Source organism: Bradyrhizobium sp. BR13661 (assembly GCF_029892425.1).
Classification (GTDB): Bacteria; Pseudomonadota; Alphaproteobacteria; order Rhizobiales; family Xanthobacteraceae; genus Bradyrhizobium.
In genome coordinates, this window is the sequence record NZ_JARXWB010000021.1 from 57,672 (window position 1) to 142,767 (window position 85,096).

Annotated in this window: 72 protein-coding genes and 4 pseudogenes (1 of these 76 running past the window's edge); 28 read left to right on the forward strand and 48 right to left on the reverse strand. The window is 63.6% G+C overall.

The window, feature by feature from the left end; translation table 11 throughout:
* Positions 1-289, reverse strand: partial view of an RbsD/FucU domain-containing protein gene (locus M2427_RS28630; RefSeq protein ID WP_280710226.1) — the 5' portion only. The gene continues 155 nt to the left of window position 1, outside the view; only the first 289 of its 444 coding nucleotides appear in the window; its start codon is at positions 287-289; its stop codon lies beyond the left edge, outside the window.
* Positions 290-490: 201 nt separating this feature from the next.
* On the opposite strand from M2427_RS28630, the gene M2427_RS28635 reads away from it, so the two are divergent.
* A complete protein-coding gene (locus M2427_RS28635) occupies positions 491-2,353 on the forward strand; it encodes a caspase family protein (RefSeq protein WP_280710227.1) in 1,863 nt (620 codons plus the stop codon).
* A 77-nt stretch (positions 2,354-2,430) separates the two neighbouring features.
* On the opposite strand, the gene M2427_RS28640 is transcribed toward M2427_RS28635, so the two are convergent.
* The 4 genes from M2427_RS28640 to thiD all read right to left on the reverse strand — a co-directional run bounded on the left by M2427_RS28640 (position 2,431) and on the right by thiD (position 6,354).
* The gene (locus M2427_RS28640; protein ID WP_280710228.1) at positions 2,431-3,414 is read right to left on the reverse strand and encodes a threonine/serine dehydratase; all 984 of its coding nucleotides are present in this window, start codon (positions 3,412-3,414) and stop codon (positions 2,431-2,433) included.
* A gap of 65 nt (positions 3,415-3,479) precedes the next feature.
* Positions 3,480-4,523 (reverse strand): glycosyltransferase family 1 protein, encoded by a 1,044-nt coding sequence (locus M2427_RS28645; protein WP_280710229.1) that lies wholly within the window; start codon positions 4,521-4,523, stop codon positions 3,480-3,482.
* Entirely contained in the window at positions 4,523-5,335 is an 813-nt protein-coding gene (locus tag M2427_RS28650) for a UDP-2,3-diacylglucosamine diphosphatase (RefSeq protein WP_280710230.1), read from the reverse strand. Before M2427_RS28650 ends, M2427_RS28645 begins: the two co-directional genes overlap by 1 nt.
* 218 nt (positions 5,336-5,553) lie before the next feature.
* Complete coding sequence (gene thiD / locus M2427_RS28655; protein ID WP_280710231.1) at positions 5,554-6,354, reverse strand: bifunctional hydroxymethylpyrimidine kinase/phosphomethylpyrimidine kinase; 801 nt, start codon at positions 6,352-6,354, stop codon at positions 5,554-5,556.
* 272 nt (positions 6,355-6,626) lie between these two features.
* On the opposite strand from thiD, the gene M2427_RS28660 reads away from it, so the two are divergent.
* On the forward strand, positions 6,627-8,609 hold the full coding sequence (locus M2427_RS28660) for a PAS domain S-box protein (RefSeq protein WP_280710232.1): 1,983 nt from the start codon (positions 6,627-6,629) through the stop codon (positions 8,607-8,609).
* A gap of 231 nt (positions 8,610-8,840) precedes the next feature.
* Positions 8,841-9,086, forward strand: a complete 246-nt coding sequence (locus tag M2427_RS28665; RefSeq protein WP_280710233.1) for an Lrp/AsnC family transcriptional regulator — start codon at positions 8,841-8,843, stop codon at positions 9,084-9,086.
* Between the two features lie 10 nt (positions 9,087-9,096).
* On the opposite strand, the gene M2427_RS28670 is transcribed toward M2427_RS28665, so the two are convergent.
* Positions 9,097-10,023 carry a cytochrome c gene (locus M2427_RS28670; RefSeq protein WP_280710234.1) on the reverse strand — a complete coding sequence of 309 codons (927 nt, stop codon included), beginning with the start codon at positions 10,021-10,023 and terminating at the stop codon, positions 9,097-9,099.
* 153 nt (positions 10,024-10,176) lie between these two features.
* Here M2427_RS28670 and M2427_RS28675 point away from each other — a divergent pair, with 153 nt between their 5' ends.
* Positions 10,177-10,596: a CHRD domain-containing protein gene (locus M2427_RS28675; protein WP_280710235.1), complete on the forward strand. Its 420-nt coding sequence runs from the start codon at positions 10,177-10,179 to the stop codon at positions 10,594-10,596.
* 91 nt (positions 10,597-10,687) lie between these two features.
* On the opposite strand, the gene M2427_RS28680 is transcribed toward M2427_RS28675, so the two are convergent.
* From M2427_RS28680 to M2427_RS28705, 6 genes are all read right to left on the reverse strand, one after another.
* Positions 10,688-11,971: a cystathionine gamma-synthase family protein gene (locus M2427_RS28680; RefSeq protein ID WP_280710236.1), complete on the reverse strand. Its 1,284-nt coding sequence runs from the start codon at positions 11,969-11,971 to the stop codon at positions 10,688-10,690.
* 211 nt (positions 11,972-12,182) lie between these two features.
* Complete coding sequence (locus M2427_RS28685; RefSeq protein WP_280710237.1) at positions 12,183-12,632, reverse strand: cytochrome c; 450 nt, start codon at positions 12,630-12,632, stop codon at positions 12,183-12,185.
* 97 nt (positions 12,633-12,729) lie between these two features.
* Positions 12,730-15,039, reverse strand: a complete 2,310-nt coding sequence (locus tag M2427_RS28690) for a xanthine dehydrogenase family protein molybdopterin-binding subunit (protein WP_280710238.1) — start codon at positions 15,037-15,039, stop codon at positions 12,730-12,732.
* A 146-nt stretch (positions 15,040-15,185) separates the two neighbouring features.
* Complete coding sequence (locus M2427_RS28695) at positions 15,186-15,569, reverse strand: DUF1127 domain-containing protein (RefSeq protein WP_280710239.1); 384 nt, start codon at positions 15,567-15,569, stop codon at positions 15,186-15,188.
* A gap of 446 nt (positions 15,570-16,015) precedes the next feature.
* On the reverse strand, positions 16,016-16,441 hold the full coding sequence (locus tag M2427_RS28700; RefSeq protein WP_280710240.1) for a GFA family protein: 426 nt from the start codon (positions 16,439-16,441) through the stop codon (positions 16,016-16,018).
* 48 nt (positions 16,442-16,489) lie between these two features.
* A complete protein-coding gene (locus M2427_RS28705; protein ID WP_280710241.1) occupies positions 16,490-17,002 on the reverse strand; it encodes an SRPBCC family protein in 513 nt (170 codons plus the stop codon).
* Between the two features lie 243 nt (positions 17,003-17,245).
* Between M2427_RS28705 and M2427_RS28710 the strand changes: the two genes are divergently transcribed.
* Complete coding sequence (locus M2427_RS28710) at positions 17,246-17,944, forward strand: helix-turn-helix domain-containing protein (RefSeq protein ID WP_280710242.1); 699 nt, start codon at positions 17,246-17,248, stop codon at positions 17,942-17,944.
* A 21-nt stretch (positions 17,945-17,965) separates the two neighbouring features.
* On the opposite strand, the gene murJ is transcribed toward M2427_RS28710, so the two are convergent.
* The 5 genes from murJ to M2427_RS28735 all read right to left on the reverse strand — a co-directional run bounded on the left by murJ (position 17,966) and on the right by M2427_RS28735 (position 24,581).
* On the reverse strand, positions 17,966-19,492 hold the full coding sequence (murJ, locus tag M2427_RS28715) for a murein biosynthesis integral membrane protein MurJ (protein WP_280710243.1): 1,527 nt from the start codon (positions 19,490-19,492) through the stop codon (positions 17,966-17,968).
* A gap of 288 nt (positions 19,493-19,780) precedes the next feature.
* Positions 19,781-20,932, reverse strand: coding sequence for a DegT/DnrJ/EryC1/StrS family aminotransferase (locus M2427_RS28720; RefSeq protein WP_280710244.1), 1,152 nt, complete (start codon positions 20,930-20,932; stop codon positions 19,781-19,783).
* Between the two features lie 52 nt (positions 20,933-20,984).
* Positions 20,985-21,989 carry a Gfo/Idh/MocA family oxidoreductase gene (locus tag M2427_RS28725; RefSeq protein ID WP_280710245.1) on the reverse strand — a complete coding sequence of 335 codons (1,005 nt, stop codon included), beginning with the start codon at positions 21,987-21,989 and terminating at the stop codon, positions 20,985-20,987.
* A gap of 182 nt (positions 21,990-22,171) precedes the next feature.
* The gene (locus M2427_RS28730) at positions 22,172-23,584 is read right to left on the reverse strand and encodes a mannose-1-phosphate guanylyltransferase/mannose-6-phosphate isomerase (protein ID WP_280710246.1); all 1,413 of its coding nucleotides are present in this window, start codon (positions 23,582-23,584) and stop codon (positions 22,172-22,174) included.
* Positions 23,585-23,591: 7 nt separating this feature from the next.
* Positions 23,592-24,581 (reverse strand): SDR family NAD(P)-dependent oxidoreductase, encoded by a 990-nt coding sequence (locus M2427_RS28735; protein ID WP_280710247.1) that lies wholly within the window; start codon positions 24,579-24,581, stop codon positions 23,592-23,594.
* Positions 24,582-24,805: 224 nt separating this feature from the next.
* Here M2427_RS28735 and M2427_RS28740 point away from each other — a divergent pair, with 224 nt between their 5' ends.
* Positions 24,806-25,765: a lysylphosphatidylglycerol synthase transmembrane domain-containing protein gene (locus M2427_RS28740; RefSeq protein WP_280710248.1), complete on the forward strand. Its 960-nt coding sequence runs from the start codon at positions 24,806-24,808 to the stop codon at positions 25,763-25,765.
* A gap of 35 nt (positions 25,766-25,800) precedes the next feature.
* Positions 25,801-26,781 carry a glycosyltransferase family 4 protein gene (locus M2427_RS28745; RefSeq protein ID WP_280710295.1) on the forward strand — a complete coding sequence of 327 codons (981 nt, stop codon included), beginning with the start codon at positions 25,801-25,803 and terminating at the stop codon, positions 26,779-26,781.
* On the opposite strand, the gene M2427_RS28750 is transcribed toward M2427_RS28745, so the two are convergent.
* The 6 genes from M2427_RS28750 to rfaD form a co-directional block, all read right to left on the reverse strand.
* Positions 26,769-27,716 (reverse strand): NAD-dependent epimerase/dehydratase family protein, encoded by a 948-nt coding sequence (locus M2427_RS28750; protein WP_280710249.1) that lies wholly within the window; start codon positions 27,714-27,716, stop codon positions 26,769-26,771. The genes M2427_RS28745 and M2427_RS28750 overlap by 13 nt on opposite strands.
* Complete coding sequence (locus M2427_RS28755) at positions 27,713-28,957, reverse strand: glycosyltransferase family 4 protein (protein ID WP_280710250.1); 1,245 nt, start codon at positions 28,955-28,957, stop codon at positions 27,713-27,715. The genes M2427_RS28750 and M2427_RS28755 overlap by 4 nt, the downstream gene beginning before the upstream one ends.
* A gap of 2 nt (positions 28,958-28,959) precedes the next feature.
* The gene (locus M2427_RS28760; RefSeq protein WP_280710251.1) at positions 28,960-30,870 is read right to left on the reverse strand and encodes an SDR family NAD(P)-dependent oxidoreductase; all 1,911 of its coding nucleotides are present in this window, start codon (positions 30,868-30,870) and stop codon (positions 28,960-28,962) included.
* A 129-nt stretch (positions 30,871-30,999) separates the two neighbouring features.
* A complete protein-coding gene (locus M2427_RS28765) occupies positions 31,000-32,286 on the reverse strand; it encodes an O-antigen ligase family protein (RefSeq protein WP_280710252.1) in 1,287 nt (428 codons plus the stop codon).
* On the reverse strand, positions 32,283-33,767 hold the full coding sequence (gene rfaE1 / locus M2427_RS28770) for a D-glycero-beta-D-manno-heptose-7-phosphate kinase (RefSeq protein ID WP_280710296.1): 1,485 nt from the start codon (positions 33,765-33,767) through the stop codon (positions 32,283-32,285). The genes M2427_RS28765 and rfaE1 overlap by 4 nt, the downstream gene beginning before the upstream one ends.
* A 12-nt stretch (positions 33,768-33,779) precedes the next feature.
* Complete coding sequence (rfaD, locus tag M2427_RS28775; RefSeq protein WP_280710253.1) at positions 33,780-34,760, reverse strand: ADP-glyceromanno-heptose 6-epimerase; 981 nt, start codon at positions 34,758-34,760, stop codon at positions 33,780-33,782.
* A gap of 172 nt (positions 34,761-34,932) precedes the next feature.
* On the opposite strand from rfaD, the gene waaF reads away from it, so the two are divergent.
* Together waaF and M2427_RS28785 are read left to right on the forward strand one after the other, a co-directional pair.
* On the forward strand, positions 34,933-35,994 hold the full coding sequence (waaF, locus tag M2427_RS28780) for a lipopolysaccharide heptosyltransferase II (RefSeq protein ID WP_280710254.1): 1,062 nt from the start codon (positions 34,933-34,935) through the stop codon (positions 35,992-35,994).
* A gap of 524 nt (positions 35,995-36,518) precedes the next feature.
* A complete protein-coding gene (locus M2427_RS28785; protein WP_280710255.1) occupies positions 36,519-37,958 on the forward strand; it encodes a DUF1254 domain-containing protein in 1,440 nt (479 codons plus the stop codon).
* A gap of 266 nt (positions 37,959-38,224) precedes the next feature.
* Here M2427_RS28785 and M2427_RS28790 read toward each other — a convergent pair whose 3' ends face one another.
* A complete protein-coding gene (locus M2427_RS28790; protein WP_280710256.1) occupies positions 38,225-39,262 on the reverse strand; it encodes a glycosyltransferase family 4 protein in 1,038 nt (345 codons plus the stop codon).
* A 126-nt stretch (positions 39,263-39,388) separates the two neighbouring features.
* Between M2427_RS28790 and galE the strand changes: the two genes are divergently transcribed.
* The 3 genes from galE to M2427_RS28805 all read left to right on the forward strand — a co-directional run bounded on the left by galE (position 39,389) and on the right by M2427_RS28805 (position 43,061).
* The gene (galE, locus tag M2427_RS28795) at positions 39,389-40,402 is read left to right on the forward strand and encodes a UDP-glucose 4-epimerase GalE (RefSeq protein WP_280710257.1); all 1,014 of its coding nucleotides are present in this window, start codon (positions 39,389-39,391) and stop codon (positions 40,400-40,402) included.
* Between the two features lie 119 nt (positions 40,403-40,521).
* Complete coding sequence (locus M2427_RS28800; protein WP_280710258.1) at positions 40,522-42,324, forward strand: ABC transporter ATP-binding protein; 1,803 nt, start codon at positions 40,522-40,524, stop codon at positions 42,322-42,324.
* Positions 42,325-42,359: 35 nt separating this feature from the next.
* Positions 42,360-43,061 (forward strand): fumarylacetoacetate hydrolase family protein, encoded by a 702-nt coding sequence (locus tag M2427_RS28805; RefSeq protein ID WP_280710259.1) that lies wholly within the window; start codon positions 42,360-42,362, stop codon positions 43,059-43,061.
* Between the two features lie 66 nt (positions 43,062-43,127).
* Here the strand turns inward: M2427_RS28805 and M2427_RS28810 are convergent, their stop codons facing one another.
* The 4 genes from M2427_RS28810 to M2427_RS28825 all read right to left on the reverse strand — a co-directional run bounded on the left by M2427_RS28810 (position 43,128) and on the right by M2427_RS28825 (position 46,018).
* Positions 43,128-43,586, reverse strand: a complete 459-nt coding sequence (locus M2427_RS28810; RefSeq protein ID WP_280710260.1) for a nuclear transport factor 2 family protein — start codon at positions 43,584-43,586, stop codon at positions 43,128-43,130.
* Positions 43,587-43,711: 125 nt separating this feature from the next.
* On the reverse strand, positions 43,712-44,641 hold the full coding sequence (locus tag M2427_RS28815; RefSeq protein ID WP_280710261.1) for an aspartyl/asparaginyl beta-hydroxylase domain-containing protein: 930 nt from the start codon (positions 44,639-44,641) through the stop codon (positions 43,712-43,714).
* Positions 44,642-44,786: 145 nt separating this feature from the next.
* Positions 44,787-44,942, reverse strand: a complete 156-nt coding sequence (locus tag M2427_RS28820) for a hypothetical protein (RefSeq protein WP_173896977.1) — start codon at positions 44,940-44,942, stop codon at positions 44,787-44,789.
* Between the two features lie 152 nt (positions 44,943-45,094).
* A complete protein-coding gene (locus M2427_RS28825; protein WP_280710262.1) occupies positions 45,095-46,018 on the reverse strand; it encodes a LysR family transcriptional regulator in 924 nt (307 codons plus the stop codon).
* Positions 46,019-46,221: 203 nt separating this feature from the next.
* Here M2427_RS28825 and M2427_RS28830 point away from each other — a divergent pair, with 203 nt between their 5' ends.
* Together M2427_RS28830 and M2427_RS28835 are read left to right on the forward strand one after the other, a co-directional pair.
* Complete coding sequence (locus M2427_RS28830; RefSeq protein WP_280710263.1) at positions 46,222-46,932, forward strand: SDR family oxidoreductase; 711 nt, start codon at positions 46,222-46,224, stop codon at positions 46,930-46,932.
* Between the two features lie 37 nt (positions 46,933-46,969).
* Entirely contained in the window at positions 46,970-48,199 is a 1,230-nt protein-coding gene (locus M2427_RS28835) for a YbfB/YjiJ family MFS transporter (RefSeq protein ID WP_280710264.1), read from the forward strand.
* Between the two features lie 14 nt (positions 48,200-48,213).
* Here M2427_RS28835 and M2427_RS28840 read toward each other — a convergent pair whose 3' ends face one another.
* The 4 genes from M2427_RS28840 to M2427_RS28855 all read right to left on the reverse strand — a co-directional run bounded on the left by M2427_RS28840 (position 48,214) and on the right by M2427_RS28855 (position 53,998).
* Complete coding sequence (locus M2427_RS28840) at positions 48,214-49,674, reverse strand: NAD(P)/FAD-dependent oxidoreductase (RefSeq protein WP_280710265.1); 1,461 nt, start codon at positions 49,672-49,674, stop codon at positions 48,214-48,216.
* Positions 49,675-49,845: 171 nt separating this feature from the next.
* On the reverse strand, positions 49,846-51,267 hold the full coding sequence (gene ahcY / locus M2427_RS28845; RefSeq protein WP_280710266.1) for an adenosylhomocysteinase: 1,422 nt from the start codon (positions 51,265-51,267) through the stop codon (positions 49,846-49,848).
* A gap of 117 nt (positions 51,268-51,384) precedes the next feature.
* Positions 51,385-52,581, reverse strand: coding sequence for a methionine adenosyltransferase (gene metK, locus M2427_RS28850; protein WP_280710267.1), 1,197 nt, complete (start codon positions 52,579-52,581; stop codon positions 51,385-51,387).
* Between the two features lie 61 nt (positions 52,582-52,642).
* Positions 52,643-53,998, reverse strand: a complete 1,356-nt coding sequence (locus M2427_RS28855) for a hypothetical protein (RefSeq protein WP_280710268.1) — start codon at positions 53,996-53,998, stop codon at positions 52,643-52,645.
* A gap of 166 nt (positions 53,999-54,164) precedes the next feature.
* Between M2427_RS28855 and M2427_RS28860 the strand changes: the two genes are divergently transcribed.
* The 3 genes from M2427_RS28860 (at position 54,165) to M2427_RS28870 (ending at position 57,687) form a co-directional block, all read left to right on the forward strand.
* Positions 54,165-55,883 carry a caspase family protein gene (locus M2427_RS28860; protein ID WP_280710269.1) on the forward strand — a complete coding sequence of 573 codons (1,719 nt, stop codon included), beginning with the start codon at positions 54,165-54,167 and terminating at the stop codon, positions 55,881-55,883.
* A 152-nt stretch (positions 55,884-56,035) separates the two neighbouring features.
* Positions 56,036-56,965 carry a DUF2167 domain-containing protein gene (locus tag M2427_RS28865; protein WP_280710270.1) on the forward strand — a complete coding sequence of 310 codons (930 nt, stop codon included), beginning with the start codon at positions 56,036-56,038 and terminating at the stop codon, positions 56,963-56,965.
* A complete protein-coding gene (locus tag M2427_RS28870; RefSeq protein ID WP_280710271.1) occupies positions 56,962-57,687 on the forward strand; it encodes a site-2 protease family protein in 726 nt (241 codons plus the stop codon). Before M2427_RS28865 ends, M2427_RS28870 begins: the two co-directional genes overlap by 4 nt.
* Before the next feature lie 96 nt (positions 57,688-57,783).
* On the opposite strand, the gene M2427_RS28875 is transcribed toward M2427_RS28870, so the two are convergent.
* The 6 genes from M2427_RS28875 to M2427_RS28900 form a co-directional block, all read right to left on the reverse strand.
* Entirely contained in the window at positions 57,784-58,902 is a 1,119-nt protein-coding gene (locus M2427_RS28875) for a cobalamin-independent methionine synthase II family protein (protein ID WP_280710272.1), read from the reverse strand.
* A gap of 22 nt (positions 58,903-58,924) precedes the next feature.
* A complete protein-coding gene (locus tag M2427_RS28880; RefSeq protein WP_280710273.1) occupies positions 58,925-59,641 on the reverse strand; it encodes an ABC transporter ATP-binding protein in 717 nt (238 codons plus the stop codon).
* Complete coding sequence (locus M2427_RS28885) at positions 59,634-60,389, reverse strand: ABC transporter ATP-binding protein (RefSeq protein WP_280710274.1); 756 nt, start codon at positions 60,387-60,389, stop codon at positions 59,634-59,636. Before M2427_RS28885 ends, M2427_RS28880 begins: the two co-directional genes overlap by 8 nt.
* Complete coding sequence (locus M2427_RS28890) at positions 60,386-61,414, reverse strand: branched-chain amino acid ABC transporter permease (RefSeq protein ID WP_280710275.1); 1,029 nt, start codon at positions 61,412-61,414, stop codon at positions 60,386-60,388. The genes M2427_RS28885 and M2427_RS28890 overlap by 4 nt, the downstream gene beginning before the upstream one ends.
* 8 nt (positions 61,415-61,422) lie before the next feature.
* Entirely contained in the window at positions 61,423-62,292 is an 870-nt protein-coding gene (locus M2427_RS28895; protein WP_280710276.1) for a branched-chain amino acid ABC transporter permease, read from the reverse strand.
* 159 nt (positions 62,293-62,451) lie between these two features.
* Positions 62,452-63,636 (reverse strand): ABC transporter substrate-binding protein, encoded by a 1,185-nt coding sequence (locus tag M2427_RS28900; RefSeq protein WP_280710277.1) that lies wholly within the window; start codon positions 63,634-63,636, stop codon positions 62,452-62,454.
* Positions 63,637-64,166: 530 nt separating this feature from the next.
* Here M2427_RS28900 and M2427_RS28905 point away from each other — a divergent pair.
* Entirely contained in the window at positions 64,167-64,451 is a 285-nt protein-coding gene (locus M2427_RS28905) for a hypothetical protein (RefSeq protein WP_280710278.1), read from the forward strand.
* A 45-nt stretch (positions 64,452-64,496) separates the two neighbouring features.
* Here the strand turns inward: M2427_RS28905 and purU are convergent, their stop codons facing one another.
* Positions 64,497-65,360: a formyltetrahydrofolate deformylase gene (gene purU, locus M2427_RS28910; protein WP_128958365.1), complete on the reverse strand. Its 864-nt coding sequence runs from the start codon at positions 65,358-65,360 to the stop codon at positions 64,497-64,499.
* A 157-nt stretch (positions 65,361-65,517) separates the two neighbouring features.
* On the opposite strand from purU, the gene M2427_RS28915 reads away from it, so the two are divergent.
* Complete coding sequence (locus M2427_RS28915) at positions 65,518-66,360, forward strand: uroporphyrinogen-III synthase (protein ID WP_280710279.1); 843 nt, start codon at positions 65,518-65,520, stop codon at positions 66,358-66,360.
* A 123-nt stretch (positions 66,361-66,483) separates the two neighbouring features.
* Complete coding sequence (locus M2427_RS28920; protein ID WP_280710280.1) at positions 66,484-67,746, forward strand: MFS transporter; 1,263 nt, start codon at positions 66,484-66,486, stop codon at positions 67,744-67,746.
* On the opposite strand, the gene M2427_RS28925 is transcribed toward M2427_RS28920, so the two are convergent.
* Positions 67,743-68,417, reverse strand: coding sequence for a Crp/Fnr family transcriptional regulator (locus M2427_RS28925; RefSeq protein ID WP_280710281.1), 675 nt, complete (start codon positions 68,415-68,417; stop codon positions 67,743-67,745). The genes M2427_RS28920 and M2427_RS28925 overlap by 4 nt on opposite strands.
* 336 nt (positions 68,418-68,753) lie before the next feature.
* Here M2427_RS28925 and M2427_RS28930 point away from each other — a divergent pair, with 336 nt between their 5' ends.
* From M2427_RS28930 to M2427_RS28955, 6 genes are all read left to right on the forward strand, one after another.
* On the forward strand, positions 68,754-69,575 hold the full coding sequence (locus M2427_RS28930; RefSeq protein ID WP_280710282.1) for an ABC transporter ATP-binding protein: 822 nt from the start codon (positions 68,754-68,756) through the stop codon (positions 69,573-69,575).
* A complete protein-coding gene (locus M2427_RS28935; RefSeq protein ID WP_280710283.1) occupies positions 69,572-71,503 on the forward strand; it encodes a long-chain fatty acid--CoA ligase in 1,932 nt (643 codons plus the stop codon). The genes M2427_RS28930 and M2427_RS28935 overlap by 4 nt, the downstream gene beginning before the upstream one ends.
* A 301-nt stretch (positions 71,504-71,804) precedes the next feature.
* A complete protein-coding gene (locus M2427_RS28940) occupies positions 71,805-72,698 on the forward strand; it encodes a branched-chain amino acid ABC transporter permease (RefSeq protein WP_280710284.1) in 894 nt (297 codons plus the stop codon).
* Positions 72,699-72,701: 3 nt separating this feature from the next.
* Positions 72,702-73,775 (forward strand): branched-chain amino acid ABC transporter permease, encoded by a 1,074-nt coding sequence (locus M2427_RS28945; RefSeq protein WP_280710285.1) that lies wholly within the window; start codon positions 72,702-72,704, stop codon positions 73,773-73,775.
* Positions 73,776-73,816: 41 nt separating this feature from the next.
* The gene (locus M2427_RS28950; RefSeq protein ID WP_280710286.1) at positions 73,817-75,100 is read left to right on the forward strand and encodes an ABC transporter substrate-binding protein; all 1,284 of its coding nucleotides are present in this window, start codon (positions 73,817-73,819) and stop codon (positions 75,098-75,100) included.
* A 125-nt stretch (positions 75,101-75,225) separates the two neighbouring features.
* Positions 75,226-76,065: an ABC transporter ATP-binding protein gene (locus M2427_RS28955; RefSeq protein ID WP_280710287.1), complete on the forward strand. Its 840-nt coding sequence runs from the start codon at positions 75,226-75,228 to the stop codon at positions 76,063-76,065.
* On the opposite strand, the gene M2427_RS28960 is transcribed toward M2427_RS28955, so the two are convergent.
* A complete protein-coding gene (locus M2427_RS28960; protein WP_280710288.1) occupies positions 76,062-77,216 on the reverse strand; it encodes an AGE family epimerase/isomerase in 1,155 nt (384 codons plus the stop codon). The genes M2427_RS28955 and M2427_RS28960 overlap by 4 nt on opposite strands.
* 86 nt (positions 77,217-77,302) lie before the next feature.
* Here M2427_RS28960 and M2427_RS28965 point away from each other — a divergent pair, with 86 nt between their 5' ends.
* A complete protein-coding gene (locus M2427_RS28965; RefSeq protein ID WP_280710289.1) occupies positions 77,303-78,526 on the forward strand; it encodes an AMP-binding protein in 1,224 nt (407 codons plus the stop codon).
* A gap of 64 nt (positions 78,527-78,590) precedes the next feature.
* Here the strand turns inward: M2427_RS28965 and M2427_RS28970 are convergent, their stop codons facing one another.
* The 4 genes and pseudogenes from M2427_RS28970 to M2427_RS28985 all read right to left on the reverse strand — a co-directional run.
* Positions 78,591-79,004, reverse strand: a complete 414-nt coding sequence (locus tag M2427_RS28970; RefSeq protein ID WP_280710290.1) for a hypothetical protein — start codon at positions 79,002-79,004, stop codon at positions 78,591-78,593.
* The gene (locus M2427_RS28975; protein WP_280710291.1) at positions 78,994-79,842 is read right to left on the reverse strand and encodes a hypothetical protein; all 849 of its coding nucleotides are present in this window, start codon (positions 79,840-79,842) and stop codon (positions 78,994-78,996) included. Before M2427_RS28975 ends, M2427_RS28970 begins: the two co-directional genes overlap by 11 nt.
* A 1,783-nt stretch (positions 79,843-81,625) precedes the next feature.
* Positions 81,626-81,898, reverse strand: a pseudogene (locus tag M2427_RS28980) (transposase); the annotation flags it as partial.
* A 210-nt stretch (positions 81,899-82,108) separates the two neighbouring features.
* A pseudogene (locus tag M2427_RS28985) lies at positions 82,109-82,358 on the reverse strand (IS3 family transposase); the annotation flags it as partial.
* Positions 82,359-82,545: 187 nt separating this feature from the next.
* Between M2427_RS28985 and M2427_RS28990 the strand changes: the two are divergent.
* Positions 82,546-83,043, forward strand: coding sequence for a hypothetical protein (locus tag M2427_RS28990; protein ID WP_280710292.1), 498 nt, complete (start codon positions 82,546-82,548; stop codon positions 83,041-83,043).
* Between the two features lie 234 nt (positions 83,044-83,277).
* Here M2427_RS28990 and M2427_RS42150 read toward each other — a convergent pair whose 3' ends face one another.
* From M2427_RS42150 to M2427_RS42155, 3 genes and pseudogenes are all read right to left on the reverse strand, one after another.
* Entirely contained in the window at positions 83,278-83,388 is a 111-nt protein-coding gene (locus M2427_RS42150) for a transposase domain-containing protein (RefSeq protein ID WP_348521955.1), read from the reverse strand.
* 9 nt (positions 83,389-83,397) lie between these two features.
* Positions 83,398-84,571, reverse strand: a pseudogene (locus M2427_RS28995) (IS66 family transposase); the annotation flags it as partial.
* Positions 84,552-84,872 (reverse strand): annotated as a pseudogene (locus M2427_RS42155) (IS66 family transposase); the annotation flags it as partial. The pseudogenes M2427_RS42155 and M2427_RS28995, both read right to left, overlap by 20 nt.
* Positions 84,873-85,096: the final 224 nt, after the last annotated feature.

The following is an 85,096-nucleotide window of genomic DNA, read 5'->3' on the forward strand; positions in this document are numbered from 1 at the left end:
CCAGCACCGCGCGCTGGATATCCGGCACGCGGTCGGGATCGTCGACCGGCATCATCACGCGCACGGGATCGGGATCGAAATCGTCGAGCGGATAGAGCGTCATGATGGCCCGCACCGCGGTCTCCATGGTCATCCCCGGCAGCTGGATCAGGCGCTGCGAGGATGTCGTCCGGGCGATGTGGGTCGCGGGGAAATTGGCGTCGACGACGACGAGGTCATCGCCATGGCCCATCGAGGCGAGCAGCCAGAGCAGATCGGGCGTCAGGATCGGATCGATCGATTTCAGCATGTGACGACTGTCCTCCCAAGGGCGTGTCTTTGGCCGGCAAAGCCGGCGTGGTCGATTATCGGTTCCGCACTATAGCAGGTCCCGCGTGATCTGGATCACGCAGCGCGCCACGGTGATCCCGATCACGGACCTTGGGCTCGAACGCGATCAAGTTTCCTCGCCACCAATCTCGCATCGAGATGAGTGCCAAAGGAGCACGCCATGTTCCGCCTGAAATCCGCCCTGATGACTGCCGGCCTGCTGGGAAGCCTGTTCGGCTTCGCCTGCGGCCCTGTTTCCGCGCAAGTTGCCCCTGTCGAACCCGCCCCGACCGCGCTGCTAGGCCCGGAGCAGCGGGTTGCGCTGGTAATCGGCAATTCGAACTACCAGAACGCACCACAGCTTGCGAACCCCGACAATGACGCCCAGTCGATGGCGCAGTTTCTCAACTCCGCCGGCTTCGAGGTGATCTCGGCCACCGACCTCGGCCAGAATGAAATGCTGCGCGTGGTGCAGGACTTCTCCGCCAAGGTGTCCGAACGCGGCCCGAACACGGTGGCGATGGTCTATTACGCCGGTCACGGCGTGCAGCTCGCCGGCGAGAACTATCTCGTTCCCGTCGATGCAAAGGTCACAGACCAGACCGAGCTGGTCAACGACTCGGTGCGCCTGGTCGACGTGATGTCGACGCTCGAGACGATCCCGAGCCGGATGCGCATCGTCATCCTCGATGCCTGCCGCAACAACCCGTTTCCGAACGTGAACGACGCCGGCCGTGGCCTGGCCATCGTCGATGCGCCGAACGGCTCGATCGTCGGCTATTCGACCGCGCCGGGCGCCGAAGCGCTCGACGGCAGTGGCGGCCACAGCCCTTACACCCAGGCGTTCCTGAACGTGGCGCGTGAGCCCAACGTGCCGATCGAGCAGTTGTTCAAGCGCGTGCGGCTCGCGGTGAACCAGACCACCAGCGGCGCCCAGATTCCGTGGGAGAGCTCGTCCCTGACATCGGACTTCACCTTCTTCGGCGACACGGTGGTGGCCGCCAACCGCGCACCGGTGCATGCACCGGTGGTGCAGATGGCCTCCAACCTGCCGAGCCGCTCGACCCGCCAGGCCTATGACTACGTCGTGTCCGAGGGACGGCCGGAGTACTATCAGGAGTTCATCGCGATGTACCCGCACGATCCGCTGTGCGATCACATCCGCTGGCTGCTTGCAAATCTCCTGATGTCGCAGGCCTGGCACCAGGCGGTCCTGTTGAACACGCCAATCGGCTATCAGAACTTCTACAGCAGCTACGGCAACAGCCCCTATGCGCAAATCGCGCTGAAGCTCGAGGCGCATCCGAAGCAGATCCCCTTGATGCAGCCGACCAAGTTCCTGGCCCCGCAGAACATTGCCCCGACCTTGAAAATCGGCAATTTCGGCCAGCCCAAATACATGCCGCTGATCCATGAGGGCAACGGTGGCTCGCAGATGAACGCCAACCTGCCGGTCGGGCAGAAGCCGGTCGACGGCAACGTCATCGGCAAGCTCGGCAATGGCGGCAAGATCGTCAACCTGCCGGCGCCGACCAACACGACCACGAACAACGGCGGCATCGGCAAGATCGTGACGCTGCCGGTGACCACCACAACGCAGAATAACGGCACCAGCAATACCGGAACGCCCGGCAAGGTCGTCACCCTGCCCACGCCGACCAACACGACGACGAACAACGGCGGCATCGGCAAGATCACGACGCTGCCGGTCACCACCACCACGCAGAATAACGGCACCAACAATACCGGAACGCCTGGCAAGATCGTGAGCATGCCGGTGAACATCGGCAAGGGCGTCGACGTCAAGACGACCGACGTGAAGACGACGAATGTTCAGATCCAGAACCAGCCGATCCGCATCAACAACGGCAACACCGGCATCGTGAAGCTCAACAACAATCCGGTGAGCAATGTGCAGGTGCAGAACAACCGCCCGCAGTTCAACTCGTTCAGCAATGGCGGCGGCAACAACTTCCGCCAGTCAATGAACCAATCGCCGATGATGGGTGGCGGCGGTGGTGGTCACCACGGCTTCGGGCACTGATCGCAACCGATCACGCAACGACAAAGGGGGCAGAGCGGAAACGCTCTGCCCCTTCATCGTGTCGGACACTCAAGAAATCAGGCCACCAGCTCGGCGAACAGGTCCGCATCGACGTTGCCGCCGGAGAGCACGATGACGACGTTCTTGCCGGCAACATCCAGACGACCGGCGAGCAGCGCGGCAAGGCCCACCGCGCCGCCGGGCTCGACCACGAGCTTCAGCTCGCGATAGGCAAAGGCGACGGCGGCGCCGACTTCCTTGTCCGAGGCCGTCACGCCGCGCGCCAAGAGCTTGCTGTTGATCGCAAAGGTCATCTCGCCGGGGATCAAGGCCATCAGCGCATCGCAGATGGTGCGGCCCGCAGGCCCATGCGGCTCGCGATGGCCCGCGCTGAGCGAAATGCCGTGATCGTCGAACGCCTCAGGTTCGGCCACCACGATCTGCGCTTGCGGATAGCGCGCCTTCACCGCGGTCGCGACACCCGCGATCAGGCCGCCGCCGGAGGCCGGGGCCACCACGATATCAGGTGAGAGGCCGAGCGTTGCCATATCCTCCGCGATCTCGCGGCCGGCGGTGCCCTGGCCTGCGATCACGAAGGGATCGTCATAGGGCCGAACCAGCGTCGCGCCGCGCTTCTCGGCGATGCCGCGCGAGATCGCCTCACGGTCGTCGTTGTAGCGGTCATACAGCACGACCTCGGCGCCGTAGGATTTGGTGCGTTCGCGCTTCGACAGCGGCGCGTCCGCCGGCATCACGATGGTCGCCTGCATGTCAAGGATCTTGGCCGCCGCAGCCACGCCCTGGGCGTGATTGCCGGAGGAGAACGCGACGACGCCGCCCGCGCGCTTGTCTTGCGGAATCGAGAACACCTTGTTGAAGGCGCCGCGAAACTTGAAGGAGCCGGTGCGCTGGAGCATCTCCGGCTTCAGGAACACCTTTGCGCCGACGCGCTCGTTGAGCACGGGGAAAGACAACAGCGGGGTGCGGACGGCGTAGGGCGCGAGCACGCGCGCTGCGGCGTCGATATCGGCGGGGCCGACCGGAAGGGGCTGTTCGGACATGGCGCGATGTTATCGCGGCCGGCGAGTTGCAAGCAAGACACCTCCGCGCGAGGATTTTCTTCTCTTCAGGCGACGAAGCGCGGCTGTTCCGCCCCGTTCCGGCCCGGCAGCACCGCGCCGACCGCACGGATGCTGTCGATAAACGCCCGCGCCGAGGCCTCCCAGGTGTAAGCGGCAGCGAATTCGACGCAGTCCTGCCGGGAAACGCCGAGCGCGGCGAAGCAGGCATTGCGCAGATCATGATCCAGCACGCCGACCGGCGCATCGCCGATGACGTCGCGCGGCCCCTTCACCGGGAAGGCCGCAACCGGCAGGCCGCTTGCCAGCGCCTCGAGCAGAACGAGGCCGAACGTGTCGGTTTTGCTCGGAAACACGAAGACGTCGGCCGCCGCATAGATGTCGGCAAGTTCCTCGCCGTGCTTCTCCCCTAAGAAAATCGCGTCGGGGTAGGCCTCCTCCAGCGCATTACGCGCGGGCCCGTCACCGACGACCACCTTGGTGCCGGGCAGATCGAGATCGAGGAACGCTTCGAGATTCTTCTCCACCGCGACCCGACCGACCGAGAGGAACACCGGTGCCGGCAGGCAGAGATCGACGGCGCGGGGGTGGAACAGATGCGTATCGACGCCGCGCGGCCACAGCACGACATTGTCGAAACCGCGCTCGCCAAGCTCGCAGGCGAGCGCCGGCGTCGCCGCCATCACGGCCCGGCTCGGGCTGTGGAAACGCCGCAGCGCCCGCCAGATCAGCGAGCCCGGAACCGGCATCCGGGCGCGGACATATTCGGGAAAACGGGTGTGGAAGCTGGTCGTGAACGGCAGCTTGCGCTGTCGGCAATAGCGGCGGACCATCAGGCCGATCGGGCCTTCGGTCGCGATATGGATGCTGTCGGGCCGGGCTTCCTCGATCAGTTCTGCGATGCGCGCCGGGCGCGGCATCGCCAGCCGCACGTCGCGATAGCTCGGCATCGCGAAGGTGCGGAATGATTGCGGCGTCAGGAACGTGAATTCGACGCCGAGCCCCTTGGCGGCGTCGGCGAGTTTGGTCAGCGTCCGAACCACACCGTTGACTTGCGGGTGCCAGGCGTCGGTCGCGACCAGGATGCGCATCAAGCCGCCCTTGCTGCCACCTGCGGCACTTGTGCCGGTTTCTTCAGATGATCCGCCCAGGTGATGATCTCGAAATGGCCGTCATCGTGCTCGACCAGCGCGGTGCAGCTTTCGACCCAGTCGCCGCAATTCATGTAGCGGATACCGTTCTCGTCGCGGATCACGGCGTAGTGGATGTGGCCGCAGATCACACCGTCGGCATCATGACGCCGGGCTTCGGCGGCGAGCGCCTGCTCGAACGCGCCGATATAATTGACGGCGTTCTTGACCTTCTGCTTGGCCCATTGCGACAGCGACCAATAGGGCACCTTGAACATGCGGCGGAAGAAGTTGACGAAGCGATTCATCTGGATCGCGAAGTCGTAGGCCTTGTCGCCGAGATGGGCGAGCCAGCGCGCGTTCTGCACCACGAGGTCGAAGATGTCGCCGTGGATGATGAGAAAACGCTTGCCGTCCACGCCGGTGTGGATCGTGTTCTCGACCACGTCGATACCGCCGAAATGCGTGCCGTAATAGTTGCGCAGGAACTCGTCGTGGTTGCCGGGCACGTAGATGATCTTGGCGCCCTTGCGCGCCTTGCGCAGCAGCTTCTGGACCAGATCGTTATGCGATTGCGGCCAGTGCCAGCTCGATTTCAGCGCCCAGCCATCGACGATGTCGCCGACGAGATAGATCGTGTCGGCATCGTGATAGCGCAGGAAGTCCAGCAAAAGGTCGGCTTGAGAGCCGCGGGCTCCGAGATGAACGTCGGAGATGAACAACGTGCGAAAGCGCCGCTCCGGGCTCTCGTCACTCACATCGTAACTTCCCATGCGCCAGCCTGTAACTGTGTCCCGTGACAGGGGGATGACCGATTGAACCTTTGAGGCACCCTCAGATACGAATCGAACCTTGCCTCGCCCTCCCCGCGAATATCAGTCACATGCGACAATCAGGCGACATGATCAGGCAATGATGGCCCGCAAGACCCCGGAACCACGGCCATATTGGTTAATACCGGGACCAACCAGCGCCCGGCAGGACGCCTGTGTCAGTAAAACCTGTGGAAATGATGGATCGGCCCGTGGCCGTGACCGACGCTGAAGCGGTCGGCAGCAGCGATCGCCGCGCTGATCCAGCTCTTGGCGCTGCGTACGGCCGTCTCGAGATCCTCGCCTTTGGCGAGGCCCGCGGCCACGGCTGACGACAGCGAGCAGCCGGTCCCATGGGTGTTGCGGGTCGCGACGCGCGGCGCGGCCAGCGCGATCGTGGTGCTCGGGCTGACGAGATAGTCGGTGCTCTCCGCACCCTCGCCGTGCCCCCCCTTGATCAGGACGGCGCGGCAGCCGAACTCGAGCAGACGACGCCCCTGGCTTTCGATCTCGGTCTCGCTTCGCGCGATCGGCTCGTCAAGCAGCGCCGCCGCCTCGGGCAGATTGGGCGTGATCACGGAAGCGAGCGGCATCAGTTTCGTGCGCAACGCCACGACGGCCTCTGCGGCGAGCAGGCGGTCGCCAGAGGTTGCGACCATCACGGGATCGAGCACGACATGGCGAGGCTTCCAGCGCGACAGCGCTGAAGCGATCGCATCGATGCTCGCAACCTGCGCCACCATGCCGATCTTCACCGCGCCGACATCGAGATCGGAGAACGCCGCATCGATCTGCGCGGTGACGAAATCGGCCGGCACCGCGTGAATGCCGGTGACGCCTCTGGTGTTCTGTGCGGTCAGCGCCGTGATCGCTGACGCGCCGTAGACGCCGAACGCAGCAAAAGTCTTCAGGTCGGCCTGAATGCCTGCGCCGCCGCTCGAATCCGAGCCGGCAATGGTAAGCGCCACGGGCGTGGTCATCGCAGGATACGCTTGCTTGACGAAAACACGGCCATGATCTGTCCTGACATGGTTTGTCCTAGCGCGCCGGCGCAACGCCAGCAAGCCGGCGAATCAGGCAGAAACAAAGCCGCCCAGCCTTGTCGTCCCGGAAGCGTGCACATCCCGGAGAATATGACCTGGGCATCACCCGGCCTTGGCGCGCCTCACCAAATCAGTGAAACGTGTGGTGGGTTCGTCCAGCGACGCCACGTTGCAGGTTTCCCCGGCCTGCAGCCTCTCGGGAAGAAATCATGTGGGCCTATTTTGAACGCATCCTCGATTCCTCGATGTTCTCACCGCACGGCATCTGCCTGCTGTGGGAGCCCGAGCTGATCTGGCTCCACGTCGTCTCCGACGCCAGCATCGCGGCCGCCTATTTCTCGATCCCGTTTGCGCTCACGATCCTCGTCACCAGGCGGCGTGACCTCCAGTTCGGCTGGGTGTTCTGGGCGTTCGCGATCTTCATCATGGCCTGCGGCCTGACACATGTGCTGTCGATCTACACCCTCTGGGTCCCGATCTATGGCATCGAAGGCCTGGTCAAGGCCGCAACTGCGGTAGCGTCGATCTTCACGGCAGTCGCGCTCTGGCCGCTGCTGCCGAAGATCCTGGCCATCCCCTCTCCGTTCGAGCTGCAAAAGGTCCAGGCCGCGCTCGAGGAAGAAGAGATCAAGACCCGGGACGCGACGCAACTGCTCAAACAGGTGGGCGAGGCGCAGCGCGCGATGCGCGAGAGCGTGGCGCGTCTGACCGCGGTGGTCGAGACCGCCGTCGACGGCGTCATCCTGTTCGACGCGCAGAACCGCATCCTGCTGTTCAATCCGGCCTGCGAGCGGTTGTTCGGCTACCAGGCGAGAGAGGTGATGAACCGGAACGTCAGGGTGCTGATTCCCGACGAGGCCGGCGCCGCGTCCAGTGGCGACACGAGGGATTTCGCGACCGGTGGCGAGACGATCGGCCTGCGCAAGGACGGGTCGACCTTTCCGATGGACCTGTCGGTCGGCCAGGCGATGCAGGACGGCGAGCTGATCTTCGTCGGCATCATTCACGATCTGACCGCGCGCAAATTGACCGAGCAGCAGCTCCAGCAGGCGCAGAAGATGGAAACGGTCGGTCAGCTCTCCGGCGGCATCGCGCATGACTTCAACAACCTCCTCACCGTCATCATCGGCAACGCCGAACATCTCAGCGAGCAGCTCAAGGCGCGGCCCGACCTGCGCCAGTTCGCCGACGACATCTGCCAGTCAGGCGAACGCGGCGCGGAGCTGACACAGCGGCTGCTCGCCTTCAGCCGCCGCCAGCTGCTCCAGCCGCGGACGATCGATTGCCGCGAGCTGATCGAATCCATGCTCAAGCTGTTCAAGCGCACGTTGCGCGAGAACATCGAGATCAAGACGATATTCGGTCCCGGCACCATCAAGGCCTTTGCGGACCGCGCCCAGCTCGAATCCGCGGTGCTGAACCTTGCGCTCAACGCGCAGGACGCGATGCCATCGGGCGGGCATCTGACACTGAGCACGGAGCTCGCCGCAGTCGACGAGGACTATCGCGCCCTGCACCCGGAGGTCGCATCCGGCAGCTATGCCCTGATCTCGGTCACTGATGACGGTGAAGGCATGACGCCTGACGTCATCGAGCGTGCGTTCGAGCCATTCTTCACCACCAAGGAAGTCGGCAAGGGCTCCGGCCTCGGGCTGAGCATGGTCTATGGTTTCGCCAAGCAATCCGACGGCCATGTCTCGATCTATAGCGAGCAGGGTCTGGGAACGACGGTCCGGATCTATCTGCCGCGTGTCGGCGCCGGACAGTCCGCGGCCGAGGCGCCCGAGAACGACGAAGCCGCACCGCGCGGCCATGAGACGATCCTGATCGCGGAGGACGATCCGTTCGTGCGATCCTCGGTGATCCTCCGGGTGGAGGCGCTCGGCTATCGCGTCGTCGCCGCCGTGAACGGCAAGGAGGCCTTGCAACGGCTGCGCGCCGACCCTGCCATCGACATGCTGTTCACCGATATCGTCATGCCCGGCGGGATGAGCGGCTGGGACCTCGCCGACCAGGCCCGGCGTATTCGCCCCGGTTTGCCGGTGCTGTTTACCTCGGGCTATGCGCTGGAGACCCTGGTCGAGCAGGGCCGCGCGCAGGCTGAGGCCGTGGTCCTGACCAAGCCCTATCGCAAGGCCGAGCTCGCCCAGCGGCTCAGGGACGCATTTGCGGCAGCAGCGATGGCCTCGTAGAGCGCCTCTATTGGAGGCTGCCGCACCTGTCCGGCCTGCATGGTTCGAGACGCCCGCTTAGGCGGGCTCCTCACCATGAGGGTTTGATATCTCACCGCGAACCGTGACCTCATCCTGAGGAGCGCGCCCTTGCGCGCGTCTCGAAGGATGGCCGCAGGCCGTATGCCCGCTTGCTAAATCGGGCCGGTTTTGGCCTATTAGCCGGCAAGCAATGCCTTCGGAGTGACTGCAATGGTACCTTTCTTCGTCCAGATCAAATGCAAGCTTGGCCAGTCCTATACGGTCGCCAACGCGCTTGCCGAAGCCGAGATCGCCTCCGAGATCTACTCCACCGCGGGCCACTACGATTTGCTGGTGAAGTTCTACGTCGACAAGGACACCGATATCGGCCACTTCATCAACGAGAAGGTGCAGGTGCTGCCCGGCATCCAGGACACGCTCACCATCATCACCTTCAAGGCCTTCGGTACGGGCTAGCTGGACGCGTTCAACCGCCACTTTCCTTGCGCTTGGGCGGCGTCGGACCGTCGACCGGCGGCAGCGATTTCAGATAGGCGGCCATCGCGGCGCGATCCTCCGGTCTCAGCTGCGCGAGATTCTTGATCACCGGCCGCATCGAGCCCGACGCGCTGTCGCCCTCGGGCATGTCGCCGGTCTCGAGGAAGTCGGCGATCTCCTTCTCGCTCCAGTCACCGATGCCCTTCTGCGTGATGTTCGGCACCCAGCCCTCGCCTTCGGGATTGGGTCCGCCGGCAAAGCGCTGCGCGCTGATGACGCCGCCGAGAAAATTGCGCGGGCTGTGGCATTCGGCGCAATGGCCGAAACCGTTCACGAGATAGGCGCCGCGGTTCCACTCTGCCGAATGCATCGCGGCCGGCACGAACGGCCTCACATCCACGAACAGCAATTTCCAGATGCCGACATTGCGTCGGATGTTGAAGGGAAACGGCAGATCATGATCGCGCACGCGGCCCGCGACCTGCGGCAATGTCTTCAGATAGGCAAAGAGATCGCGAACGTCATCGACTTTCGCAATGTGATAGGACGTGTACGGAAACGCCGGGAAGTAGTGCGTGCCCTCAGGCGAGATGCCGCGCATCACCGCGTTGACGAAATCGGCCTCGCTCCAACGGCCGATGCCATCGGTCGGATCAGGTGAAATGTTCGGCGCATAGAACGTGCCGAACGGCGAGCCGAGCGCGAGGCCGCCACCGAGCCTCAAGCGATCCGGCTGGTTGGGCACGGCATGGCAGGACGAGCAGCCGCCGGCGTTGAACAGCTCCTGCCCGTTGGCAAGATCGGGCGCACGCGTCGACGCCGGCAGCGCCAGGGCGGTCGGCGCGGTCAGCCACCAATAGACGGCAAAGGCTGCGACAATGGCAACCAAGAAGACGGAAATTGTTCGTCGCAGCATGAAGGATCCCATCGCGCTCGAGCGTATTTACGGATCATCCCGCCGCAGCTCCAGCCACGAATTATTTAGATGGTTTGATTGGCATCCGGGAATAAACTCGGAACCGCACTGTTTGCAAGTTGACAGCAATCAGGCGTCAACAGGGAGAGACCCATGAACAAAGCGCTTTTCGTCACGCTGGCACTCGGAGCCGCCGTCGCGTTCGCAGGCTCGGCCAGCGCGGAGAAACTGAAGGCGACGCTGGACGCCAAGTCCGAAGTCCCCGCCAATGCCAGCACCGCCACCGGCACCGCCGATCTCGACTATGACGCCGCGACCAAGAAGCTCTCGTGGAAGGTGAGCTATTCCGGCCTCTCCGGCCCCGCCACTGCCGCCCATTTCCACGGCCCTGCCGAGGTCGGCAAGAACGCGGGCGTCGCGGTCCCGATTCCGGGCATCGCCAACAGCCCGGCCGAAGGCTCGGCCACGCTGACCGACGCGCAGGCCTCCGATCTCCTCGCCGGCAAGCTCTACGTCAACATTCACACCGCAGCCAACCCGGGCGGCGAAATCCGCGGCCAGGTGACCAAGTAAAGTGACGAAGTAAATTCAGATCAGATGATCGATGGCCGGGCGCAAAGCGTCCGGCCTTTTCGATTCTGAAGCGGCAGCGATCCCCGTGCGGTCAAGCCGCACTCAAGGCCTGCTCGAGGTCCGCAATCAAATCGTGCGGATTCTCGATGCCGATCGACAGCCTGATCGTGCAATCGAGCACGCCGATCTTGCGGCGGATGTCGGCGGGAACGCCGGAATGGGTCATCGTCGCCGGCAGGCTCGCCAGCGATTCCGTTCCGCCGAGGCTGACCGCGAGCTTGAAGATCTGCAACGCATTGAGGAATTTCTCCGCCGACGCCTGACCGCCGACGATGTCAAACGAGAACGTCGACCCCGCGCCGAGACATTGCCGCGCAAACACGCGCCCCGCGGGCGAGGTCTCCGCGTGATGGCCGAGATAATGAACCTTGGCCACCTTGGCATGGTCACGCAGGAAATCCGCCACGAGCCGCGCGTTGCTGTTTGCCTTCTCCATGCGCAGGCTGAGCGTTTCGAGCGAGCGGTTGATCATCCAGCAGGAATGCGGATCGAGCTGGGTGCCGATGGCACCGCGCAGCGCTTTCACGCCCTTCATGACCGTCTTGGTGCCGAGCGCGGCGCCCGCGATCAAATCGGAATGGCCGCCGACATATTTGGTGAGAGAGTAAAGCGAGATGTCTGCGCCATGCTCGATCGGCCGCTGAAACACCGGACCGAGCAGCGTGTTGTCGCAGGCGATGATCGGCGTGTGGCCCTGGGCCTTGCCGATGGTATCGGCAACGCGGCGCATCAGCGCGACGTCGACGAGGCCGTTGGTCGGGTTGGCCGGCGTCTCGATCAGGATCATCGAAACCCGGCCCTTGCGCATCGCCTCTTCGGCGGCCTGGTTGACCGCCACCTCATCGATGCCGTCGGCAAAGCCGACTGCGCCGATCGAGAAGCGCGACAGCGTGTTCGTCAATAGCGTCTCCGTCCCGCCATAGAGCGGCTGCGAGTGCAGGATAACGTCGCCCGGGCGGACGAAGGCGAGAATCGTCGTCGAGATCGCCGCCATGCCCGACGAGAACAGCGTACAGCTCTCGGTGCGCTCGTAGATCGCGAGCCGGTCCTCGACGATCTCGCTGTTGGGATGGTTGAAGCGCGAATAGACGAGCCCTGCGCCCATGCCTTCCGGCGGCTCGCGCCGGCCGGAGACGTAGTCGAAAAAATCCTCCCCGTCCTCGGCCGTCCTGAACACGAAGGTCGAGGTCAGAAACACCGGCGGCTTGATGGCGCCTTCCGACAGCTGCGGATCGTAGCCATAGGTCAGCATCAACGTTTCCGGATGCAGCATATGGTTGCCGATATGGGTTTTCGACGGGAACGGTTTGACCATGGCCTGCCTCGCTGTTGCCTGAGATCGCCGCCGCACGTCGGAACTCCGGACAGCATCAGGCATCAACGCCGCGGCGATGCGCGCAAGCATAGTCCTTCTGACGCCGATCCGTCAGGGTAAGCGAACAGAATTTGGTGATGTGATCAGAAAGGCATCAGTCCTGTCGCCCGGATGGAACGAAAGCGCCATCCGGGCTACGGGCTGCCTCGCCTTACTTCAGCTTCAGCCGGTACGTCTCGTGGCAATCGTTGCAACGATCATTCATCGCGGTGTAGGCGGCCTTGAGGCTTGCCACGTCGGTGATCTTGCCCTTGACGTCGGCGATCGCCTTCTGCACTGGCGGGATCTTGGAATCGAAATCGGCCTTCTGCTGCCAGACCTTGGGGGACGAGCCGTAGGTCGCGTTCACCACGTCCTGCTTGGGATTGGTCTCAAAGGTCTTTGCGATCTTGGCGACGTCGGCCTCGAGACTGGCGATTGCCGTGTCGACCGCCTTCTGATCGTAGGGAATGTCGGCCTTCGTCATCTTGAGGATCACGCCATACATGCTCTTGGCCTGCGAGCGCATCAGATTGTCCTGCTGGACGGCGACCTCCTGCTGCGCCATCACGGCGCCCGCACCCAGAAGAAGGGTGCCCGCAACAATCAACGTACGTTTCATGGGCTTGTTACTCCGGCTCGCAAGTCGGTTTGGGGGAAGACCATTGAGGATAGAACCCGGCCGCGGGCAATTAATTCCCGCGGGCCGAATGGCCGCTTTACAGGCTGTGGCGGCGATGGTGCTCGCTGATCGCGATCCACACCCGCTCCGGCGTCGCCGGCATGTCGATGTGGTCGATCTTGTATTCGCGCCAGAGCCCGTCGACGATGGCGTTGACGACGGCCGGACAGGAGCCGATCGCACCGGCCTCGCCCGCGCCTTTCACGCCCATCGGATTGGTGGTGCAGGGAATGTTGTTGGTCTCGAACACGAAGGACGGGCCGTCGGCCGCGCGCGGCAGCGCGTAGTCCATGAAGGTCGCGGTGATGAGCTGGCCATCGCCGGCGCCATAGACCACCTGTTCCATCAGGGCCTGGCCGATGCCCTGCATAGCGCCGCCATGCACCTGGCCCGCCAGCAGCAGCGGATTGAGCGTCTTGCCGAAATCGTCGACGATCACGTAGTTCACGATCTTGATGATGCCGGTGGCCGGATCGATCTCGACCTCCGCGACATGGGTGCCATTGGGATAGGTGCCGTCGGCGCTTGCGAAGGTCGCGCTGGCGTTCAGCTTCGACGGATCGGCGCTCGCGCGCTTGGCCAGATCGGAGAACGAGATCGACCGGTCGGTACCGGCGATGCGCACGATGCCATCGGTGATCTCGAGGTCGCCGGCGCCGGCTTCCAGCGCCTGCGCCGCGATCGCCTTCAGCTTCTCGCCAAGTTCGCGCGTGGCGCGTTCGACGCTGACGCCGCCTGAGGGAATCGAGGCCGAGCCGCCGGTGCCGAGGCCCGTGGCGATCATCGCGGTGTCGCCCTGGTGGACGTGCACACGCTCCGGCGCGACGCCGAACTGCTCGGCGACGATCTGCGCATAGGCGGTCTGGTGGCCCTGCCCGCTCGACTGCGTGCCGATCAGGACGGTGATGTCGCCATTGGGATCCATCCGCACATTGGCGGTCTCCTCGCCCATGGTACCGCAGACCTCGACATAGCTCGCCAGCCCAATGCCGCGGATGAGGCCGTGCTTCTTGGCCGCCTTGGCGCGCTTTGGAAACTCCTTCCAGTCGGCGATCTCCATCGCGCGCTTGAGATGCGCGGCGAAGTCGCCGGAATCGTAGACCTTGCCGGTCGCGGTCTTGTAGGGCAGCGCCTTCGGCTGGATGAAATTCTTGCGGCGGATCGCATCCGGCGTCATGCCGAGTTTTCGCGCGCTGGCATCGACGAGACGCTCGATCACATAGGCGGCCTCGGGCCGGCCTGCGCCGCGATAGGCATCGACAGGCACGCTGTTGGTGAAGATGGTGCGCACGCGGCAGTGGAAGGCCTGGATATCGTAAAGGCCCGGCAGCATGCCGGCGCCACCATGCGGGATATAGGGCCCGAAGGTCGACAGATACGCGCCCATGTCGCCCATCAGGTCGCAATCCATCGCCAGGAACTTGCCGTCTTCAGTCAGCGCCATCTTGGCCGTGGTGACGTTGTCGCGGCCCTGCGCGTCGCCCATGAAATGCTCGGAGCGATCGGCCGACCATTTGACGGCTTTCTTCAGCTTGCGCGCTGCAACTGCCATCAACGCGTATTCACGATACGGGAACAGCTTGGTCCCGAAACCGCCGCCGACGTCGGGGCAGATCACCCGCATCTTGTCGGTCGGGATGTTGAGCACGTTCTGGCAGAGGATGTCGCGCAGGCGGTGGCTGCCCTGGCTGCCGACCGTCAGCGTCAAATGATCATTCTTCGCGTCGTATTCGCAGACCGCCGCGCGCGTCTCCATGAAGCTCGCGACCACGCGCGGATTGACGATGGAGATTTCCGCGACCGCATGCGCCTTGGCGAAGGCCGTTTCCGTGGCTTTCTTGTCGCCGATCGAGACGTCGAACAGCACATTGCCCGGCTTGTCCGGCCAGACCTGCGGAGCGCCCTTCTTGACGGCGTTGACGACGCCGGTCACGGAAGGCAGCGGGCTCCATTTGACGTCAATGGCCTCGATCGCGTCGCGGGCCTGATCGATGGTCTCGGCGACGACGAAGGCGACGGCATCGCCAACATGTCGCACCTCGTCCTTGGCGAGGATCGGGTAAGGCGGGCCGGTGAAGGGATCGGTCTCGAAATTGAACAGGCACGGCAGATTGCCGAGATCCCCGACCTCGGCGGCGGTCAGAATCAGCGCGACGCCAGGAAGGGCGCGGGCGCGGCCGGCATCGATGGTGAATTTGGCGTGCGCATGCGGCGAGCGAAGCATCAGGCAGCGCAGCGCGGCCTGCGGCGCATAATCGTCGGTATAGCGGCCCTTGCCGCGGATCAGCGCGTCGTCCTCCTTGCGCAGCACGCTTTGGCCGACGCCGAACTTGATGGGGGCTGCCATTTTGTTGTCCCGTCCTATGGTTGTTTTGTCGGCATATTGCCGTGGAAAAAGGGGCAGTGCAAACGGGATTAGCGCCCGAAAACAAGCGGCCCAACCGTCCGTCGCCGTGTTCCCGGAGCGCAAGGTCCGGTTCTGCACTTGCTCATCTACATCCCGCCACGGATCCACAGGTCGCGCGTGCTGTCTCGCAGCTTGTCGATCGCCCGCTTCGGCGTGAGGTAGTCGATCTCGGCGCGGGTCAGGCCGATATCGATCAGCTCCCTCTCGCTCAGGTCCTCCAAGGAGGTCAGCGAGCTCCGGCGCCGCTGCTGAAGCGCTCGCCAAGCCCGCTTGAGCAGGCCGATGACGCCTCGCGTCGGCGCGGCTGGAGGTCCGCTGGCCTCCTTGTCCAGCGCTGCAGCGGACGCCTTGAGGCGCTCCGCCAAAGCCTGGTCGATCGCATCCTTCGCCTGCACGATCGAGAGGTTGATGCCGCGCCTTGCGGCATCGGCCTCAATCCCGGGTGAGATGTCCGTCAGTTGTGGTGGCATCGTACGCTCCTGCTGTTGTGCCGGCAGGGAGCGTGGCCAAACAAAAGGCCCCGTCCGATGCCGGCGGGGCCTGGTGGAAGAGATGTCGTCGTCGAATTGCTAGCGCACGACTCCTTCCACGGCCCAGCCGAAGCGGGTCATGTGGTTGAAGTTGACTTTGCGCGAGCATTTAATCATGCGAGCCGAATAGCACGGGAATCGTACAAAATCAAGGGATGCATGGGAGCCAAGCACTCCTTTCAGGCGAGTAGCGGCAGGTGTTCGTGAGCACGCAAAATGGCGTTGCAGGGACCGACCGAGGCAAGTCTCTTTTCCGCGGCCGCACGCCGCGGAAGAGAGATCGCCGGCCGACGAGACGGCCGCTCTCCTATGAAGGAGTTCAGCCGAGGTCATGAAGGATTCCGGCCATGGACAAGATCAGCGCGATCAACGTCCAGACCAGAGGGTTATTCAGGAACGGCGACACCTGAGCCTCCGAACTCGGCGGGAAAATCCTTCAGTTTCGGCAGGCCGTCCCTGATCGGCAACACCGTCTCGGAATAATTGACGTGCACGCCCGGCGCGAACTTCAGCGTGGGCAATGTGGCGGCGTACACGTCGACGAGCCCAAGCGGCGGATGGTCGCACATGAGATGCCCTCCGCAGCGCTTGCAGGATTGCCGATGGCTCAGCTCCGATTGTGCGTAGGTGGCGACGAACTCGGCACCCTTGGTCACGCGCACGTTCTGCGGCTTCCACAATGTAAATGCGTTCACCGGGGCGGCCGACCAGGAGCGGCACGACGCGCAATGGCAATATCCCATTGCCTCCGGTGCTCCCTCCGCTTCGATTTCGACCGCGCCGCAAAAGCACTTGCCGCTGTAAATCGTCATGATGTCGATCTCCTTGATCTGATCTGTTGAACGTCTGAAGCTTCAGCCCTATCTCGCGAACCTTGCCTGGATTTCGGCCAGACCCGCTTCATAGACGCCGAGCAATGCATCGCTGGCGGCCTTCTCCTGCCCTTGTTCGGGCGTATAGGAACCGTTCCAGGTCACGGTGGAAGATCCGTTGGCTTTGGCGGTCACCTTGATCGTTGCGGTGTAGTTCGAGACGGGAAGAGGGCTCGTCAGAAACTTGTAGGAGTAGCTGTAGTCGGCTTCATTCCGAGCGACCTGCGTCTCGACGAAAGCGGCCTTCCCGTCCTTCGTGACGAGAATGCGCGTCGATGGCGCCTTGCCGTCCTCGATGCACTGACCCACCGGGGGCAGCCAATCCTTGATCGCGCAGAACGGCCCGATCAGCGACCAGACGTCCCGGGCGGACGCCTTGACGTCAACGCTACGGGTGATCGTGGCTGCAATGGCGGATGCCGTGCCCGATTGGAGCAACACGGTGCCGAACAACGCAGCGCTCGCCACGGAGAGCCTGGGCGTGCAGAAAATCCTTATCATCGCAATTACCTTGTCATTGTGAGTTGATGCCATGAGGCTCTCGGCCGAATTGTCGCGACGGTCCTCTAAGCCCGGTGGAGCGGTCCAAGTCCGTTACTGACAAGTCCGCATTGCCGAGAGGTAGCAGGGGCCCTCTGCGCGCCACTAGTTCACGAACTGAATCGATGCCGGTACAGATTTTGAACTGGAAGCCGGAGCGAATTCGGCAGTACGTTTCGCAAATGGTCCACAAGGAGAGAGAACATGGCTGCTGGCAGCTACAAGCAGTTCTGTCCCGTCGCAATGGCCGCCGAGGTTCTGTGTACACGCTGGACTGTGGTGCTGCTGCGAGAGCTGATGGCCGGCTCGACGCGCTTCAACGATCTGCGACGTGGTGTCCCCCGGATGTCGCCCGCGCTGCTATCGCAGCGGCTCAAGGATCTCGAGTCTGCGGGGATTGTCGCGCGGGAAGCATTGGTTTCGGAGCCTGGCGTCCATGAATATCGGCTGACGCCGGCCGGACGTGAACTCACGCCCATCGTCGAAGGATTTGGAATCTGGGGCCAACGCCGGATCAAGGCCGACCTGTCGCTCCAGCACCTCGACGTTCAATTGCTGATGTGGGATATGCGGCGAAATCTGAATCCGACGCCGATGCCGAGGCGGCGAAACATCATCCAGTTCGTCTACCCCGAGCTTTCGGCGACCCAACGACACTGGTGGCTGATCGTCGATCCCGAGGAAGGCGTCGATCTGTGCTCGGTCGATCCCGGATTTGACGTCGACCTCTATATTTCCGTCGATCTGCGCAGCATGACTGCGATCTGGATGGGGCTCGACACGGTCCGGGCGGCCGTGGGCAGCCGTCGGATGATTCTGACCGGCGACCGGCAAATCGCATCCTCGATGCAAACCTGGCTTGGTCTCAGCCCGTTTGCCAAGGAGAGAAAACTGGCGAGCTGAAGACCGACCGTTCGCTCGCGTCTAGCCGCGCACCAGTGACACCAGCCAGCTGCGCCCGAACAGAACGAGGATCGCGAGCCCATAGACCATCGTGCCCCCGACCGCCAGCAGCACCAGCACCACTTCATCGTGGAAATGCATCGCGCCCAGCGCAGAGCCACCGACACGCGCGATCAGCCGGAAGGCGGCCGCGAGTATGATGCCGGTCAGCAGGAATTTGCCGAGCGACGTCAGCCAGGCCCGGTCGAACACGAGAAAGCCGCGCCGCACGGCGAAGAACAGCACCAGCAAGAGATTGGTCCAGACGCCGGCGGCGGTCGCCAGCGCAAGGCCGATCTGGGCGAGCGATCCCATCAAGGCGACCTTCAGGGCGACGTTGACCGCGATGCCCGTCAGTGAAGCGCGGACCGGTGTCGCGGTATCCTTGCGGGCATAGAAGGTGGCGACCGCGCTGCGGATCAGCACGAACGGAATGAGGCCGATGGCGTAGGCCGCGAGCGTCGCACCCGCGGCCGCGGCATCGGACTTGGAGAACGCGCCGCGCGCGAACAGCGCGCGCATGATCTCGTCGGGCACGGTGAGGAAGGCCGCGACGAACGGTATCGAGAACACCAGCGTGAAATCGAAGGCCCGCCGCTGTGCGGTCATCGCACCGTCATGGTCGTTGGCCGTGATCCGTTTCGACATCTCCGGCAACAGCACCGTGCCGATGGCGATGCCGATCACGCCGATCGGCAATTGATTGAGGCGGTCGGCGTAATACAGCGCCGAGAGCGCGCCCGCCGGCAGGAAGGTCGCGATGATGGTGTCGGCGAACAGCGCGACCTGCGTGCCCATCGAGCCCAGCGTCGCCGGCCCGAGCGCTTTGAAAAAGCCGCGGACGTCTTCGTCGAGCTTGAGCGGCGCAAAGCGCGGCAGGCCGCCGTGGAAGGCGAGATCGCCGGCGAGCAGGAAATATTGCAGGAAGCCGGAGATCAGCACGCCCCAGGCAGCGGCGTGGCCCGCAGTCGGAAACCAGACGGCAACCGCCAGCGTCATCATCATCGCGACGTTGAGGAAGATCGACGCGGCCGCAGCGCTGGCAAAGCGCTGCATTACGTTGAGCATGCCGCCATAGAGCGTCACCAGCGTGATCAGCAGGAGATAAGGAAAGGTGATCCGGGTCAGCTCGATCGCGAGCTTGCGCTGCTCGGCATCCTCGGAAAAGCCCGGCGCCAGAATGCTCATGGCCTGCGGCATGAACAGCCAGGCGACGATCAACAGCACCACCTGCGAGGCCAGCAACAGCGTGAAGATGCGGTCGGCGAACAGGTGTGCTGCCGCCTCCCCTTTCTCGCCATGGACGTGCGCATAGGCCGGCACCCAGGCGGCGTTGAAGGCGCCTTCGGCGAAGATCGCACGAAAATGGTTGGGCAGCCGTAGCGCCACGAAAAAGGCGTCGGCCACCGGGCCGGCGCCGAGGATCGCCGCGAGCATGATGTCGCGGGCAAATCCCGTCAGCCGCGACAGCAGCGTGTAACCACCAACCGTGAAGATGCGTCCGAGCATGCGTCTGTTTTAGAGCATGGCGCGATTAGGTCTAGGTGCTAGCAGTGTGGAAGGTTTGCAACTTTTCTGCAGGAAATGCACAAACGGGGCGCGTTAGAGACGCCGGCAGTATCCACAGCGTCATGGCCGGGCATAGCCGTCCGAAGGACGGCGTCGCTTCCGCTTGCCTATGTCCCGGCCATCCACGCCTTGTCATGCACTCGAAGAACGTGGATGCCCGGGCCTTCGCCGCGCCGAAGCGGCTTCGGCCGCGCAGGCGGGACAAGCCCGGGCATGACGACGGGCGCGTCAACCCGCGATCGCGCCGCGGACGGCGGCGATGATTCGTTCCTGATCGGCTTCGGTCAGATAGGCGTGCATCGGCAGGCTGATGACGTCCTGCGACAGGCTCTCGCAACCCGGCAGGCCGCCCTCAGCGACCGGATACAGCTTGTAGGCGGACTGCTGATGCATCGACTTGCCGTAATAGACCGCAGTCGGCACGCCCTGGGCCTTCAGCGCGGCGGCGAAGCCGTCGCGATCGGTGCCTTCAGGCAGGCGGATGGTGTACTGCGCCCAGACCGAGGTATTGCCGGGGCTGAGACGCGGCACGGTGACCACGTTGGACAGGCCCCTCGCATAGCGGTCGGCGACCTTGTTGCGGGCGGCGATCTCGTCGTCGAAGATCTTCAGCTTCTCGATCAGGATCGCGGCCTGCATGGTATCGAGCCGGCCGGTGAGGCCAAGTCGGACGTTGTCGTATTTGTCGACGCCCTGCCCGTGCACGCGGATGCTGCGCAGCGTCGCCGCGAGGTCGTCGTCATCAGTCAGGATTGCGCCGCCGTCGCCGAAGCAGCCCAGCGGCTTTGCCGGGAAGAAGCTGGTCGTGGTGGCGAGCCCGAAGGTGCCGAGCTTGCGCCCCTTGTAGCTCGCGCCAAAACCTTGCGCGGCGTCATCGATCACGAACATGCCTTCAGCCCCGGCGATCTCGGCGATGGCATCGTGGTCGGCAGGCTGTCCGAACAGATCGACCGGAATGACCGCGACAGGCCTCAAACCGGCCTTGCGCGCAGCCGCAATACCGCGCCTGAGCGACTCCGGGCTCATGTTGAAGGTCGTCTCATCGACGTCGACATAAACAGGCGTCGCGCCGGTCCGTGCCGCCGGCGACGCGGTCGCAATGAAGGTGAAGGAGGGACACAGCACCGCATCGCCGGGCCCGACGTTCTTCGCCATCAGCACCATCAGAAGCGCGTCGGTGCCGTTGGAGCAGGCCACCACGTGCTTGGCGCCGCAATAGGCCGCAAGCTGCTTCTCGAGTTCGAAGACCTCAGGGCCGTTGACGAACTGGCAGTGGTCCATCACGCGCTTGACGGCGGCGTCGAGCGAGGCGCCGAGCCGGGCGCGCTGCGAAGCGACGTCGATGAAGGGAATGGGTTCGGAACGCAGATGCTGGTTCATGACGCCTTGTCGATTGTCTTGCGGGTTTTGAGCGGCCGACATGGAAAGGGTTTTAGCCGGCGACGCGGCGCGGGCCCTTGCGGGCGGGCGAGGTGGCGGCGGGCCGCGACGGCGTCTCGAGGCACTGCGTTGCGATCTCGAGGCTGGCGACGCCTTCGTCGCCGGTGACCGCCGGCGTCTCGCCGTTGCGCACGGCCTTGAGGAAGGCGATCAACTCGGCGCGCAGCGGCTCGTCATGGCCGACCGGCAGATGCCGCATCGAATAGCTGCCGTCCGGCTTGAAGCCGAAGCATTCGGTGACCTGGCGCGTCAGCAGATCGCCCATCACGTATTTGCCGCGCGTCGCGACCGTGACGCTGCGCGCCTTGAACGGCGTCAGCCAGTTCGTGTTGATGTGCGCGAGCACGCCGTTGGCGGTGCGGAACTGCAGCAGCGCGATGTCCTCGCGCTCGGCGACCGCGCTCGACAGCTGCGGCTGCACCTCGACGATGTCGGATTCGGTGAACCAGCGGATCAGGTCGATGTCGTGCACGGCAAGATCGATGACGACGCCGACATTGGACATGCGCGGCGGGAACGGGCCGACGCGCGTGATCGCGATGGAGAGAATGTCCTCACCCGCGATCGCCTGCTTGACGGCGGCGACCGCCGGATTGAAGCGCTCGACATGGCCGACCATCAGCGTGACGCCGGCCTTTTGCGCGGCGGCGACGATCTCGCGGCCCTCTTCGACCGTGGACGCAATCGGCTTCTCGACCAGCACATGAGTGTTCCTGGCGATGCAGGCGAGCGAGACCTCGTGATGCAGATGGGTCGGCGCCGCGATGGTGACGGCATCGACGCCCTCGGCGAGGAGCTGGTCGAGCGTCTCGAAGCTCGCGCAATTGGCAAGCTCCATCGCGCGCATCCGATGCGCCGGCGAAGGATCGACCACGCCGACCAGGCTGACGCCGGGCAGACCGCTCAGCACGCGCGCATGGTTGCTGCCCATCACGCCCGCTCCGATGACGCCGACGCGCAGGCCGGCCTTGGCCGGTTGTGATCCCTTGGAACTCATCTGAGCAAACCCCGATTCAACGCAAATCCCCGGGCCGCTTCTAGCACGGGTGCCACAGATGTGGCGAATGCCGGCCCAACAGCCCGGACACGATTTGATTCAAAAAATTACACGTTCTCCGGGCCTTAAGGCGCCCAAGGCGGGCTTTTCAGGCCCGGATCCCGTGATTCGGAGCTTGCTGGTTACGACCTTTGATAGTCGTCTTCAATCCGGATGATGTCGTCTTCCCCGAGATAGGAGCCGGTCTGGACCTCGATCAGTTCCAGCATGATCTTGCCGGGATTCTCCATCCGGTGGACCGCGCCCATCGGGATGTAGATGGACTCGTTCTCGTGCACCGTCTTCACGGTCTCGTTCACGGTGACGCGGGCCGCACCCCGGACCACGATCCAGTGCTCGGCGCGGTGGTGATGCTTCTGCAGCGACAGACGCCCGCCCGGCTTCACGACGATGCGCTTGACCTGGTGGCGCTCGCCATTGTCGACCGACTGGTAGCTGCCCCAGGGCCGGTGCACCTTGAGATGCTCTTCGGTGACCTTCGGCGCGACGGCTTTCAGCTTGGTCACGAGACGCTTCAGGCCGTTGGCATCCTTCTGCCGCGAGACCAGCACCGCATCCGCCGTCGCGACTACGACGAGATCATCGACGCCTTCGAGCGCGACCAGCGCGGAATCGGTGGTGACGTTGCAGTTGCGTGAATCCTCGAACACGGCGGTGCCATGCGCGGCGTTGCCTTGCGCGTCCTTCTCCGACAATTCCCACACCGCGTGCCAGGATCCGACGTCGGACCAGCCGCACGACACCGGCACCACGGCGGCGCGCGAGGTCTTTTCCATCACGGCATAGTCGATCGAGATCGCCTTGGCCGCGCCGAAAGCCTTCGGCTCCAACGTCACGAAGCCGAGATCGCGGCCGGCATTGGCAACCGCTGAGGACACCGCATCCACGCTCGCCGCATCGACCTTGCGGTATTCGTCGAGCAGCAGCGCTGCCGGGAACATGAAGTTGCCGCTGTTCCAGAGATAACCGGAACTGACGTAATCGGCGGCCTTCACCGCATCCGGCTTTTCGACGAAGCGCGCAACCGCGTGCACTTCGCCCGTGATCACTTCACCCGGGCTGATATAGCCGTATTCGGTCGCGGGCCGCTCCGGCTTGACGCCGAAGGTGACGATGCGCCCGGTGCTCGCGGCCGCGAGGCCCTCGCGGCAGGCCGCGACGAAGGCGGCGTTGTCCTGCACGACGTGGTCGGCGGCAAGCGCCAGCACGATCGCTTCACTGGTGCGCGTTTGCGCGAACACGGCTCCGGCGGCGATCGCGGGGCCGGAATCGCGGCGCATCGGCTCGAGGAGCACGTCGGCCTCGATGCCGATCTCGGCGAGCTGCTCCAGCACCATGAAGCGATAGGAGGCGTTGGTGATGACAACAGGGCGATCGAACAGCGCGGCGTCGGAGACGCGCAGCAATGTGTCCTGGAAGGTCGAGCGCGCGCCGAACAGCGGCAGGAACTGTTTTGGGCGCACCTCGCGCGAGGCCGGCCACAGCCGCGTGCCGGCACCGCCACACATGACCAGGGGGATAATGCGTTTGTCCATCGCCATTTCAAACCTTGTAGTAGTCCCGATACCAGGTGACAAAATTGTGGACTCCGTGCTCGATCGGCGTTGACGGTGCAAAGCCGGTGTCGCGCATCAGATCCTCGACATCCGCGAACGTTTCCACCACGTCTCCGGGCTGCATCGGCAGCGATTCCTTGACCGCCGTCCGACCCAGCTCCCGCTCCAGAAGTCCAACGAGATGCATCAGCTCTTCAGGGCGGTGGTTTCCGACATTGTAGAGCCGAGACGGCGCATTTGCGGCAGCCGGATTATCCGCAGGCACAAGATCGATCAGCTTGGATACTACACGTGTGACGTCGTCAACATAGGTGAAGTCGCGGCGCATCCTGCCATGGTTAAAGAGCCGGATCGGCTTGCCCGCCATGATGGCGTTTACGAAGAGAAACATGGCCATATCGGGCCGTCCCCACGGGCCGTAGATGGTAAAGAAACGCAAGCCCGTGACCGGCAGCCGGTACAGATGGCTGTAGGACTGCGCCATCACCTCGTTCGCCTTCTTGGTCGCGGCATAGAAGCTCACGGGATGATCGGTCCGGTCCTGCACGGAAAATGGCAGTTTGGTGTTGGCGCCATAAACGGATGATGACGAGGCGTAGACGAGATGACGACAACCGTTGTTCCGGCAGCCCTCGAGCACGTTGAGGAAGCCTTGCAGGTTGGACTCGACGTAGCTCTGCGGGTGGTCGATCGAATAACGCACACCGGCCTGGGCTGCGAGATGCACGACCTCGGCAAAGCGATGCCGCGCAAACAGCGCCGCCATCGTCTCGCGATCGGCGAGGTCCGCCCGCACGAAGGAGAAGCGTTCCTCCTTCTCGAGCAGCGCGAGGCGCGCCTGTTTCAGCGCCGGATCGTAATAGCTGTTGAGACTGTCGAGGCCGACCACGGCCCGCCCCTCGGCCAGCAGCTGCCGGGCCACGTGAAAGCCGATGAAACCGGCGGCGCCCGTCACCAAAATCGTCCGATCCGTCATCGTGTTCCCAAGCGATCCCAGAGGCCTGCCCGCGGCGCCTCTTTAGCCGGTATCGAGGGGGCGCAACAGCCCTCAGACCGACATAACGTCTCTCGCAAGCGCTCGCATAAGTGCTCTGATCAGGGCTATTGCAAGATCGGCGCCAAGACCATACCAAAGCGGCCAAATTCGGCGCCTGGCGTCGGGTGACCTCAACCTTCGCCAACCCTGTTCATGCGGGCGAGATGCGCCGAATCCTGCTTTCGACGGCAAAAATCCTGATCTCCGCGGCGCTGCTGTATCTGGCGTTGCGCAAGGTCGACCTGACCGAGCTGTTGTCGCGCTTCACCGCGTCAAGCCTGTTCTGGATCGGCATGGCGATTTCAGCGACATTCCTGCAGATATTCGTCGGAGTGCTGCGCTGGCGCGAGGTCAGCGCCGCATGCGGCGCGCCGCTCGAGCTCGGCCGCGCCATGCGCTACAACGTGATCGGCTCCTTCTTCAACCAGACCCTGCCGTCCGCGATCGGCGGCGATGCGGTCCGGCTGTGGCTGGTGGCGCGCGCCGGCGCCGGATGGCGCGCTGCGACCTATTCGATCTTCGTCGATCGCGCGATCGGCCTCGTCGCCCTCGCAATCCTCATCGTCGCGAGCCTGCCCTGGAGCTACCGGCTCATCACCGATCCGAACGGCCGCTCGGCGCTGCTCTTCGTCGACTTCGCGGCGCTTGCGGGCGGCATCGGCTTTCTGATCTTCGGCGCGCTGAAATGGCGCTGGCTGAAGACGTGGTGGGCCACCCACCACATCCACGCCTGTGCCGTCATCGCCAACCGCGTCGTCTTCAACCGCACCCGCGGGCCGATCGTCGCGCTCCTGTCGCTGCTGGTCCACGTGCTCGCGGTCGTCATCGCCTGGTGCGTGGTGCAGTCGATCGCTGCCCCGGTCAGCTTCGCCCAGGTCTTCCTGCTGGTGCCGCCGGTGATGCTGATCACCTTGATGCCGATCTCGATCGCCGGCTGGGGCGTCCGCGAGGCCAGCATGAGTCTGGCCTTCGGCTTCGCGGGGCTTGCCGCCAACGAAGGCGTCAATGTCTCGCTGCTGTTCGGCGCAGTCTCCTTCATCGTCGGCGCGTTCGGCGGCCTGGTCTGGATCCTGAGCGCCGAGAAAGCCGCGCAGGGCTCGGCCCAGCTCGGGGTTCCGGAGTGACGACGTTCTTCGCGCCGCAGGGAGGGACGACCGGACTGGTGCTGCTCGCGCTCGCGCCGGCTGTGCTGGCTGCGCTGATCTCCGCCTGCACCACCTGGCTGAGCATGCCGCTGCTACAGCGTTACGCGCTGGCTCGTCCGAACGCGCGTTCGTCGCACAAAGTCCCGACACCGCAGGGCGCGGGCATCGCGGTTGTCGCAGCCACCCTGCTCGTGGCTGGGGCTCTCGCCTGGATCCCGCTGCCCGTGATCGGCTCGGCCCTGCTGCTGGCCGCGGTCGGGCTCGTCGACGACATCAGGCCTCTGCCTGTCGTGCTCCGGCTCCTGTTGCAGGCGGGAGCTGTTGCCGCCGTCGTCTTCACGACACCGGAAACGCTACGGATCGTTCCAGTCCTGCCGCTTGTCGTTGAACGAATCCTCATTCTCCTCGGCGCCGTCTGGTTCGTGAACCTCGTCAATTTCATGGACGGGCTCGACCTGATGACGGTGGCGGAGGTGGTGCCTGTGACGGCCGCGCTCGGGCTGCTCGGCTGGTCTGGCGACCTCTCGCTGTCCGCCGCGCTGCTCGCCACCGCCCTGTGCGGCGCCATGCTCGGCTTTGCGCCCTTCAACAAGCCGGTCGCAAAAGTCTTCCTGGGCGATGTCGGCAGCCTGCCGATCGGGCTTCTGGTCGGCTGGTGCCTGCTCGAGCTTGCCTGGCACGGGCAACCCGCCGCCGCGCTGCTGCTGCCGGCCTATTACCTCGCGGATGCCACCATCACGCTGTTCCGCCGCATCGCGCGCCGCGAGCAATTCTGGTCGCCGCATCGTTCGCACTTCTACCAGCGTGCCACCGACAACGGCTTCACAGTGTCCCGTGTCACCGGCGACGTGTTTGCGCTCAACCTCGCACTGGCGGCACTTGCGCTCCTCACGGTCCGCGCCGGCTCGGTGACGATCACGCTGATCGCGCTGCTGGCGGCCGCGATGGCGGTCGCTTTCGTGCTGCTGCGGTTCTCGCGCCCTCAGGCGTCCTGAGCCGACAGCGCCAGGCGAAGTCCCTCGTCGAGCGACACCTCCGGCTGCCATCCCGTCGCGATCGCCTTGGACACGTCGAGCTCGAGCGAGCCGATCAGGCTGTCATGCGTATCCTGCCGGCCCAGCACGACGAGCAGTGAGCCCAACAATTTCGGCGGCATCCCGAACAGACGCGGGCTCTTGCCGGACGCCTTGGCCAGACGCTCGATGAATTCCGGCGTCGAGATCTGCTCCCTGTCAGCCACCAGAAATATCTCGAAATTGCTCGCGGGGTCGGGCTCGGCAAGCCTGAACCGGATGAAGGACGAGAGGTTCTGCACCGCCAGGAAGGCGCGATGATTGCGGATCGCGGCAAAGGGCAGCGGCAATCCCAAATTCACCGCGCGCGTCAGCAGCGCGAAATTACCCTTGGCGCCCGCGCCATAGACCAGCGGCGGCCTGATCACCGAGATCTTCATGTCGCTGTCGCGCGCCAGCGTCCGCAAGCCTGCCTCGGCCGCGGCCTTGGACATGCCGTAAAGGCTGCGCGGCGTCAGGACATCGCCCTCGCTGAACGGAGCCCGGCCCTGGTTGCTCCGGCCATGGACGAGAACCGTGCTGACGAAGATGAACCGGCGCACGCCGGCCCTGGCCGCAGAGCGCGCCAGATGCAGCGTCCCGGTGATGTTGACGTTGCGGTAGAGCTGGACCGCATGCTCCTCGTGCTTGTGATGCACGCGCGCGGCGAGATGGACGACCGCGTCGACGCCCTCCAGCGCGGCTGTCCAATCGGTATCGGGGCCGATCGATTTGATCACGACCTCGTCGTCCAAGCCCTCCGGGCTGCGGACCGCACGGCGGACCGACCATCCTTCGCGCGCCAGCGCGGGCGCGACGTGGCGGCCGACGAAGCCGCTCGCTCCCGTCACCAGCACGACCGGTTTCCGTGTGCTCATCGTTGCTCCGAAAGAACAGGGTTGCGCAACAACTCGTCGATCACACCGGCATAGGCGTTCATCGCAACATTGCGATCGAATCTCGCGGCCGCCTTCACCGCCCGCGCCGCCATGGCGCCGTCAAGGGAATGCGATGCGGTGCGGATCGCGTCTGCGAGCTGATCGGCACGGCCCGGCGTCACCACCCAGCCGAGCCCGTTCTCGACCACCGTCAGGGCGGCCTCGGCCTCGGGCTCCGAGACCAGCACGACGGGGCGGCCGACGGCCAGCAGATTATAGAAGCGGCTTGGAACCGACACCCCCGCCACGTCCTTCCGGTACGGGATGACCCAGAGGTCGGCCGCGGCCAGGAATGCCTCGAGCTCGGCATCCTGGACCCGCGCCACGAAGCGGACGTTGGGCAGGTTGGCCTCGTTCTGCAATTGCTTCAGCCGCTCGAAGCCGATGCCCCAGCCGGAGAGCAGGAAACGAATGTCCGGCTCGTCCTTGAGCAGGCGCGCCGCCTCGAACACGATGTCAGGATCATGGGTGAAGCCGAGATTGCCTGACAGCCCGACGATGAAGCGGGCCTCCATTGTCTTGCGGAATGGATTGTCCGATGTCAGCGGCCGTGCCGCGGGCACGAGCGTCGCCCAGTTCGGGATGAAGCGGATCTTGTTCCGCGTCATGCCGGCATAGGCGAGCAGCGGCGCTTCCGCATCGCGGCCGATGGTGATGACGGCATTGAGCGCACGGAACATCAGGCTGTTGGCGGCGCGCATCACGCCTGCCACGACCGAACGCGGCTTCAACAGGCCGGCCATCACCAGCACGTCGGGAAAGAGGTCGTGCAGGATCAGCGCCGAGCGCGCGCCCTTGAGCCATGCGGCAGCCGCGACAGTGTAGGGCAGCATGAATGGCGCGGTGACGGTGAGCACGACGTCGCCGTGCCGCAAGCACCGCAGCAGCGCGATGAAGATGCGCAGCGCAAACAGCAGCTCCGACAAGCCGCGACGGACCAGCGCCGCCTTTCCCGCCATCCGGTTCTTGACGGCGACGACGCGCGGCTTGCCCGGACCGGTCTGCGATTCCGGCAGCGCGCCCGGCGAGCCGGACAGCACGACGACCTCGTGCTCCCTAGCGAGGCGACAGGCGATCTCGGCCATGATCGCCGCGGTCGTGCTCGGATCCGGCGGATAATGCTGGCTCGCGACGACGATCTTGCCCGCGATCTTGCCTTCGATCTTGTCTAGAGGCTGCATGGTCAGGCCGCGGTCGACCCGAATTCGGGGACCGCATCCTTCAGGATCGTCCTGATGGTCGCCCGGTCGTCGCGTGCGATCGCCTGGTCGAGCGCCGTGATCCATTTGCGCAGCGTCTGCATCGGCGGCTCGTTCGGCTGTGCGGCCATGATGCCGGCGACTCCGATCTCGCGGGTCGGCTCTTCCGATGCGAACAGGATTTCGTGCAGACGCTCTCCCGGCCGCATGCCGGTGAATACGATCTCGATATCGTAGCCGGGCTGCAGGCCGGAGAGACGGATCATCCGCTCGGCGAGATCGACGATCTTCACCGGCTGACCCATGTTGAGGACGTAAACCGAAACGTCGGCCCGCGCCGCGCCGAGCGCGTGCGTTGCCGCCGTGATGACGAGGTCGCAGGCCTCGCGGATGGTCATGAAATAACGGACCATGTCGGGATGCGTCACCGTCACCGGGCCGCCGGCCTCGATCTGGGCCTTGAATTTCGGCACCACCGAGCCGTTCGAAGCCAGCACATTGCCGAACCGGACCGAGATCAGCCGCATCGGCCGCTTCGCGCCGCTACCTGCGGCAAGATCATGGTCGAGCGCCTGGCAGTACATCTCGGCGAAGCGCTTGGTCAGGCCCAGCATCGACACCGGCTCGATCGCCTTGTCGGTCGAGATCATCACCATGGCTTCGGCGCCGGCGGCAAGCGCAGCGTCGGCCACGTTGATCGAGCCGAAGATATTGGTCTTGACGCCCTCGCTCCAGTCGCGCTCGAGGATCGGCACGTGCTTGAGCGCAGCCGCGTGGAACACGATGTCAGGCTTGAACTCGGCCATCAGGCGCATGACGCGCTCGCGGTCGCGGATGTCGGCGATCCGTCCCTCGATCGCAGCATGCGCTCCGTGTGCGGCGAGCGTCTCGGTGACCGCGTAGAGCGCCGGCTCGGAATTCTCCAGGATCAACAGGCGCGCGGCGCCGAAGGCGACGACACGCTCGCAGATCTCCGAGCCGATCGAACCGCCGCCGCCGGTGACGATCACCGCCTTGCCCCGGATCAGGGCTTCGAGGCGCGCATAGTCGATCTTCTCGCTCGGCCGCAGCAGCAGATCCTCGACTGCGACAGCCGTCAGCCGCGGGGCGTCGCCGCTCTCCAGCGAGGGCATGCGGTTGACGATCACACCGAGCTTGCGCGCCCGCATCAGAATCGATTCCGGATGGGCCTCCGGCTCGAACACCGACGGCGTCATCACCACGCGCGTGATCGGCTTGTTGCGTTTGGCGAAGTCGGCGACGACGTCCTCGATGTCGTCGAGCCCGCCCAGCACCGGCACGTTGCGGATCGACTGGCCGCGATCCGCGTTTGATGGCGACAACACGCCGACCGGCCAAATCCGCTTGATCGCACCGCTCTCGATGCCGCGCAGAAGCACCTCGGCGTCCGCGGCGCGGCCGATCAGCAGTGTCGGCGCGGCATCCTCGGTGCGGGCGTGGCGCCGCACCCGTGTGTAGCGGAAGTAGCGATAGGCCATCCGCAAGGCGCTGAGCGCGAAGATCTCGATGAACCAGTAGAGGACGATCGTCACCTTGCCGAGGAAGAAGGCGCCGCGGACATTGGGAGCGACGAAGATGTAGTCGAGCGCCAGCAGCGCAACCGTCAGCACGCTCGCGACGCGGATGATGTTCATCGCGTCCGGCAGCGAGATGAAGCGCCATTTCGTCGTGGTCAGGTTGAAGATGAAGAACACCACCACGCTGAAGGCGAGGAAATAGGGCAGGATCTGCAACAGCAGTGGCAGACGATCGTAGAAGCCCTCGCCCCCCTCGAAACGCAGATAGAACGCCGCGAACAGCGCCGCTGTCGTCGCCAGCAGGTCGTGGAGCGCGATCATGAAATTGCGCAAAGTGAGATGCGAAAGACGCGTCATCCGCCGACCAATGAAAATCCTAATGGGTGCAACCTCACCGCGCTGATAGCCCATCTCGACGGGACTTGCCAGCTTAAGACTTGCCAGCTCAAGACTTGCCAGCTCAAGACTTGCGAGCCTCGCGGCCGCTCAGGAACCCGCTTCCCCCACCTTCGCCTCGGCCTGTCGTGCCCGGAACACCATGCCACCGGCAACGCCGACGCCGATGACGTACATCCAGCCCTCGTGGAAGTCGAACAAATGGGAGTTGAACAACGAGGTGAAGGCGTTTTGCACCACGACCAGAAGACCGATCCACTGGGCAAACCCCTCGCCGCGAAACAGCTGAAAATGAAAGATCCAGATCGCGTAGAGAACCCCGATGCCGATGACACCCCACTGGATGGCGACATGCAGCGTCTGGTTATGCGGGTTCGGAAAAACCCTGACGCCCCGAACCCATGAGGGCTCCTGCGCGGCTCTCTCGAACAGTCCCTGCGTAGAACCGGTGCCGTGCCCCACGAGCGGAGCATGAACGAAGAACTGAACGGCATGCCGCCAATATTCGAGGCGTTCACCCATGGATGTCGGAAGATTCCGCTGGGTGTAGAGTTGATAGTCGCTGACAAAAGTGTCGGCGGTCTTGCGCAATTGCGGTGAGGCTCGCCAGGCCACGACGGCGCAGGCGATCAATGCGGCAGAGATCATCGCGACGCTCCGCCACTTCAAATGAAGCAGCGCGAACACACCGAGCATGATCGGCACAGTGACCAGCGCGGTGCGCGACACCACCACGAAGGCCATGTTGACAAGAAAGCTCAGCGCGAGCGCCGTCAGCAGAACCGCGGGCGCGTACCGCTTCTCGCGCAACAGCATCATCACGGGATAGGCGAGCGCGACCGCGCACAGCGCGAATTCCTGGCTCTGGTCGATGTAGTTCTTGACGAAGATGCCGCGCTCGAGGGGGTCATAGGGTCTCAGCGACAGTCCCGGATAGAACGCAACCAGCCAGGACATCACCGACAACAGCGCGCAGGACACCAGGAATGCGACGAAGATCCAGTTTCCGCGGGGGGAGCGCTCGAAATGATAGAGCAGCACCGGCAGCACGAGCAGCTTGACGGTCGGCCCGACCGCGTAAAGGCGCACGCCCCACGCCGCGTCCGACCATAGCGTCCCCACCAGCGCCAGCACGAACAGCGCGATCGGTGCCGCGCAGATCGGGCGCGTCAGCGATCGCAGGAATGCCCTGACGTCGAGAAACGGCACCATGCAGACCAGGAACGCGGCATTGAAGATGGCCGTGAGCGACGTCGACCATGGCAACGAGGCCGCGGTCAGGATCGCGAACAAATCGACGGTCTCGCTCCACGCCACCGGGCTGCGAAAACGCCGCCACAGCATCTGGGCGGTCGTCTCCTGGGCAAGTGCCGTCACTTGATCTCCCCGCGCGCGCGGTGCACCAGCGCCGTCGTGCTGAAGCCCTGGAGGATGTCGACCAGCACGACCACTCCGCCCGCGGCCTCGACGACCTCGTGGCCGACCACCTGCTCGCGGGTGTAGTCGCCTCCCTTCACCAGCACGCTCGGCGTGATCCGCCTGATCAGGTCGATCGGCGTATCCTCTTCGAAGATGACGACGAGATCGACGGCTTCGAGCGCGGCCAGCACTTCGGCACGGGCCCGCTCGTCCTGGACCGGGCGATCCGCGCCTTTCAGCCGCCGCACCGAGGCGTCGCTGTTCAGCCCGACGATCAGCCGATCGCAGGCGGCACGCGCTGCGGTCAGCACCTTGACGTGGCCGGGATGCAGGATATCGAAGCAGCCATTGGTGAAGCCGACGCGCAAGCCCTCCCCGCGCCATTCGGCGAGCCGGGCCTCGAGCGCATCGGGCGCGCTCATGACCTTCTCCTCGGCCGCGAGCGTGGCATGCGGCAGGATCTTTCGCCGCAGCTCCGCCACGCTCACGCTGGCCGTGCCCTGCTTGCCGACGGCGACCGCGGCGGCCGCACTCGCCATGCGCAGCGCCGTGTCCCAGTCCGCGCCCGCCGCGAGCGAGGCCGCAAGCGCGGCGGCAACGGTGTCGCCGGCGCCGGACACGTCGCGCACCTTCACCGGGAAGGCCGGGACGTGAACGGCCTCGCCGCTGCGCGGCACCAGCGTCATGCCCTGCTCGCCCTGCGTGACCAGGATCGCCTCGCAATCAGCGAGCCGCATCACGTCCTCGCTGGCATCGACGATGCTTTGCGGCGTATCGGCGCGGCTGCGGGTCGCCTCGGAAAATTCCTTGCGGTTGGGTGTGAGCAGGGTGGCGCCGCGATAGATCGCCCAGTTCAGGCTCTTGGGATCGACGATCACGCGCTTGCCTGCTTTTCGCGCCGCATCGATGGTGTGGCGGATCACGCGCGCAGTCAGCACGCCCTTGGCATAGTCTGACAGCAGCACGATATCGGCGCGCGCGATCTGCGGCAGGATCGCCTCGATCAGCTTCGTCTCGACTTCGTCGGAGGCCGCGACCGCCTGCTCCCAATCCGCGCGCAGCATATGGGTGGAGAAATGCTCGGAGACGAAGCGGACCTTTCGCGTGGTCGGCCGCGTCGGGTCGCACACCAGCGCACTCTCGATCCCGGCATAGTCCGCCAGCGCGGCCTTGAGCCGCGCGCCGGCATCGTCTTCGCCGACGAGGCCGACGAAGACGCAGCGCGCGCCGAGCGAGGCGATATTGCGCGCGACGTTGCCCGCGCCGCCGATATGAATCTCGCTGCGCTGGGCGGCGATCACAGGCGTCGGCGCCTCGGGCGAAATCCGCGAGACCTCGCCATAGACGAACTCGTCCAGCATGATGTCGCCGATGCAGAGCACCGTGCAGCCGGAGATGGCGTGCGCCAGGGCATCAAAATCGAGAATGGGCGTCGGCATCATCCTGGAACCTCAGCGGAAGCGGTCCGGCCGGTCGAGATAGTCCCCGACATAGGCCTTCACCGCGTCCTCGAGCGTCGTGAAGCCGCCGTTATAGCCGGCGCGGTGGAGCCGATCGATCTTGCTCTCGGTGAAATATTGATAGCTGCCGCGAATCTGCTCGGGCATGTCGATGTATTCGATGTTCGGCCTGGTGCCGAGCGCCGCGTAGGCGGCAAGCATCAGATCTTTGAAGCTGCGCGCCTTGCCGGTGCCGACGTTGAAGAGACCGGAGACGGCAGGCGTCGCCAGCAGCCACAAGATCACGCGCACGACGTCGTCGACATAGATGAAATCGCGGCGCTGGTCGCCATCGGCGATGCCGTCGCGATGCGACTTGAACAGCTGCACGACGCGGCCGGCCTTGACGTCGTCGAAGCGGCGCGCCAGCACGCTCATCATCGTGCCCTTGTGGTATTCGTTCGGACCGAACACGTTGAAGAACTTCAAGCCAGCCCATTGCGGCGGCAGCTTCTCGCCGGACGCGACGCGCCCGGCGACCGCGAGATCGAACAGCTGCTTACTCCAGCCGTAGAGATTCATCGGCCGCAGCTTCTTCAGCGCGCCCGGCGAGGCGTCGTCGTCAAAGCCTTCCGCACCGTCGCCATAGGTCGCGGCCGAGGACGCGTAGATCAGCGGCACTGCGTTCGCCGTGCACCAGTCCAGAAGGCGCATCGAAAAGCGGAAATTGGTCTCGATGACGAGATCGCCGTCGGTCGCGGTGGTCTCGGAAATCGCCCCGAGATGGATCACGGCATCGAGCTTGCGGCCCTTCAGCCAGTCGGGCAGTTCGGCCGGGGGCACGATATCCACAAGCTGGCGCTTGGCGAGGTTGCGCCATTTGCCATCGCTGCCGAGCAGGTCGCAGACCACGACGTCGGCGCGGCCGGCCTCGTTCAGCGCAGCCACGACATTCGATCCGATAAAACCGGCTCCGCCGGTCACCAGCAACATTCCAACGACCCTGCCCGAATTTCGTGGCCCGAACCCTGCCGTAGCGCATCATCCGCCAAAGTGTAAGCATTTTGGGCAGGCGCTCTTGGACTCGCGCTGTCCCTGCTTTACCTGCCGGCCCGGAGCGGCTAACCGAACCGCCTGATCAGAGCGTTTGCGGCCCCATTAACGAATGAACAAAGATTCACAATTTATCGGAGGTGACGATCGGAGCGACACGCGTCCGATCCTGATCGTCCCCTATATGTGGATCGGCGATTTCGTCCGGAATCACACCGTCGTCCGGGTCCTCAAGGAACGCTGGCCGAATAGGCCGGTCGATCTTTTAACCACGACTCTGTGCGCCCCCCTGGTCGATTACATGCCTGGCGTACGCGCCGGGATCGTCTGGGACCTTCCCCGCAGCCGCCTGGCGCTGCGCCGCCAGTTCGGCCTCGCCAAGCTCCTGCGCGAGCGGAACTACGGCACGGCCCTGGTGCTGCCCCGCACCTGGAAGGCCGCCATTGCCCCGACCTTGGCCGGCATCCCCGAACGGGTCGGCTGGGTCGGCGAGTTCAGGTTCGGACTGATCAACCAATGGCGCTGGGGCGAGCGAAAGCTGCCCCGCTTCATCGACGAGAACGCCGCTCTCGCCCAGCCGGACGGTGCGCCCCTGCCCCCGGAATGGCCGGTGCCGCAATTGCGGGTTCCGGCTGAGGAGATCGCCCGTTGGCGCCAGGCCAATGGCCTGAGCGCCGGTGCCGCCGTGGCGCTCGCCCCGGGCTCGGTTGGCGTGTCGAAACGCTGGACCTACTATCCGGAAGCCGCCCGCCTGCTGGTCGAACGCGGGCTGGAGGTCTGGGTGGTCGGCGGCCCCGCGGAAAAAGGTTTAGCCCAGGAGATCGTCGCAGCCGGCGGCCCCGGCGTGCGGGACCTCACCGGCACCGATTTGCGCAACGGCGTTGTCGCCATGGCCGCAGCAGGCGTCGCCATCTCTAACGATTCAGGCCTGATGCATATCGCGGCCGCCTTGGGCACGCCGACCATGGGCATCTTCGGCCCGACCAGCCCCTATCTATGGGCCCCTCTCAACGGCCTCGCCGCAACCGTCGTCCAGAACAAGAGCGTACTGTCGTGCCAGCCGTGCCAAAGCACGATCTGCAAGATGAACGACCACCGCTGCATGCGAGATATCGGGGCGAGCGAGGTGGTGACGATTGCGCAGCGGGTGCTGGGGACCAAGGTCGAGACCTGAGCTAAGCGCACTGCGGCGCCATTAGCGCACCTATCTGCTATCTGCGTGGCTTAGCCACCGTTAGACCACGACCTTATCAAGCCTCGGGCTGACGTGACGATGGCCGCGTCTACCTTACCCCTTCAGCGACGGTGCCCGCACGGCAGCGCAATGAGCCAGGGCCAACCTGGGCGGTGGCTCATCGCATGCTACATTCAACAACTTGCACACAGAGGATCAGCGATCCTCACCCGGGTTCGCGGCATTCGCGCAACTTGGGCACTTTCGGCGACGATCAGCTGAAGCGGTGCGTAGGCAGTATTCCGACACCAGAATCAATTTTCATACGAGCGTGCCACAAACGCATTTTCGAACGAGATACGCGAAGACACGCTGCGCCGTTGACCTGCATCAACGCGCAACATGTTCGGCAAGCCTTCACTGCAGCTCAGCCGCGCGCCGGATGAATGTGCGCTCATAACGATCGAGGTTCGCTCGAAGACATCAGGACTGAATGTCGTAGTCATAAGACCGGGAGCAAGCTCATGCATTTCACACGTCGTCATCTCATGACCGCAGCTTTGGGCTCCGCCTTTTCCGCCCTCGCTTTATCTTCGAGCCGCGCCGAATACGAAGGACCGCTGCTTCGCGCGATCGAAGGCGGTGAAGATTTTTGGCTCGCCACCGATGCTTACGTCTACGGCTATCCGCTGGTGACGATGGAGCTGACTCGCCGCGTGGTCACGAACGTCTCTGCGGTCGAGGGCACGCGAGGTCCGATGGGGCAATTCATCAAGCTCCGCTCCTATCCCGACGCCACCTTCCGGGACGTTACCGCGCCGAATGCCGATACGCTCTACACCACAGCCTGGCTCGACGTCGGAGACGAGCCCTGGATCCTGAGCATGCCCGACATGAAGGAACGCTATTTCCTTTTTCCGATGCTCGACGGCTGGACCAATGTATTCCAGGTCCCTGGAAAGCGAACGACGGGGACCAAGGCCCAGACCTACGCGATCACCGGCCCCGGGTGGAAAGGGACGCTTCCATCGGGCGTCAAGGAGTACAAGTCGCCGACCAGCATTGTCTGGATTTTAGGGCGCATCTATTGCACCGGTACACAAGAGGACTATGCGACCGTTCATGCCGCGCAGGATGAATTCAAGCTGGTGCCCTTGAGTTCGTATGGCAAGACGTTCACGCCGCCAGCGGCCAAGGTCGATCCATCAATCGACATGAAGACGGCAGTGCGCGACCAGGTCAACCGCATGGATAGTGTTGCGTATTTCACGCTGCTTGCTCAATTGATGAAGCGCAATCCACCCGTGCCGGCTGATGCGGTGGAAGTTGCAAAATTCGCGAAGATCGGTCTGGTGCCGGGCAAGGATTTCGACGCCAGCAAGCTCGATGCTGCGTTTTCCAAGCGCATTCCGCAGGCCGCCTTCGACCGGATCATGCTGCAGTTCAAGGTCAACAAAGCCGTCAAGAACGTCAACGGCTGGATGTTCGACACGGAAACCGGCATCTACGGCACCGAGTATCTCAACCGCGCCTTCGTCACGGCCATTGGGCTTGGCGCCAATCGCATCCAGGACGCCTGCTATCCGACGTCCCAGAAGGACGCCGATGGCAAGGCTTACGTCGGCAGCAACAAATATGTCGTGCGTTTCCCGAAGGGCCAGCTGCCGCCCGTTGGCGGATTCTGGTCTCTGACGATGTACGATGAGAATTATTTCTTCGTCGCCAATCCGATCAACCGCTACTCGATCAGTGCCCGGCAGAGCCTCAAGCCCAACGCGGACGGTTCGATTGATCTCTACATCCAGAAGGACTCTCCGGGACCTGACAAGGAATCGAACTGGTTGCCGGCCCCGGCTGGCAAGTTCGTCTTGATGTTGCGGATGTACTGGCCCAACGACAAGTCGCCATCGATCATCAACGGCAGCTGGTCACCACCGGGCGTTCAGAAAGTAGCCGGCACCTAGGTTCAAGCCTGTGGGCCCGAGCGGATCGGAGCGCGCATCGGGCTCACTGCGATTTCGATCAGCGGATGTCGAAGCCAGCTTGCCAGCCGACGCCAGGAACGGCTTCGACAGACTTTGCGATCATACCTCTATACAGGTGTTTTGCCCGACGGAGCAAACGAAATTCGCAAAATCCGCAGGTCCATGGCGCGAGCTGTGCAAGCCGTTGATTCAGCTGGCAACGGCTACTGTGCATGGGGTTGTTTTCGCGGGTTTGGAAAAGCGGCTCAAAGCAGCCGCCGATAAACCTCGCCAATTCGCGCCGCCTCGGCATCGAGGCTGAACTTCGCAAGCACCCGTGCCCGCCCCCGCTCGCCCATCGCCGTCGCTAGAGCCAAATCCCGCATCAGCGGCTCCAGCGCCGCCGCCAGCGCATCGGCATCGCCGGTCGGGATCAGCACGCCGCTCACGCCATCCTCGACCACCAGCGTCGCGGCTCCTGCGCGCGCGGCAACCAGCGCGCTGCCGGCCGCCATCGCCTCGATCAGCGTCAGGCCGAACCCTTCGTTGCGCGAGGTGAAGGCGTAGATCGTCAGCCGCTGATACCAGCGCTGCACCTGCTCGACTCCCAGCTCGCCGGTGATGACGATGCGCGATTGCAAACCCGCTGCCTCAATGCGCTTCTTCAGGTCGTTCGCAAAGGGCGTCTGCTCGGCCGTGACCTGGCCGACGATCACGGCCGTGAAATCAGGATAGCGCGGCAAGAGGCGACACATCGCATCGACGAACACATCCGTGCCCTTCTGTGCGCGGACGCGACCGAAGCAACCGATGGCGTAGCGGCCCGGCAAGCCGCTTTCCGCAAACGCCGCGGCGCGATCGACCGGCGGCGCATAGACGTCGGTGTCGACGCCGTGCGGGATCACCGTCGATGGCACTTTCAGGAACGACGCCGAGATGTCCGAGGTGGCGATGATCGCGTCCATCTGCCGGATCAGCCAGCGCGTGATCCAGGTGTGATGCCGCTGCCCCGCGGAGGTGAAGACCAGCTTGAGCGGCCAGCCGAGCGTGCGGAGCAGCACGCCTGCGATCATCTCGTTGTTGCGGCGCGCGTGCCAGATCACAGGCCGCTTGCGGCGCCATAGTTTCAGGACATCAGCGGCGCTCAGCCGTGCGATCCCCTCCGGCGCGTCCGAGCCGAACCATGCAGCGCGAACAAGTTTTGCCAGCCGTGGCGCCACCATCCGGTTGGTCGCGGTGACCCCGGAATAGCGCCTGTGCAGATTTGGCACGATCACTTGCAGATCGTCCGGGGAATTCGCCACGTCATGCTCCGTCTGGTCGGTCCCCTATACGCAACATTAAGCATAGTGACCAGTTCAGGTCCGCCGATACCCCCTCTTCACCACGCAACCGTTAACTTGGCGCCTTGATCGAAGACGGGTGAGATCATGACTGTGCTAGTCACCGGCGGCGCCGGCTATATCGGAAGTCACACGGTTATGGCGCTGGCGGAAGCCGGCGAGGACGTCGTTGTGATCGACGATCTCTCCACCGGTTTCTCCGCCTATCTGCCCGAGGGCGTGCCGCTGTTCATCGGCGATGCCGGCGACGAGAATCTGCTCGAAGGCGTGATCGCCCAGCACAACATCGAGAGCATCATCCATTTTGCCGGCTCCGTGGTCGTGCCGGAATCGATGCGTGACCCGCTCGGCTATTACCGCAACAACTTCATGACCGCGCGCAACCTGCTCAACGTCGCAGTCAAGCGCGGCATCAATCGCTTCATCTTCTCCTCGACCGCCGCCGTCTACGGCAATCCCGACCAGGTGCCGGTGCCCGAGCACGCGCCGACGCGGCCGCTCTCGCCTTACGGCTCGTCGAAGCTGATGACCGAGATCATGCTGCACGACGTCGCCGCCGCCTACGGCATGCAGTACGTGACCTTGCGCTATTTCAACGTCGCAGGAGCTGACCCGCAGGCGCGTATCGGCCTTGCCACCGTGGGCGCCACGCATCTGCTCAAGATCGCAGTGGAGGCTGCGACCGGCCAGCGCGCCAAGATCGACGTGTTCGGCACTGATTACCCGACCCCGGACGGCAGCTGCATCCGCGACTTCATCCACGTCACCGACCTGTCGCAGGCGCATCGCTCGGCGCTCGCCTATCTGCGCAATGGCGGCGCCTCGACCACGCTGAATTGCGGCTATGGCCGCGGCTATTCGGTGCTGGAAACCATCGATGCCGTGCGCCGGGTCTCGGGCCGCAGCTTCGCCGTACAATACGCCCCGCGCCGCCCCGGCGACATCATGACCATGGTCGCCGACACCAGCCGCATCCGCGGCCTGCTCGACTGGAAGCCGCAATACGAAGACCTCGAGACCATCGCAGCCCACGCGCTGGCTTGGGAGGACAAGCTGTTCCGCGAGCGCCACGGCGAGCTCCGCCACGCCGCCTCGGCCTAGAATCCGTCCAGGCGCAAGCCCTTAATTGGGCTTGAAAACCTTGCCTTTAGCGGGCACAGAGGCCATTCGATCCCTGACGCGCGGGCAGGCTTTTCGCCTTGGCCGTCAATGGACACCGGATGGCGCAGTTTCCAAAGAAAATCACCGACGATCCCTATGCGGCAGCGATCCTGATTCGCCGCCTGGTCATGGAACAGGGGGTCGTCTACTGGCGGCGCTACCTCATGGCCTTCACGCTGATGGCGGCTGCCGCGGGCGCCACCGCAGGCGCGACCTACGTGCTCGGCCAGGTCATCAACCAGGCCTATGTCGACAAGAACATCCCGGGTATCGCGATGTTTTCCGGCATCACGGTGATCCTGCTGTTCGTCAAGGGCATGGCGACATACGGCCACATGGTGATCCTCACCAAGATTTCGAACGCCATCCTCGCGACCAACCAGCGCCGGCTGTTCGCAAAGCTGATGCGCGAGAGCGTCGGCTTCTTCTCCGAGCGGCATTCGTCCGAATTCCTGGCGCGGCTGACGGCCGGCGCCAAGTCGATCACCGATGTCCTCAACATGCTGGTCAACGCGATCGGGCGCGACCTCTTGATGCTGGTTGCCATGATCGGCGTGATGGTGTGGCAGGATCCGCTGATGTCGCTGATCGGCCTCGTCGCGGTGCCGCCGGCGATGCTGGTGCTGCGCAAGCTGGTCAAGCGCATCAAGGGCCTCGCCTACAATCAGTTCACCGGCACCGCCGACATTATGGAGACGATGCAGGAATCGCTGCAGGGCATCCGCACCGTCAAGGCGTTCACGCTCGAAGACACCATGCAGAAGCGCATCGACGAGAACATTGCCATCGTCGAGCGCAATGCCAACAAGATGGCCCGCGTCGCCAATCGCTCCAATCCGCTGATGGAAATGCTCGGCGGCTTCGCGGTCGCCGGCTGCCTGATGTATGGCGGCTACAGCGTGGTCGCGCTCAACGCCACGCCCGGCGCGTTCTTCTCCTTCATGACCGCCTTCCTGATGGCGACCGAGCCGGCGAAGCGGCTGGCGCGTCTCAACATCGACCTCAACAGCCAGCTGGTCGGCGCCCGAATGCTGCTCGAGGTCGTCGACAGCCCGGCGAGCGAGCATTCCGACGACGACAAGCCGGCGCTGAAGCTCACAGAGGCGCGGATCGAGCTGCGCGACGTCAGCTTCTCCTATCGCTCGGGCGAGACCGTGCTCAACCGCATGAGCTTCGTTGCCGAGCCCGGCAAGGTCACCGCGCTGGTCGGCCCCTCCGGCGGCGGCAAGTCGACCGTGCTGGCGCTGCTGCTACGGTTCTACGAGGTGACGCAAGGAGCGATCGCGATCGACGGCCAGTCGATCGGCGCGGTCTCGCGCAAATCGCTGCGGGCGCAGACCGCCTATGTCGGCCAGGACGTCTATCTGTTCCGCGACACGATCCGCAACAACATCGCCTTCGGCAAGTCGGGCGCGAGCGAGAACGAGATCATCGAGGCGGCTAAAGCGGCCTGCGCGCATGACTTCATCATGGGCTTTCCGCTCGGCTACGATACGCCGGTCGGTGAGCACGGCACGCAGGTCTCTGGCGGTCAGCGCCAGCGCATTGCGGTGGCGCGTGCGCTGCTGAAGAATGCGCCGATCATCCTGCTCGATGAAGCCACCGCCGCGCTCGACTCCGAGTCCGAGAAGCAGGTGCAGGAGGCGATCGAGCATCTCTGCCAGAACCGCACCACCATCGTGATCGCGCATCGTCTGCACACCATCATGCACGCAGACAGCATCCTGGTGGTCGAGGGCGGCGAGATCGTCGAACAGGGCCGGCACGACGAGTTGCTCCGCCGCTCCGGCCGCTACGCCTCGTTCTTCCGCCTGCAACATCACGATGCCGGCACTCTGGCGCCGATCAGCGCAACGGCATAGAGTTCGTCCCACCTCAAGAGCAGCGAGACCACTTCATGAACGCCGCCTCCTACGTCATCCCGCTTCCGCCCCAGGCTTCGCTCCCCGTCGTCGGCGAGACCGGCCGCTTTCCGGTGCGCCGCATCTGGTGCGTTGGCCGCAACTATCTCGAGCACATCCGCGAGATGGGCAATGACGAGCGAGCCCCGCCGTTCTTCTTCGCCAAGCACGCCGACATGCTGGTGCCCGATGGCGCCACCATTCCCTACCCGCCGCTGACCAAGGACCTGCATCACGAGGTCGAGCTGATCGTCGCACTGAAGAGCGGCGGCCTCAACATCCCCGCCGACAAGGCGCTCGACCACGTCTACGGCTATGCCGTCGGCATCGACCTCACCCGCCGCGATCTCCAGATCGCCTCGCGCAAGAAGGAGCGTCCGTGGGAGATCGGCAAATCCTTCGACGGCTCCGCCCCTGCTTCCGCGGTGCAGCCGGCCTCGAAGATCGGCCATCCCTCCAAGGGCAAGATCTGGCTTACGGTGAACGGCAAGGAAGCCCAGACGGGCGATCTCGAGCAGATGATCTGGAACGTGCCGGAGACGATCTGGCAGCTCTCCCAGCAGGTGAAGCTCGCCGCCGGCGACATCATCATGACTGGCACGCCGGCAGGCGTGTCGCAGCTCCAGCCCGGCGACAAGCTCGAATGCGGCGTCGACGGCGTCGGCACGCTGAAGGTGAGCATCGGCCAGCCGGAATAGGCTGCACAACACTTCGGAATCAAAAGGCCCCGGACATCGTCCGGGGCTTTTTCATTTCCGATCGCTCTACCAGGCCTTCACCGGCCTGTTGGCGTGGCTTGCCTGCGGCACACCGCGGTTGAGCGACATGTGCGAATGCACGCACAGCCAACCATCACCATTCCTCGAGAAGATCATCGTCGCGCGGCCGGGCCGCGGAAACGCGCTGCCATCGGGATGATAGCCTGTGCTGGTCCACGGCGCGATCACAGCCGCCATCGCGCCGTCGGCAGACGCCAGAACCGAGGTCTGATCGAGCACGAAGCGGAAGTCGGTCGTCTTCGGCCAGACATTGTCCCACTGCGTGGTGACCCACTGGTCGAGGCCAGGGATGACGTCATTATGCGTACCGAACGCGAGCACATCCGGGTGAAACAGCGGCTGCGCCGAGGCATAGTCGACCTCGCGGACATAGCCAGCGAAGGTTTCCAGCCATCCGCGGAAGAATTGCACGGTCTCGGTGTTCGCAAGTGGCAACGGGGCCATTGCCTGCTCCATGTTTGGTCGCCAAATCGCGGCAACCTTGTTGCCACGGGCCGACGCATGCATCCATAGAAAAAGCCCCGGAGATTGCTCCGGGGCCTTTTGATTCAGGCAACGCTATGCGCCGATCACGTGAATGCCGAATACACGATGAGGCCGAGGATCAGAGCGGTCACCGAGTACTTCAGCGTGTAGTACACGTTCCGGTTCCACTCCTTGACTTTGCGGCTGCCGAGATGGACCTCGTAGAGCTTGCCGAACACCTTGTTGAGCACGCCGACATGCTCGCCCTCGACGTTCTGGGTCGCCGATGCCTTGACGATGTGATGGCTGACCCAGCGGTTGATGGCGGTCATGAAGCCGTACTTCATCGGCCGCTCGACGTCGCAGAACAGGATGATGCGGTTGACGTCGGTCGCATTCTCGGCGCTGTGGATGAAGGTCTCGTCGAACATGAAGGCCTCGCCGTCGCGCCAGACGCATTCGACGCCGTCGACGAGAATGCGGCACTTGTTCGAGTTCGGCGTGACGAGCCCGAGGTGATAGCGCAGCGAGCCGGCGAAGGGATCGCGGTGCGCCCCTAACTTGCCGCCCGGGGGCAGCATCGCGAACATCGCGCCATGCACTGAAGGGATCGACTTGAGCAGCTCCACCGTCTTCGGACACAACGTGTTCGCCGACGGCAGAAAGTCGTCGTACCATTTCAGATAGAAGCGCTTCCAGCCGCTCCTGAAGAACGAATAGAAGCCCCAGTCGTTGTTCTTGGCCGCGGCGCGGATGAAACCCTCGTCGAACAGGCGGACGGCCTCATCGCGGATGGTCTCCCAATTCTCGCTGAGCGGTTTCAGCTCGGGAAACTGCTCGACCGAGATCACGGGCTCGTTCGGCACGGCCGAGCCCGCATACATCAGCACATTGTAAGGGGCGAGATAGGTCGAGTGATCGCCGAGCTGGCGCGCAAAGCGCAGCCGCTGCTTGCCGCGGAAGTGAACGTAAATCGTCGATGCCACAAGCACATACAGAATGACAAGTTGCGGCGCAAAAAGCTGTTTGAGCATTTCCCCAAATCCCGAGTGACCCGGCCGGGGACGTGATCTAACGCGACCCGGCCCAACCGGCAAGCTATCCACGGGCGGGTTGCGTTCACGATGGGGAAATAGTTGGAAATAGAGATTGGGCCGAAACGGACCGAAACCAGCCGAATCAGGTCCTCGACAGCGCCTGCAGGCCCTTGAAAGTCAGCCGCTTGGGGTCGGTCACGCCAGCGAGATAGAGCCGGCGAATAAAGGCAATGACCGCGTCGCGGTCGCAATCGGTCAGCGCGACGACGGCGTCGACCGCGATCTTCTGGGCTTCCATTGGGCTCACCTCGGCCTTGCGAGTAACCCCGGCCGAGACAGGCTAGGACTCATCCGTTAAATCGGCGTTAACCGTTTGGAACCATCGCCGATTCAACCCGGCGGCCGTATACGCAAAACAACGCATTGGCGATCGCTCCGCGGCCGCAATGTCTAGCCTGCGCCGAGGCTCTTCTTGAGGAGTGCGAACTGCTTCTTGAGCCGCGGCACTGCGAAGTCGGTGAAAGCGCGCACCTTCGGCACGGAGAGCCGGCCCTGCGGACAGATCAGGTGAACCGGCATCTCGGGATCTTCGTCGTCGGCGAGAACGATCTCGAGCTCGCCGCGCGCTACCTGCTCGGCAACCTGATACGAGTACATCCGCGCCACGCCGCGCCCCGCGACGGCGGAGGCCACGGCGGCGTAGGTGCTGCTGACGGTCAGGCGCGGGGTGAACTGCACCGTGCGGAGCGCTGACGAGTTGGCCGGTGGCTTGAAAGTCCACGAATTGGGAAGATGGGCCATCGCCACGACCTGATGCTTGGCGAGATCGCCGGGCTCTGTGATCCGCGGGTGTTGCTTCAGATAGCGCGGAGCCGCCACGACGACGCGTCGGACCTCGCCGATCCGCGTCGCCACCATCGCCGAATCCGCGAGAGGACCAATACGAAGCGCGACATCGACGCCCTCTTCGATCAGATTGACCGCACGATCGAACAGCAGCAGCTTTGCCGACACCGTCGGATAGGCATCCAGGAACGCATCGAGGATCGGCCGCAGCACCATCTCGCCCGACACCACAGGAGCTGTGATCGTGAGCAGGCCGCGCGGCGCGGTGCGCGGCCCGGTCGCGATGTCGTCGGCCTCCTCCAGCTCCGTGAGCACGCGGCGGCAGATCGCGACATAGCGCTCGCCCTCCTCGCTCAGCTTGATCGACCGGGTCGTCCGGTGCAGCAGCTCGGCCCCAACCCGTTCCTCCAGGAAGGCGATCGCACGGCTGACCGCGGCCGGTGACCGGCCGAGCTTGCGGCCCGCGGCCGCGAGGCTGCCCTCGTCCACTGCAAGGACGAACACCTTCATCGCATCCAGACGATCCATGCCTTCCCGCCACCCAAGATTCTACTGGCAAATTAGGCATTTGCACCTGCCGCGACAACTGCCGCCAGGCGCACCGGGCCGGCATTCATACGCGCCGCGAAAGAGTGTCTGCCGGACAGCGCGTATTCGCAGCCGGGCCACCGCGGCGTACTTCAACACGTGAGCCAGCCAGTGCTGGCACGGATCAACAACAGGAGCCCGCCATGGGTATCGAACAGAAGGTTGCCATCATCACCGGTGCATCGCAGGGCATCGGCGCGGCCCTGGTCCAGGGCTTTCGCGATCGCAATTATCGCGTCGTCGCAACGGCACGCTCGGTCAAGCCGTCGAGTGACGATGACGTCCTCGCCGTTCCCGGCGACATCGCCGACCGGAAGACTGCCGAGCGCGTTGTGGCAGAGACGGTCGCGCGCTTCGGCCGTGTCGACACACTCGTCAACAACGCCGGCATCTTCCTGGCAAAGCCGTTCACGCAATATACCGCCGAAGACTACGCGGCGGTGATGGGCACCAATGTCGCCGGCTTCTTCAACATCACCCAGCTCGCGATCGCCGAGATGGAGAAACAGGGGTCGGGCCACGTCGTCCAGATCACGACCACACTCGTTGATCAGGCCAATTCGAACGTGCCCTCGGTGCTGGCCTCGCTGAGCAAGGGCGGGCTGAACGCCGCGACGAGGTCGCTGGCAATCGAATACGCCAAACGCGGCATTCGCGTGAACGCGGTCGCCCCCGGCATCATCAAATCGCCGATGCACCCGGTCTCGACGCACGCCCAGCTGGGCGCGATGCATCCGGTGGGTCACATGGGCGAGATGTCCGACATCGTCGATGCCGTGCTCTATCTCGAGGGCGCATCCTTCGTCACCGGCGAGATCTTGCATGTCGACGGCGGCCAGATCGCCGGCCACTAAGGACGCATCCGCGCGCCCCTGCGCGCAGGAGGATATGATGACCAACGCACATACGAAGCAACATCTGGAGACCCGGCTGCGTCAGCAGCCGGGATCGGATTCACAAACTACCTGGCGCTATGCGATGGCGGGACTGTCCGCATCGTTGGTCGGACTTGGCCTCGCCCGCTTTTCCTATACGCCTCTGATCCCCGCTTTGATCGCGGCGAAATGGTTCAGCGCCTCCGACGTCGTCTATCTCGGCGCGGCGAACCTTGCGGGCTACCTCGCCGGCGCTCTCGCAGCACGGGTTGTCGCGGCACGCATCGGCGCAGTCCGCGCGTTGCGCGCGATGATGCTGCTGGCCACGCTCTCCTTCTTTGCCAGCTCAGCGCCGGTGTCCTTCACCTGGTTCTTCGCCTGGCGCTTCCTCTCCGGCCTCAGCGGCGGAATCATCATGGTGCTGGCGGCCTCCATCATTCTGCCGCACACCTCGCCCACCCGGCGCGGCATTGTCGGCGGCGTGATCTTTGCGGGCGTTGGTCTTGGCGTCGCCGCATCGGGCACGCTGGTGCCGCTGCTGCTGCAACAAGGCCTGCAGCAAAGCTGGTACGGCCTCGGCGTCCTGTCAGCCGTGCTGACGCTCACGAGCTGGTGGAACTGGCCTGCAGACGCCAGGACTGACACCGCGCCGACGCATCATGCAAAGCAGCGCCACACCTCGACGTCCGCCTTTGCACTGCTGATCCAATACGGCCTCAACGCAGTCACGCTGGTGCCGCACATGGTCTTCATCGTCGACTTCGTGGCGCGGGGGCTCGGCCAGGGCATTGCTGCCGGATCACGCTACTGGGTGCTGTACGGTCTCGGCGCGATCATAGGCCCACTCGTCACCGGCCATCTCGGCGACCGGTCGGGCTTCGGTCCGGGCTTGCGCGCGGCGTTCCTGATCGAAGCGGCCGCTGTGCTGCTTCCCACGGTCAGCACTGCACCGGCGTCTCTGATCGTATCGAGCGTCGTGATCGGAGGGTTCACGCCCGGCATCGTGCCCCTCGTGCTCGGACGCATTCATGAGCTCGTCCCGCACGCGAGCGAGCAGCAGCGCGCGACGTGGAGCCATGCCACCACCAGCTTTGCGCTGTTCCAGGCCGCCGCCGCTTACGGCTTCTCCTGGATCTATGCGAACACGGGCGGCGACTATCTGGTCTTGTTCGCGCTCGGCGGCGGCGCCGCCGCGCTGGCGCTCGCAATCGACCTTGGCCTCGCGCTCACCATGCGGAAAGCATAGAAGCGGCGGCGTGATCAGGAATACTGCATCACGCCGTCGTCGATCCGCCCGAAGCGCAACGACACGATATCGAGCGCATAGTTCTGGTACAGCCGCCATGGCTGCTTCGAGCCCTGCTTCGGCATCTTCGCGACCGAGCGCTGCACGTAGCCCGAAGTGAAGTCGAGCGACGGCTGCGCGGTGATCTCGGGATCATCATTGTGCGGCATGCACTGACGGAAATTGTGCCGATCCATGTAGTTGAGGAGCCGGCAGACATATTCGCAGGTGAGATCGCATTTCAGCGTCCACGACGCGTTGGTGTAGCCGAACGCCGAGGCCATGTTGGGCACGTCGGCATACATCATGCCCTTGTAGGTGAGCGTGTTGGCAAAATCGACGGCGCGGCCGTCGACGCTGACCTCTAATCCGCCAACGACCTGGAGCACGAGGCCCGTCGCCGTCACGATGATATCGGCGGGCAGCTCGCTGCCATCCTTCAGGCGGATGCCATCGTGGGTAAAGGTGTCGATCTCGTTGGTGACCACGGCGGCGCGCTTTTCCCGGATCGCCTTGAACAAATCGCCGTCGGGCACGAGGCAGAGTCGCTGATCCCAGGGATTGTAGCGCGGCGTGAAATGGGTCGCGATATCGTAGTCCGGCCCGAGCGCCATACGCACGCCACCGAGGATCAGGTTCTTCACCTTGTCCGGCCGCCGGCGGCTGAGCTGGAAGAAGAACATCCCCCACATCACGTTGCGCCAGCGGATCAGATGATAGGCCAGCCGCGCCGGCAGGTTGCGACGCAGTTTGTTGGCGACGGGATCCTGCGCCGGGCGCGACACCACATAGGTCGGCGAGCGCTGCAGCATGGTGACCTGCGCCGCTGTCTTGGCGAGCTCCGGCACCAGCGTTACCGCGGTCGCGCCCGAGCCGATCACGACGACGCGTTTTCCGGCGTAGTCAATATCCTCGGTCCATTTCTGCGGATGGACGATACGACCGGCGAAATCCGCAACGCCGGCAAACTCCGGCGTGTAGCCCGCCTCGTATTTGTAATAGCCCGCGCACATGAACAGGAAATTGCAGGTGAAGCGCACGGTCTCGGTCGCGCCCTCGCCCACCGCGTGCTCGACCTCGACAGTCCAGCGCGCCTCAGGCGTCGACCACGCCGCGCGCTTGACGCGATGGCGGAAGCGGATGTGCTTCTCGATGCCGTTCTCGGTCGCGGTCTCGCGCACATAATTCAGGATCTGCGGCCCGTCGGCGATCGCCTTCGGATCGGTCCACGGCTTGAAGGAATAGCCGAGCGTGAACATGTCGCTGTCGGAGCGGATGCCGGGATAGCGAAACAGGTCCCAGGTGCCACCGATACAGTCACGTCCCTCCAGAATGACGTAGCTCTTGCCCGGGCACTTGGTCTGCAGATGATAGCCTGCACCGATGCCCGACAGACCGGCACCGACGATCAGCACGTCGAAATGTTCTTGTTGCATGGTTTCCTCCGCCGAGGCGGGATAGTCCGACCGCAAGCCCGAGCCGTCAATCCGCAACAACCGAACCGGGAACCGAATTTTCGCACCGGCGCCGCCGCCTCCCGCCACACGGACAAAGCAAAAAGGCCCCGGATCGCTCCGGGGCCTTCGCCTGCTCTGAATAGATCGAACTCAGTAGCGGTAGTGGTCCGACTTGTACGGGCCTTCCTGCTTCACGCCGATATAGTCGGCCTGGTCCTTGCGGAGCTCGGTGAGCTTGACGCCGATCTTGGCGAGGTGCAGGCGCGCGACCTTCTCGTCGAGGGTCTTCGGCAGCACGTAGACTTCCTTCTTGTACTTGCCGTCCTTGTTGTTGGCGAACAGCTCGATCTGCGCCAGCGTCTGGTTGGTGAAGGACGCCGACATCACGAACGAAGGATGGCCCATCGCGTTGCCGAGGTTCACGAGGCGGCCTTCCGACAGCAGGATGATGCGGTGCTTGTCGGGGAACTCGATCTCGTCGACCTGGGGCTTGATGTTGGTCCACTTCAGATTGCGCAGAGACGCGATCTGAATCTCGTTGTCGAAGTGACCGATGTTGCAGACGATGGCGCGATCTTTCATCGCACGCATGTGCTCGATGGTGATGATGTCCTTGTTGCCGGTCGCGGTCACGAAGATGTCGGCGCGGGGCGCGGCGTCTTCCATGGTCGTGACTTCATAGCCTTCCATCGAAGCCTGCAGCGCGCAGATCGGATCGACTTCCGACACCATCACGCGGCAGCCGGCCTGGCGCAGTGAGGCGGCCGAGCCCTTGCCGACGTCGCCGAAGCCCGCGACCATCGCGACCTTGCCCGACATCATCACGTCGGTGCCGCGGCGGATGCCGTCGACCAGCGATTCGCGGCAGCCATAGAGGTTGTCGAACTTCGACTTCGTGACGCTGTCGTTGACGTTGATCGCCGGCCACAGCAGCGTGCCGGCCTTCTGCATGTCATAGAGACGATGCACGCCCGTGGTGGTTTCTTCGGAAACGCCCTTGATGCTCTCGGCGATCGCGGCGAAGTAACCCTTGGGCTTTTCCTTGAGCTGCTTCTTCAGAAGCGCGAAGAAGACTTCCTCTTCTTCCGAAGCCGGCTTGTCCAGGAAAGCGGTGTCGCCCTTCTCGGCCCGCAGACCGAGATGGACGTACATGGTGGCGTCGCCGCCGTCGTCCAGGATCATGTTCGGGTGACCGCCACCGTGCCAGTCGAACAGTTTTGCGGTGTAGTCCCAGTAGTCTTTCAGCGTCTCGCCCTTGACGGCGAACACCGGAATGCCGGCGGCGGCGATCGCCGCGGCGGCGTGGTCCTGGGTCGAATAGATGTTGCAGGAGACCCAGCGGATGTCGGCGCCGAGCGCTGCCAGTGTCTCGATCAGCACGCCGGTCTGGATCGTCATGTGCAGGGAGCCGGCGATGCGCGCGCCCTTCAGCGGCTGCTTCGGGCCATACTCCTCGCGGGTGGCCATCAGGCCGGGCATCTCGGTCTCGGCGAGCGAGAGCTCCTTGCGGCCGAAATCAGCGAGCGAAATGTCCTTGACGATGTAATCGGTGAAGCCGGGCTTCGCGTTCATTGCGAGTGTCCTGTTGTTGAGCGGGCATTCCGGGACGCCTCGAAGAAGGTGCCCCGGACTAGCGGCGTGAAGATGAAGAATTCCGGATTCATGCGAACCCGGAATGACGCACGAAAATCAGACCGCGCGCTTGAGCGCTTCGACGAGGTCGGTCTTCTCCCAGGAGAAGCCGCCCTCGTTGTCGGGCGTGCGGCCGAAATGGCCGTAAGCCGAGGTGCGCGCGTAGATCGGGCGATTGAGATCGAGATGGGTGCGGATGCCGCGCGGGGTGAGGTCCATCGCCTTGGCAGCGGCCTTCTCGAGCTGGTCTTCCGACACTTTACCGGTGCCGTGGGTGTCGATGTAGATCGACAACGGACGCGCGACGCCGATGGCGTAGGCGAGCTGCAGCGTGCAGCGATCGGCAAGGCCGGCCGCGACGATGTTCTTGGCGACGTAACGCGCAGCGTAGGCCGCCGAACGGTCGACCTTGGTCGGATCCTTGCCGGAGAACGCGCCGCCGCCGTGCGGGGCCGCGCCACCGTAGGTGTCGACGATGATCTTGCGGCCGGTCAGACCGGAGTCGCCGTCGGGACCGCCGATGAAGAACTTGCCGGTGGGGTTGATGTGCCAGATGGTCTTCGGCGTGATCCAGTCCTTCGGCAGCGCCTCGCGCACATAGGGCTCGACGATGTCGCGGATCTGCTTCGACGAGATGTCCTCGATCAGATGCTGGTGCGACACCACGATCTCGCGCACGCCGACCGGCTTGCCGTTCTCGTACTGCACGGTGACCTGGCTCTTGGAGTCGGGGCCCAGCACCTTCTCCCTGCCGGAGTGGCGGGCTTCCGAGATCAGGCGCAGAATCTTGTGCGCGTAGAAGATCGGCGCCGGCATCAGGTCCGGCGTTTCGTTGGTGGCGTAACCGAACATGATGCCCTGGTCGCCGGCCCCCTCTTCCTTGACTTCGCCCGGCTGCAGGGCGTCGACACCCTGGGCGATGTCGGCCGACTGCGGATGCAGCAGGATCTCGATATCGGCGGTCTTCCAGTGAAATCCTGCCTGCTCGTAGCCGATGTCCTTGATCGCGGCGCGTACCACGCTCTCGATCTGCTCATTGGTGACGGAGGCGGGACCGCGGGTCTCGCCCGCGATCACCACCTTGTTGGTGGTCGCCAGCGTCTCGCAGGCGGCGCGGATCTGCCACGGGTCGATGCCGGCCTTCGGCCCTTCGCGATAGAACAGGTCGACGATTTCGTCGGAGATCCGGTCGCAGACCTTGTCTGGATGGCCTTCGGACACGGATTCACTGGTGAAGAGATAGGACGCGCGCATCAAGAAACCCCTTGTTCCACCGCTACCGGCGGACGTTTGCGATGTTTACAGTTGGATTAAGTCAATCACGCCGGCGCGAGATGACGTAGGATTCGTCGAGAAACCAGAGCCCGTTGTACTTCCGCAGCACATCCCTGGCGGCATCCAGAGTGCGGCCGTTTTGAGTCATATCTGTCAACCGGTCGTCCTCAATCTGGGCGACATACACTGCCGCATTCCACGCTGCAAAGGCCGTCGAGGTTCCGATAGTGCCCGTCACCTCGTTGGGCAGCGCTTCCATATCATACCTGAAGATCGAACGGTTATCCGCATAAGCATTAAAATTTAAGTCGCGGCCCAACGATCCGAGCTCATACTTAACGGCGCGCAATAGCTCATGACGGCTCACCGAGAAAGGATTTTCTCCAGGCCAGATCGCCTGGATCATTTCCATGCCGGGATCATGACCATGGGAGTGGATTCCGATCAGGCGGCCGCCCGGTCGCAAGGCCTTGGCCAGCGGTGCAATAATCCGCTTGGCCCGGAAATTGACCGAAGACAGGGCCCGGTATGGCTGGGATGCAATTACGAGGTCGAAATTGGCCTCGGTCTGGCCCGGCCGCGGAATGGTCGAATCGAGCAAGAACCGGTGGTCCTCGCGGTAGAGCACCAGGACCACAGGCCGCTCGTACAGCGGCATGGCCGTGCGCGGGCTGATCGCGGCGCGCCAGTTCTGCTCCAGGAACGGCCGCAGCTCGGCGATCTGCTGCTCGAACTCGCCCGATGAGGCGCCGCGCAGCGGAACCTCATGCCACACGGTGGCCGCGGCCGCCGTGGGCGATGCCGGCGTCAGCCAGGGCGCCTCGGAATAGAACATGTTGGTAAAGACGAAAACCGAGGCCGGATGCTCGAATATGCGGTCCGGCACCTTTTCCAGCGTCAGCCGCAGATCCTCGAGACTGAGCTCCTTGCCTGCCACATAGAACGGCATATGCGGGTAGCGCTGGTGGGTCGCGCGCAGCACCCGCGCCAGCACCGTGCCGTCGCCCACACCGGCATCGAAAATGCGCAGCGCCGGCGGACGCGGATGGATGGTGGAGAGTTCGAGCGCCACCCGGTCGGCAATGACCCGCTTCTCGCTGCAGGTGTGGACGAACAGCAGATATTTCTGCCGGTTCTCGAAGAAGCGGAAATTGCCGCGCGGATCGCGCTTTTCCGGGGGCACCTGAAGCCCCCGCGGTGGCGGCAAGCCGCCGGTCGTCGATGCCGCGATATAGGCCTGGATCCGCTCCAGCGTATCGATGGTGATGCGCTTGCCCTCGCGCAGCCGGTGGACGAGCTTCCCATCGTTCACCGCACGCCGGCCAAACGTCGATTCCGCCATGTCCGCCGTGCGGCAGAACTCGGTGATTTGGCTCAGGATTTCGTCGTTTTTCATGGGTGGGATTGCGGTGGGCAAGAGAGTTGGGAACCGTCTCCTAGCAAATTCTGCCCACTCTGGGAATACCGCCGCCCTGCTTTACCCCAGCTCCGATGACGCGGGCGTGAACCCCGAGGTGCCGCCGGGCAACAAACAAGTCACTTCTCCTGAAGGAACCGCCGCCATGCGTCGCCCGCTCGTCGCGCTCGCTCTGCTCGCCGCCGCGTTTTGGTCGGCGCCCTGCTCGGCCCAATCCCGCAGCCAGCTCGGGCCACTCTGCACCACCGAGACCACGCCGGCGGACCAGATGGTCGACGCCTGCAGCAAGATCATCGCGCTGAAGGTGTTCAAGGGCGAGCAGCTCGCGACCGTCTATTTCTGGCGCGCGGTGGGCTGGAACAAGAAGGGCGACTACGCCAAGGTCATTGCCGACACCACCGAGGCGGTCCGGCTCCAGCCGAGCCAGGCGGTCTACAATCTCAGGGGCTCGGCCTATTACGACAGGGGCGACGACGACATCGCCATCGCCGATTTCGACGACGCCCTGAAGCTCGGCCCGCCCAGCGGCATCATTTTCCACAATCGCGGCAATGCCTGGCGCAGCAAGGGCGACTACGCCAAGGCGATCGCCGACTACGACATGTCGATCAAGGCAGATCCGAAATCGGCGTTCTCGTACCAGAATCGCGGCATTGCGAAGGAAGCGCTAGGAGATCTCGACGGTGCGCTTGCCGACATCAACCAGGCGATCCGGCTCGACCCGACACTGCCGCAGCCGCTGATCAACCGCACCGCGATCTGGCGCGCGAGAGGCGATCTCGATCGTGCCATTGCCGATGGCAGCGAGGCGATCCAGCTCGCCAAGGACAAGCCGCCGGTCAACGTCATGACGCCGCCGAACAGCGTGCTGATCTCGGCGTACACCCATCGCGCGCTGGCCTATGAGGCCAAGGGCGACTACGCGCATGCGCGCGACGATTACAAAGCGACGCTCGCGATCGTGGCCTCAGATGCAGGCAGCAAGGCCAACCAGGCAACCGCAAAGGTGCGGCTGTCGCTGGTGAGCGATGCAGCCGCGCCGATCCCGCGCGATGCGCCCTCACCGACGACGCAACCTGCAGCGGCTCCTGCGCCACAGCAGACGGGCGCATCGCCAGCACCCTCGCCTGCACCCGCTGTTCGCGTTAATCGCATGGCGCTGATCATCGGCAATGGCACTTATGCCCATGTGAAGGCGCTGCCCAACCCGCCAAACGACGCCCGTGCGGTTGCGAAGAGTTTGCGCGATATCGGCTTCACCGTGTCGGAAGGCGTCGATCTCGATCGCTCGGCGATGCAGACGATGACACGGGAGTTTTTGCGAGATGCCGCACGGGCGCAGGTCGCTCTGGTCTATTACGCCGGTCACGGCGTGCAGGTCGATGGCCGCAACTATCTCATTCCCGTCGACGTCGAGCTCAAGCCTGGCGCCAACATGACGGAGGCCATGATTGACATGGACACGATCATGGCGGGCCTCGATGACCAGGTCCGCACCAACATCCTGATCTTCGACGCCTGCCGCAACAATCCCATGGCGGAGCACGTGGCGGCCGCGGGCACCAATCGCGGCATCGAAAGCGCATCCGGCCTCGCAGCGCCAACAAGCCGTGCATCCGGAGTGACACTGGGAGCCGGCACGCTGATCGCATTCGCGACCGCGCCGGGCCAGGTCGCGCTCGATGGCGAAGGCGCCAACTCGCCGTTCTCTGCAGCGCTCTCCCGCCATCTCGGCACGGCGGGTCTGGAAGTGCAGCAGATGCTGACGCGCGTGCGGGCCGAAGTGGTCTCGGCCACCAAGAACAAGCAGGTGCCTTGGTCGAACTCGTCGCTGCTGGGCGAAGTGTATCTGGCGGAGAAATGAGGGCATCCGGGCCGAACGCGCAGACGAGCTAAAATTGCAACAGCCCACCAGATAGTCGAGCGCAACCTGCGGCTGCTCTATTCTGTCGAATATCGTTATCCTACAGTGCCGCCAACATCGATCATCGGTGGACAGGTTGCTGGGGAAATCTGGTGCAAAAATTCATCGCCGCAGTCGGCGCTATCTTCTTTGTCATCTTCGGGTCACTGCCCGGCTTCTCTCAAGGCGCCCCATCCAGCGAGGCCGCGCGCAAGGCAGAGCTGACCGGGGCTTGGCAGGCCGCCAGCAATGCTGGCACCGCCGGCCCCGCCGACGTTCCATTGATCGACCAGGCCACGCTGAAGCTGCCGGCTGGCGACTTCTTCGTGCCGAAGGCCGAAGGCATTCGGGTGATGCGTGCGCTTGGCAACACGATTCACGAGGCGAGTTTCGTCGGCCTCGTGCTCGGCACCAGGCCGAATGACCGGTGGCTGGTCGTCATCACCTATATCAAGGAAGGCTACATCAAGGATGACGCCGCCAAGGACTGGAACGCCGACGACCTCCTGAAGAATCTCAAGGAAGGTGTCGACGAGTCCAACAAGGATCGCGCTGCCCGCGGATTTCCCGAGATGGAGGTGATCGGCTGGATCGAGCCGCCGAACTACGATGCCACATCTCATCGCCTGGTATGGTCGGTGCTCGGCAAGGACAAGGGCACGCCGGACGATGCCCGCAAGGACGTCAATTACAACACCTATGCCTTGGGGCGCGATGGATATTTCAGCCTGAACCTGCTGTCGGACTCGGCCAGGATCGCGACCGACAAGTCCGCCGCCCATGAGCTGCTCGCCAACCTCACTTACCAATCCGGCAAGCGCTATGAGGACTTCAGCGCCTCGACCGACCGGATCGCCGAATACGGGCTGCTGGCGCTGGTCGGTGGCGTCGCCGCCAAGAAGCTGGGCCTGCTCGCTCTGCTGCTCGCCTTCGTGCTCAAATTCGCCAAAGCGATCTTCGTCGCTGTCGCTGTCTTCGGCACGGGCGTGGTGAAATTCTTCCGCCGCAAGCCGCGAGACGATTCCGCTGGCGGCCCCGCATGAAGACTCTTTTCCTGCTGCTGTTCTCCGGCCTGAAATGGGGAAAGCTCGCCACCAGCGGCGGCAGCATGCTGCTGTCGCTCGCGGTCTACGCGTCGATATGGGGTTGGCGCTATGCGGCAGGCTTCATTGCTCTGCTGTTCGCACACGAAATGGGCCACTACGTCGCCGCACGCCAACGTGGCCTGGACGTCGGCGCGCCGGCCTTCATCCCGTTCGTCGGTGCATGGATCGCGCTCAAGGACAAGCCGGTCGACGTCGAGACCGAGGCCTATATCGCACTCGCGGGTCCAGTGGTCGGAACGGGCGCAGCGCTCGCGGTCTATCTCTGGGCACGCGCGGAAGACAGCGCCCTGCTGCTCGCGATTTCCTATGCCGGCCTGTTCCTCAATCTGTTCAACCTGCTGCCGCTCTCCCCGCTCGACGGTGGCCGGGTGACTGCCGTCCTCAGCCCGCGGATCTGGTTCCTGGGCGCGCCGATCCTGGCCGCACTGATGATCTACCGGCCCAGCCCGACGCTCCTGATCGTCGTGATCCTGGCCGTTCCACAGCTCATCAGCGCGTGGCACTATGATCCACATGCGCCGGAAAACATCGCCTATTACGGTGTGCCGCTCCAGACCAAGCTCGAATATGGCAGCTCGTATCTCGCGCTCGCCGCCCTGCTCGCGGTCATGACCTACGATGTCCACGAGATGCTGGGGCCGATGATGCGGGCGGAGTAGCGAGCCGTGCTCTGATACTCGGCGTCGTCCCGGCGAAGACCGGAACGACGCTGCGTACGTCGTGAAACTTGCCCGTGCTGGCAGTCGAAATGGGGCTTACTGGCCCCACACTTCCTTGGCGATCTCGACCGCAAGGCCAAGCTTGGCCCACTGCTCTTCCTCGGAAAGGATGTTGCCCTCTTCCGTCGAGGCAAAGCCGCACTGCGGCGACAGCGCGAGTTGCTCCAAGGGCACGAACTTGGCGGCTTCCTCCAGACGACGCTTGATGTCGTCCTTCTTCTCGAGCTCGCCGAACTTCGAGGTGATGACGCCGACCACGACGATTTTGTCGCCCCTGGGCAGGAAGCGCAGCGGCTCGAATCCACCGGCGCGGTCTGAATCGTATTCCAGGAAGTAGCCGTCGTAATTGGTGCCGGCGAGCATGGTCTCCGCCACCGGCTCGTAGCCGCCCGATGAAATCCAGGTCGAGCGGAAATTGCCACGGCAGACATGCGTCGTCAGCACCATGTCGGCGGGCTTTTCGGCCAGCGCGTAGTTGATGATGCGGGCATAGATCTGCTGCAGCCCTTCCGGATTGTCGCCGCGCTCGCGCGCCTTCTTCAATTCGTCCGGCGAGCAGAGATAGGCCCATACGGTGTCGTCGAATTGAAGATAGCGGCAGCCGGCGTCGTAGAACGCCTTCACCGCCTTGCGGTAGGTCTTGCCGAGATCCTCGTAGAAGGCATCGAGATCGGGATAGATGTCCTTGGAGATCGCCTTGCGGCCACCGCGGAAGTGCAGCACGGCTGGCGAAGGGATCGTCATCTTGGCGGTGACGTGGGCCTGGTCGGCGACCTTCTTCAGGAAGCGGAAGTGGTCCAGCATCGGGTGGCTGTCGGGGAAATCGAGCTTGTCGATCACCCGCACCGCGTCGTGGCGGGTCTGCACGCCCGCGAACTGGATGCCTGCGTCGGGGTGGAACAGCTCGCAGCCCGTAAGCTTGGCCAGGAAGTCGAAATGCCACCAGGAGCGGCGGAATTCGCCGTCGGTCGCGAGCTTCAGGCCGACCGAGGCCTGCTTGTGCACGACCTTCTCGATCTCCATGTCCTCGATCTTGCGCAGATCATCGGCCGAGATCTCGCCCTTCTCGAGCTTCGCCCGGGCTTCCTTGATCTTGGCCGGGCGCAGGAGGCTGCCGACCTCGTCGGCACGGAAAGGGGCTTTGGTTCGCTGCATTTTTTAACTCCCAATCTATTTCTTAGTGGGCCGCCGCCCCTGCGACGCCGAGGTGGCGCTCCAGGACCGACGGGTCGGCCTTGAGCGCGGCGCTCGGGGCGTCGTGGACGATCGTTCCGCGCTCCAATATCACAACACGGTCGGCGAGCCCCAGAATCTTTTGGGCATTCTGCTCGACGATGATCGAGCAGATGCCGCCGGCCCGGGTGATGGTCCCGATCGCCTTGAGCAGCTCCTCGACGATGATGGGGGCAAGGCCTTCGGTCGGCTCGTCCAGCAGCAGAACCTTCGGATTGAGGGTCAGCGCGCGGCCGATCGCCAGCATCTGCTGCTCGCCACCGGAGAGCTGGTTGCCGAAATTGCTGCGGCGTTCCTTCAGTCGCGGGAACATCTCGTAGACTTTCTCGACGGTCCAGGGGCCGGGCTGCGCCACCGCGGTCATGTTCTCTTCCACCGTCAGCGAGCGGAAGATGTTGCGCTCCTGCGGCACCCAGCCGATGCCGGCGCGGGCGCGCTGGTCCGGCCGCAGGCCGGTGACGTCGGTGCCGGCTAGCCCGACGGTGCCGGAGAAGCGGCGGGTGACGCCGACAATGGAGTTGATCAGCGTGGTCTTGCCGGTGCCGTTGCGGCCGAGCAGCGCCAGCACCTGGCCCTCGGCCAGGTTCAGCGTCATCTTCGGCAGCACCACCGCCTCGCCATAGCCGGCGCGAAGCTGGTCGATCGTGAGCAGGTCAGACATTGACCGCCTCCTCGCCGAGATAGACCGCTTTCACTTGCGGATCGCGCGCGACCTGGTCGGGCGGGCCTTCCGTGAGCAGCGCACCGGAGACCAGCACCGAGATGCGGTCGGCGAAGGAGAAGACGAGATCCATGTCGTGTTCGATCAGCAGCACGGTGACGTCGCGCGGCAGGCTGCCGACGACGGCGAGAATGTCGTGGCGCTCGCTTTCCGGCACGCCGGCGGCGGGCTCGTCGAGCAGCAGCACCCGCGGTTTGGCCGCGATCGCGACCGCGATCTCGAGCAGGCGTTGCTTGCCGTAAGGCAGCGTCACGGTCTGTTCGTTCATCGCATCGAGCAGATGGAAGCGTGTCAGGAGATCGGCGATCTCGCCGTTGACGTCGTTTCGGGTGCCCATTCGCCGCCACCAGTCACCGCCATGGCCGAGGCGTTCGGAGACCGCAAGGCCAATGGTCTCGAGCGGGGTCAGATCCGGATAGAGCTGGTTGATCTGGAAGGTGCGCGAGAGGCCGCGCAACACGCGCTTGTGCACCGGCAGATCGGTGATGTCCTGGCCTTCGAGCAGGATTCGTCCCGAGTTCGGCTTGAGCACGCCGGTGAGCTGGTTGATGACAGTGGTCTTGCCGGCGCCGTTCGGGCCGATCAGCGCATGGCGGGCACCCTGCTCGATTCTGAGCGACAGGTCGCGGGTGACGCGGAGACCGCCAAAGGTCTTCTCAAGATTTTGCGTTTCGAGCGCGATGGTCATGCGTCGCTCTCCGGCACGGTTACGACCGCCTTGCGTCCCGCAATCTGCTTGATCAGCAAATTGGGCAGGAACAGCACGCCATAGTGCAGGCGCTGGCGGCCGACCAGCACGATCACGACCAGCACGAGGCCGATCCAGAATTGCCAATATTGCGGGGTGATGGTGGAGAACACCTCCTGGAGCAAGCGGAAGATCACGGCACCGATCAGCCCGCCATAGAGATAGCCGGTACCGCCGATGACGAGCACCAGCATCAGATCGGCCGAACGATCAAAGGCGAACACATCGAGCGAGGCGATCGCGGTGGTCTGGGTGAACAGCGCACCCGCGACGCCGGCATAGAACGCCGCGAGCGTGTAGATCGCGATCAGGCGGCGATTGACGGGGATGCCGATGGCGGCCGCACGCAGCGGGTTGTTCTTGATCGCGCGCAGCGACAGGCCGAACGGCGAATGCACGATGCGGCGAGCCAGCAGGAACAGCACGAACAGCACGGCCAGCGAATAGAAGAAGCCGGCCTTGCCGAACATGTCGAACGGGATCTCGCCGAAGATCGGCTGCATCTCGATGCCCTGCAAGCCGTCGGTGCCGCCGGTGATGTTGGAGAAGCGCTCGGCGAGCGCCTCCAGCAGCAGTGCGATGCCGAGCGTCACCATCAGCCGGGTCAGGTCGACGCCGCGGATCACCAGGAAGCTCGTGGCAAAGCCCAGCACCATCGCGGCGAGGCCCGCTGCGATCAGAGCCAGCACCGGCTCGTTGATGATGCCGTGCAGCGCCAGCAATCCGGCGGCGTAGGCGCCGACGCCGAAGAAGGCGGCGTGGCCGAGCGAGACGATACCGGCATAGCCGAGGATGAGATCGAGCGACATCGCAAACAGCGCCAGCCGCAGGATGTCGGTCATGATCAGATAGCGCGTGGGAAACAGGAAGCCGCAGGCGAGCACGACGAGCCAGAAGGCGGCCTCGCCATAATGCCAGTGCGCCTGCCGCTGGGCGTGGAAACCGACGTCGGAAGAAGCGCTCATCGGCAAACTCAACGCGCGGCCGTGCGGCCGAACAGGCCGTTCGGGCGCCAGATCAGGATCACGATCATCATGGTGTAGATCACGAAGGGTCCCATCTTCGGCACATAGTATTTGCCGGCGACGTCGCCGATGCCGAGCAGAAGCGAAGCCAAAAATGGTCCGGTGATCGAGGAGGAGCCGCCGACCGTGACCACGATCAGGAAGTAGATCATGAACTTCAGCGGGAAGTACGGATCGAGGCCGAGGATTTCGGCGCTCAAAGCACCTCCGAGGCCAGCAAGCCCGCATCCAAATGCAAAGGTGAAGGCGAACACCTGCGGCACGTTGATGCCGAGGCCGCTTGCGGCGCGGGGATCGTCGACCGCGGCGCGCAGGCGGCTGCCGAAACGCGTCCTGGCCAGCACCATCTGCAGACCAATCGTGAGCAGGCCGCAGATCACGATGATCATCAGCCGGTAGCGGCCGATGCCGACGCCGAACAGGTCGAACTGGCCCTGCAACGCGGCCGGCAGATTGATGAAGACGCGCGACGAGCCCTGGATGTAGTCCACGGCCGCGACCGACATGAACGTCAGACCGATGGTGAACAGCACCTGGTCGAGATGGCTGCGCGCATAGAGGTGACGATAGAGCGTGCGCTCGAGCACGATGCCGATCACCGCGGACGAGACGAAAGCGAGCGGCAATGCCGCAAAGAACGGCCAGCCGTGCTGGTTCACCAGCAGCATGCAGACATAGCCGCCGGCCATGGCGAAGGCGCCATGGGCGAGATTGACGAAGTTCATCAGGCCGAGCGTGACCGCAAGCCCGCAGGCCAGCACGAACAGCAGCATGCCGTAGGCAACGCCATCGAACAGGTTGGTGAGGATTGAGGTCATCGTCTCAGCTTGGAGTTATCGTCATGGCCGGGCTTGTCCCGGCCATCCACGTCCTTGTTCGGCTCTCACGTGGATGCCCGGGTCAAGCCCGGGCATGACGAGAGCGGTGGGCGAGATCCCGATGCGCTAAGCGCACCCGGGATGACGCGCTTTCGCGCGTCACTTCTTCGTCTTGCCGAGATCCTTGACGGCCTCGAAGACCTGGAACTCGATATTGTAGAGTTCGCCGTCCGTCTTCGACCTTGCGACCCTGCGAATGTAGATATTCTGGATGATGTCGCGGGTCTCCGGATCGATCGAGATCGGACCGCGCGGGCTTTCCCACTTCATCCCCTTCATGGCTTCGACCAGCTTGGTGCCGTCGGTATCGCCATTGGTCTTCTTCAGCGCCTCGTAGATAAGGTGGATTCCGTCGTAGCCGCTGACCGCCATGAAGCCTGGACGGCTGTTGAAGTCCTTCTTGTACGCTGCGACGAAGTCCTTGTTCATCTGCGAGGGATGGGCGGCGGAATAGAGATGCGCGGTCACCGTGCCGATCACGGCATCGCCCATGTTGTTGAGGAGATCGTCGTCGGTGACGTCGCCCGGCCCGATCACCTTGATGCCGGCCTTGTCGAGGCCGCGCTCGGCATATTGCTTCATGAAGTTGCCGCCCTGGCCCGCCGGCACGAATACGAAGATCGCGTCGGGCTTGGCATCCTTCATACGCTGCAGAAATGGAGCGAAGTCGGGATTTTGCAGAGGCACCTTGACCTCCTCAACCACCTCGCCGCCACCCGCGGTGAAATTCTGCTTGAAGAAGTTCAGCGCATCGTTGCCTGGCGCGTAGTCGGACGTCAGCGTCGCCACCTTCTTGATGCCGTTCTGCGCTGCCCAGTCGCCGATGATGGTGGAGGACTGCGCAAGCGTGAAGCTCGTGCGCACGATATAGGGCGAGCGCTCGGTGATGATCGAGGTACCCGCGGCCATCACGATTTCCGGAATCTTGGCTTGCGTTGCGAGTGGCGCCGCCGCCAGTGCCGCCGGCGTCACGCCGAAGCCGGCAATGAAGTTGACCTTGTCGTTGACGATCAACTCCTGCGCGGCGGTCTTGGTCTTGTCCGGGATCGCGGCGTCGTCCTTGACGATGATCTCGACCTTCTTGCCGGCGACCGTGTCGCCGTTCTGCTTCATGTACAGCTTGATCGCGTTCTCGATCTGCTTGCCGGTCGAGGCCTGGCCGCCGGTCATCGGCAGGATCAGGCCGACCTTGACGGTATCCTCCGCCTTCGCCGGCGCTGCCGCCGCAATGCCTGCGATGGCGGCAATTGCAGCCGCCCGAGAAAACTGTTTGCGTTCGAACATCAGATGTCCCTCCCCTTCATTCCTTAACTCTTGTAAGCCGGACCGAGTACCCGGTCCTTGCCTTCACCCTAGCTCACGCACGAGCGATATCGCGCGTCACATGGCGTCTTTCGCGCCCTCATTGTCAATCGGACGTTTGGCGACCATTCGGCGCAAGCCACGCGTTCCGATGTCCGACGGCGGGAAGCTATATCGTGGTAACGTGCGGGTAACCCGAACAACTCGATCTTGCCGCGTCCATTTGTACGATTGTACAAATAAAATGGACCTGTCAACGAAAAAGCCCCCGTCGCCGTGGAGGCCAGATTGTCCCGCGTGTGAGCCGCAGTCTAGAAACGCGTCCACCGGCTTGGATGGAGGATTTCGTCTTTCATTTGCAGAATTCAGACATCGACGGCAGCCAAGCCACCTAGGTAAGGTATTTTTATACCTATCTCGAATAAGCCAATATTACCTAGTTGAAGGCTACCGTTCCGATGGCGCCGCTCGTCCGGCGTCCGATCCCTCGTCCCGATTGCAGTCACCCGAAGATGCCCAGACGTTTCCGTTCCATCGTGTCCCTGCTCGCGCTCACCGCGGGGCTGGCTGGATGCGGCACAGTCAACGAGAAGCTCTCGGCCGGCATGGGCGACTACGTCCCGCAATGGGCCGGCGGCCTGCCGGCGGACGCGCCGCCCCGTCAGGGCACGCCGCAATACGATGCCTACATGAAGGAACGCGAGCGCAAGCGACTGATGCCGGCGGCCGATCGCGAAAAGGAAGAGCAGGCGCAGAAGGGCGCGACCGGGGTGACCTCGGGCGATGCGGTGCGCTGAGGCAGTGCCTCCCTCGCCCCGCAAGCGGGGCGAGGTGAAAAGACATCAATCCACGAACACCACGGTCTTGCGGCCGTTGAGGATGACGCGATCGTCGAGGTGATAGCGGATCGCGCGTGCCAGCACGCGACGCTCGATGTCGCGGCCCTTGCGGACAAGATCTTCCGGCGTATCGCGATGGCTGATTCGCTCGACGTCCTGGTCGATGATCGGACCTTCGTCGAGATCGCGCGTGACGTAATGGGCGGTGGCGCCGATCAGCTTCACGCCGCGCTCATGGGCCTGGTGATAGGGCTTTGCACCCTTGAAACCCGGCAGGAACGAGTGATGGATGTTGATGCAGCGGCCGGACAGCTTGGCCGACAGGTCATCCGACAGGATCTGCATGTAGCGGGCCAGCACCACGAGATCGGTCCCAGTCCTGGCGACGAGATCGAGGATCTGCGCCTCCTGCTCGCGTTTGGTTTCCTTGGTCACGGGCAGATAGTGGAACGGGATCTCGCCGAAATCGAGCCCGGCATAGACCTCGCGCGGATGGTTGGAGACGATCGCGGCGAGCGTCATCGGCAATTCACCGGTGCGCCAGCGGTAGAGGATATCGACCAGGCAATGGTCGGACTTCGACACCAGCAGCATCACCTTGCGATGCGCGGCACGGTCACGCATCTGCCATTCCATGCCGAAGCGCTCGGCGATCGCGGCAAAGCCGGTCTGGAGCGCGGCCAGTTCCACGGCGAGGTCGGCCGCGGTGAACACGACGCGCATGAAGAACTTCTTGGTCTCGACATCGTCGAACTGCTGGGCGTCGAGAATGTTCTGTCCGGAATTAGCCAGGAATGTCGACACGGCCGAGACGATGCCGGGACGATCCGGACAGGACAGGGTCAGAACGTATTGATGATCGGGCATGACTGTTGAAGAGATGGCTCTTGGTGAAGGTTTGGGCAGGCCGTGCGGAACGATCCGCGATTTGCGTCCTGCTCTAGCACCGAGGCGACCCTTGCGCCAATCCCGGCGAGGGAGTCAGGATGAACGGACGATTGCGATTTTGACTGGGAGTACGCCCATGGCCGACCGATTGAACGGCACCCGCATCCTGATCCTGGAGACCCGCGAGGAGGCTCAGTTCTCAAAGCTCCTGGCCGAGCAAGGCGCCGAGGTCGTGCAGTGCCCGATGTTCACCATCCAGGATGCGCCGGACCCCACCCCGGTTGAGGCCTGGATCCGCCGCGCCATCGACAAGCCGTTCGACGACCTCGTGCTGATGACCGGCGAAGGCCTGCGACGGATCATGAAGCTCGCGCGTACGCGTGGGCTCGACCAGGCTTTCGTCGCGGCACTGGCCAAATCGCGAAAATTCACCCGCGGCCCGAAGCCCGGCAAGGCGCTCCGCGAAATCTCGCTCGAGGCGCAGCAGACCACGGAGAAGCCAACCACCGAGGGCGTGATCGAGATGCTGGGCAGGCTCGATTTGAAGGGGCATCGCCTCGGCCTCCAGCTTTATCCCGACAAGGACCACAGCGCGCTGACCGGCGCGCTGTCGGCGCAAGGCGCCGAGGTCGATACGGTGCTGCCTTATGCCTATGACTCCAAGGCTGCGGACGCCAACATCGTCGCCGCCATCGACGACATGGCGGAGGGACGAATCGATTCGATCGCGCTCACGAATCTCGGCCAGGTCCGCCGGCTGGTCGAGGCGGCCAAGGCACATGGCAGCGAGGCGAAGCTGCGCGCGGGATTCGAGCGGACACTGATCGCATCGGTTGGACCGGCAGTGTCCGGCGAGCTCGCCGCGCACGGCCTCCGCACCGACATCTCCCCTGCCGATGAAGCCTATTTCATGCGTCCGCTGATCTCGGCGATGGCCGCAGCACTCGCAGAACGAAAGCCGGGAGAGGCTGCGAGATAAGAGCAGAGCGCAGGGGCGGTGCGCAGCGGCTGCGATTGACACGCAGATCGTCAGCGCTAGTTTGCCACGCAGCAAGAAGAAACCACAAAGGCAGGGAATCGCTGTGACACGCGTCATCGCGTTGTGAGCGCAACCACACGGCGTTCGGCGCTCGCACCATTCCGCATCCGCAACTATCGTTTCCAGTGGCCGTCCGATCTGCTCACCTCCTGGGCGTTCGAAATCGAGACGCTGGTGCTCGGCTGGTACATCCTGGTCGAGACCGGCTCGGTGCTGCTGCTGACCGTGCTGGGGTCGCTTCAGTATGTCGGGACACTCGTCGCTCCGGTACTCGGCATGATCGGCGACCGCATGGGTCATCGTGATCTCCTGGTCGTATTGCGCCTCACCTATACGGTGCTCGCCTCGACCATTATGGTCCTGGCGCTGACGGGCCATCTCGGGCCGCTCAAGGTCATGATCATCGTGACGATCATGGGCCTGATCCGCTCCTCCGATCTCGGCCTTCGCAGCGCATTGCTCGCCGGCGTCATGCCAGCCGAACTGCTGGTCGGCGCGATCAGCCTGTCACGCACGACCCAGGACAGCGCCCGTATTGCCGGAGCGCTGACGGGAGCTGGGCTGTTTGCCGTGCTCGGCATTGGACTGGTTTATGCGGCGGTCGCCTGCCTCTATCTGCTGGCTGCGATTCTCATGTTCTGCCTGACCCGGCCGAAGAGGTTCGTTGCCACAACTGATCTACCGGCGAACAGCCGCGCTGTTTCGAGATTGCTGGACGAGCTGAGGGAAGGGATGGTCTACGCCTGGAATGGCCCGGCAATGGGCGCAGCTCTGTCTGTCGCCTTTCTGGCCAATCTCACCGCATTTCCGTTCACCAGCGGATTGCTGCCCTACATCGCCCGCGACATCTTTCACACCGATCAGACCGGCCTTGGCTATCTCTCGGCAAGCTTCGCCGTCGGCTCGCTGATCGGCTCCCTCACGCTCAGCCTGGTCGGCGGACTGCGCATTGCCCGTCTCCTGATCTGCGCGACGCTGGCCTGGTACGCCGTGCTGCTGGTGTTCGTCGAGATCAGGACCATGCCTGTGGCCATGGCCTGCCTCGTTCTCGCCGGCATCGCCCAGAGCATGTCGATGATCTCGGCGGCCGTGATCCTGATGAAGACGGCGAGCGCGCATCTGCGCGGCCGCGTCATGGGTGTGCGCATGATGGTCATCTACGGCTTGCCGCCCGGCTTGCTCGCGGCCGGCAGCCTGATCGACGTCATCGGCTATTCGGCGACGGGCTCGCTCTATGCCGCGGCGGGGTTCATCGCGATGCTGGCAATCGCGATCCGCTGGCGCGCCGACCTCTGGCCGGTGCACGCCGCCGCCAATGCGCGCTAGTCCCCGTATCCGCGCAGCCGCTCGACATTGAGAATCGTGACGCCGCCATATTCCAGACGCAGCAGTCCCTCCTTCTCCAGCCGGTTCAGCGCGCGGTTGGCGTTCTGGCGCGACATGCCCGAGAGCGCACCAATCTCCTCCTGGGTGATCTCCAGATGCGCGGTCGATTCCGGATAGAGGATCGGGTTGAACAGCGAGGCGATGCTGCGGGCAAGGCGCGCGGTGGCGTCCAGCGTGCGGTTGACCTCGAGCATGCCGATGAACTGGCCGAGCCGCTCGTTGAGCTGGCGCACCAGGAAGCGGTTGAAGCCGACGCTGTTCTCGAACAGCCACATGAAGGCGGCGCGTTCCATCAGCGCGACGCGGCTGTCGCGCAGCGCGACCACGTCGTAGCGACGCAGCTCGTTCTTGAGCACGCTGCCTTCACCGAACCAGGCGCCTGCGGTCAGCCCGGCAAGGCTGGTCTCCTTGCCGTCGCGCGAAACCCCGCCCATGCGAGCAAGACCGCTGACCATGCCGGCCCAATAGTCAAACTTATCACCGCGCATGAACACGCTCTCGCCCGTGCCGTAGGACCGCTCGGTGATCCCGGCGCGGGCGACCTCGATCTCCGCTGGCGTAAGCTCGCGCGACCAGGCGGCGACGCGCTTCAGTTGATCCTCTGAAATCATGATCGCGAGGCCGGCCGCACCGTTTCGTCACTCCATCCTTCTGTTGCATCGCAACATGATCATTCCGGCCACCATCCGACGAAAGACGGAGACCGCGGCCGCCCGAAAAACTTTGTCGCAGAATTGTCAGGCCGGAGACATTTCAAAATAGCGCTTTCCCCTATTGAGAGCCACCTCGGGTGATGCGGCTTTTGATCCCCTACGGGACGAGAGTGGCGGGACTCCGGTCGAGACCATGTGCTGCATGGCCTCACCGGCACGACCGTACTAGGATCGCCCGGGAGGAACCGACGAAGAGCGCCGCTGAACGCGCCATCACCGGGAGGGATTTGTTTGGTGGCTACCAGTCTCGAAGTGCGCGGCGTGTCCCTGCGGTTCGGCGGCGTTCGCGCGCTGACCGATGTCAGCTTCGCCATCAACGAGGGCGAGCTGTTCTCGATCATCGGCCCCAACGGGGCCGGCAAGACCTCGATCGTGAATTGTATTTCCGGTCGCTATAAGCCGACCGAAGGCCAGCTGTTCTACCAGGGCCGCGACATCACCGGCCTGACGCCGAATGCCCGCCCCAAGCTCGGCATCGGCCGCACCTTCCAGAACCTGGCGCTGTTCCACCATATGAGCGTGCTCGACAACATCATGGTCGGCCGCCATCACCTCTTGAAGAACAACTTCCTCACGGGCTCGCTGTACTGGCTCACCGGCGCGCGCAAGGAAGAGCTCGAGCATCGCCGCAAGGTGGAAGAGATCATCGACTTCCTCGACCTCCAGTCGGTGCGCAAGGCCACCGCCGGTACCCTCTCCTACGGCCTGCGCAAGCGCGTCGAACTCGCCCGCGCCATGGCGCTGGAGCCGCGCCTCATCCTCCTCGACGAGCCGATGGCCGGCATGAATTTCGAGGAGAAGGAGGACATGGCCCGCTACATCGTCGATCTCAACGAAGAGTTCGGCATGACGGTCGTCATGATCGAGCACGACATGGGCGTGGTGATGGACATCTCCCACCGCGTCATGGTGCTGGATTTCGGCCGCAAGATCGCCGAGGGCGATCCCGCGGCGGTGCTGGCCGATCCGCACGTCAAGCGCGCCTATCTCGGCGAAGAAGACGAGGTGCTGGTCGATCCGGACGACCGCCCCGCCGCCCCGGAGTGCGCGGCATGATGGATTACGCCGCCCGCGTCGCCCAGGCCGACACCTATCCGAAGATGCTCCGGCTCAATGCCAAAGAGCATGGCAGCGAGATCGCGCTGCGCGAAAAAGATCTCGGCCTCTGGCGCCCTTTCACCTGGAACGACTATCAGACCCGCGTGCGCGACTTCGCGCTCGGCCTCGTCGAGCTCGGCCTTGGTCGCGGCGACGTCATCGGCATCATCGGCGATAACAGGCCGGACTGGATTGCGGCCGAAGTGGCAACCCACGCGATCGGCGGATTGAGCCTCGGGCTCTATCGCGACGTGCTCGATGAGGAGGCGTCCTATCTCCTCAACTATGGCGAAGCGCAGCTGGTCTTCGCCGAGGACGAGGAGCAGGTCGACAAGCTGCTGGCGCTGGCCGAGCGCGTGCCTGATCTCAAGCACATCATCTATTCCGACCCGCGCGGCATGCGGAAATATGATGACCCGCGCCTGATGTCGGCCGAGAAATTCGCCGAGCTCGGCCGTGCCCGCGCCGCGCGAGAGCCGGAGCTTTACGACAAGCTCGTCGATGCCACCAAGGGTGAGGACGTCGCGATCCTCTGCACCACCTCAGGCACGACGTCACATCCGAAACTCGCGATGCTCGCCGCCGGCCGCGTGCTCGGCCATTGCGCGACCTATCTCACCTTCGATCCGAAGGGACCCGACGACGAATACGTCTCGGTGCTGCCGCTGCCCTGGATCATGGAGCAGGTCTATGTGCTCGGCAAAGGCCTGCTCTGCCGGATGAAGATCAACTTCGTCGAAGAGCCCGACACGATGATGAACGATCTGCGCGAGATCGCTCCGACATTCGTGCTCTTTGCCCCACGGGTCTGGGAATCGATCGCCGCCGACGTCCGCGCCAAGGTGATGGACGCAACGCCCTTCAAGCAGCGCCTGTTCGACATCGGCATGACGTCGGGCCTGGCCGCACTCGACCAGGGCAAACGCTCGGGCTTTGCGAACGCGATCCTGTTCCGCGCGCTACGCGATCGGCTCGGCTTCACCCGACTGCGCTCGGCCGCCACCGGCGGAGCGGCGCTCGGGCCGGATACCTTCAAATTCTTCCAGGCCATGGGCGTGCCGCTGCGCACGCTCTACGGCCAGACGGAATTGCTGGGCGCCTACACGCTGCATCCCGAAGGCAAGGTCGATCCCGACACGACAGGCGTGCCGATGGCGGATAATGTCGAGATCCGCATCGACAATGCCGACGTCCACGGCGTCGGGGAGATCGTGGTGCGGCATCCCAACATGTTCCTCGGCTATTACAAGAACCCGGAAGCCAGCGTCGCCGACATCAGGGATGGCTGGATGCTGTCGGGCGATGCCGGCTATTTCAACGCCAACCGCCAACTCGTCGTCATCGACCGCATCAAGGACCTCGCCGAGACCTCACGCGGCGAACGCTTCTCGCCGCAGTTCATCGAGAACAAGCTGAAATTCTCGCCCTATATCGCCGAAGCCGTGGTGCTGGGCGCGGGGCGTGACGCGCTCGCGGCGATGATCTGCATCCGCTACTCCATCATCTCGAAATGGGCCGAGAAGAACCGCCTCTCCTTCACGACCTATAGCGACCTTGCCTCGCGGCCCGAGGTCTATGCGCTGCTGCAGAAGGAGGTCGAGACCGTCAACGCCACGCTGCCGCCGGCGCAGCGCATCTCGCGCTTCCTCTTGCTCTACAAGGAGCTCGACGCCGACGACGGCGAGCTCACCCGCACGAGAAAGGTGCGCCGCGGCGTCATCAACGAGAAGTACGCTGGCATCATCGACGCCATCTACTGCGGCGATGCCGACATCCCCGTCGACACCGTGATCCGCTTCCAGGACGGCACCACGCAACGTGTGCGCACCACGCTTAGGGTCGTGGACCTCGGCGGACGCGGCCCCATGGCGGAGGCCGCGGAGTGAACTTACTTTCAGCCCAACCCGACGCTTCCCTTCGCCTCTCCCCGCCTGCGGGGAGCGGCCGGAGCGCGTCAGCGATCCGGGTGAGGGCTTGCGCAATTGAGCCTTCGAAAAAGGTCGTCATGCCCGGGCTCGTCCCGGGCATCCACGTTCTTCGCTCCACGTGGTTAGGGGTGGATGGCCGGGACATCTGCGCGAAGACGCGCTTCGCGCTTTTGCCCGGCCATGACGTCGCGGAGGCGTTAGCGCTCATGCCATTCAGATGCCCGGCGGCAAGCGGGGAGAGGCGAAAGGTCAATCACACATGAACACCGCCTTCCTCATCCAGCTTCTGGTCAACGGCCTCGTCGTCGGCACGCTCTATGGCGTGGTCGCGATGTCGTTCGTGCTGATCTACAAGGCGACGCAGGTCGTCAACTTTGCGCAGGGTGAATTGCTGCTGGTCGGCGCCTGGGTGTGCTGGGCGCTGCTCGCCAAGTATCAGGTGCCATTCTGGATCGGCATGCCGATCACGCTGGTGTTCATGTTCGTGTTCGGCATCGCGATCCAGGTCCTGATCCTGCGGCCGATGATCGGCGAGCCGATCATCTCGGTGATCATGGTGACGATCGGACTCTCCACCGTGCTGCAGGCGACGCTGAAATGGATGTTCGGCGTCAACCCGCAGCCGTTCCCCCGCGTGTTCGAGAGCCAGTCGGTCGCTCTGTTCGGCCTCCAGATCCAGACCGTCTATGTCATGAGCCTGATCGTGTCGGTGGCTATGATGATCGGCATGGCCTGGTTCTTCCGCGCGTCGAAATACGGCCTTGCGATGCGGGCCACCGCGTTCAACCAGCAGGTGGCGCAGTCGCTCGGCATTTCCGTCAAGAGCGTGTTTGCGATGGCCTGGGCGATCTCCGCAACCGTCTCGGCCGTCGCCGGCGTCGTCGTCGCCGTGGTGAACGGCGTCTCCTCAGGCCTTGCCGCCTACGGCATAAAAGTGTTTCCGGCGGCGATCCTCGGCGGGCTCGATTCCGTCGGCGGCGCCGTGCTCGGCGGCATCATCATCGGCCTGCTCGAGAACATCGCGCAATATGTCGATAGCCAGTACCTGCACTGGGGCAATCTCTACGAGATCGCACCGTTCTACGTCCTCATCATCGTGCTGATGATCAAGCCTTACGGCCTGTTCGGCACCCACGACATCGAGCGGATCTGACCCATGGCCGGCCCTTCCCTCATCCCCGCTGGTGATTTCCGCACCTCCTATGCGGCCGACACCACGATCTTCCCGACCACGACCAGCCGGAATTTTGCAATTCTCGGCGTGCTTTTGCTCTGCCTCGTGCCGCAATTCATCGGCGGATACTGGCTCAGCATCCTGATCCAGATCGGCATCTTCTCGATTGCTGCGCTGGGACTGAACATCCTGGTCGGCTTCACCGGCCAGATCTCGATCGGCCACGCCGCCTTTTTTCTGCTTGGCGCTTTCTCGTCGGCCTATATCTCCAACAACGCACCGATCCCGGTGTTCTTCGCGATCCCGCTCGCCGGTGTCGTCACTGCACTGGTGGGGTTGATCTTCGGCATCCCGGCGGCGCGGCTCAAGGGGCTCTATCTCGTCATCGCCACCCTTGCCGCACAATACATCCTGCTCGACTTCTTCTCCCGCGCCGAATGGTTTTCCGGCGGATCGGTGCCGGCGAGCGCCGAGCCGTTCTCCATCTTCGGCTACACGCTGCGCGGCGACCGGCAATATTTCTACGTGGTGCTGGCCTATGTGCTGGCAAGCTACATCCTCGTCACCAATCTGATGCGCACGCGCGACGGCCGCGCGCTGGTGGCGATCCGCGACCATTATCTCTCCGCCGAGATCATGGGCATCAACCTCACCAAATACCGCACGCTGTCATTCGGGCTTGCCGCCTTTTTCGCCGGCATCGCCGGCGCGCTCTTTGCGCACTACCAGCTCGTGGTGTCGCAAGAAGGTTTCGGCATCGAGCGCTCGATCCTGTTCCTCGCGATGATCATCATCGGTGGCACCGGTTCGATCATGGGCACGCTGATGGGCACGGCCTTCGTGGTGCTGCTGCCTGAGGCGATGGAATGGATCAGCCTGCACCTGAAGGGCGGCGCGATCGACCATGCGCTGGCGCTCAACAACAATCTCACATTTCTGCGCGAGATCGCGATCGGGCTCATCATCATCGTGTTTCTGATGTTCGAACCTGATGGCCTCGCGCATCGCTGGCGGCAGATCAAGGCCTATTGGAAACTCTACCCGTTCTCGTATTGAGCGCGGCTATCTCAACAACCAATAACAGGAGGAGACCACCAATGAAGACAAGAGCCCTTTTGAGCACCGCTTCACTCGCGCTTGTCATCGCCGCATTTTCGGCCGGCGCACAGGCGCAGATCGCAATCGGCCATCTCGAGGACCGCTCGGGCGGCACGGCCGACGTCGGCACCCCCTTCGGCCAGGCCGTCGCCGACACCTTCGCTTGGGTCAACAAGAATGGCGGCGTCGGCGGCAAGCAGCTCAACGTCGACACCAATGATTACGGCTACCAGGTGCCGAAGGCGATCGCGCTGTACAAGAAGTGGTCGGCGCCGGACAACAAGGTCGCCGCCATCATGGGCTGGGGCACGGCGGATACCGAGGCACTGACCGGCTTCCTCGCCCAGGACAAGATTCCCGACATGTCCGGCTCCTACGCTGCGGCTCTGTCGGACCCCGAAGGCACCAGCGGCAAGGCCAAGCCCGCGCCGTACAATTTCTTCTACGGCCCGACCTATTCGGACGCGCTGCGCGCGATGCTGATGTGGGCGGCGGAGGACTGGAAGGCCAAGGGCAAGCCGGGCAAGCCGAAATACGTCCACATGGGCGCCAACCATCCCTACCCCAACGCGCCGAAGGCCGCCGGCGAGGCGCTGGCCACCGAGCTCGGTTTCGAAGTGCTGCCGCCGCTGGTGTTCGCGCTCAGCCCGGGCGACTACAGCAGCCAGTGCCTGAGCCTGAAGAGCTCGGGTGCGAACTACGCCTATCTCGGCAACACGCCGCAGTCCAACGTTTCGGTGCTGAAGGCGTGCAAGGCGGCCAACGTGGACGTTCAGTTCCTCGGCAACGTCTGGGGCATGGACGAGGCCGGCGCGAAGGCTGCCGGCGACGCTGCCGACGGCGTGGTGTTCCCGCTGCGCACGGCAGTGAGCTGGGGCGGAGATGCGCCCGGCATGAAGACGTTGATCGAAATCTCCAAGATGTCCGACCCTTCAGGCAAGGTCTACCGCCCCGTGCATTACGTCGCGGCTGTCTGCTCGGCTCTTTACCTGAAGGAGGCGCTCGATTGGGCCGCCAAGAACGGCGGCGCCACCGGAGAGAACGTCGCCAAGGGCTTCTATCAGAAGAAGGACTGGGTGCCGTCAGGCATGGAAGGCGTCTGCAATCCCTCGACCTGGACCGAAAAGGACCATCGCGGGACCATGAAGGTCGACCTCTATCGCACGAAGGTCTCGGGCGCGACCGATGGCGACATCAACGACCTCATGGCCAAGGGCACGATCAAGCTCGAGAAGGTCAAGTCGGTCGAGCTGCCGCGCAAGCCGGAATGGTTTGGCTGGTGAGCCCAACCTCAGGCGTCATGGCCGGGCTTGTCCCGGCCATCCACGCCTAACCAATCGGTACGAAGTACGTGGATGCCCGGGACAAGCCCGGGCATGACGAGCGCGGCAAATTGGCGGCACCCATCATGACTGACACCCTCGAAGCATCTCGCACCACCCCCACCGTCGTCCCTGCACCGCCCCTCCTCGCCGTGCGCAACATCGAGGTCGTCTATGACGACGTCATCCTGGTGCTGCGCGGCCTCAGCCTCGACGTGCCGAAGGGCGCGATCGTGGCGCTGCTCGGCGCCAATGGTGCCGGCAAGTCGACGACGCTGAAGGCGATCTCGGGACTGCTCAAGACCGAGGACGGCGAGGTCACGCGCGGCGAGATCCTGTTCGAGGGCGAGCCGATCGCCGGCGTCGATCCCGACAAGATCGTCCGCCGCGGCATCTTCCAGGTGATGGAGGGCCGGCGCATCATCGCCGACATGACGTCGCTGGAGAACCTCAGGCTCGGCGCATTCACCCGCCGGGACCGCGAGGTCGATGCCGACCTCGATATGGTCTTCAACTACTTCCCGCGCCTGAAGGAGCGTACCGGATTGGCCGGCTATCTTTCCGGCGGCGAGCAGCAGATGCTCGCGATCGGCCGCGCGCTGATGGCGCGCCCGAAGATGATCCTGATGGACGAACCGTCGATGGGCCTGTCGCCACTGCTGGTGAAAGAGGTCTTCTCGATCATCCAGGAGATCAATCGCGACCTCGGCGTCACCATCCTGCTGGTCGAGCAGAACGCGCGCGCCGCGCTGTCGGTGGCAAGCCACGGCTACATCATGGAACAGGGCAAGGTCGTGCTCGACGGCACCGCCGACGAGCTGCGCGACAACGAGGACGTCAAGGAATTCTACCTCGGCGGCGCTGGCGACCAGCGCAAGAGCTTCAAGAACCTCAAGAGCTTCAAGCGGCGCAAGCGGTGGCTCTAATCTTCCAGGACTTGCTCCGCTTCCGTGACTGCACAGAGCACATGATAGAACGACGACGCAGGAATGGTGTCGACCAGCGATTTGCCGTCGCTGTCGAACTGGTCGTACCAGCCGCCCCGCACGGGATGGCTGAGGTAGTGCCGTTCGAGCCGCACCAGCGCCGCGCGGGCTTCATCCGCCGCACCCGCTTCGCCCGACTCGGCCTGTGCGATCCACGCCTTCGCGATCTCGGTCTGCGGCCAAAGCCGGCGCGTCGAGCGGCGGATGTTGCCGGCATCATCGCCCTCGTCGACCACACAGCCGGTGGCCGCGTCGCGATAGCGCAGCGCGGTCGCCAGCAGTTCTGCGCGCCGCGTGCCCGTCGGGCAGCCCGTGATGCGTTCAAACCCTTTCAGCAGCCAGACCCATTCCGCCTGATGGCCCGGCTCGACGCTGACCGGCTCGATCTTCGACCAGTCCTCCTCGAAATACTCCGTGAGGATGCGCTTCTGCTTGTCGTAGAGATTGGCGAGGAACAGCGCGAAGAATTCACCGGCACGATTCTGGAACGACAGATCGTGGGTCGCGTCGAAACACGCGATCATCGCCTCGAACAGATGCATGTGCGGGTTCTGCCGCCGCGGCAGCGTCACCGGCAGGCCTTCGTGGACACCGCCATGCGGCGAGCGCAGATGGCCATCGAGGAAGGCAAGCAGCGCGTCGATCTCGGTGCGAATTTGCGCGTCCCTGTCGAGCGAATAGACGGTCGCCAGCGCAAACAGAATGAAGGCGTGGTCGTAGGCATCGCGCCGCGCGTCCAGCACCGCACCATCAGGTGTCAGACGGTGCACATAGCCGGGCTTACCATCGGGCCCCTTCGCCTTGGCCAACATGTGCTCGAGCCCCTTCAGCGCGATGGCGCGGCCTTGCGGATACCAGCCCATCTGCGCCGCCTTGGCGTAGCAATAGATCTGGCGGGCCTGCACCATCACCCGCCGCGGCGCGGCCGTATCCGCCGTGCCGTCGCGATGCAGTCGGTCGATGAAGCCCCCCGTGGTCTGGTCCCAACCGACGGTCGACCACAACGGGATCGAATCCTCGATCATGCGGTGCTTCAGGCGGGCGACGACGCCTGCCGCCTCCTCCGCCGGAATGATGCTCTCGTCCGCCATCGCGTCCTCTCCACGCCCCGCCAATGGCCGTCTGATACCTATGCGGGCGGCGGCGTGCAACGGATGCCAACCCGGAAAGATCTGCCATGACCGCCCATTACGACGCCCTCGAGACGCGCGAGCATGCAGCGCGCGAGGCCGATCTGCTCGCCCGCCTGCCGGACGTGCTGCGAAGCGCCCTGGCCGCGCCGGCCTATGCCGAACGCTTCAAAGGCATCGACCCCGCCGCCGTGACCTCCAGGGCGGCGCTGGCAGGCCTTCCCGTACTGCGCAAATCGGAACTTCCCGCCCTGCACAAGGCCTCCCAGCCCTTCGGCGGCTTCGTGGCGGCGCCCCCGGGGTCATTCGCCCGCCTCTTCACCTCCCCAGGCCCGATCTTCGAGCCGGAGGGGCGCCAGGCCGATCCCTGGCGCGGCGCGCGGGCGCTGTTTGCAGCCGGTTTCCGCCCCGACGACATCGTGCTCAACACCTTCAGCTACCACCTGACCCCCGGCGGCTTCATCTTCGACTCGTCGGCCCGCGCGCTCGGCTGCGCGGTGATCCCGGCCGGCCCGGGCAATACCGAGCAGCAATTCGAGCTGATCGAGGCCTACCGCCCGGTCGGCTACAGCGGCACGCCCGATTTCCTCAAGATCCTGCTCGATGCGGCTACGACCGCAGGCCGCGACGTCACCTCGATCAAGCGCGCGCTGGTCTCGGGCGCAGCCTTTCCACCCTCCCTTCAGGCCGAGATCAAGGCGCGCGGCATCGACGCCTACCAGGCCTTCGGCACCGCCGATCTCGGCCTTGTCGCGTTCGAGACCGAGGCCCGCGATGGCATGGTCGTGAACGAGGATCTGATCATGGAGATCGTCAAGCCCGGCACCGGCGATCCCGTTGCGCCGGGCGATGTCGGCGAGATCGTGGTGACCTCGCTCGATCCGCATCATCCATGGATCCGCCTCGCGCTCGGAGACCTCACGGCAGCGCTGCCAGGGCCCAGCAAATGCGGCCGCACCAATATGCGCATCAAAGGCTGGATGGGCCGCGCCGATCAGACCACCAAGGTCAAGGGCATGTTCGTCCGCCCCGAGCAGATCGCCGAGATCGGCAAGCGCCATCCTGCGCTCGGACGACTGCGGCTCGTCGTCACGCGCCAGGGCGAAGCGGATGCGATGACGTTGAAGGTGGAAACGGCAGCTGCAAGCGATGCACTGCGGGAGGAGATCGCCGGTACCTTGCGCGCGGTGACCAAGCTCGGCGGCAGCATCGAGCTGGTTGGCCTGGGTGCCTTGCCAAATGATGGCAAGGTGATCGCGGATGAGCGGTAGGAAATACAGCGAATTCAATCCATAGGAAAAATTGGCTTCGTTTTGCCAACTTTTGCGGCCGTGCTCACTCGACATTATCGTCCATCGGCTCTGTTGAGCGAAACTGGTTTTCCGCTCGGCGGCGTTGCCTCTGGGCGCGACACTCATAGCGTTCCAATGCTGCCAAGCGCCGTACCTGTTCAGGCGAGGGAGATTGCAGATCTAAGTCTGCCAGAAGCCCGTTCCGTACAGCGGCGACCCGCTGCAGCTCGGTGCGAACTCGTACCATGTCCAGCACAGCCAGCCTTTGTAACTGGCTGACGCCTTCCGGCAAAAAAGGCTCTAGCCGCACATCCGCAAGAGGATCCGCCGACGCCGGAATGGACAGCCCGTGGCGCAGGGCATTGCGGCTCGATTTTAAACGCCCGGCCGGGCTCTTCGGCCCAGTGCTGCGCTTGGCATTTTCCCGGTTTGCCCGGATTTGCTTTTCAGTGGCCATGGCGGCGGATGTCTTCCTCATCGAGCAGCTCGATTGTCAACGAGGGCAGATCGTGTTCATCCCGATCTTGTTGCCCCTCTTGGCAAGACCCGACCTGAGCAATCTGGTGGATGACTTTCCCTGTCGTTGCCCCCTCGACTACTTGGGAATGCCGCGGGTGACCATGATGGTGCGCCTTTGAATTGTCGTTCGCTTTCGTATGCATCACTTGCGGAGGTTCGAGGCGAGTTGGAGCTACGTCACCTTGGAATTCTGACTTCACCTCTTGGGAAGGTTGGACCTTCCGAGAAGCCTGGCGCTGCTTCATCTCCTTTTGGAGTTTTCGGCGGCCGCGTTCGCGTGATGACGCTAGCTGATCAAACGTCACGATCGCATTGATGTTATTTTGCGCTGACCGGGCGAGGACCTCTGCTTCCGTGATCTCATATTCCGCGAGCCTCGATTGAACTTCGTCGCGCTCTTCCTTGCTCCCGCTGAAATACTTGTCCGCCTCCCGTTCAGGCTTGCTTTCCGAGGACTTCAACCGAGCTTCGCCAGGACGAATTTCAATCAAGAACTCCTCCACGGCCTGCCGTTGGCCGCCGCGCATTGTGGCGTTACTAGCGCGGCGATAAAAACGCTCCTCCCATAGTTTCGCGACAAGATCGATCAGCGCAAACCACTCAAATGAACTCTGCGGCTGGTGATCATCGATCATCGCAGAAACCAGATTCCAATAATGACTTGGCTCCTCGCCTTTGATCAGAATTGGCTCGACGAACAGTCCGACGATATGCTTTGGGACCTTGGCGACCACGGTTTGCGCAGCCTTAGTCTGCGCCCCAACCGGTACTCTCATTGGTTACTCCAACTTACCTGCACAGCAGCGAAGACATCGCTGGCGTGATGTTGACAACGTGCAATCTGCGAGGTGAAACCGACGGCGAAATGCTGTCGGCTATTTTCGGCTTGCTTCACGCAGCAGCTGTCGCAGACCAGTCCGCCCAGCAATGTGAAGCAGCTAGGATTTACAATTCCGGCGCTTCGCTCCTCCCGCTTAGCTCCTGAAAAGAACTCTCGGAGCAACTGTGGTTGGCACGTTGATACATACAACAGAACTACGAATTTCAAATAGCGATACGTTTTTTTATTTGATGCGACTTTAACAAACGATTCAGCTGAACTCTTCAAGTGCCGATTCGCTCTGTAGCTGATCATTGTTCTTCCACTTTAAAAGCGACTGCTATGCGACGATTGAGTCAATACTATAAGCGCGGTCAATGCATTTCACACACGCGAGGCGCAGTAAGACCTGTTCAGAAGCTGGCTCGTTAAAGGTTCAGATCAGGCGGCCTGGCAGCTTGTTGAAGGGGTCCGCCACTTTCCTCTGCATGTCGCCCCGCACTTGAGCTGCCGCTCCAGTGCGGGTGGGGTTCGGAGTCATGGTGTGGGTGGCATGGGTGTGAGTGCGAGTGTGAGTGGCCAACCTTCCGAACTCTGAATTCTAAGTTCGCGGTACTGCTTATCTTCTTCAACATGTGACAGCTGTGTTCAGAAGGGTCAAAACCTAGGGCCGGTCAACGCATTCAACATTGCCATGCCGACTTGAGATCGAGTCGATAGACATCCGAGACGAAGTCGACGATCGCGATACCTCGGCTTAGATGCGCTGCGCGTCCGACGACTTCCACCTCAGCGCATCGATCATGGCCGGAAGTGCGGGCGTTACGTGCCTGCTCCGATAGTAGAGATGCGACCCTTGGGACGGGACGCACTAGTCGTCGAAGACGTTGACGAGCCGTCCCGCCGTCAGATGCGATGCGGCCTTCGGTTCGAGCATCAATCCCAGTCCGGCACCGGCCAACATCAACGCCGCCGCAAGGTCCGGGTCGTCGAGGACGTCCGACAGCGGGAATGCCGACGCCTCCCGAGGTCGCGCATAACGCTTCTCCTAGGACTACCTAGGACCTGCGGCGTTCGCGTCCCTCAAACAAGGCGGCCCTCAACGGCCTCAACGGAGGAATACGTAAGGTCAGTATCCGGCTTCCAAATCAGATTGACGTCGAGGTCGCCGGGAAATATGTGCCAAGGCGTCCCGTTTTCCAGCTCGACTATATGGCTCTCGCTATGCGCCTTGATTTTTATTGCGTGAGGCCACAGGTACGCTCGAGGTCCTTTAGGCGCCTGAGGCCCGCCACGACGAGGCGTTTCTCGTCAAGCTCGCAGCCAGCGATTTGCGCATAAATGAAATCCGTTACTGCCTTTCGCGCCTGCACTTGCTCTTGGTGCCGCAAGCTTTTCATCTGTTCAAAGACGGCCATGACGCGCTCAATGGCGGCGCATGGCCGTCCAATCCATAGGGCGCGAGATTGTGCCGAACCCGCACCGCGCGTCAAGGGCATGTGCACTTTTGCTTCTAGCGAGCACTTAAGCCGACGCCTTTATTTTATTCCAAGCTGCAAGCGCTTTGGATGCTGTCGAAGCGCCCGGTTGGCCTTGATGGATTCCGCGGATCGCGGCCTTATCAGTGGAGCCGGGTTCGAACGCCACTGAGGCGGTCAGGTTTCTCTCGATCCGTCGGGTGACCGACTGTGCCATCACGTGTTTTCACTCTCGCAAGCTGGCGGTACGCCCCTTAGAGGTCAGGCCGCCAATGTCGCATTTCGGTAGGTTTCCTGTCTGCTCATAATCGCCCAAGCTACACGTGCCGTTTTATTGGCCAAGGCGACTGCGGCAACTAGTCTTGGCTTTCGACTGAGCAAGGAGCTTAGCCAAGGGTCGGTCTTGGCTTGTTTCGAACAGAGCAGCACGGTGTGAGCGCTATTAACGAGCAGGCGGCGGAGATAACAGTCACCTCGTTTGCTAATCCCGCCCAGACGCGCTTTACCACCAGTGGAGTTTTGTCGCGGCACCAATCGGCGTGCTCGATCGCCTCGTCAACGACAAACCAAAAGCAAAACAGAAAACGTTCTCACACTATCTGATCAAGATCGCCCGGCTCGGCGGTTATCTCGCCCGCGCCAGCGATCCGCCGCCCGGCAATACCATCATGTGGCGCGGGCTGTCACGCCTCACCGACATCGCGCTGGGCGTCAGGGTAGGAGAATTTGTGGGTATTGAAAGCTACGCCGGATGCTTACGAACAATCGATAGTAACCGAACTGCCTGCGAGCATTGGCAAGCTCGCGCAGTTGGCCGCGCAGGTTCTGTGTCGGGCGACCGGCGACTGGCCGCTGCTCCGACAGACCAATGACGGCCTGCAGGTGCCCGACAGCTCGCGCTTGGCGACAGGCCCTACCATATTTTTGACAGAAGCTCGCGCAATGCCGCTTTATCCAGCATCTGCAAGCGCGCTATTTTAGGCCTAAGCGGTGCCCGATATTGATTGACCGGAACTATCCCGACTATCGTCTGACTGCCTGCTGGGTTTCAGTGGATCCTACCCGGACTTAGCTACACCTCCGGACGGTTAGTTCTTTGATGCGACACTGTTTGGCGTCATCTAATCTTCGTCGTACTCGGCCTCGCGAACTGGCATGCGCCGCTTTTGCCGTCGAGGCCAATGCAGGAGTTGAAAGTTAAAGTGAAGCCTCGCGCAATACTACGGTGGCTGCTTATTTGCGTCGGTACTGTTGCTGTTTCCTTTTCCGTTACGCTCAAGCTCCTGAACTGGTTCGAGGTGGGCCCTGATGTCCAGCGCGTATCCGACCTTGTCAGGCTCAACACGGCGATTGCGGCGTACCGCGACAAGAACGGCTCATATCCCCATTCCGTCAACGATAGCTGGACCGGCCGACGAAACGCATGGGGCCCATCGACGGATAATTGGATTCCAGGATTGGCACCAGTTTATATTTCCGAACTCCCGCGCGATCCTCGAAACCATGATGATGGAACGCAGCAGTATATGTATATATCAAATGGCAAGGATTTTAAGCTTATTAGCCATCTGCCGGACGATTGCGAGACAGTCAAAAACAACAGGCCGGCGATGATTGATCCGGCTCGTTCTCCTTGCCATGCATATGGATTTTGGAGTCCCGGTGCCGCCAAGTGGTGAGAACGGCGGCGGGTCCCGCAACTCGCCGTTAATCTCAATATCGACCGCCATCGTCTAATTGGTGCGTAGCCTTGTGCTCAGGCATTCAAAAGCCCGAAAATTCAATGATATTCTCCGTATAGGCCCTGAAGACGACGCTCCAGGTAATCATGCCTCACCAGCTATCCGCATTTCTCACGGGGTCGACTGATCTGACAACGCCGATTTGGTGTGTAAGCGCGAAGCTGAGGCCGTTCAGATCTTGTAGTTCCACGGCATGAGTTTTTCGATCTGGGAGATGGGCCAACCGTTGGCGATGCGCTGGAGCGTCAGCGCGAGCCAGGCTAACGGATCGACGTCGTTCATTTTGGCGGTCTGCAGAAGGGTTGCGATGGTTGCCCATGTCCGGCCGCCGCCGTCGCTGCCCGCGAACAGCGCGTTCTTGCGCGTAATTGTTTGAGGCCGTATCGCCCGCTCGACGATATTGGAATCGATCTCAACGCGGCCGTCGGTGAGGAAGCATTCGAGAACTTTGCGCCTGGACGTGGCATAGCGGATGGCCTCCGCCAGCTTCGACTTCCCCGAGATACGGGGCAGCTCCATTTCCCAGAGATCGAACAGCTCGGCCACCATGGTGGCAGACCGCTGCTGACGGGCGGCCATGCGGGCCGCCGGCGCAAAGCCGCGGATGTCGCTTTCAATCTTCCAAAGCCCGGCCATGGCCGTGACGGTCTGCGTTGCAAGGCGCGAGCTGCCATTGATGTGCAGCTCATAGAACCGTCGACGCAAATGCGCCCAGCACCCCGCCAGCGTCACCGTTTCATTGCCTGAACCGGTGCCGGTTTTGGCAAGCCTTGTATAGGCCGAGTAGCCATCGACCTGCAGGATCCCGGTGTAGCCCGCCAGATGACGCGCCACGCAGTCGCCACTGCGGCTATCCTCGAAGCGGTAGGCCACCATGGGCGGACCGGCGCCGCCAAAGGGTCTGTCGTCACGGGCATAGGCCCATAACCAGGCCTTTTGGGTCTTGCCCGAACCGGGAGCCAACGTCGGCAAGGTGGTCTCATCGGCAAATATCCGTTCGCCCTGCTTGATCCGTTCCAGAACGTAGTCCGCCAAAGGCTGCAGTTCGAAGCCAACCTTGCCCATCCACTGCGCCATCAGCGAGCGGTCCAGCTCAACCCGGTCCCGCGCATAGATGGCTTCCTGCCGATACAGCGGCAGGCCATCGGCATATTTGGAGACCGCGATCTGGGCCAGAAGCGCTTCGGTCGGGATGCCGCTCTCAATGATATGGGCCGGCGCCGGCGCCTGGATCACACCATCGCGATTCCGGTAGGCGTATTTCGGGCGGCGTGTGACAATTACTCGGAACTTCGCCCGCGCCACGTCCAGACGCTCCGATACGTCCTCGCCGATCTGAACCTTCTCCAGCCCCTCGCAACCGGCGGGAACTCAGGTTCGATGACAATCTCAACCCGCTCCAGATCAGCCGCGAAGCCTTTTCGGGAACGCGGCGCACGTTTCGGCTTGTCCCCAGCGCTGCCATCAAGCTCGGCTTCGATCGCCGCCAGGCCGGTATTGATCTCGTCGAACGCGAAGGCGTGCTGCTCGTCGCTCAATGTCGCGCCGCGCAGGCGCTCGGAGCGAGTACCGTAGCGCGACCGCTCCAGCATCCTCACGATCGCCGTCAGCGTCGCAATCCGCTCGTCGGCCGTCTTGCTCACCACTTCAAGATGGCTGGTGCGTGCCTCCAGTGACGCCTGCTGCTCAGCCATGGCGATGATCATCGCCTTCAGCGCATCAACGTCGTCAGGAAGCTCTGCAGCGGCCATCTTCATCGCCGCCATCACAGCATGTTCGCGGCCGCTTTTCCAAACTTTCCAAATACCTGATTCAAAATGCCACAGGTCTTTCAGCCCATCGATTGCGGCCGCTTCACAGCCACCGGTCGAACCTTCTTCCAGTCCAGCCCATCTAGCGAGGGGATTGAGGAATGTCCCTAATAGTGAATCTGACGAATCATTTCCGGAGGTGGTCGAAGTTCGAGACCCCCACCATCCTCTGTACAGCC

Excerpts from the sequence above, each read along its gene's own strand:
- M2427_RS28685 (WP_280710237.1), bottom strand. The coding sequence starts at position 12,632 with ATGAAACGTACGTTGATTGTTGCGGGCACCCTTCTTCTGGGTGCGGGC.
- M2427_RS28870 (WP_280710271.1), top strand. The coding sequence starts at position 56,962 with ATGAAGACTCTTTTCCTGCTGCTGTTCTCCGGCCTGAAATGGGGAAAG.
- M2427_RS28800 (WP_280710258.1), top strand. The coding sequence starts at position 40,522 with ATGGCGCAGTTTCCAAAGAAAATCACCGACGATCCCTATGCGGCAGCG.
- M2427_RS28880 (WP_280710273.1), bottom strand. The coding sequence starts at position 59,641 with ATGTCTGACCTGCTCACGATCGACCAGCTTCGCGCCGGCTATGGCGAG.
- M2427_RS28895 (WP_280710276.1), bottom strand. The coding sequence starts at position 62,292 with ATGACCTCAATCCTCACCAACCTGTTCGATGGCGTTGCCTACGGCATG.
- M2427_RS28945 (WP_280710285.1), top strand. The coding sequence starts at position 72,702 with ATGGCCGGCCCTTCCCTCATCCCCGCTGGTGATTTCCGCACCTCCTAT.
- thiD (WP_280710231.1), bottom strand. The coding sequence starts at position 6,354 with ATGACCACGCCCGTGGCGCTTACCATTGCCGGCTCGGATTCGAGCGGC.
- M2427_RS28965 (WP_280710289.1), top strand. The coding sequence starts at position 77,303 with ATGACCGCCCATTACGACGCCCTCGAGACGCGCGAGCATGCAGCGCGC.
- M2427_RS28970 (WP_280710290.1), bottom strand. The coding sequence starts at position 79,004 with ATGGCCACTGAAAAGCAAATCCGGGCAAACCGGGAAAATGCCAAGCGC.
- M2427_RS28815 (WP_280710261.1), bottom strand. The coding sequence starts at position 44,641 with ATGCTCAAACAGCTTTTTGCGCCGCAACTTGTCATTCTGTATGTGCTT.
- M2427_RS28905 (WP_280710278.1), top strand. The coding sequence starts at position 64,167 with ATGCCCAGACGTTTCCGTTCCATCGTGTCCCTGCTCGCGCTCACCGCG.
- M2427_RS28835 (WP_280710264.1), top strand. The coding sequence starts at position 46,970 with ATGACCAACGCACATACGAAGCAACATCTGGAGACCCGGCTGCGTCAG.
- M2427_RS28840 (WP_280710265.1), bottom strand. The coding sequence starts at position 49,674 with ATGCAACAAGAACATTTCGACGTGCTGATCGTCGGTGCCGGTCTGTCG.
- M2427_RS28695 (WP_280710239.1), bottom strand. The coding sequence starts at position 15,569 with ATGCCACCACAACTGACGGACATCTCACCCGGGATTGAGGCCGATGCC.
- M2427_RS28730 (WP_280710246.1), bottom strand. The coding sequence starts at position 23,584 with ATGGACAAACGCATTATCCCCCTGGTCATGTGTGGCGGTGCCGGCACG.
- M2427_RS28975 (WP_280710291.1), bottom strand. The coding sequence starts at position 79,842 with ATGAGAGTACCGGTTGGGGCGCAGACTAAGGCTGCGCAAACCGTGGTC.
- M2427_RS28855 (WP_280710268.1), bottom strand. The coding sequence starts at position 53,998 with ATGAAAAACGACGAAATCCTGAGCCAAATCACCGAGTTCTGCCGCACG.
- M2427_RS28940 (WP_280710284.1), top strand. The coding sequence starts at position 71,805 with ATGAACACCGCCTTCCTCATCCAGCTTCTGGTCAACGGCCTCGTCGTC.
- M2427_RS28935 (WP_280710283.1), top strand. The coding sequence starts at position 69,572 with ATGATGGATTACGCCGCCCGCGTCGCCCAGGCCGACACCTATCCGAAG.
- M2427_RS28735 (WP_280710247.1), bottom strand. The coding sequence starts at position 24,581 with ATGACGGATCGGACGATTTTGGTGACGGGCGCCGCCGGTTTCATCGGC.
- M2427_RS28635 (WP_280710227.1), top strand. The coding sequence starts at position 491 with ATGTTCCGCCTGAAATCCGCCCTGATGACTGCCGGCCTGCTGGGAAGC.
- M2427_RS28915 (WP_280710279.1), top strand. The coding sequence starts at position 65,518 with ATGGCCGACCGATTGAACGGCACCCGCATCCTGATCCTGGAGACCCGC.
- M2427_RS28885 (WP_280710274.1), bottom strand. The coding sequence starts at position 60,389 with ATGACCATCGCGCTCGAAACGCAAAATCTTGAGAAGACCTTTGGCGGT.
- M2427_RS42150 (WP_348521955.1), bottom strand. The coding sequence starts at position 83,388 with ATGAACGACGTCGATCCGTTAGCCTGGCTCGCGCTGACGCTCCAGCGC.
- M2427_RS28830 (WP_280710263.1), top strand. The coding sequence starts at position 46,222 with ATGGGTATCGAACAGAAGGTTGCCATCATCACCGGTGCATCGCAGGGC.
- M2427_RS28750 (WP_280710249.1), bottom strand. The coding sequence starts at position 27,716 with ATGAGCACACGGAAACCGGTCGTGCTGGTGACGGGAGCGAGCGGCTTC.
- M2427_RS28700 (WP_280710240.1), bottom strand. The coding sequence starts at position 16,441 with ATGACGATTTACAGCGGCAAGTGCTTTTGCGGCGCGGTCGAAATCGAA.
- M2427_RS28660 (WP_280710232.1), top strand. The coding sequence starts at position 6,627 with ATGTGGGCCTATTTTGAACGCATCCTCGATTCCTCGATGTTCTCACCG.
- waaF (WP_280710254.1), top strand. The coding sequence starts at position 34,933 with ATGAACAAAGATTCACAATTTATCGGAGGTGACGATCGGAGCGACACG.
- M2427_RS28680 (WP_280710236.1), bottom strand. The coding sequence starts at position 11,971 with ATGGTCAAACCGTTCCCGTCGAAAACCCATATCGGCAACCATATGCTG.
- galE (WP_280710257.1), top strand. The coding sequence starts at position 39,389 with ATGACTGTGCTAGTCACCGGCGGCGCCGGCTATATCGGAAGTCACACG.
- rfaD (WP_280710253.1), bottom strand. The coding sequence starts at position 34,760 with ATGTTGCTGGTGACCGGCGGAGCCGGTTTTATCGGATCGAATGTCGTG.
- M2427_RS28785 (WP_280710255.1), top strand. The coding sequence starts at position 36,519 with ATGCATTTCACACGTCGTCATCTCATGACCGCAGCTTTGGGCTCCGCC.
- M2427_RS28755 (WP_280710250.1), bottom strand. The coding sequence starts at position 28,957 with ATGCAGCCTCTAGACAAGATCGAAGGCAAGATCGCGGGCAAGATCGTC.
- M2427_RS28950 (WP_280710286.1), top strand. The coding sequence starts at position 73,817 with ATGAAGACAAGAGCCCTTTTGAGCACCGCTTCACTCGCGCTTGTCATC.
- ahcY (WP_280710266.1), bottom strand. The coding sequence starts at position 51,267 with ATGAACGCGAAGCCCGGCTTCACCGATTACATCGTCAAGGACATTTCG.
- rfaE1 (WP_280710296.1), bottom strand. The coding sequence starts at position 33,767 with ATGCCGACGCCCATTCTCGATTTTGATGCCCTGGCGCACGCCATCTCC.
- M2427_RS28810 (WP_280710260.1), bottom strand. The coding sequence starts at position 43,586 with ATGGCCCCGTTGCCACTTGCGAACACCGAGACCGTGCAATTCTTCCGC.
- M2427_RS28670 (WP_280710234.1), bottom strand. The coding sequence starts at position 10,023 with ATGCTGCGACGAACAATTTCCGTCTTCTTGGTTGCCATTGTCGCAGCC.
- M2427_RS28925 (WP_280710281.1), bottom strand. The coding sequence starts at position 68,417 with ATGATTTCAGAGGATCAACTGAAGCGCGTCGCCGCCTGGTCGCGCGAG.
- M2427_RS28860 (WP_280710269.1), top strand. The coding sequence starts at position 54,165 with ATGCGTCGCCCGCTCGTCGCGCTCGCTCTGCTCGCCGCCGCGTTTTGG.
- purU (WP_128958365.1), bottom strand. The coding sequence starts at position 65,360 with ATGCCCGATCATCAATACGTTCTGACCCTGTCCTGTCCGGATCGTCCC.
- M2427_RS28710 (WP_280710242.1), top strand. The coding sequence starts at position 17,246 with ATGGCTGCTGGCAGCTACAAGCAGTTCTGTCCCGTCGCAATGGCCGCC.
- M2427_RS28740 (WP_280710248.1), top strand. The coding sequence starts at position 24,806 with ATGCGCCGAATCCTGCTTTCGACGGCAAAAATCCTGATCTCCGCGGCG.
- M2427_RS28725 (WP_280710245.1), bottom strand. The coding sequence starts at position 21,989 with ATGAGTTCCAAGGGATCACAACCGGCCAAGGCCGGCCTGCGCGTCGGC.
- M2427_RS28820 (WP_173896977.1), bottom strand. The coding sequence starts at position 44,942 with ATGGAAGCCCAGAAGATCGCGGTCGACGCCGTCGTCGCGCTGACCGAT.
- M2427_RS28645 (WP_280710229.1), bottom strand. The coding sequence starts at position 4,523 with ATGCGCATCCTGGTCGCGACCGACGCCTGGCACCCGCAAGTCAACGGT.
- M2427_RS28990 (WP_280710292.1), top strand. The coding sequence starts at position 82,546 with ATGCAGGAGTTGAAAGTTAAAGTGAAGCCTCGCGCAATACTACGGTGG.
- M2427_RS28640 (WP_280710228.1), bottom strand. The coding sequence starts at position 3,414 with ATGTCCGAACAGCCCCTTCCGGTCGGCCCCGCCGATATCGACGCCGCA.
- M2427_RS28690 (WP_280710238.1), bottom strand. The coding sequence starts at position 15,039 with ATGGCAGCCCCCATCAAGTTCGGCGTCGGCCAAAGCGTGCTGCGCAAG.
- M2427_RS28705 (WP_280710241.1), bottom strand. The coding sequence starts at position 17,002 with ATGATAAGGATTTTCTGCACGCCCAGGCTCTCCGTGGCGAGCGCTGCG.
- M2427_RS28960 (WP_280710288.1), bottom strand. The coding sequence starts at position 77,216 with ATGGCGGACGAGAGCATCATTCCGGCGGAGGAGGCGGCAGGCGTCGTC.
- M2427_RS28720 (WP_280710244.1), bottom strand. The coding sequence starts at position 20,932 with ATGAACCAGCATCTGCGTTCCGAACCCATTCCCTTCATCGACGTCGCT.
- M2427_RS28825 (WP_280710262.1), bottom strand. The coding sequence starts at position 46,018 with ATGGATCGTCTGGATGCGATGAAGGTGTTCGTCCTTGCAGTGGACGAG.
- M2427_RS28805 (WP_280710259.1), top strand. The coding sequence starts at position 42,360 with ATGAACGCCGCCTCCTACGTCATCCCGCTTCCGCCCCAGGCTTCGCTC.
- M2427_RS28650 (WP_280710230.1), bottom strand. The coding sequence starts at position 5,335 with ATGGGAAGTTACGATGTGAGTGACGAGAGCCCGGAGCGGCGCTTTCGC.
- M2427_RS28665 (WP_280710233.1), top strand. The coding sequence starts at position 8,841 with ATGGTACCTTTCTTCGTCCAGATCAAATGCAAGCTTGGCCAGTCCTAT.
- M2427_RS28875 (WP_280710272.1), bottom strand. The coding sequence starts at position 58,902 with ATGCAGCGAACCAAAGCCCCTTTCCGTGCCGACGAGGTCGGCAGCCTC.
- M2427_RS28890 (WP_280710275.1), bottom strand. The coding sequence starts at position 61,414 with ATGAGCGCTTCTTCCGACGTCGGTTTCCACGCCCAGCGGCAGGCGCAC.
- M2427_RS28760 (WP_280710251.1), bottom strand. The coding sequence starts at position 30,870 with ATGACGCGTCTTTCGCATCTCACTTTGCGCAATTTCATGATCGCGCTC.
- M2427_RS28900 (WP_280710277.1), bottom strand. The coding sequence starts at position 63,636 with ATGTTCGAACGCAAACAGTTTTCTCGGGCGGCTGCAATTGCCGCCATC.
- murJ (WP_280710243.1), bottom strand. The coding sequence starts at position 19,492 with ATGCTCGGACGCATCTTCACGGTTGGTGGTTACACGCTGCTGTCGCGG.
- M2427_RS28675 (WP_280710235.1), top strand. The coding sequence starts at position 10,177 with ATGAACAAAGCGCTTTTCGTCACGCTGGCACTCGGAGCCGCCGTCGCG.
- M2427_RS28955 (WP_280710287.1), top strand. The coding sequence starts at position 75,226 with ATGACTGACACCCTCGAAGCATCTCGCACCACCCCCACCGTCGTCCCT.
- metK (WP_280710267.1), bottom strand. The coding sequence starts at position 52,581 with ATGCGCGCGTCCTATCTCTTCACCAGTGAATCCGTGTCCGAAGGCCAT.